104 protein-coding genes, 3 tRNA genes, 2 pseudogenes and 1 riboswitch (2 of these 110 cut by a window edge) are annotated in these 112,587 nt (G+C 71.8%); of the genes and pseudogenes, 73 read left to right on the plus strand and 36 right to left on the minus strand.

Going from position 1 to position 112,587, the window contains the following annotated elements; translation table 11 throughout:
* Both ACZ7EG_RS18635 and ACZ7EG_RS18640 read left to right on the plus strand, forming a co-directional pair.
* On the plus strand, positions 1–488 hold the 3' portion of the coding sequence (locus ACZ7EG_RS18635) for a GlxA family transcriptional regulator (protein WP_471079473.1). Its footprint begins 472 nt before the window's first position; only the last 488 of its 960 coding nucleotides appear in the window; its start codon lies beyond the left edge, outside the window; it ends in the stop codon at positions 486–488.
* A 33-nt stretch (positions 489–521) separates the two neighbouring features.
* Complete coding sequence (locus ACZ7EG_RS18640) at positions 522–1,157, plus strand: DJ-1/PfpI family protein (RefSeq protein ID WP_471079476.1); 636 nt, start codon at positions 522–524, stop codon at positions 1,155–1,157.
* On the opposite strand, the gene ACZ7EG_RS18645 is transcribed toward ACZ7EG_RS18640, so the two are convergent.
* A complete protein-coding gene (locus tag ACZ7EG_RS18645) occupies positions 1,144–1,899 on the minus strand; it encodes an enoyl-CoA hydratase/isomerase family protein (RefSeq protein WP_471079478.1) in 756 nt (251 codons plus the stop codon). The genes ACZ7EG_RS18640 and ACZ7EG_RS18645 overlap by 14 nt on opposite strands.
* A gap of 218 nt (positions 1,900–2,117) precedes the next feature.
* On the opposite strand from ACZ7EG_RS18645, the gene ACZ7EG_RS18650 reads away from it, so the two are divergent.
* A complete protein-coding gene (locus ACZ7EG_RS18650) occupies positions 2,118–2,624 on the plus strand; it encodes an ATP-binding protein (protein WP_399766430.1) in 507 nt (168 codons plus the stop codon).
* A 23-nt stretch (positions 2,625–2,647) separates the two neighbouring features.
* On the opposite strand, the gene idi is transcribed toward ACZ7EG_RS18650, so the two are convergent.
* The 3 genes from idi to galE all read right to left on the minus strand — a co-directional run bounded on the left by idi (position 2,648) and on the right by galE (position 5,624).
* Positions 2,648–3,241 (minus strand): isopentenyl-diphosphate Delta-isomerase, encoded by a 594-nt coding sequence (gene idi / locus ACZ7EG_RS18655; RefSeq protein WP_471079480.1) that lies wholly within the window; start codon positions 3,239–3,241, stop codon positions 2,648–2,650.
* 326 nt (positions 3,242–3,567) lie between these two features.
* Positions 3,568–4,506, minus strand: coding sequence for a cation diffusion facilitator family transporter (locus ACZ7EG_RS18660; protein WP_471079483.1), 939 nt, complete (start codon positions 4,504–4,506; stop codon positions 3,568–3,570).
* Positions 4,507–4,601: 95 nt separating this feature from the next.
* Positions 4,602–5,624: a UDP-glucose 4-epimerase GalE gene (galE, locus tag ACZ7EG_RS18665; RefSeq protein WP_471079486.1), complete on the minus strand. Its 1,023-nt coding sequence runs from the start codon at positions 5,622–5,624 to the stop codon at positions 4,602–4,604.
* A gap of 277 nt (positions 5,625–5,901) precedes the next feature.
* Between galE and ACZ7EG_RS18670 the strand changes: the two genes are divergently transcribed.
* The 20 genes from ACZ7EG_RS18670 to ACZ7EG_RS18765 all read left to right on the plus strand — a co-directional run bounded on the left by ACZ7EG_RS18670 (position 5,902) and on the right by ACZ7EG_RS18765 (position 27,031).
* Complete coding sequence (locus tag ACZ7EG_RS18670; RefSeq protein ID WP_471079489.1) at positions 5,902–7,719, plus strand: DUF5941 domain-containing protein; 1,818 nt, start codon at positions 5,902–5,904, stop codon at positions 7,717–7,719.
* The gene (locus ACZ7EG_RS18675) at positions 7,716–8,468 is read left to right on the plus strand and encodes a phosphocholine cytidylyltransferase family protein (RefSeq protein ID WP_471079492.1); all 753 of its coding nucleotides are present in this window, start codon (positions 7,716–7,718) and stop codon (positions 8,466–8,468) included. The genes ACZ7EG_RS18670 and ACZ7EG_RS18675 overlap by 4 nt, the downstream gene beginning before the upstream one ends.
* Positions 8,456–9,517, plus strand: a complete 1,062-nt coding sequence (locus ACZ7EG_RS18680; RefSeq protein WP_471079495.1) for an iron-containing alcohol dehydrogenase family protein — start codon at positions 8,456–8,458, stop codon at positions 9,515–9,517. Before ACZ7EG_RS18675 ends, ACZ7EG_RS18680 begins: the two co-directional genes overlap by 13 nt.
* On the plus strand, positions 9,495–10,274 hold the full coding sequence (locus tag ACZ7EG_RS18685) for a CDP-alcohol phosphatidyltransferase family protein (protein ID WP_471079498.1): 780 nt from the start codon (positions 9,495–9,497) through the stop codon (positions 10,272–10,274). Before ACZ7EG_RS18680 ends, ACZ7EG_RS18685 begins: the two co-directional genes overlap by 23 nt.
* Positions 10,275–10,279: 5 nt before the next feature.
* Positions 10,280–11,152 carry a glycosyltransferase family 2 protein gene (locus ACZ7EG_RS18690; RefSeq protein ID WP_471080391.1) on the plus strand — a complete coding sequence of 291 codons (873 nt, stop codon included), beginning with the start codon at positions 10,280–10,282 and terminating at the stop codon, positions 11,150–11,152.
* 106 nt (positions 11,153–11,258) lie between these two features.
* The gene (locus ACZ7EG_RS18695; RefSeq protein ID WP_471079501.1) at positions 11,259–12,188 is read left to right on the plus strand and encodes an ABC transporter permease; all 930 of its coding nucleotides are present in this window, start codon (positions 11,259–11,261) and stop codon (positions 12,186–12,188) included.
* Positions 12,181–12,969, plus strand: a complete 789-nt coding sequence (locus tag ACZ7EG_RS18700; protein ID WP_471079504.1) for an ABC transporter ATP-binding protein — start codon at positions 12,181–12,183, stop codon at positions 12,967–12,969. The genes ACZ7EG_RS18695 and ACZ7EG_RS18700 overlap by 8 nt, the downstream gene beginning before the upstream one ends.
* Positions 12,970–13,329: 360 nt before the next feature.
* Positions 13,330–14,232, plus strand: coding sequence for a squalene synthase HpnC (gene hpnC, locus ACZ7EG_RS18705; protein WP_471079506.1), 903 nt, complete (start codon positions 13,330–13,332; stop codon positions 14,230–14,232).
* Complete coding sequence (gene hpnD, locus ACZ7EG_RS18710; protein WP_471079510.1) at positions 14,229–15,179, plus strand: presqualene diphosphate synthase HpnD; 951 nt, start codon at positions 14,229–14,231, stop codon at positions 15,177–15,179. Before hpnC ends, hpnD begins: the two co-directional genes overlap by 4 nt.
* The gene (locus ACZ7EG_RS18715) at positions 15,176–15,310 is read left to right on the plus strand and encodes a DUF6380 family protein (protein WP_471079514.1); all 135 of its coding nucleotides are present in this window, start codon (positions 15,176–15,178) and stop codon (positions 15,308–15,310) included. The genes hpnD and ACZ7EG_RS18715 overlap by 4 nt, the downstream gene beginning before the upstream one ends.
* A complete protein-coding gene (hpnE, locus tag ACZ7EG_RS18720) occupies positions 15,307–16,719 on the plus strand; it encodes a hydroxysqualene dehydroxylase HpnE (protein WP_471079517.1) in 1,413 nt (470 codons plus the stop codon). The genes ACZ7EG_RS18715 and hpnE overlap by 4 nt, the downstream gene beginning before the upstream one ends.
* Positions 16,720–16,784: 65 nt before the next feature.
* Positions 16,785–17,852, plus strand: coding sequence for a polyprenyl synthetase family protein (locus ACZ7EG_RS18725; protein ID WP_471079520.1), 1,068 nt, complete (start codon positions 16,785–16,787; stop codon positions 17,850–17,852).
* A 123-nt stretch (positions 17,853–17,975) separates the two neighbouring features.
* Positions 17,976–20,033, plus strand: a complete 2,058-nt coding sequence (gene shc / locus ACZ7EG_RS18730) for a squalene--hopene cyclase (RefSeq protein WP_471079523.1) — start codon at positions 17,976–17,978, stop codon at positions 20,031–20,033.
* On the plus strand, positions 20,033–20,674 hold the full coding sequence (locus tag ACZ7EG_RS18735; protein WP_471079526.1) for a phosphorylase family protein: 642 nt from the start codon (positions 20,033–20,035) through the stop codon (positions 20,672–20,674). Before shc ends, ACZ7EG_RS18735 begins: the two co-directional genes overlap by 1 nt.
* Positions 20,675–20,679: 5 nt before the next feature.
* Positions 20,680–21,702 (plus strand): adenosyl-hopene transferase HpnH, encoded by a 1,023-nt coding sequence (gene hpnH, locus ACZ7EG_RS18740; protein WP_471079530.1) that lies wholly within the window; start codon positions 20,680–20,682, stop codon positions 21,700–21,702.
* Between the two features lie 4 nt (positions 21,703–21,706).
* Complete coding sequence (ispG, locus tag ACZ7EG_RS18745; protein ID WP_471079533.1) at positions 21,707–22,864, plus strand: flavodoxin-dependent (E)-4-hydroxy-3-methylbut-2-enyl-diphosphate synthase; 1,158 nt, start codon at positions 21,707–21,709, stop codon at positions 22,862–22,864.
* A 29-nt stretch (positions 22,865–22,893) separates the two neighbouring features.
* On the plus strand, positions 22,894–24,789 hold the full coding sequence (gene dxs / locus ACZ7EG_RS18750) for a 1-deoxy-D-xylulose-5-phosphate synthase (RefSeq protein ID WP_471079536.1): 1,896 nt from the start codon (positions 22,894–22,896) through the stop codon (positions 24,787–24,789).
* Positions 24,786–26,201 (plus strand): aspartate aminotransferase family protein, encoded by a 1,416-nt coding sequence (locus tag ACZ7EG_RS18755; protein WP_471079539.1) that lies wholly within the window; start codon positions 24,786–24,788, stop codon positions 26,199–26,201. Before dxs ends, ACZ7EG_RS18755 begins: the two co-directional genes overlap by 4 nt.
* Before the next feature lie 66 nt (positions 26,202–26,267).
* Entirely contained in the window at positions 26,268–26,915 is a 648-nt protein-coding gene (locus tag ACZ7EG_RS18760; RefSeq protein ID WP_471079542.1) for a helix-turn-helix domain-containing protein, read from the plus strand.
* A complete protein-coding gene (locus tag ACZ7EG_RS18765) occupies positions 26,912–27,031 on the plus strand; it encodes a DUF6126 family protein (protein ID WP_471079545.1) in 120 nt (39 codons plus the stop codon). Before ACZ7EG_RS18760 ends, ACZ7EG_RS18765 begins: the two co-directional genes overlap by 4 nt.
* A gap of 16 nt (positions 27,032–27,047) precedes the next feature.
* Here ACZ7EG_RS18765 and ACZ7EG_RS18770 read toward each other — a convergent pair whose 3' ends face one another.
* Positions 27,048–27,845 (minus strand): tyrosine-protein phosphatase, encoded by a 798-nt coding sequence (locus tag ACZ7EG_RS18770; protein ID WP_471079548.1) that lies wholly within the window; start codon positions 27,843–27,845, stop codon positions 27,048–27,050.
* 179 nt (positions 27,846–28,024) lie between these two features.
* Here ACZ7EG_RS18770 and ACZ7EG_RS18775 point away from each other — a divergent pair, with 179 nt between their 5' ends.
* The 4 genes from ACZ7EG_RS18775 to ACZ7EG_RS18790 all read left to right on the plus strand — a co-directional run bounded on the left by ACZ7EG_RS18775 (position 28,025) and on the right by ACZ7EG_RS18790 (position 33,322).
* A complete protein-coding gene (locus tag ACZ7EG_RS18775) occupies positions 28,025–30,100 on the plus strand; it encodes an alpha-galactosidase (RefSeq protein WP_471079551.1) in 2,076 nt (691 codons plus the stop codon).
* A 309-nt stretch (positions 30,101–30,409) separates the two neighbouring features.
* Positions 30,410–30,571, plus strand: a riboswitch (cyclic di-AMP (ydaO/yuaA leader).
* Positions 30,572–30,575: 4 nt separating this feature from the next.
* Entirely contained in the window at positions 30,576–31,478 is a 903-nt protein-coding gene (locus ACZ7EG_RS18780; RefSeq protein WP_471079554.1) for a M23 family metallopeptidase, read from the plus strand.
* A gap of 196 nt (positions 31,479–31,674) precedes the next feature.
* On the plus strand, positions 31,675–32,391 hold the full coding sequence (locus ACZ7EG_RS18785; RefSeq protein ID WP_471079557.1) for a DUF6250 domain-containing protein: 717 nt from the start codon (positions 31,675–31,677) through the stop codon (positions 32,389–32,391).
* Between the two features lie 145 nt (positions 32,392–32,536).
* The gene (locus ACZ7EG_RS18790; RefSeq protein WP_471080394.1) at positions 32,537–33,322 is read left to right on the plus strand and encodes an SGNH/GDSL hydrolase family protein; all 786 of its coding nucleotides are present in this window, start codon (positions 32,537–32,539) and stop codon (positions 33,320–33,322) included.
* A gap of 166 nt (positions 33,323–33,488) precedes the next feature.
* Here ACZ7EG_RS18790 and ACZ7EG_RS18795 read toward each other — a convergent pair whose 3' ends face one another.
* Together ACZ7EG_RS18795 and ACZ7EG_RS18800 are read right to left on the minus strand one after the other, a co-directional pair.
* On the minus strand, positions 33,489–34,100 hold the full coding sequence (locus ACZ7EG_RS18795; protein ID WP_471079560.1) for a TetR/AcrR family transcriptional regulator: 612 nt from the start codon (positions 34,098–34,100) through the stop codon (positions 33,489–33,491).
* 98 nt (positions 34,101–34,198) lie between these two features.
* On the minus strand, positions 34,199–35,377 hold the full coding sequence (locus ACZ7EG_RS18800) for a Glu/Leu/Phe/Val dehydrogenase dimerization domain-containing protein (protein ID WP_471079563.1): 1,179 nt from the start codon (positions 35,375–35,377) through the stop codon (positions 34,199–34,201).
* A 140-nt stretch (positions 35,378–35,517) separates the two neighbouring features.
* On the opposite strand from ACZ7EG_RS18800, the gene ACZ7EG_RS18805 reads away from it, so the two are divergent.
* From ACZ7EG_RS18805 to ACZ7EG_RS18860, 12 genes are all read left to right on the plus strand, one after another.
* On the plus strand, positions 35,518–36,783 hold the full coding sequence (locus tag ACZ7EG_RS18805; protein ID WP_471079566.1) for an MBL fold metallo-hydrolase: 1,266 nt from the start codon (positions 35,518–35,520) through the stop codon (positions 36,781–36,783).
* A 613-nt stretch (positions 36,784–37,396) separates the two neighbouring features.
* Positions 37,397–39,718 carry a sensor histidine kinase gene (locus tag ACZ7EG_RS18810; RefSeq protein WP_471079569.1) on the plus strand — a complete coding sequence of 774 codons (2,322 nt, stop codon included), beginning with the start codon at positions 37,397–37,399 and terminating at the stop codon, positions 39,716–39,718.
* Positions 39,719–39,798: 80 nt separating this feature from the next.
* Complete coding sequence (locus ACZ7EG_RS18815) at positions 39,799–40,230, plus strand: roadblock/LC7 domain-containing protein (RefSeq protein WP_053671618.1); 432 nt, start codon at positions 39,799–39,801, stop codon at positions 40,228–40,230.
* Positions 40,231–40,232: 2 nt separating this feature from the next.
* Complete coding sequence (locus ACZ7EG_RS18820; RefSeq protein WP_344465379.1) at positions 40,233–40,604, plus strand: DUF742 domain-containing protein; 372 nt, start codon at positions 40,233–40,235, stop codon at positions 40,602–40,604.
* Positions 40,582–41,211 carry a GTP-binding protein gene (locus tag ACZ7EG_RS18825; RefSeq protein WP_471079572.1) on the plus strand — a complete coding sequence of 210 codons (630 nt, stop codon included), beginning with the start codon at positions 40,582–40,584 and terminating at the stop codon, positions 41,209–41,211. The genes ACZ7EG_RS18820 and ACZ7EG_RS18825 overlap by 23 nt, the downstream gene beginning before the upstream one ends.
* Before the next feature lie 61 nt (positions 41,212–41,272).
* On the plus strand, positions 41,273–41,845 hold the full coding sequence (locus ACZ7EG_RS18830) for a GAF domain-containing protein (protein WP_471079575.1): 573 nt from the start codon (positions 41,273–41,275) through the stop codon (positions 41,843–41,845).
* A gap of 178 nt (positions 41,846–42,023) precedes the next feature.
* Complete coding sequence (gene tdh, locus ACZ7EG_RS18835; protein ID WP_471079578.1) at positions 42,024–43,052, plus strand: L-threonine 3-dehydrogenase; 1,029 nt, start codon at positions 42,024–42,026, stop codon at positions 43,050–43,052.
* 35 nt (positions 43,053–43,087) lie between these two features.
* Positions 43,088–44,281 carry a glycine C-acetyltransferase gene (locus ACZ7EG_RS18840; RefSeq protein ID WP_471079581.1) on the plus strand — a complete coding sequence of 398 codons (1,194 nt, stop codon included), beginning with the start codon at positions 43,088–43,090 and terminating at the stop codon, positions 44,279–44,281.
* A gap of 187 nt (positions 44,282–44,468) precedes the next feature.
* Entirely contained in the window at positions 44,469–45,371 is a 903-nt protein-coding gene (locus ACZ7EG_RS18845; protein WP_471079584.1) for a LysR family transcriptional regulator, read from the plus strand.
* A 46-nt stretch (positions 45,372–45,417) separates the two neighbouring features.
* Positions 45,418–45,990: a helix-turn-helix domain-containing protein gene (locus tag ACZ7EG_RS18850; RefSeq protein ID WP_471079587.1), complete on the plus strand. Its 573-nt coding sequence runs from the start codon at positions 45,418–45,420 to the stop codon at positions 45,988–45,990.
* A complete protein-coding gene (locus ACZ7EG_RS18855; protein ID WP_471079590.1) occupies positions 45,987–46,514 on the plus strand; it encodes a GNAT family N-acetyltransferase in 528 nt (175 codons plus the stop codon). Before ACZ7EG_RS18850 ends, ACZ7EG_RS18855 begins: the two co-directional genes overlap by 4 nt.
* Before the next feature lie 30 nt (positions 46,515–46,544).
* Entirely contained in the window at positions 46,545–46,901 is a 357-nt protein-coding gene (locus tag ACZ7EG_RS18860) for an MmcQ/YjbR family DNA-binding protein (protein WP_471079593.1), read from the plus strand.
* A gap of 13 nt (positions 46,902–46,914) precedes the next feature.
* Here ACZ7EG_RS18860 and ACZ7EG_RS18865 read toward each other — a convergent pair.
* Positions 46,915–47,328 (minus strand): annotated as a pseudogene (locus ACZ7EG_RS18865) (transketolase C-terminal domain-containing protein); the annotation flags it as partial.
* Between the two features lie 127 nt (positions 47,329–47,455).
* Between ACZ7EG_RS18865 and ACZ7EG_RS18870 the strand changes: the two are divergent.
* Positions 47,456–47,529 (plus strand) — tRNA-Pro (locus ACZ7EG_RS18870).
* On the opposite strand, the gene ACZ7EG_RS18875 is transcribed toward ACZ7EG_RS18870, so the two are convergent.
* The 7 genes from ACZ7EG_RS18875 to ACZ7EG_RS18905 all read right to left on the minus strand — a co-directional run bounded on the left by ACZ7EG_RS18875 (position 47,511) and on the right by ACZ7EG_RS18905 (position 55,020).
* Positions 47,511–48,560, minus strand: a complete 1,050-nt coding sequence (locus ACZ7EG_RS18875) for an MASE1 domain-containing protein (RefSeq protein ID WP_471079596.1) — start codon at positions 48,558–48,560, stop codon at positions 47,511–47,513. The two genes, ACZ7EG_RS18870 and ACZ7EG_RS18875, sit on opposite strands and share 19 nt — an antisense overlap.
* A 107-nt stretch (positions 48,561–48,667) precedes the next feature.
* Positions 48,668–49,999 carry a PP2C family protein-serine/threonine phosphatase gene (locus ACZ7EG_RS18880; RefSeq protein ID WP_471079599.1) on the minus strand — a complete coding sequence of 444 codons (1,332 nt, stop codon included), beginning with the start codon at positions 49,997–49,999 and terminating at the stop codon, positions 48,668–48,670.
* A gap of 48 nt (positions 50,000–50,047) precedes the next feature.
* Positions 50,048–50,584: an NUDIX hydrolase family protein gene (locus tag ACZ7EG_RS18885; RefSeq protein ID WP_471079602.1), complete on the minus strand. Its 537-nt coding sequence runs from the start codon at positions 50,582–50,584 to the stop codon at positions 50,048–50,050.
* A gap of 76 nt (positions 50,585–50,660) precedes the next feature.
* Entirely contained in the window at positions 50,661–51,800 is a 1,140-nt protein-coding gene (locus ACZ7EG_RS18890) for an amidohydrolase family protein (RefSeq protein ID WP_471079605.1), read from the minus strand.
* A 1-nt stretch (position 51,801) separates the two neighbouring features.
* Positions 51,802–53,205, minus strand: coding sequence for a type I glutamate--ammonia ligase (locus ACZ7EG_RS18895; RefSeq protein WP_471079608.1), 1,404 nt, complete (start codon positions 53,203–53,205; stop codon positions 51,802–51,804).
* Positions 53,206–53,251: 46 nt separating this feature from the next.
* Positions 53,252–54,064 carry an SAM-dependent methyltransferase gene (locus ACZ7EG_RS18900; RefSeq protein ID WP_471079611.1) on the minus strand — a complete coding sequence of 271 codons (813 nt, stop codon included), beginning with the start codon at positions 54,062–54,064 and terminating at the stop codon, positions 53,252–53,254.
* 140 nt (positions 54,065–54,204) lie between these two features.
* Entirely contained in the window at positions 54,205–55,020 is an 816-nt protein-coding gene (locus ACZ7EG_RS18905) for a hypothetical protein (RefSeq protein WP_471079614.1), read from the minus strand.
* Positions 55,021–55,219: 199 nt separating this feature from the next.
* Here ACZ7EG_RS18905 and ACZ7EG_RS18910 point away from each other — a divergent pair, with 199 nt between their 5' ends.
* The 7 genes and pseudogenes from ACZ7EG_RS18910 to ACZ7EG_RS18940 all read left to right on the plus strand — a co-directional run bounded on the left by ACZ7EG_RS18910 (position 55,220) and on the right by ACZ7EG_RS18940 (position 62,510).
* Entirely contained in the window at positions 55,220–55,957 is a 738-nt protein-coding gene (locus ACZ7EG_RS18910) for a helix-turn-helix domain-containing protein (protein WP_471079617.1), read from the plus strand.
* A gap of 52 nt (positions 55,958–56,009) precedes the next feature.
* Positions 56,010–57,326 (plus strand): annotated as a pseudogene (locus ACZ7EG_RS18915) (M24 family metallopeptidase); the annotation flags it as partial.
* Positions 57,327–57,598: 272 nt separating this feature from the next.
* Positions 57,599–58,576, plus strand: coding sequence for a thiamine pyrophosphate-dependent dehydrogenase E1 component subunit alpha (locus ACZ7EG_RS18920; protein ID WP_471079620.1), 978 nt, complete (start codon positions 57,599–57,601; stop codon positions 58,574–58,576).
* Positions 58,564–59,544 carry an alpha-ketoacid dehydrogenase subunit beta gene (locus ACZ7EG_RS18925; protein WP_471079623.1) on the plus strand — a complete coding sequence of 327 codons (981 nt, stop codon included), beginning with the start codon at positions 58,564–58,566 and terminating at the stop codon, positions 59,542–59,544. The genes ACZ7EG_RS18920 and ACZ7EG_RS18925 overlap by 13 nt, the downstream gene beginning before the upstream one ends.
* A gap of 40 nt (positions 59,545–59,584) precedes the next feature.
* A complete protein-coding gene (locus tag ACZ7EG_RS18930; protein ID WP_471079626.1) occupies positions 59,585–60,946 on the plus strand; it encodes an amidohydrolase family protein in 1,362 nt (453 codons plus the stop codon).
* The gene (locus tag ACZ7EG_RS18935; RefSeq protein ID WP_471079629.1) at positions 60,943–61,824 is read left to right on the plus strand and encodes a cupin domain-containing protein; all 882 of its coding nucleotides are present in this window, start codon (positions 60,943–60,945) and stop codon (positions 61,822–61,824) included. The genes ACZ7EG_RS18930 and ACZ7EG_RS18935 overlap by 4 nt, the downstream gene beginning before the upstream one ends.
* Positions 61,821–62,510, plus strand: coding sequence for an SDR family oxidoreductase (locus ACZ7EG_RS18940; protein WP_471079631.1), 690 nt, complete (start codon positions 61,821–61,823; stop codon positions 62,508–62,510). The genes ACZ7EG_RS18935 and ACZ7EG_RS18940 overlap by 4 nt, the downstream gene beginning before the upstream one ends.
* A 46-nt stretch (positions 62,511–62,556) precedes the next feature.
* Here the strand turns inward: ACZ7EG_RS18940 and ACZ7EG_RS18945 are convergent, their stop codons facing one another.
* Genes ACZ7EG_RS18945 through ACZ7EG_RS18960 form a run of 4 tightly spaced genes read right to left on the minus strand, consistent with a single transcriptional unit; the run spans position 62,557 to position 64,332 of the window.
* Complete coding sequence (locus ACZ7EG_RS18945; protein WP_471079634.1) at positions 62,557–63,204, minus strand: HhH-GDP family DNA glycosylase; 648 nt, start codon at positions 63,202–63,204, stop codon at positions 62,557–62,559.
* Between the two features lie 3 nt (positions 63,205–63,207).
* A complete protein-coding gene (locus ACZ7EG_RS18950) occupies positions 63,208–63,552 on the minus strand; it encodes a DUF3140 domain-containing protein (RefSeq protein ID WP_471079637.1) in 345 nt (114 codons plus the stop codon).
* A gap of 49 nt (positions 63,553–63,601) precedes the next feature.
* Complete coding sequence (locus tag ACZ7EG_RS18955; RefSeq protein ID WP_471079640.1) at positions 63,602–64,078, minus strand: Dps family protein; 477 nt, start codon at positions 64,076–64,078, stop codon at positions 63,602–63,604.
* Positions 64,075–64,332 (minus strand): WhiB family transcriptional regulator, encoded by a 258-nt coding sequence (locus ACZ7EG_RS18960; RefSeq protein WP_471079643.1) that lies wholly within the window; start codon positions 64,330–64,332, stop codon positions 64,075–64,077. Before ACZ7EG_RS18960 ends, ACZ7EG_RS18955 begins: the two co-directional genes overlap by 4 nt.
* Positions 64,333–64,513: 181 nt before the next feature.
* Between ACZ7EG_RS18960 and ACZ7EG_RS18965 the strand changes: the two genes are divergently transcribed.
* Together ACZ7EG_RS18965 and ACZ7EG_RS18970 are read left to right on the plus strand one after the other, a co-directional pair.
* Complete coding sequence (locus tag ACZ7EG_RS18965; protein WP_471079646.1) at positions 64,514–65,701, plus strand: thiolase family protein; 1,188 nt, start codon at positions 64,514–64,516, stop codon at positions 65,699–65,701.
* Positions 65,702–65,952: 251 nt separating this feature from the next.
* Positions 65,953–66,726 (plus strand): sulfite exporter TauE/SafE family protein, encoded by a 774-nt coding sequence (locus ACZ7EG_RS18970; RefSeq protein ID WP_471079649.1) that lies wholly within the window; start codon positions 65,953–65,955, stop codon positions 66,724–66,726.
* Here the strand turns inward: ACZ7EG_RS18970 and ACZ7EG_RS18975 are convergent.
* Positions 66,712–67,512 carry an HAD-IIA family hydrolase gene (locus tag ACZ7EG_RS18975; RefSeq protein WP_471079652.1) on the minus strand — a complete coding sequence of 267 codons (801 nt, stop codon included), beginning with the start codon at positions 67,510–67,512 and terminating at the stop codon, positions 66,712–66,714. The genes ACZ7EG_RS18970 and ACZ7EG_RS18975 overlap by 15 nt on opposite strands.
* Positions 67,513–67,598: 86 nt before the next feature.
* On the opposite strand from ACZ7EG_RS18975, the gene ACZ7EG_RS18980 reads away from it, so the two are divergent.
* Positions 67,599–68,339 carry a cobalt-precorrin-6A reductase gene (locus ACZ7EG_RS18980; RefSeq protein WP_471079655.1) on the plus strand — a complete coding sequence of 247 codons (741 nt, stop codon included), beginning with the start codon at positions 67,599–67,601 and terminating at the stop codon, positions 68,337–68,339.
* A 180-nt stretch (positions 68,340–68,519) separates the two neighbouring features.
* Here the strand turns inward: ACZ7EG_RS18980 and cobF are convergent, their stop codons facing one another.
* Together cobF and ACZ7EG_RS18990 are read right to left on the minus strand one after the other, a co-directional pair.
* Positions 68,520–69,290, minus strand: coding sequence for a precorrin-6A synthase (deacetylating) (gene cobF, locus ACZ7EG_RS18985; RefSeq protein WP_471079658.1), 771 nt, complete (start codon positions 69,288–69,290; stop codon positions 68,520–68,522).
* 85 nt (positions 69,291–69,375) lie between these two features.
* The gene (locus ACZ7EG_RS18990; protein ID WP_471079659.1) at positions 69,376–69,936 is read right to left on the minus strand and encodes a DUF309 domain-containing protein; all 561 of its coding nucleotides are present in this window, start codon (positions 69,934–69,936) and stop codon (positions 69,376–69,378) included.
* Between the two features lie 98 nt (positions 69,937–70,034).
* Here ACZ7EG_RS18990 and ACZ7EG_RS18995 point away from each other — a divergent pair.
* The 6 genes from ACZ7EG_RS18995 (at position 70,035) to ACZ7EG_RS19020 (ending at position 75,857) form a co-directional block, all read left to right on the plus strand.
* Positions 70,035–70,108 (plus strand) — tRNA-Pro (locus ACZ7EG_RS18995).
* 426 nt (positions 70,109–70,534) lie between these two features.
* Positions 70,535–71,779, plus strand: a complete 1,245-nt coding sequence (locus ACZ7EG_RS19000) for an ABC transporter substrate-binding protein (protein WP_471079661.1) — start codon at positions 70,535–70,537, stop codon at positions 71,777–71,779.
* 70 nt (positions 71,780–71,849) lie between these two features.
* Positions 71,850–72,809, plus strand: coding sequence for a carbohydrate ABC transporter permease (locus ACZ7EG_RS19005; RefSeq protein WP_471079663.1), 960 nt, complete (start codon positions 71,850–71,852; stop codon positions 72,807–72,809).
* Positions 72,809–73,642 carry a carbohydrate ABC transporter permease gene (locus tag ACZ7EG_RS19010; RefSeq protein ID WP_471079666.1) on the plus strand — a complete coding sequence of 278 codons (834 nt, stop codon included), beginning with the start codon at positions 72,809–72,811 and terminating at the stop codon, positions 73,640–73,642. The genes ACZ7EG_RS19005 and ACZ7EG_RS19010 overlap by 1 nt, the downstream gene beginning before the upstream one ends.
* A 26-nt stretch (positions 73,643–73,668) precedes the next feature.
* Entirely contained in the window at positions 73,669–74,856 is a 1,188-nt protein-coding gene (locus ACZ7EG_RS19015; RefSeq protein ID WP_471079669.1) for an ABC transporter ATP-binding protein, read from the plus strand.
* A 176-nt stretch (positions 74,857–75,032) separates the two neighbouring features.
* Positions 75,033–75,857 carry a DUF427 domain-containing protein gene (locus tag ACZ7EG_RS19020; protein WP_471079672.1) on the plus strand — a complete coding sequence of 275 codons (825 nt, stop codon included), beginning with the start codon at positions 75,033–75,035 and terminating at the stop codon, positions 75,855–75,857.
* Between the two features lie 26 nt (positions 75,858–75,883).
* On the opposite strand, the gene ACZ7EG_RS19025 is transcribed toward ACZ7EG_RS19020, so the two are convergent.
* From ACZ7EG_RS19025 to iolC, 6 genes are read right to left on the minus strand one after another with little or no spacing between them, the layout of a single operon-like run.
* Positions 75,884–76,669 (minus strand): GntR family transcriptional regulator, encoded by a 786-nt coding sequence (locus tag ACZ7EG_RS19025; RefSeq protein WP_471079675.1) that lies wholly within the window; start codon positions 76,667–76,669, stop codon positions 75,884–75,886.
* Positions 76,670–76,690: 21 nt separating this feature from the next.
* On the minus strand, positions 76,691–78,184 hold the full coding sequence (locus ACZ7EG_RS19030) for a CoA-acylating methylmalonate-semialdehyde dehydrogenase (RefSeq protein WP_471079678.1): 1,494 nt from the start codon (positions 78,182–78,184) through the stop codon (positions 76,691–76,693).
* A gap of 40 nt (positions 78,185–78,224) precedes the next feature.
* The gene (gene iolD / locus ACZ7EG_RS19035) at positions 78,225–80,099 is read right to left on the minus strand and encodes a 3D-(3,5/4)-trihydroxycyclohexane-1,2-dione acylhydrolase (decyclizing) (protein WP_471079681.1); all 1,875 of its coding nucleotides are present in this window, start codon (positions 80,097–80,099) and stop codon (positions 78,225–78,227) included.
* Entirely contained in the window at positions 80,096–80,989 is an 894-nt protein-coding gene (gene iolB / locus ACZ7EG_RS19040) for a 5-deoxy-glucuronate isomerase (protein ID WP_471079684.1), read from the minus strand. Before iolB ends, iolD begins: the two co-directional genes overlap by 4 nt.
* 42 nt (positions 80,990–81,031) lie before the next feature.
* Positions 81,032–81,910 (minus strand): Cgl0159 family (beta/alpha)8-fold protein, encoded by an 879-nt coding sequence (locus ACZ7EG_RS19045; protein WP_471079686.1) that lies wholly within the window; start codon positions 81,908–81,910, stop codon positions 81,032–81,034.
* A gap of 13 nt (positions 81,911–81,923) precedes the next feature.
* The gene (gene iolC, locus ACZ7EG_RS19050) at positions 81,924–82,901 is read right to left on the minus strand and encodes a 5-dehydro-2-deoxygluconokinase (RefSeq protein WP_471079689.1); all 978 of its coding nucleotides are present in this window, start codon (positions 82,899–82,901) and stop codon (positions 81,924–81,926) included.
* 320 nt (positions 82,902–83,221) lie between these two features.
* On the opposite strand from iolC, the gene ACZ7EG_RS19055 reads away from it, so the two are divergent.
* The 8 genes from ACZ7EG_RS19055 to ACZ7EG_RS19090 all read left to right on the plus strand — a co-directional run bounded on the left by ACZ7EG_RS19055 (position 83,222) and on the right by ACZ7EG_RS19090 (position 94,016).
* Positions 83,222–84,241 (plus strand): sugar ABC transporter substrate-binding protein, encoded by a 1,020-nt coding sequence (locus ACZ7EG_RS19055; RefSeq protein ID WP_471079692.1) that lies wholly within the window; start codon positions 83,222–83,224, stop codon positions 84,239–84,241.
* The gene (locus ACZ7EG_RS19060) at positions 84,241–85,317 is read left to right on the plus strand and encodes an ABC transporter permease (RefSeq protein ID WP_471079695.1); all 1,077 of its coding nucleotides are present in this window, start codon (positions 84,241–84,243) and stop codon (positions 85,315–85,317) included. Before ACZ7EG_RS19055 ends, ACZ7EG_RS19060 begins: the two co-directional genes overlap by 1 nt.
* Positions 85,318–85,322: 5 nt before the next feature.
* Entirely contained in the window at positions 85,323–86,234 is a 912-nt protein-coding gene (locus ACZ7EG_RS19065; RefSeq protein WP_471079698.1) for an ATP-binding cassette domain-containing protein, read from the plus strand.
* Position 86,235: 1 nt separating this feature from the next.
* Positions 86,236–87,138, plus strand: coding sequence for a sugar phosphate isomerase/epimerase family protein (locus ACZ7EG_RS19070; protein WP_471079701.1), 903 nt, complete (start codon positions 86,236–86,238; stop codon positions 87,136–87,138).
* 18 nt (positions 87,139–87,156) lie between these two features.
* Positions 87,157–88,176 (plus strand): Gfo/Idh/MocA family protein, encoded by a 1,020-nt coding sequence (locus ACZ7EG_RS19075; RefSeq protein ID WP_471079704.1) that lies wholly within the window; start codon positions 87,157–87,159, stop codon positions 88,174–88,176.
* Between the two features lie 71 nt (positions 88,177–88,247).
* Positions 88,248–88,853 (plus strand): GOLPH3/VPS74 family protein, encoded by a 606-nt coding sequence (locus tag ACZ7EG_RS19080; protein WP_471079707.1) that lies wholly within the window; start codon positions 88,248–88,250, stop codon positions 88,851–88,853.
* 17 nt (positions 88,854–88,870) lie between these two features.
* Positions 88,871–89,254 (plus strand): CU044_2847 family protein, encoded by a 384-nt coding sequence (locus ACZ7EG_RS19085; RefSeq protein ID WP_471079710.1) that lies wholly within the window; start codon positions 88,871–88,873, stop codon positions 89,252–89,254.
* Positions 89,255–89,294: 40 nt separating this feature from the next.
* Entirely contained in the window at positions 89,295–94,016 is a 4,722-nt protein-coding gene (locus ACZ7EG_RS19090; RefSeq protein WP_471080397.1) for a trypsin-like peptidase domain-containing protein, read from the plus strand.
* Between the two features lie 48 nt (positions 94,017–94,064).
* Here the strand turns inward: ACZ7EG_RS19090 and ACZ7EG_RS19095 are convergent, their stop codons facing one another.
* The 3 genes from ACZ7EG_RS19095 to ACZ7EG_RS19105 all read right to left on the minus strand — a co-directional run bounded on the left by ACZ7EG_RS19095 (position 94,065) and on the right by ACZ7EG_RS19105 (position 97,155).
* Complete coding sequence (locus ACZ7EG_RS19095) at positions 94,065–95,069, minus strand: Gfo/Idh/MocA family protein (protein ID WP_471079713.1); 1,005 nt, start codon at positions 95,067–95,069, stop codon at positions 94,065–94,067.
* 146 nt (positions 95,070–95,215) lie between these two features.
* Entirely contained in the window at positions 95,216–95,992 is a 777-nt protein-coding gene (locus ACZ7EG_RS19100; protein ID WP_471079716.1) for an SDR family oxidoreductase, read from the minus strand.
* 8 nt (positions 95,993–96,000) lie between these two features.
* Positions 96,001–97,155 carry a phytanoyl-CoA dioxygenase family protein gene (locus tag ACZ7EG_RS19105; protein ID WP_471079719.1) on the minus strand — a complete coding sequence of 385 codons (1,155 nt, stop codon included), beginning with the start codon at positions 97,153–97,155 and terminating at the stop codon, positions 96,001–96,003.
* A gap of 108 nt (positions 97,156–97,263) precedes the next feature.
* Between ACZ7EG_RS19105 and ACZ7EG_RS19110 the strand changes: the two genes are divergently transcribed.
* Both ACZ7EG_RS19110 and ACZ7EG_RS19115 read left to right on the plus strand, forming a co-directional pair.
* Entirely contained in the window at positions 97,264–98,295 is a 1,032-nt protein-coding gene (locus ACZ7EG_RS19110; RefSeq protein ID WP_471079722.1) for a LacI family DNA-binding transcriptional regulator, read from the plus strand.
* Between the two features lie 75 nt (positions 98,296–98,370).
* Complete coding sequence (locus ACZ7EG_RS19115) at positions 98,371–98,982, plus strand: TMEM175 family protein (protein ID WP_471079726.1); 612 nt, start codon at positions 98,371–98,373, stop codon at positions 98,980–98,982.
* Between the two features lie 10 nt (positions 98,983–98,992).
* Here the strand turns inward: ACZ7EG_RS19115 and ACZ7EG_RS19120 are convergent, their stop codons facing one another.
* Positions 98,993–100,156, minus strand: a complete 1,164-nt coding sequence (locus tag ACZ7EG_RS19120; RefSeq protein ID WP_471079728.1) for a Gfo/Idh/MocA family protein — start codon at positions 100,154–100,156, stop codon at positions 98,993–98,995.
* A gap of 111 nt (positions 100,157–100,267) precedes the next feature.
* On the opposite strand from ACZ7EG_RS19120, the gene ACZ7EG_RS19125 reads away from it, so the two are divergent.
* On the plus strand, positions 100,268–101,266 hold the full coding sequence (locus ACZ7EG_RS19125) for a LacI family DNA-binding transcriptional regulator (protein WP_471079731.1): 999 nt from the start codon (positions 100,268–100,270) through the stop codon (positions 101,264–101,266).
* A 13-nt stretch (positions 101,267–101,279) separates the two neighbouring features.
* Here ACZ7EG_RS19125 and ACZ7EG_RS19130 read toward each other — a convergent pair whose 3' ends face one another.
* Entirely contained in the window at positions 101,280–101,624 is a 345-nt protein-coding gene (locus ACZ7EG_RS19130; protein WP_471079734.1) for a cupin domain-containing protein, read from the minus strand.
* 268 nt (positions 101,625–101,892) lie between these two features.
* On the opposite strand from ACZ7EG_RS19130, the gene ACZ7EG_RS19135 reads away from it, so the two are divergent.
* From ACZ7EG_RS19135 to ACZ7EG_RS19145, 3 genes are all read left to right on the plus strand, one after another.
* Positions 101,893–102,174, plus strand: a complete 282-nt coding sequence (locus ACZ7EG_RS19135) for a hypothetical protein (RefSeq protein ID WP_471079738.1) — start codon at positions 101,893–101,895, stop codon at positions 102,172–102,174.
* Positions 102,175–102,218: 44 nt separating this feature from the next.
* Positions 102,219–102,292, plus strand: a tRNA-Pro gene (locus ACZ7EG_RS19140).
* 309 nt (positions 102,293–102,601) lie between these two features.
* Positions 102,602–102,679: a 50S ribosomal protein bL37 gene (locus tag ACZ7EG_RS19145; protein ID WP_370443954.1), complete on the plus strand. Its 78-nt coding sequence runs from the start codon at positions 102,602–102,604 to the stop codon at positions 102,677–102,679.
* Between the two features lie 173 nt (positions 102,680–102,852).
* On the opposite strand, the gene ACZ7EG_RS19150 is transcribed toward ACZ7EG_RS19145, so the two are convergent.
* Both ACZ7EG_RS19150 and ACZ7EG_RS19155 read right to left on the minus strand, forming a co-directional pair.
* On the minus strand, positions 102,853–104,244 hold the full coding sequence (locus ACZ7EG_RS19150; protein ID WP_471079741.1) for an HEXXH motif domain-containing protein: 1,392 nt from the start codon (positions 104,242–104,244) through the stop codon (positions 102,853–102,855).
* A gap of 8 nt (positions 104,245–104,252) precedes the next feature.
* Positions 104,253–105,476, minus strand: coding sequence for an FxsB family cyclophane-forming radical SAM/SPASM peptide maturase (locus ACZ7EG_RS19155; RefSeq protein WP_471079744.1), 1,224 nt, complete (start codon positions 105,474–105,476; stop codon positions 104,253–104,255).
* A gap of 258 nt (positions 105,477–105,734) precedes the next feature.
* Between ACZ7EG_RS19155 and fxsA the strand changes: the two genes are divergently transcribed.
* The 3 genes from fxsA to ACZ7EG_RS19170 all read left to right on the plus strand — a co-directional run bounded on the left by fxsA (position 105,735) and on the right by ACZ7EG_RS19170 (position 110,723).
* Positions 105,735–105,929: an FxSxx-COOH cyclophane-containing RiPP peptide gene (fxsA, locus tag ACZ7EG_RS19160; RefSeq protein WP_471079747.1), complete on the plus strand. Its 195-nt coding sequence runs from the start codon at positions 105,735–105,737 to the stop codon at positions 105,927–105,929.
* Between the two features lie 124 nt (positions 105,930–106,053).
* Positions 106,054–109,680 carry an FxSxx-COOH system tetratricopeptide repeat protein gene (gene fxsT, locus ACZ7EG_RS19165; protein WP_471079750.1) on the plus strand — a complete coding sequence of 1,209 codons (3,627 nt, stop codon included), beginning with the start codon at positions 106,054–106,056 and terminating at the stop codon, positions 109,678–109,680.
* A 47-nt stretch (positions 109,681–109,727) separates the two neighbouring features.
* Positions 109,728–110,723, plus strand: a complete 996-nt coding sequence (locus ACZ7EG_RS19170) for a hypothetical protein (RefSeq protein ID WP_471079753.1) — start codon at positions 109,728–109,730, stop codon at positions 110,721–110,723.
* Here ACZ7EG_RS19170 and ACZ7EG_RS19175 read toward each other — a convergent pair.
* Positions 110,701–112,587, minus strand: partial view of a hypothetical protein gene (locus ACZ7EG_RS19175; RefSeq protein ID WP_471079756.1) — the 3' portion only. The gene runs 390 nt beyond the window's last position; only the last 1,887 of its 2,277 coding nucleotides appear in the window; the start codon falls outside the window, past its right edge — the gene reads right to left on this strand; the stop codon is at positions 110,701–110,703. The genes ACZ7EG_RS19170 and ACZ7EG_RS19175 overlap by 23 nt on opposite strands.

Genomic DNA, 112,587 nt, shown 5'->3' on the forward strand with positions numbered 1-112,587 from the left:
GTGTCACCGCCGGCATCGATCTCGCCCTCGCCCTGGTCGAGGAGGACCTGGGCAGGGACGCCGCCCTCACCATCGCCCGCCACCTGGTGGTGTTCCTGCGCCGCCCCGGCAACCAGGCCCAGTTCAGCGCCCAGCTCGCGGCCCAGACCGCACAGCGCGAGCCCCTGCGGGACGTCCAGCGCTGGATCACCGACCACCCGGACGCGGACCTCTGCGTCGACACCCTCGCCGCCCGCGCCCGCCTCTCACCCCGCCACTTCGCCCGCGCCTTCCGCGCGGAGACCGGCATGACACCGGGCCGCTACGTGGACCGCGTCCGCCTCGAACACGCCCGGCGCCTGCTGGAGGACACCGCCGGCGGTGTCGAGGAGATCGCCCGCACCAGCGGCTACGGCACGCCCGAGGCCATGCGCCGAGCCTTCGTCAGGACGCTGGGAACGCCCCCGGCCGAATACCGCCGCCGCTTCCGCCCCGCGACCACGCCCTGAACACCCACGACATCCGCCGACGGAAGGAACTCCATGCAGATCGCCATCGTCCTCTACGACCGCTTCACCGCCCTCGACGCCGTCGGCCCCTACGAGACCCTCGGCCGGCTCCCGGACGCGGAGACCGTCTTCGTCGCCGAGGAGTCCGGCCCCGTGCGGAACGACTCGGGGAACCTCGCGATCACCGCCGACCGCACCCTGGCCGACGTACCCCGCCCCGACATCATCGTGGTCCCCGGCGGCCCGGGCCCGCTCCCCCTCGCGGCGGACGGCCCCCTGCTCACCTGGCTGCGCACCGCCGACGCCACCAGCACCTGGACGACGTCCGTGTGCACCGGCTCCCTGCTGCTCGCCGCCGCCGGACTCCTGCGGGGCCGGCGCGCCACGTCCCACTGGCTGGCCCTGGAGGAACTGAAGCGCCACGGCGCCGAACCCACGGGGGAGCGGGTCGTCACCGACGGCAAGTACGTCACCGCGGCCGGCGTCTCCTCCGGCATCGACATGGGACTCACCCTGCTCGGCCGGATCGCGGGCGACGACCACGCGCAGCTCGTCCAGCTCGCCGCCGAGTACGACCCGCAGCCGCCCTACGACGCCGGTTCACCCGAGAAGGCCCCCGCGCACCTCGTCGAGCTGCTCCGGTCGCACCTCGACCTCACCCTGACGTAGGCACACCCCAGCCGAACCGCGGCTGCCTGCGCTCCAGGAACGCGGCGACACCCTCCGCGGTGTCGCCGCTCGCGCGCGCCTGCCCGGCCCAGTACTCGTCGCGGCCCGTACGCCCGTCCGCGAACTCCTTGGCCGCCGCCTGTGTCAGCTGTGAACGGGACGCCAGGATCCGGGTGAACTCGGCGACCCGCTTGCCGAGTTCGCCCTCCGGCAGCACCTCGTCCACCAGCCCGGTGCGCAGCGCCCGCTGCGCGTCGATCAACTCACCGGAGAACAGAAGGTACTTGGCGGTGGCCGGACCCACCAGGGACACCAGCCGCCGGGTCGAGGACGCCGGATACACGATGCCGAGCTTCGCGGGCGTCACACCGAACAGCGCCCCCTCCTCGGCGAACCGCAGATCACAGGCCGCCGCCAGCTGTGACCCGCCGCCCACGCAGTGGCCCCGGATCGCGGCCAGCGTCGGCTTCGGGAACGCGGCCAGTGCCTCCTCGGCCCGCACGGCCAGCCCCTGGGCGTCCTCGGGCGAGCCCCGCAGCGTCGAGATGTCGGCCCCGGCGCAGAAGGTGCCGCCCTCACCGGTCAGCACCAGCGCCCGTACGGCGGGGTCCTCCGCCAGCTCCTCCAGCAGGGTGGGAAGGGAGCGCCACATCGCGGCCGTCATGGCGTTGCGCTTCTCGGGATGACGTATGACGACCGTCGCGACCGAGTCGGTCACGCGGTGCTGCAGCTGCGGCTCCATGCGCCGGATGCTATCCGGATGCCAAACCCGTACAACCCGAATAGTTCGCCGAGACGGCACAACAGGGACAGGACCAGTCCCACAACTGACCGTGTCATACGCCAACGGTCAGAAGCGCTCGATACCTGCTGACTTCTGTTCAGTCCCGGGGTGCGAGGCGCATCGTTACCAACACTCGGGGTGTGGCGACAATCGAGCGCGAGGGTGGCGACCGGACTATGGACGACGACGGGCGCGGGTTCGGCCCACGCCCAGAGGGCGGCGCGGCGCCCCTCGGCCCGGGGCCCGCGGATCCGCTGCCGTACGAAGGGGTCTGGAGGTTCACCGCACCGGCGGTCGACGCCTCGGTCCCCCAGGCACGGCACGCCGTGCGGGACCTGCTGCTGCGTCAGGGGGTGCCGGTCTCGGACGACCTGGCCCAGGGGCTGCTGCTGATCGTCTCGGAGCTGGTGACGAACGCGGTGAAGCACGCGGCCGTGCTGTCACCGACGATCGCCGTCGAGCTGGCCGTCGGCGCCGAGTGGCTCCGGGTGTCCGTGGAGGACAACCACCCGTACCGGCCCACCGCCCTGGAGACCGACCACGGCCGGACCGGGGGGCGCGGACTGCTCCTGGTGCGCGAGATCACCCGGGAGGCGGGCGGCGTGTGCGAGGTCGAGTACACCGCGAGCGGCGGCAAGGTGATCTGGGCCGCCCTGCCGCTCAAACCCGCACGCTTCGCCTGAGCCCCGTCCCACCGGGGCCCGTGTCACCAGCCGGCCGACGGCCCCGTCAGCTCCCTGATCGCCGGCCGGGCCGCGTCCAGGACGGTCATGAACCAGGACGAGAAGGCGCCCTTGGCGTGCCGCTCGGCCAGCTCCGGCGGGGTCACGAACACCGTCGACGCCACCTCCTCCGGGTCCGGCCGCACCACGGCCTGCACCATGCCGACGAAGAGGTGGTTGTACTCCTGCTCCACCAGGCCGGACTCCGGGTCCGGGTGGTTGTAGCGGACCGTGCCCGCCTCGGCCAGCAGGGACGGGGACGCGCCGAGCTCCTCGAACGTGCGCCGCGCCGCCGCCGCGAAGGGCGCCTCGCCGGGGTAGGGGTGGCCGCAGCAGGTGTTGGACCAGACCCCGGGGGAGTGGTACTTGCCCAGCGCGCGCTGCTGGAGGAGCAACCGGCCGTACTCGTCGAACAGGAACACCGAGAACGCCCGGTGCAGCTGTCCGGGCGGCTGGTGGGCGGCGAGCTTCTCCGCGGTGCCGATCGTCACGCCGTCCTCGTCGACCAGTTCCAGCAAAATCGCGTCTGCGGTGCCGTTCGACGGGTTGTGCGTCGCGGTGGCAGGTGTGATCGGCATACCCATCCTTCACATCGGTCTTCGCGCCCCAAGTCTGCCGTACGAATCCGGCACTCCCGGCACTTCGCGGCACGCCCGCATGTCCCGCGCGGCGGCGCGGACCACGGCCGGCACCGGTCGGACGCCGGGAAAGCCGGGAAGCCGGGAAAGGGGACCCGGTGATGATCGTGCCCGGCCGGGCGGGCGGAAATTCGTCCCGGCCGGGGGAGTGGGGCTCAGGGCGCGGACGCGGGGCGGAGGGGTGCGTTCTCCGGCGCACACGCAGCGAAGTGCGCCCCATCTGCTTCCACCTGCCCCGCCTGACTCACGCCTCCGGAACCATCGCGTCAGTGGCAGAGCCGTGCCTCGTGTTCCGCGTGCCCGCTCGGTTCCAGCTGGAAGGTGCAGTGCTCCACGTCGAAGTGGTCGCCGAGGCAGCCCTGGAGCTCGTGGAGCATCTTCTCGTGCCCTATCGCGTTCAGGGCCTCCGAGCTGACGACGACGTGCGCCGACAGCACCGGCATACCGGAGGTGATCGTCCAGGCGTGCAGGTCGTGGACGTCCTCCACACCGTCCGTGGCGAGGATGTGCGACCGCACCTCCGCCATGTCGACGCCCTTGGGGGCGGCCTCCAGCAGCACGGACAGCGTCTCGCTCAGCAGCTTCCACGTCCGGGGCGCGATCATCAGCGCGATGACGAGCGAGGCGATCGGGTCGGCGGCCTGCCAGCCCGTGAGCATGATCACCACGGACGAGACGATCACCGTGACCGAGCCCAGGGCGTCGGCCGCCACCTCCAGGAACGCGCCGCGCACGTTCAGGCTCTCCTTCTGCCCGCGCATGAGCAGCGACAGCGACACGAGGTTCGCCACCAGGCCGATCGCACCGAACAGCAGCGCCAGCCGGCCCTCGGTCTCCGCCGGCGTGATGAAACGCTGGACCGACTCGTACACGACGTACCCGCCGGCCCCGAGCAGCAGCAGACAGTTGGCCAGGGCGGCGAGGATCTCGGCCCGGGCGTAGCCGAAGGTGGCCCGCTCGCTCGGCGGCCGGTTCGCGAAGTGGATCGCGAGCAGCGCCATGCCGAGGCCCAGGGCGTCCGTCGCCATGTGCGCGGAGTCCGCGACGAGCGCCAGGGAGTCGGCCAGGGCACCGCCGACGATCTGCACGACCACGATGCCGAGCGTGATCGCCAGCGCGACGCGCAGTCTGCCGCGGTACGCCGAGGTCGCCGTACCGCCGGCCCTCGCGCCGTGCGCGTGCCCGTGATCGTGCCCAGCCCCCATGAGAAGTCAGCCTCCCGGTATCCGCCTGATCGTGCTCGGGGACCCCAGTGAACTACGGGGAGGGGGTATGTGCAAAGCGGCATTGAACACCGTTGTCATGTGCCCTGACCTGCGGAAACGATGCGCAGGTCAGGGCGCCGCGGGGGTCGGGAGCCGTGGTGCAGCTGCCAGCCCCGCCAGGCCGACTCGGTCATCTCGCGCACCCCTCGCCGGGCGGTCCAGCCGAGCTCGGCGGCCGCCCGGGCGGCCGAGGCCACCGCGCGGGGGGCGTCTCCGGGGCGGCGCTCCTCGACGACCGGAGGCCGGCGGTCGCCGGTGACCTCGCCGATGACCGTGACGAGTTCGCGGACCGAGACCCCCTCGCCGCGGCCGATGTTGACCGTCAGATCACCCTTGCCGCCGCCACCGGCCAGTCGCCGGGCCGCCGCCAGATGGGCCTCGGCGAGGTCGGCGACGTGAATGTAGTCACGGATGCAGGTGCCGTCCGGGGTCGCGTAGTCGTCGCCGAAGATCCGGGGCGCCTCGTCGCGCGTCAGCCGGTCGAAGACCATCGGGACGATGTTGAAGACGCCCGTGTCCGCCAGCTCCGGCGCGGCGGCGCCCGCCACGTTGAAATAGCGCAGACATACGGTGGAGATCCCGTGCGCCCTTCCCGCCGCCCGCACCAGCCACTCCCCGGCCAGCTTGGTCTCGCCGTACGGGTTCACCGGCGCGCAGGGGGTGTCCTCCGTGATGAGGTCCACACCCGGGTCGCCGTACACGGCGGCCGACGAGGAGAACACGAAGCGCTCGATCCCGGCCTCGGCGACCGCGTCCAGCAGGGTCACCAGACCGCCGACGTTCTCCCGGTAGTAGCGCGTCGGCTGCGCGACGGACTCGGCGACCTGCTTGCGCGCCGCGAGATGCACCACACCCGTCACGCCGTGCTCGGCCAGGATCCGCTTCAGCAGTTCCCCGTCCAGCGAGGAGCCCCGCACGAGGGGGACCTCGGCGGGGAGCCGCGCGGGCACCCCGGCCGACAGATCGTCCAGGGCGAGAACGCGTTCCCCGGCCTCGGTCATGGCCCTGGCCACATGTGCTCCGATATAGCCGGCACCGCCGGTGATCAGCCACGTCATGGTCGCCCACCCTATGCGGCCACGGCGGCCGCTCCCGCAATGTCCTCGATGTCCGCATAGGGGGCGCGGTTTGTGGGCCGGGCCCCGGATCCACGATGATGATCGCGGCAAAGGCTCGTGCGAACCGCGTCGATCCATCCGTCGAACAGGCGGTGAACGTGGCCCTCCCGGCATCCGATAGCCTCTGCCGACACGCCGCCCGGGAGCCACCGGAGAAGGCGCCCCCATCATGTACGTCACCGGCGCGGACGCGTCGGCACCCAGGGAGTGAATTCGGTTGTCGACCGCCATCCTCACCGGCCAGCCGGTCCCCGGATCGTCGATCGAGGCCGACCTGCGGTCCCTCGGGTTCGACCTCCGGACCGCGGCCGACGCCGCCGAGGCCGAGACCCTCCTCGCCGAGGTGCCCGGCGACGAACGGGTCGCCCTGGTCGACGCCCGCTTCGTGGGCCACGTGCACGCGCTGCGCCTCGGCCTCACCGACCCCCGCTTCCCGCTCGCCGCGATCCCCGGCGCCGTCACCGCACAGCCCGCCGGCCGCCAGGCGCTGACCCGGGCGATGGCCCGCGAGAACTCCGCCGGCGGCGGCACCACGCTGGTCGGCAGCAGCCTCGCCGACCGCATCCTCGACGCACTCGACGCCGACGGCACCGCCGTGCACCGCCCCGAGCTGGGCAGCCTCGTCGCCGCCGTCCCCGCCGACCCGCAGGCCCGCAACGAGGCCCGGCAGGCGGTGACGGACGTCGACGACGAGGCCGTACGCCTGAAGTCGGCCGTGAAGTCCCGCGACGGCTTCTTCACCACCTACTGCATCAGCCCGTACTCCCGGTACATCGCCCGCTGGTGCGCCCGCCGCGGCCTGACCCCGAACCAGGTCACCACCGCCTCGCTGATCACCGCCCTCATAGCGGCGGCCTGCGCGGCCACCGGCACCCGCGGCGGCTTCGTCGCGGCCGGCGTCCTGCTGATCGCGTCCTTCGTGCTGGACTGCACCGACGGACAGCTCGCCCGCTACTCCCTGCAGTACTCCACGCTCGGGGCCTGGCTGGACGCCACCTTCGACCGGGCCAAGGAGTACGCCTACTACGCGGGCCTCGCGCTCGGAGCCGCCCGCGGCGGCGACGACGTCTGGGCGCTGGCCCTCGGCGCCATGGTCCTGCAGACCTGCCGGCACGTCGTGGACTTCTCCTTCAACGAGGCCAACCACGACGCCACCGCCAACACCAGCCCCACCGCCGCCCTCTCCGACAAGCTCGACAGCGTCGGCTGGACGGTCTGGGTCCGCCGCATGATCGTCCTGCCCATCGGCGAGCGCTGGGCGATGATCGCGGTGCTGACGGCGCTCACCACGCCCCGCATCACCTTCTACGCGCTGCTCATCGGCTGCGCCTTCGCCGCGACGTACACCACCGCCGGGCGGGTGCTGCGCTCCCTGACCCGCAAGGCCAGGCGGACCGACCGGGCGGCCGCCGCCCTGGCCGACCTCGCCGACAGCGGCCCCCTCGCACAGGGCTTCGCCGAGGCGCTCAAGAAGCCCGCCCGCAAGCTGCCGGGCATCACCGTCCCGGCCGTCGCCCTGCTCGGCGCTCTCGCCGTCGTCCTCACCGCGGCGCTGACGGACTTCGGCGGCCCCTGGCCGGTCGTCGCGGCCCTCGGCTACGCCCTGACCTCGGGCCTCGCCGTCGCCCGCCCCCTCAAGGGCGCCCTCGACTGGCTGGTCCCCCCGATCTTCCGCGCCGCCGAGTACGGCACCGTCCTGGTCCTGGCGGCCAAGGCGGACGTGAACGGGGCCCTCCCCGCGGCCTTCGGGCTGGTGGCCGCGGTCGCCTACCATCACTACGACACCGTCTACCGCATCCGCGGCGACGCCGGAGCGCCTCCCGCCTGGCTGGTGCGCTCCATCGGGGGGCACGAAGGACGGACGCTGCTCGTCACCGTCCTCGCCGCGCTGCTCACCGCCTCGCAGTTCACGGTCGCGCTCACGGCACTGGCCGTGGCCGTGGCCCTGGTGGTGCTCGTCGAGAGCATCCGCTTCTGGGTCGGCGCCCACCAGGGCGGCGCACCCGCCGTACACGATGAAGGAGAAACCGCATGATCGGCCTCGTGCTCGCGGCCGGCGCCGGCCGGCGTCTGCGCCCCTACACCGACAGCCTCCCCAAGGCGCTGGTGCCGGTGGGCCCCGAGGGCATAGAAGGCGAACCCACGGTCCTCGACCTGACCCTCGGCAACTTCGCCGAGATCGGTCTCACCGAGGTCGCGATCATCGTCGGCTACCGCAAGGAGGCCGTGTACGCGCGCAAGGAAGCCCTGGAGCAGAAGTACGGCCTCAAGCTCACCCTCATCGACAACGACAAGGCCGAGGAGTGGAACAACGCCTACTCCCTGTGGTGCGGGCGTGACGCCCTCAAGGACGGGGTGATCCTCGCCAACGGCGACACCGTCCACCCGGTCTCCGTCGAGAAGACGCTGCTCGCCGCCCGCGGCGACGGCAAGAAGATCATCCTCGCCCTCGACACGGTCAAGCAGCTCGCGGACGAGGAGATGAAGGTCGTCGTCGACCCCGCCAAGGGCATGACGAAGATCACCAAGCTGATGGACCCCGCCGAGGCCACCGGCGAGTACATCGGCGTCACCCTCATCGAGGGCGACGCCGCCCCCGAGCTGGCCGACGCGCTCAAGGCCGTGTGGGAGACCGACCCGCAGCAGTTCTACGAGCACGGCTACCAGGAGCTGGTCAACCGCGGCTTCCGTATCGACGTGGCGCCGATCGGCGACGTCAGATGGGTGGAGATCGACAACCACGACGATCTCGCCCGGGGACGGGAGATCGCGTGCCAGTACTGACCCGGCTCATCCCCTCCCCGCTCGTCGTCGACATCCGCCCGGGTGCCCTCGACGACCTGGCGTGCGTCCTCGCCGACGAGCGCATCTCGCACTCCGGCCGCCTGGCCGTCGCCGTCAGCGGCGGCTCCGGCGCCAAGCTGCGTGAGCGCATCTCGCCGAGCATGCCGGGCGCCACCTGGTACGAGGTCGGCGGCGGCACCCTCGACGACGCGGTCCGGCTGGCCGGTGACATAAAGGCCGGCCACTTCGACGCGGTCGTCGGCCTCGGCGGCGGCAAGATCATCGACTGCGCCAAGTTCGCCGCGGCACGCGTCGGCCTGCCTCTGGTCGCCGTGCCGACGAACCTCGCGCACGACGGCCTGTGCTCGCCGGTCGCCACCCTCGACAACGACGCGGGCCGCGGCTCCTACGGTGTGCCGAACCCGATCGCGGTCGTCATCGACCTGGACGTCATCCGCGAGGCCCCGGTGCGATTCGTGCGCGCCGGCATCGGTGACGCGATCTCCAACATCAACGCGATCGCCGACTGGGAACTGGCGGGCCGCGTCAAGGGCGAGAAGATCGACGGACTCGCCGCCGCCATGGCCCGCCAGGCAGGCGAGGCGGTGCTCCGGCACCCGGCCGGGATCGGCGACAACGGCTTCCTCCAGGTACTCGCCGAGGCGCTCGTCCTCACCGGCGTCGCGATGTCGATCTCGGGCGACTCGCGGCCGGCCTCAGGGTCGTGCCACGAGATCAACCACGCCTTCGACCTGCTGTTCCCCAAACGCGCCGCTTCCCACGGCGAGCAGTGCGGGCTCGGCGCGGCCTTCGCCATGTGGCTGCGCGGGGCGCACGAGGAATCGGCGTACATGGCCGAGGTCCTGCGCCGCCACGGCCTGCCCGTACTGCCGGACGAGATCGGCTTCTCGACGGACGAGTTCGTCAAGGCCGTCGAGTTCGCCCCGGAGACCCGGCCCGGCCGCTACACCATCCTCGAACACCTCGACCTGAACACCGAACAGATCAAGGACATCTACGCCGACTATGTCAAGGCCATCGGTAGCTGAACTACGCCCCGTCGTTCACCCCGCAGGGGTGAAGGACCGGCGCAGCGGTGAGCACTGGATGGGACGCCTCTACATGCGTGAGGTGTCCCTGCGGGTCGACCGCTACCTGGTGAACACCAGGGTCACACCCAACCAGCTCACGTACCTGATGACCGTCTTCGGAGTGCTCGCGGCCCCGGCACTGCTCGTGCCGGGGATCGCGGGCGCCGTGCTCGGTGTGGTGTGCGTCCAGATGTATCTGCTGCTGGACTGCGTCGACGGCGAGATCGCGCGCTGGAAGAAGCAGTACTCGCTCAACGGGGTCTACCTGGACCGCGTCGGCGCCTATCTGACCGACGCCGCCGTGCTCGTCGGCTTCGGCCTGCGCGCCGCCGACCTGTGGGGCAGTGGCCGCATCGACTGGCTGTGGGCCTTCCTCGGCACCCTGGCCGCCCTCGGCGCCATCCTGATCAAGGCCGAGACCGACCTCGTCGGCGTCGCCCGGCACCAGGCCGGCAAGCCCCCGGTGAAGGAGGCCGCCGCCGAGATGCGCTCCTCCGGCATGGCGCTGGCCCGCAAGGCCGCCGCCGCCCTGAACTTCCACCGGCTGATCCTCGGCATCGAGGCGTCCCTGCTGATCCTCGTGCTGGCGATCGTCGACCAGGTCCGCGGCGACCTGTTCTTCTCCCGGCTCGGCGTCGCGGTGCTGGCCGGCATCGCGCTGCTGCAGACCCTGCTGCACCTCGTGTCCATCCTCGCCTCGAGCAGGCTGAAGTGAGCGGCATGAAGGTCGGCGCCGTCATCATCACCATGGGCAACCGGCCCGAGGAGCTGCGCGCCCTGCTCGACTCCGTCGCCAAGCAGGACGGCGACCCGGTCGAGGTGGTCGTCGTCGGCAACGGCTCGCCCGTCCCCGACGTCCCCGAAGGCGTCCGCACCATCGAGCTGCCCGAGAACCTCGGCATCCCCGGTGGCCGCAACGTCGGCATCGAGGCCTTCGGCCCCTCCGGCCGGGACGTCGACGTCCTGCTGTTCCTCGACGACGACGGACTGCTCGCGAGCCACGACACCGCCGAACTGTGCCGCAAGGCGTTCGAGGCCGACCCGAAGCTCGGCATCGTGAGTTTTCGCATAGCCGACCCCGAGACCGGCGCCACCCAGCGCCGCCACGTCCCCCGGCTGCGCGCCGCCGACCCGATGCGCTCCTCGCGCGTGACCACCTTCCTCGGCGGCGCCAATGCCGTGCGCACCCGCGTCTTCGCCGACGTCGGCGGACTCCCGGACGAGTTCTTCTACGCCCACGAGGAAACCGACCTGGCATGGCGGGCCCTCGACGCGGGCTGGATGATCGACTACCGGTCCGACATGGTGCTGTACCACCCGACGACCGCACCCTCGCGGCACGCGGTCTACCACCGCATGGTCGCCCGCAACCGCGTCTGGCTGGCCCGCCGCAACCTCCCCGCGCCGCTCGTCCCGGTCTACCTCGGCGTGTGGCTGCTGCTCACTCTCCTGCGCCGTCCCTCCCGCAGTGCGCTGCGGGCCTGGTTCGGCGGATTCCGCGAGGGCTGGACCAGCTCGTGCGGGCCCCGCCGGCCCATGAAGTGGCGTACGGTGTGGCGGCTGACCCGGCTGGGCCGGCCTCCCGTCATCTGACAAGCTCGTATCCGGGTACGGCCCGGGAGCCCCCGGGCCGTACCCTGGCCCCGGTTCATGCCAGGCCGGCACAGGCCGAGCATCTCGAAGACGAAAGTTTCCACTAGTGAGTGAGACAACGCACGACGCCACGGTCGCGGTGAGCGCGCCCGCGGCGCCCGACGAGGGCCTCACGGCGGGGGAACTCGCCGCCAAGCACGGGCTGACCGTGAGCGGCGCCCGTCCGTCCCTCATCGAGTACGTCCGTCAGCTCTGGGACCGGCGGCACTTCATCCTCGCCTTCTCCCGGGCGAAGCTGACCGCCCAGTACAGCCAGGCCAAGCTCGGCCAGCTGTGGCAGGTGGCCACGCCGCTGCTGAACGCGGCCGTGTACTTCTTCATCTTCGGCCTGCTGCTGGAGGCCGACCGGGGCATGTCCCGCGAGGTGTACATCCCGTTCCTCGTCACGGGCGTGTTCGTGTTCACCTTCACGCAGAGCTCGGTGATGGCGGGCGTGCGCGCGATCTCCGGCAACCTCGGCCTGGTGCGCGCCCTGCACTTCCCGCGGGCCTCGCTGCCGATCTCCTTCGCGCTGCAGCAGCTCCAGCAGCTGCTGTTCTCGATGATCGTGCTGTTCGCCATCGCGGTCGGCTTCGGTCACTACCCGGATCTGTCCTGGCTGCTGATCGTGCCGGTGCTGGTCCTTCAGTTCTGCTTCAACACCGGTCTCGCGCTGATCATGGCCCGGGCCGGGGCCAAGACCCCCGACCTCGCGCAGCTGATGCCGTTCGTGATGCGGACGTGGATGTACGCGTCCGGGGTGATGTTCTCCATCCCGATCTTCCTCGCCGACAAGCCGGCGTGGATCGCGAACGTCCTGCAGTGGAACCCCGCCGCGATCTACATGGACCTGATGCGCTTCGCGCTGATCGACGACTACGGCTCCCAGTACCTGCCCGACCACGTGTGGGCGGCCGCGGGCGGCTGGGCCGTGCTGTTCGCCCTCGGTGGTTTCGTGTACTTCTGGAAGGCGGAGGAGAGGTACGGCCGTGGCTGAGCAGAACCAGGACGCGCGGATCCCCACCGTCATCGCGGACGATCTGCACATCGTCTACCGCGTCAACGGTGCCAAGTCCGGCAAGGGCAGCGCCACCGCCGCCCTCAGCCGCATACTCAAGAGGGGCTCCGACGACGCGGAGCGCGGTGTGCGCAAGGTGCACGCCGTGCGCGGCGTCTCCTTCGTCGCCTACCGCGGCGAGGCCGTCGGCCTGATCGGCTCCAACGGTTCCGGCAAGTCGACCCTGCTGCGGGCTATCGCCGGACTGCTCCCCGCCGAGCAGGGCAAGGTCTACACCGACGGCCAGCCCTCGCTGCTGGGCGTCAACGCGGCCCTGATGAACGACCTCACCGGCGAACGCAACGTCATATTGGGCGGTCTCGCCATGGGCATGTCCCGTGAGCAGATCAAGGAGCGCTACCAGGACATCGTCGACTTCTCCGGCATCAACGAGAAGGGCGACTTCATCACCCTGCCCATGCGCACCTACTCCTCCGGCATGGCGGCCCGGCTCCGCTTCTCCATCGCGGCGGCCAAGGACCACGACGTCCTCATGATCGACGAGGCCCTGGCGACCGGCGACCGCAAGTTCCAGAAGCGCTCCGAGGACCGCATCCGGGAGCTGCGCAAGGAAGCCGGCACGGTGTTTCTGGTCAGCCACAACAACAAGTCCATCCGCGACACCTGCAACCGCGTCCTGTGGCTGGAACGCGGCGAGCTGCGCATGGACGGCCCCACCGACGAGGTGCTCAAGGAGTACGAGAAGTTCACGGGCAAGTAGCCCGCTTTCGGACAGGGCCCCGACGGAACTGTTCCGGCGGGGCCCCGCGTCTGCAAAGGAAACGTCAACTCCGGCCCATCTCAGGAACCTTGGGGCCAATCGGTGTGTTCTCGTGATGTGCCAGACACCCTGACGAACCGTGTCACGTTGTACAACGTAAGCTGTACCGGTCCCGAAACGCGGCAATCAGGGTGATAATGCGCGACACCGCCCGTCGGGCCGCCGTGCGGACGGCGGGGCGGCGTGTCCGAAATAGTGTGTATTGGGTCGGCAGTGTAGAACGGGAGATGTGACGGCGATGGCTACGGAAACTCCCCAGCTCCACGCAGCACGTGCCGTCCCCGCGCCGGGCAGCCGGCGGTGACGGGAACCGGCACGGCGCGCTCCCTCGATCCGGAGCGCGGCACGCTCGACAAGGCCGCCGGCGAGAACTTCCCGGTGGCCCCCTTCTTCCTGCCCCGGGCCTGGCGCACCGACCTCATGGCCGTCTACGGCTTCGCCCGTCTGGTCGACGACATCGGCGACGGCGACCTCGCCCCCGGCGGCGCCGACGCCCGGCTGCTCGGCGTCTCCCCCCAGGAAGCCGAGGACCGGCTGGTGCTGCTCGATGCCTTCGAGGCCGACCTGCGCAGGGTCTTCGACTCGACGCCGCGTCACCCCCTGCTGCGCCGCCTCCAGCCGACCGTGCGCCGCTGCTCCCTCACCCTGGGGCCGTTCCTCGGCCTGATCGCCGCCAACCGCCAGGACCAGCTGGTCGGCCGCTACGAGACCTACGACGACCTGCTCGCCTACTGCGAGCTGTCCGCCAACCCCGTCGGCCGTCTCGTCCTCTCCGTCACCGGCACCTCGACTCCCGAGCGGATCCGCCGCTCCGATATGATCTGCACGGCCCTCCAGATCGTCGAGCACCTCCAGGACGTCGCCGAGGACCTCGCCCGCGACCGGGTCTACCTGCCTGCGGCCGACATGAAACGCTTCCACGTCCAGCAAGCGGATCTCTCCACCGAATCCGCCGGTGCGTCGGTCCGTGCGTTGATTGCGTACGAAGCGCAAAGGGCCCGGGAACTGTTGAATGAAGGCGCCCCCCTGGTGGGTAGCGTCCACGGCAGGCTGAAGCTGCTGCTCGCAGGGTTCGTGGCGGGGGGAAGGGCGGCGCTCCACGCGATCGCCGCCGCCGAATACGACGTACTTCCCGGCCCGCCCAAGCCCGGCAAGGTCCGGTTGCTGCGTGAGGTGGGCGTGACTCTGCGAGGAGAGGGGTGATCCGGACCGTGGAGTCGGAACCACACACGTCCCCGCCGGTACTCGCCGCCTACAGCTACTGCGAGGCCGTCACCGGGCGGCAGGCCCGTAACTTCGCCTACGGCATCCGGCTGCTGCCGACGCCTCAGCGCCGGGCGATGTCGGCGCTCTACGCGTTCTCGCGGCGGGTCGACGACATCGGCGACGGCGCGCTCGCCGACGACGTCAAGGTGGCCAGGCTGGAGGAGACCCGGACGCTGCTGACCCGGATCCGCGAGGACGGGGTCGACGAGGACGACACCGACCCGGTCGCGGTCGCCCTCTCGCACGCCGCCGGGGCCTTCCCGATCCCGCTCGGCGGCCTGGACGAGCTCATCGACGGCGTCCTGATGGACGTCCGCGGCGAGACGTACGAGACCTGGGACGACCTGAAGGTCTACTGCCGCTGCGTCGCGGGCGCGATCGGGCGTCTCTCGCTCGGCGTGTTCGGCACGGAACCGGGGGCGCGCGGAGTGGACCGCGCGCCGGAGTATGCCGACACACTCGGCCTCGCGCTCCAGCTCACCAACATCCTCAGAGACGTCCGCGAGGACGCCGTGGGCGGGCGGACGTACCTGCCCGCCGACGATCTCGCCAAGTTCGGCTGTTCGGCCGGCTTCAGCGGGCCGCGGCCACCGGAGGGCTCCGACTTCGCGGGCCTCGTGCACTTCGAAGTGCGACGGGCCCGCGCTCTGTTCGCCGAGGGCTACCGTCTGCTCCCCATGCTCGACCGGCGCAGCGGCGCCTGCGTCGCCGCCATGGCCGGCATCTACCGCCGCCTCCTCGACCGCATCGAGCGCGACCCGCAGGCCGTGCTGCGCGGCCGGGTCTCCCTGCCCGGCCGGGAGAAGGCGTACGTCGCCGTGCGCGGCCTGTCCGGTCTCGACGCCCGGCACGTGACCCGGCGGACCGTCAGGAGGCGTGCGTGAGCGACACCGACGCCGCCGTCGGCGGAAAGCGGCGGGCAACCCTCCGGCCCGGGACCGCGTCCCTGACGGAGACGGCCGGTCGTGAACCGTTCGAGCAGCACGCCCCGGCCGCGGGGGAGGGTGCGCAATGACCCATGACACACGGTCCGGGGGCCCGGTCGCACAGGGGCGGCACGCCGTCGTGGTGGGCGGCGGGCTCGCCGGTGTCACCACGGCGCTCGCGCTCGCCGACGCCGGGGTGCGCGTCACGCTGCTGGAGGGCAGGCCGCGGCTCGGCGGGCTCGCCTTCTCCTTCCGGCGCGGCGATCTCATCGTCGACAACGGCCAGCACGTCTACCTGCGTTGCTGCACCGCCTACCGCTGGTTCCTCGACCGCATCGAGGGCGCGCCGCTGGCCCCGCTGCAGGACCGGCTCGACGTTCCCGTCCTGGACCTCGCCCGGCCCGAGGGGCGGCGGCTCGGCCGGCTGCGGCGGGACGCCCTGCCCGTGCCGCTGCACCTGGGGCGCAGCCTCGCCGCCTATCCGCACCTGTCGCTCGCCGACCGCGCCAAGGTGGGCCGGGCCGCGCTCGCGCTCAAGGGACTCGACCTCACCGACCCGGCGCTGGACACCCAGGACTTCGGCAGCTGGCTGGCCGCGCACGGCCAGTCGGCGCGTGCTGTGGAGGCCCTGTGGGACCTGGTCGGGGTCGCCACCCTCAACGCGGTCGCTTCCGACGCCTCGCTGGCGCTGGCCGCGATGGTGTTCAAGACCGGTCTGCTGTCCGACCCGGGCGCGGCCGACATCGGCTGGGCGCGGGTGCCGCTGGGCGACCTGCACGACCGGCTCGCCCGCAAGGCGCTCGACTCCGCGGGCGTGCGCACCGAGGTCCGTACCCGCGTCACCTCCGTCTCCGCCTACGGGAACGGGCAGTGGAGCGTCGAGGTCCCCGGCGAGACGCTGGAGGCCGACGCCGTCGTCCTCGCCGTACCGCAGCGTGAGGCGCACGACCTGCTGCCCGCGGGCGCCCTGGACGCGCCCGGACGGCTCCTGGAGATCGGCACCGCGCCCATTCTCAACGTCCACGTGGTCTACGACCGCAAGGTCCTCGGCCGGGCCTTCTTCACCGCCCTCGGCAGCCCCGTGCAGTGGGTCTTCGACCGGACCGAGGCGTCCGGGCTGCGCCAGGGCCAGTACCTCGCCGTGTCCCAGTCGGCAGCCCAGGACGAGATCGACGAACCCGTGGCCGTGCTGCGCGAGCGGTACCTGCCCGAGCTGGAGCGGCTGCTGCCGCTGACCCGCGGCGCCCACGTGAAGGACTTCTTCGTCACCCGGGAGCGCACCGCGACGTTCGCTCCCACCCCCGGCGTCGGGCGCCTCAGGCCCGGCGCCCGCACCAAGGCATCCGGCCTCTACCTGGCCGGAGCGTGGACCGCCACAGGGTGGCCCGCGACCATGGAGAGTGCGGTCCGCAGTGGTGTGAGCGCGGCGGACGCCGTGCTGGTCGCCCTGGGCCGGCCCCGCCCTCGCCACCTCTTCGACTTCGAGGAGGCGGCGTGATGCCGGCCCAGGCCGGCCCGGCGGGAGGCCCCCGCACCCCCGGTACCGCAACAAGAGGAGAGACTGTGCCCACTGTGCCCCCGGCCTCGAAGACTGCCGAGGCGGTGGACGTGACCGCGCTGCTGGAGCGCGGCCGGACCCTGGCCACACCGGTACTGCGGGCGGCCGTCGACCGCCTGGCACCTCCCATGGACACTGTTGCCGCCTACCACTTCGGCTGGATCGACGCCCAGGGCAGGCCCGCGGAGGGGGACGGCGGCAAGGCCGTGCGCCCCGCCCTCGCGGTGCTGTCCGCCGAGGTCATGTCGGCCGCCCCCGAGACCGGTGTCCCCGGCGCCGTCGCCGTGGAACTCGTCCACAACTTCTCCCTCCTCCACGACGACCTCATGGACGGCGACGAGCAGCGCCGTCACCGCGACACGGTGTGGAAGGTGCACGGCCCCGCCCAGGCCATCCTGGTCGGCGACGCCCTGTTCGCCCTGGCCAACGAGGTGCTCCTCGAACTCGGCACCGTCGAGGCCGGCCGCGCCACCCGCCGCCTGACCACCGCCACCCGCGCGTTGATCGACGGTCAGGCCCAGGACATCTCCTACGAGCACCGCGACCGCGTCAGCGTCGAGGAATGCCTGGAGATGGAGGGCAACAAGACCGGTGCCCTGCTCGCCTGCGCCAGCTCCATCGGCGCGGTCCTCGGCGGTGCCGACGACCGGACCGCCGACACCCTCGAGAAGTACGGCTACCACCTGGGCCTCGCCTTCCAGGCCGTGGACGACCTGCTCGGCATCTGGGGCGACCCGGTCTCCACCGGCAAGCAGACCTGGAGCGACCTGCGTCAGCGCAAGAAGTCCCTTCCGGTCGTGGCCGCGCTCGCGGCGGGCGGCTCCGCCTCGGAGCGGCTCGGTGAGATCCTCGCCGCCGACGCCAAGGCCAGCGATTTCGAGAACTTCTCCGAGGAGGAGTTCGCGGCCCGCGCCGCCCTCATCGAGGAGGCCGGCGGTCGCGAGTGGACCGCCGACGAGGCACGCCGTCAGCACACCATCGCCATCGAAGCCCTCGACGCCGTCGACATGCCCGACCGGGTGCGGGCACAGTTCACGGCCCTCGCGGACTTCGTCGTCGTACGAAAGAGATGATCACTATCGGCCGAATAGCCCTCGCGTAGTCGCCGGCCGGTGCCCGTGAGTGATCACGGAGCACCGGCCGACGGCGGACCCACAGCAGCTGCACACCTTGCACCACTGCACGAAGGGGAAGCCATGACAGCGACGACCGACGGAAGCACCGGGGCCCTGCCACCCCGCGCCGCCGCGGCCAGCGACACCGACACGCACACCCCCGGGGCGGCCGGGGTACCGGAAGCCGCCGCACGCGCCGCCCGGCGTGCCACCGGCTTCCTGCTCTCCCTGCAGGACGCCGAGGGCTGGTGGAAGGGCGACCTCGAGACCAACGTCACGATGGACGCCGAGGACCTGCTGCTCCGTCAGTTCCTGGGCATCCGCGACGAGAAGACCACGCAGGCCGCCGCCCTCTTCATCCGCGGCGAGCAGGGCGAGGACGGCACCTGGGCCACCTTCTACGGCGGACCGGGCGAACTGTCCGCCACCATCGAGGCGTACGTCGCCCTCCGCCTGGCCGGTGACGCGCCCGACGCCCCGCACATGGCGAAGGCCTCCGCCTGGATCCGCGCGCAGGGCGGCATCGCCGCCGCCCGGGTCTTCACCAGGATCTGGCTGGCCCTGTTCGGCTGGTGGAAGTGGGAGGACCTGCCCGAACTCCCGCCGGAGCTCGTCTTCTTCCCGAAGTGGGTGCCGCTCAACATCTACGACTTCGGCTGCTGGGCGCGACAGACCATCGTCCCGCTGACGATCGTCTCGGCGAAGCGGCCGGTACGCCCCGCACCCTTCCCGCTCGACGAGCTCCACACCGACCCGGACCGGCCGAACCCGCCCAAGCCCCTCGCTCCGGCGTTCAGTTGGGACGGCTTCTTCCAGCGGGCCGACAAGGGCCTGCACGCCCTGCGGAAGGTCGCCCCGCGCAGACTGCGCAGAGCCGCCATGAACAGCGCCGCCCGCTGGATCATCGAGCGGCAGGAGAACGACGGCTGCTGGGGCGGCATCCAGCCCCCGGCCGTGTACTCGATCATCGCCCTGCACCTGCTCGGCTACGACCTCGAACACCCCGTGATGCGTGAGGGGCTGGCGTCCCTGGACCGGTTCGCCGTGTGGCGCGAGGACGGGGCCAGGATGATCGAGGCCTGTCAGTCACCCGTGTGGGACACCTGCCTGGCCGCCATCGCCCTCGTCGACGCCGGACTTCCCTCCGACCACCCGCAGTTGGTGAAGGCGGCCGACTGGATGCTGGGCGAGGAGATCGTCCGGCCCGGTGACTGGTCCGTGAAGCGGCCCCGACTGCGGCCCGGCGGCTGGGCGTTCGAGTTCCACAACGACAACTACCCCGACATCGACGACACCGCCGAGGTGATCCTCGCACTGCGCCGGATCACCCACCACGACCCGGAGCGGCTGGACCGGGCCGTCGTGCGCGGCATGCGCTGGACGCTCGGCATGCAGTCGAAGAACGGGGCCTGGGCCGCGTTCGACGTCGACAACACCAGCCCCTTCCCGAACCGGCTGCCGTTCTGCGACTTCGGCGAGGTCATCGACCCGCCCTCCGCCGACGTCACCGCGCACGTCGTGGAGATGCTCGCGGTGGAGGGCCTCGCCCACGACCCGCGCACCCGGCGCGGCATCGAATGGCTGCTCGCCGAGCAGGAACCGGACGGCTCGTGGTTCGGGCGCTGGGGCGTCAACTACGTCTACGGCACCGGGTCCGTCGTGCCCGCACTGACCGCCGCCGGTATCCCCGCCGCGCACCCGGCGATCCGACGGGCCGTGGCCTGGCTGGAGTCCGTCCAGAACGACGACGGCGGCTGGGGCGAGGACCTGCGCTCCTACAAATACGTCAGGGAGTGGAGCGGCAAGGGCGCCTCGACCGCCTCGCAGACGGCATGGGCGCTGATGGCCCTGCTCGCGGCGGGGGAGCGCGACTCCAAGGCCGTCGAACGGGGCGTCGAGTGGCTCGCCGCCACGCAGCGGGAGGACGGCTCCTGGGACGAGCCGTACTTCACGGGGACGGGCTTCCCGTGGGACTTCTCGATCAACTACCACCTCTACCGGCAGGTCTTCCCGCTCACCGCGCTCGGTCGCTATCTGCACGGAGAGCCCTTCGCCGACGGACTCCCGGGGAGCGGTCAGGCCGAGGAACACCGAAGCAGCGGGGCCGGCACGCCGCTCGCCGAGGCCAAGGGGAGCTGATGAGCGCACAGCCCGCCCCGGTCCCGCTGCTGATCGCCTGCGCGCTCGGCATCGAGCAGTTCGCCCTGCGCGCGGGCGGCCGGGGCGGGGCCGGCGGCCCGGTCACGGTGCTGCGGACGGGTATGGGGCCGGCGGCCGCCGAGCGGGCCGTCACCCGCATGCTGGCCGACCCGGCGCTGCGCGACGCCGCCGTACTCGCCACCGGGTTCTGTGCGGGCCTCGCCCCCGGTATGCACCCCGGCGATCTGGTCGTCGCCGAGGAGACCCGCGACCCGCGCGGCACGACCGCCTGTGTCGGGACCGAGCTGCTGGTCGAAGAGCTGACGCGGACGCTGCCCGGGCGGACCGTGCACACCGGGCCGCTGACCGGCTCCGACCACGTCGTGCGTGGCCCCGAACGGTCCGCTCTGCGCGCGACGGGCGCGATCGCGGTCGACATGGAGTCCGCCGTCACGCTCCTGAGCGCCGTGCGCGCGGGGGAGCGCCCGGTTGCGGCCGTCCGGGTGGTCGTGGACGCTCCTGAACATGAACTCGTCCGGATCGGCACGGTGCGCGGTGGAATATCAGCTTTCCGTGTCCTTCGCTCCGTGCTTCCCGCTTTCTTCGAATGGCACCGTTCCTTGCTGCTCCCCAGGAGGTGAGCCAGATGGCCATGCCGCTCCGACAGTCCATCAAGGTCGCTACGTACTTGGCTGAACAGAAGATCCGCCGACGGGACAAGTTTCCGTTGATCGTCGAGCTCGAACCACTGTTCGCCTGCAATCTCAAATGCGAGGGATGCGGCAAGATCCAGCATCCGGCGGGGGTGCTCAAGCAGCGGATGCCGGTCGCCCAGGCCGTGGGGGCGGTCATGGAGTCCGGTGCCCCGATGGTGTCCATCGCCGGCGGCGAGCCGCTGATGCACCCGCAGATCGACGAGATCGTGCGTCAGCTGGTGGCCAAGCGGAAGTACGTCTTCCTCTGCACCAACGCCATGCTGCTGCGCAAGAAGATGGACCAGTTCACACCGTCGCCCTACTTCGCCTTCGCGGTGCACATCGACGGACTGCGCGAGCGACACGACGAGTCGGTGGCCAAGGAGGGCGTGTTCGACGAGGCCGTGGAGGCGATCAAGGAGGCCAAACGGCGCGGCTTCCGGGTCACCACCAACTCGACCTTCTTCAACACCGACACCCCGCAGACCATCATCGAGGTACTGAACTTCCTCAACGACGACCTCCAGGTCGACGAGATGATGATCTCGCCCGCCTACGCCTACGAGAAGGCCCCCGACCAGGAGCACTTCCTCGGCGTGGAGCAGACCCGGGAGCTGTTCAAGAAGGCCTTCGCGGGCGGCAACCGACGGCGCTGGCGGCTCAACCACTCGCCGCTCTTCCTGGACTTCCTGGAGGGCAAGGTCGACTTCCCCTGCACCGCGTGGGCCATCCCGAACTACTCGCTCTTCGGCTGGCAGCGCCCCTGCTACCTGATGAGCGACGGGTACGTGCCGACGTACCGGGAGCTGGTCGAGGACACCGACTGGGACAAGTACGGTCGCGGCAAGGACCCGCGCTGCGCCAACTGCATGGCGCACTGCGGCTACGAGCCCACCGCCGTCCTCGCCACCATGGGATCGCTGAAGGAGTCCCTGCGCGCCATGCGCGAGACGGTCTCCGGGAACCGGGAGTGATGTCATGACCGCTGTCCCGCTGGGTGTCCCCGAGGTGCCGGTCCGGCCGGTCGCGCAGCGGCGCGTCTCGCGCCGGATCCAGGTCGGTCCGGTGGCGGTCGGGGGCGGGGCCCCGGTGTCGGTGCAGTCGATGACGACGACCCGTACAGCGGACGTCGGTGCCACCTTGCAGCAGATCGCGGAACTCACGGCGTCCGGCTGCCAGATCGTCCGGGTCGCCTGCCCGACCCAGGACGACGCGGACGCCCTGGCGACCATCGCCCGCAAGTCGCAGATCCCGGTGATCGCGGACATCCACTTCCAGCCGAAGTACGTGTTCGCGGCCATCGAGGCCGGCTGTGCGGCGGTCCGCGTCAACCCGGGCAACATCAAGCAGTTCGACGACCGGATCAAGGAGATCGCCCAGGCGGCGAAGGACCACGGCACACCGGTCCGCATCGGCGTCAACGCCGGGTCGCTGGACCGGCGGCTGCTGCAGAAGTACGGCAGGGCGACCCCGGAGGCGCTCGTGGAGAGCGCACTGTGGGAGGCGTCCCTGTTCGAGGAGCACGGCTTCCGCGACATCAAGATCTCCGTCAAGCACAACGACCCGGTCGTCATGATCGAGGCTTACAAGCAGCTCGCCGCCCAGTGCGACTACCCGCTGCACCTGGGCGTCACGGAGGCCGGCCCGGCCTTCCAGGGCACGATCAAGTCGGCGGTGGCGTTCGGCGCGCTCCTCTCCCGGGGCATCGGCGACACGATCCGGGTGTCGCTGTCCGCGCCGCCGGCCGAGGAGGTCAAGGTCGGCATCCAGATCCTGCAGTCCCTCGGGCTCAAGGAGCGCCGGCTGGAGATCGTGTCGTGCCCGTCCTGCGGTCGCGCCCAGGTCGACGTCTACAAGCTCGCCGAGGAGGTCACGGCCGGGCTCGACGGCATGGAGGTGCCGCTGCGCGTCGCCGTCATGGGGTGTGTGGTCAACGGCCCCGGCGAGGCGCGGGAGGCCGATCTCGGCGTCGCCTCCGGCAACGGCAAGGGCCAGATCTTCGTCAAGGGCGAGGTCATCAAGACCGTGCCCGAGTCGAAGATCGTCGAGACGCTGATCGAAGAGGCGATGAAGATCGCCGAGCAGATGGAGCAGGACGGCGTCGGGTCGGGGGAGCCGGCCGTCACCGTGAGCTGAGCAGCACGGAATCCGAAGGGGGCCCGAGCGTGACGATTCTGGAGAACATCCGGGGACCACACGACCTGAAGGCGCTGTCCGAGGCGGAGCTGGGGGAACTGTCCAAAGAGATCCGGGAGTTCCTGGTGCACGCGGTCGCCAGGACCGGTGGCCATCTGGGACCCAACCTGGGCGTGGTGGAGCTGACCATCGCCCTGCACCGGGTCTTCGACTCACCGGCCGACCGCATCCTGTGGGACACCGGACATCAGAGCTACGTCCACAAGCTGCTGACCGGACGCCAGGACTTCTCCAAACTGCGCGGCAAGGGCGGCCTGTCCGGCTACCCCTCCCGCGAGGAGTCCGAGCACGACGTCATCGAGAACAGCCACGCCTCCACGGCGCTCGGCTGGGCCGACGGGCTCGCCAAGGCACGCCAGGTGCGGGGCGAGAAGGGCCATGTCGTCGCGGTCATCGGCGACGGGGCCCTCACCGGCGGCATGGCCTGGGAGGCGCTGAACAACATCGCGGCCGCCAAGGACCGCCCTCTGATCATCGTCGTCAACGACAACGAACGCTCCTACGCCCCCACCATCGGCGGCCTCGCCAACCACCTCGCCACACTGCGCACGACCGACGGTTACGAGCGGGTCCTGGCCTGGGGCAAGGACGTGCTCCAGGGCACGCCCCTGGTCGGCAACACCCTCTACGAGGCCCTGCACGGCGCGAAGAAGGGCTTCAAGGACGCGTTCGCCCCACAGGGCCTGTTCGAGGACCTGGGCCTGAAGTACCTGGGGCCGATCGACGGGCACGACACCGGGGCCGTGGAGTCCGCGCTGCGGCGCGCGAAGCGCTTCCACGGCCCGGTGCTGGTCCACTGCCTGACGGAGAAGGGCCGCGGCTACGAACCCGCCCTCGCCCACGAGGAGGACCACTTCCACACCGTCGGCGTGATGGACCCGCTGACCTGCGCACCGGTCTCCCCGGCGGGCGGCCCCTCCTGGACCTCCGTGTTCGGCGAGGAGATCGTCCGGATCGGCGAGGAGCGCGAGGACGTGGTGGCGATCACCGCCGCCATGCTGCACCCGGTCGGTCTCGGTGCCTTCGCCGAGCGGTTCCCGGACCGGGTGTGGGACGTCGGCATCGCCGAGCAGCACGCGGCCGTGTCCGCGGCGGGCCTGGCGACGGGCGGTCTGCACCCGGTCGTCGCCGTCTACGCCACCTTCCTCAACCGCGCCTTCGACCAGCTCCTGATGGACGTGGCCCTGCACCGCTGCGGGGTGACCTTCGTACTCGACCGGGCCGGGGTCACCGGCGTCGACGGCGCCTCCCACAACGGCATGTGGGACATGTCCGTCCTCCAGGTCGTGCCCGGGCTCAGGATCGCCGCGCCGCGCGACGCCGACCAGCTGCGCGCCCAGCTGCGCGAGGCCGTCGCCGTCGACGACGCGCCGACCCTCGTGCGCTTCCCGAAGGAGTCCGTCGGCCCGTCGATCCCGGCGGTCGACCGGGTGGGCGGACTGGACGTGCTGCACCGTTCCGCCGAGCCGCAGGCTCTCCTGGTGGCTGTCGGCGTGATGGCACCGGTCTGCCTCCAGGCCGCGGAGCTGCTCGAAGCGCGCGGCGTCGGCTGCACCGTCGTCGACCCCCGGTGGGTCAAGCCCGTGGACCCGGCGCTTGCGGGCCTCGCCGCCGACCACCGCCTGGTCGCCGTCGTCGAGGACAACAGCCGCGCGGCCGGCGTCGGTTCGGCCGTGGCGCTGGCCCTGGGCGACGCCGACGTCGACGTACCGGTACGGCGGTTCGGCATCCCCGAGCAGTTCCTCGCGCACGCCAAGCGCGGTGAGGTGCTCGCCGACATCGGTCTGACACCCGTCGAGATCGCCGGACGGATCGGCGCGAGCCTGGCCGTCAAGGAAGAGCTGTCCAAGGAGCCACAGGAATGACCACCGCCGAATCCGCGTCGGAGTCGTCGCAGGCCGGGGAGTTCGACCTCGGCAAGCTGCTGGCCGAGCGCGGAGCCGAGCGCTACGAGCTGCACACCCGGTACCTCAACCACCAGCTCCCGCGCATGCTGCACACCATCGGCTTCGACAAGGTCTACGAGCGCGCCGAGGGCGCCTACTTCTACGACGCGGACGGCAACGACCACCTGGACATGCTCGCCGGGTTCGGGGTGATGGGCCTCGGCCGCCACCACCCTGTGATCCGCAAGGCGCTGCACGACGTCCTGGACGCCTCTCTCGCCGATCTCACCCGGTTCGACTGCCAGCCACTGCCGGGCCTGCTGGCCGAGAAGCTGCTCGCGCACAGCCCGCACCTGGACCGGGTGTTCTTCGGCAACAGCGGTACCGAGGCCGTTGAAGGGGCCCTGAAGTTCGCCCGGTTCGTCACCGGCAGACCGCGGGTCCTGTACTGTGCGCACGCCTTCCACGGCCTGACCACCGGCTCCCTCTCCGTCAACGGCGAATCCGGCTTCCGCGACGGCTTCGCCCCGCTGCTGCCCGACACGGCCGTCCCGCTCGGCGACCTCGACGCGCTGGAGAAGGAGCTGAGGAAGGGCGACGTCGCCGCGCTGATCGTCGAGCCGATCCAGGGCAAGGGCGTGCTCACGGGCCCGCCCGGCTGGCTGCGGGCCGCCCAGGAGCTGCTGCACCGGCACAAGGCGCTGCTCATCGCCGACGAGGTGCAGACGGGCCTCGGCCGCACCGGTGACTTCTACGCCTACCAGCACGAGGACGGTGTGGAGCCCGACCTGGTCTGCGTGGCCAAGGCACTCTCCGGTGGCTATGTGCCCGTCGGCGCCACGATCGGCAAGGACTGGATCTTCAAGAAGGTCTACTCGTCTATGGACCGGGTGCTGGTCCACTCGGCGAGCTTCGGGTCCAACGCGCAGGCCATGGCGGCGGGCCTCGCGGTGCTGTCGGTGATGGAGAACGAGCAGATCGTCGCGAACGTCCGGGCCACCGGTGAGCAGCTCAGGTCCCGGCTCGCGGCGCTGACGGACCGGTACGAGATGCTCGCCGAGGTGCGCGGCCGGGGACTGATGATCGGCATCGAGTTCGGCCGGCCGCAGTCGCTGAAGCTGCGCAGCCGCTGGACCATGCTCCAGGCGGCGCGCAAGGGACTGTTCGCGCAGATGGTCGTCGTGCCGCTGCTGCAGAAGCACCGGATCCTCACCCAGGTCTCCGGCGACCACATGGAGGTGATCAAGCTGATCCCGCCGCTGATCATCGGCGAGCGCGAGGTGGACCGGTTCGTCGACGCCTTCACGGCCGTGATGGACGACGCGCACAACGGCGGGCTGGTGTGGGACTTCGGCAAGACGCTCGTGAAGCAGGCGGTGGCCAACCGCTGAACCGGGAGCTTTTGCCTGTGAGGCAATAAATTTGCCGCTGAGGCAAAGCTCCGGCTGAATGGAGGCATGAGCTCCTCCGAGACCGAGCGGCCCCCCGGGGCCGGCTCGCCGGCCGGCCAGGCGGCCGGTGCGCTGCCCGCCGTGGTGGCGCCCCAGCTGCGGGCACTGCGACGCCAGGCCTCCCTGACGCTGGAGGCCGCGGCCCGCGCCGCCGGGCTGTCGCCCGCCCACCTCTCCCGTCTGGAGACCGGGCAGCGCCAGCCTTCGCTGCCGATGCTGCTCGCCCTGGCCCGTATCTACGGTACGACCGTCTCCGAGCTGCTCGGCGAGACGGTCGCCGACCGGGACGCCGTCATCCGCGCGGCCGACATGGAACCCACCGCCGCGGGCGGCTGGACCTACTGGCAGGCCGGCGCCCCCGGCCGCGGGATGCAGGCCCTTCGCGTCCACGTCCCCCACGGCTCCCAGGGCGACATCGTGCGCGTCCACCCCGGCGAGGAGTGGCTCCACGTGCTGCGTGGCCGGCTGCGGCTGAACCTCGGGGACACCACGCACCGGCTGGCGGCCGGTGACAGCGCCCACTTCGACTCGCTCACCCCGCACCGGATCGCCGCCGAGGACCACGACGGCGTCGATCTGCTCTTCGTCCACACCCTGCTGCAGAGCCCCACGGCCGCCCTGTGCCTGGGCCCCACCCCCGGAGACGTGTCATGAGCAACATGGAGGAGAAGTTCCCCCGTGCCCTGTGGGTGAGGTTGTTCATCTACCTCATCGCCGGCCACATCTTCGCCGCCTTCGTGTACCTGCTGTTCGAGGTCGGGGCGAAGTAGTCTCCGCCCGCGCACCTCAGTCGAGGAGCCGCTCGCGCAGCCGTTCCCGGGTCTGCGCGGAGAGCTCCAGCCCCTTCTCCAGGTAGGTGTCGACGCCGCCCCACGTCTCCTCGATGGTGTCGAAGGCCGCCGACAGGTACTCGGCGCGCGCGTCGAAGAGGGGGCTGAGCAGCTCCATGACCTCGGGGGAGTAGGCCGAGGCGGCGGAGCTGGAGCGGTGGACCTTGTAACGGCGGTGCTTGGCGTTCGACTTCAGGTAGTCCTCGACGATCGCCTCGCGCTCGACGCCCACGGCGAGCAGCGTCACGGCGACGGACAGCCCCGCGCGGTCCTTGCCCGCCGCGCAGTGCATCAGCGCCGGGACACTGTCCTCGGCGAGCGCGTGCAGCACCCGGGAGTGCTCGTCGGTGCGGTGCTTGATGATCGTGCGGTACGAGGCGATCATGCGGCCCGCGCCCTTGCCGTCCGAGAGGATCTCGCGCAGCTGGTCCAGCTCGCCGTCGCGGACCATCTTCCAGAACTCGGCGCCGTCGGCGGGGTCGCTCAGCGGCAGGTTCACATTGCGCACGCCGGGCAGTTCGACGTCCGGCCCCTCGAGCTTCTGGTCCGCCGCGTTGCGGAAGTCGAAGATGGTGTGCAGGCCCAGACCGGTCAGAAACGCGGCGTCCTCCCCGGTCGCGTGGGCGAGGTGGCCACTGCGGAACAGCACGCCCTGGCGCACCCGCCGCCCGTCCACGGTCGGAAGTCCGCCCACATCACGGAAGTTGCGCACTCCGGCCAGCTCGGGCTCGGTCGACGGGACCTGCTGTGTCACGAGGGCTCCTCCCCTTCGGCGCCGCCGGCGCGGCTCGTCGACGGGCGTCTCTCGACGATACGACATGCCTGCCTGGGGCAATGAGTTGTCCACAGGCGTTGCCCGCAAGCCCCACGGCCACCGATGATGTTGCCGCCTGGTCGGACCTGGTCGGGCTTGTTCGAATATGTGAGGGCGCGATGCTGGACATCTCCGAAGACGGTCGTACATGGGTGCTCTCCGGGCCGGCCAGCAGCTACGCCGCCCACGTCACCGACCGGGACGAGCTGCTGCACCTGCACTGGGGTCCCCGTATCGGCCTGGCCGACGCCGAGGCCCTCGCCGTCCGGCCGCTGCCGGACTTCTGGCCCTTCGAGTCCCCGCTCGACGGACGCGAGGAGTATCCGGTCGAAGGCGGCCCCCGCTTCGTCCGCCCCGCCCTGTCCGTACGCACGGCCGAGCGGCGCGGCACCGAGTGGGCCTACGAGGGGCACGACGCCGAGGACGGCGAGCTGCGGCTCCGGTTCCGCGACGGCGACCTGAACGTCACCCTGCATTACCGGATGCGCCCCTCCGCGGATGTCGTCGAGCGCTGGGTGACCCTGGACAACCAGGGGCCGGCCGTCGAGCTGCTGCGCGCCGACTCCGCCACCTGGACCCTGCCCGACCGCGACACCTGGCGGCTGTCCCAGCTGCACGGCCGCTGGGGCGCCGAATCCCGGCTGACCCGCTCCGGGCTCACCCATGGCGAGAAGGTCATCGGCAGCCGTCGCGGCCACACCTCCCACCAGCACCTGCCGTGGGTCGCCCTCGACACCGACGCCACCGAGGAGAGCGGCGAGGTCTACAGCTGCGCCCTTGGCTGGTCCGGCTCCTGGCGCATCGCCGTGGCCCAGCTCCCGGACGCGCGCGTGCAGATCACCGGCGGCGCCGGCTACGACGACTCCGGCCTGCTGACGCTCGGCACCGGGGAGTCGTACACGACCCCCGTCTTCGCCGGGCTCTTCAGCGACGGCGGGTTCGGCGGGGCGAGCCGCGCCTGGCACGCCTACCAGCGGGCGTTCGTGATCCCGGACGCCGACACGGACCGGCCGGTGCTGTTCAACTCCTGGGAGGCCACCGAGTTCGACATCTCCGAGGAGCAGCAGCGGGAGCTCGCCGGGCGGGCCGCCGCCATGGGTGTCGAGCTGTTCGTGGTCGACGACGGCTGGTTCGGGGCGCGCACCAGCGACCGGGCCGGCCTCGGCGACTGGACCCCGAACCTCGACCGCTTCCCGGGCGGGCTGAAGCCGCTCGCCGACCATGTGCACGGCCTCGGTATGCAGTTCGGGATCTGGGTCGAGCCCGAGATGGTCAACCCGGACAGTGACCTGTACCGCGCGCACCCCGACTGGGTGCAGTACCAACCGGGACGAAAGCGGACGGAGTTCCGCAATCAGCTGGTACTCAACCTCGCCCGCGACGACGTCCGTGAGTACCTGTGGGAGCAGCTCGACGGGCTCCTCTCCAGTGCGCCGATCGACTACGTGAAGTGGGACTTCAATCGTTGCTTCACCGACGCCGGCTGGCCGGACGACGCCTACCCGCAGCGGCTGTGGGTCGACCACGTGCACGGCCTGTACGCCCTGCTGGACCGGCTGCGGGCCGCCCACCCGGGGGTGGCCTTCGAGTCCTGCTCGGGCGGCGGCGGGCGGATCGACCTCGGTGTGCTGAGCCGGACGGACCAGGTGTGGACCTCCGACAACACCGACCCCCTCGACCGGCTCGCCATCCAGCACGGCTTCAGTCAGATCCATCCGGCCCGGGTCATGGCCGCCTGGGTCACCGACAGCCCGAACGCGATGCTCAACCACCGGGCCAGCTCGCTGCGGTTCCGGTTCGTCAGCGCCATGGCCGGGGTGCTCGGGGTCGGCGGCGACCTCACGAAGTGGACGCCGGAGGAGCTGGCCGAGGCGGCGCGGTGGGTGGGGCTCTACAAGGAGATCCGGACCGTGGTGCAGCGCGGCGACCAGTACCGGCTGCGGCCGCCGGAGGGCGGACTGAGCGCCGTGCAGTACGTCCTCGGCGAGGAGACCGTCGTCTTCGCCTGGCTCCAGGCGCAGCGTTACGGCGAGCCCGTTCCGACGCTGCGGCTACGCGGCCTCGACCCGACGAAGTCGTATGAATGCCTCGAAACGGGCGAAGTTCACCGAGGGGCCGTACTGCTTCATCACGGACTGCGGGTCGGTTTGCGCGGAGATCTGGATGCCGCCATCGTCCGTCTTAAGCGGAAGTAGCCATTCTGTCCGAATGGGGAATTTTAGCCGCTTAGGGATAACGTGCCCCGATCGCAAAGGAGATGAGGTCGGGGTGCGTGACCATCGTCATATTCGTGACGATGCGCTGTCGCCATGTTCACGTAATCCCCGCAATTCTCACGGCCATTGAGCAGAGCGGGAGATCGGTAATCCACGCTCGGTGACGGCACATGTGGCGACGCATCAAGAAAAACACCGTCACGGGCAACCGCAAGCTTGTCCTATTGCGTCGTGGTCGCTTACGTTCCACACCAATCCGGACGGACGCCTAATCCTGCCGCCGCCCGGAGTCCGCACACACTGACCCGACGTACGGCAGGAGCGGGGGACCCACAGGTAAGACGCCTGTTCCGGTTCCCGGAACGGCTTGGGGTTCAGCCGCGCCCCGGCGCGGCCGGGCATCTCCAGCCCGCACCCGACAGCTCACCTCGCAGGCGACGGAGAGGAATTCGCCATGCCCGCGAAGGGTAAGCACCGCCGCCCCAAGACTCAGCGTTTCACCCGCTCCATCGCCGTCGCCGGAACCGGTGGGGCCGCCCTCGCCCTGCCGCTCATGGGGGCCGCCGGCGCTCACGCCGCCACCCCGCAGTCGGCTCCGGAAAAGGCCGTCCAGTCCGCTCCGGCCGCCGGGAAGAAGGCCGCCGAAAAGGCCAGCGGCGTCCGCACGTACACCGTGCAGGCCGGCGACTACCTAGCGAAGATCGCCGACGAGCAGGACGTCAGCGGCGGCTGGAAGAAGCTCTACGCGGACAACCGTGACGCCGTCGGCTCCGACCCGTCGCTGATCCATCCGGGCCTGAAGCTGTCGATCGGCAAGAAGGCGGCGAGCGCCCCGAAGGCCTCGGCCCCGTCCACGCCGAAGACCTCGGCCCCGAAGCCGTCCGCCGCCGATTCGGCCCCGAAGGCGGAGGCCGCCGCGAAGCCGGCCGCCGCCGAGAGCAACGCCGGCGGCTTCACCCTCCCGGTGGCCGGTGCCACCGTCGGCACCCCGTACCACATGTCCGGCAGCATGTGGTCCAGCGGCTACCACACCGGTGTCGACTTCGTCGTCCCGACCGGCACCTCCCTCAAGGCCGTCGGCGCGGGCACGGTCGTCTCCGCCGGCTGGGGTGGCGCGTACGGCAACCAGGTCGTCATCAAGCTCGACGACGGCTACTACGCCCAGTACGCCCACCTGTCCCAGCTCTCCGTCTCGGCCGGCCAGACCGTGACCGCGGGGCAGCAGGTCGGCCTGTCGGGCGCGACCGGCAACGTGACCGGGCCGCACCTGCACTTCGAGATCCGCACCACGCCGGACTACGGCTCGGACGTGGACCCGGTCGCCTTCCTGCGCTCGCACGGCGTCTCCGTCGGCTGACCCACCGCACGACCACCTGCCTGACACGCGACCGAAGGCCGGACCCCCGATCCCCGGGTCCGGCCTTCGGTGTGTGCGCGTGCCGTCGCTCCCCCCAAGGGATCGACATGCGGCGGCAGTTGGGACAGAGTGATCACGACCGGAGTGCAAGCGCTTTCCGGAGCCTTCCCGGCGGATCCCGAGGAGTGGTGTCACCATGCCGACCACCCGCAGAGCGTTCGGAGCCCTGGCCGCCGGAGCCGCCCTGGCGGCTCTCGCCCCCACGGCCACCGCGCACGCCGCGTCCCCTCACCGCCGTCTCATCGCGCGGGACGACTTCTGCCACGGCCTCGGGCAGTGGGCGACCGAACTCCAGGACGGCGGCACCGTCACCGCCTCACGCGGCACGCTGGAGATCGACGTACCGAGCGGCGCGACCGTGTGGTTCAGGCGGCGGCTGGACGGGCCGTACATGCTCGAATACACCGCGACCCCCGTCTCCGAGGGCGGCGTCAACGACCGGGTCTCGGACCTCAACAACTTCTGGAACGCGACCGACGTCCGCTCCCCGGACGACCTCTTCGCGACACCGCGCGGCGGAGCCCTCGACGAGTACGACCACCTCACGACGTACTACGCGGGCTACGGCGCCAACTACAACACCACGACCCGGCTGCGCCGCTACGTCGGCGAACCCGGCGTCCGCCCCCTGGTCTTCGACTACACCGAGCCGCTGCTGGTGCCGGGCGAGCCCCACCGGGTGCGGATCGTGTCCGACGGCTCCACGGTCCGATGGTGGAACAACGGGCGGCTCGTCTTCGACTACACCGACCCGCAGCCCTACACCGGCGGTCATTTCGCCTTCCGGACCGTCTGGAGCCATTTCCGGATCAACGGATTCCGGGTCTGGCGACTCCCCCCGAAACATCCCTGACAAGCGGGGTATTCCGGATTTGGCGAACACTTTAGGAGTGGCTTATCTCACCGACCGTCAACCCTTTCCTACGGTCGCGTAGGTCACATTCGAAGGTGAATCATGAGCTGCTGTGGCAGACGATTCGAAGAGTGACAGCAAAGCAGTGATCGGGTCGTACGTGGCGGTGGGGGACAGCTTCACCGAGGGCGTCGGCGACCCCGGCCCCGACGGGGCGTTCGTCGGCTGGGCCGACCGGTTCGCCGTCCTGCTCGCCGACCGCAGGCCCGAGGGCGACTTCCAGTACACCAATCTCGCCGTACGCGGAAAGCTCCTCGACCAGATCGTGGCGGACCAGGTTCCGCGGGCCGTCGGCATGGCCCCGGACCTCGTCTCGTTCTGCGCCGGGGGCAACGACATCATCCGGCCCGGCACCGATCCGGACGAGGTGGCCGAGCGCTTCGAGCGGGCTCTGGTGCAACTCACCGCCGTGTCCGGCACGGTGATGGTGACGACCGGGTTCGACACCCGTGGTGTGCCCGTGCTCAGGCATCTGCGCGGCAAGATCGCCACGTACAACGGACACGTCCGGGCCATCGCCGACCGGTACGGCTGCCCGGTCCTGGACCTGTGGTCCCTGCGCAGCGTGCAGGACCGCCGGGCCTGGGACGCCGACCGGTTGCACCTGTCGCCCGAGGGGCACACACGCGTGGCGCTCCGTGCGGGCCAGGTGCTCGGCCTCGATGTGCCGGCCGACCCCGAGCAGGCGTGGCCTCCGCCGCCGCCGCGCGGCGCTCTCGACATGCGCCGTGACAACGTCGCCTGGGCACGCGAGTTCCTCGTGCCGTGGATCGGGCGCCGGCTGCGCGGGGAGTCCTCGGGCGACCATGTGACGGCCAAGGGGGCGCTGTCGCCGGACGACATCAGGACGCGGATCGCCGCGGTGGCGTGAACGCGGCTCCTGCACGTGCGGGCCGCGCCGGGTGGGACACCGACGCGGCCCGCACGCACAGGAGTCGTGGCCTGTGGGCCGGGTCCTTCGCCTCAGCCCGACTCGGAGTGACGGTGCTGGACCCGTGCCGGTGAGCCCGTGGCCCCGGCATGATCCGAAAGACCGTCTAAGGCGTCATCCGCTTTGCCGTCAGGCCCAGCTCGCGGGTCAGGGCCTCCTCCACCCACTCCTGGGCCCGCGCGCGCGGCACCGCGCCGGCGTAGGACGTGAGCTGGACGGCGAGACCGTCGAGGAGGGCGGTCAGACGCAGGGCCGTGCCGGCCGGGTCGGGGCAGCGGAACTCACCGGCGGCCACGCCCTCCGCGATGACCTCGGCGAGGGCCGCCTTCCACTGCCGGTCGAGATCCTGGGCGACCTCCCGCAGCACCGGGTCGCGCAGCGCCGCCGCCCAGCCCTCGATCCACAGCCGCCAGCCCTTCGCCTGCCCGGTCGGGGCGTACCACCGCACGGCCGACCGCAGTCGGCGCAGCGCCGGCGAACGGCGGCCGAGCAGCTTGCGCAGATGCGCCAGGTCGCCCTCCGCCGCGTGCCGGAACGCGGCGGCGACCAGCTGCTCCTTCGAAGAGAAGTGGTAGAGGACCAACGCGTTGCTCACGCCGAGCGCCGAGGCCACGTCGGCGATCCTGACCGCCGCCACACCCCTCGCCTCGATCTGCTCGATGGCGGCCCGCAACAGATCTCCGCGCCGCTGAGCCACACCCAACCGGACTCTCGTCACGCCGTCACCCTACCCACGGCCGTGCGGCCCCTCGACGGGACGTTTCGGCCTGCCCGGCAGGGCCCGCGGCGACAGCCGTCGAGGAGGCGGCGGGCGCCTCACCGGAACCAGCCGAACCGCTCCGCGATCAGCGGAAGCCGGTCCGCCGCGATCGCGTGGGCGGCGGCCCGCGGCGTCGTCCCGTCGGCCTGCGCGCGGGCCAGCATCCGTTCCACCAGGACCCGCATCGAGCGGCGGGTGTACGCGAACGCCTCCTCGGCGTCGGCGCCGATGTCCCCGAACAGCGTCCACCACCACCAGGCGTTCGTGCCCGAGTTGACCACGACGTCCGGCAGCACGGTCACCCCGCGCGCGGCCAGCATCAGCTCCGCCTCCGGACGCACGGGCATGTTGGCCGCCTCCACGACCCAGCGGGCGGTGATCCGCTGCTGGTTCCCGGCGTCGACCGCGTACGACACGGCGGCCGGAACCAGCACGTCCGCGTCGGCCGCCAGCCAGGCGTCGCCCGGCAGTTCGCGGTCGCCGGGGCGCAGTGCGCAACGGTCCACCGTGCCGTGGGCGTCCCGAGCCGCGAGCAGCGCCTCGACGTCCAGGCCCGCCCGGTTGGCGATCGTGCCCTTGAGGTCGGCGACGGCCACGACCGTGAGCCCCGCGCGCGTGAGGAAGCGCGCGGTGGCCCCGCCCATGGTGCCGATCCCCTGGAGGGCGACCCGTGTCCCGGTGTACGGCACACCGGCACGGTCCAGGGCGGCCAGGGTCGCCTCGGCCACACCGCAGCCACCGACCAGCTCGTCCAGACCGATGCCGTCGACCTCGACCGCGAACGCGTCCCGGAGCCGCCGCCGGGCCTCGGCCTCGTCGTCGAGCAGGGGATACACCGCCTGGATCGACGACACCAGCCCCGCCTCGGCCGCCGCCCGGTCGACCAGGTCCTGGGTGAGCCCCAGGTCCTCGCCCGTGGTCCAGCAGCTTTCTATGTACGGCCGCATGGCGCGCAGGTACCGCACCAGCAGCGGGTACGCGCCGGGATCCCGAGGGTCGCAGTCGATGCCGCCCTTGGCGCCGCCGAGCGGGACGTAGCGGCTCGCCGGGTCGTAGTGCAGGGCCTCCTTGACGGTCATGCCGCGGGCGAGGCCGGCGACCTCGTCCAGCGTGCAGCCCGCGCGCATCCGCAGACCGCCGCTGGCGACCCCGCGGACCAGCCGGTCGACGACCAGGAAGCCCTGCCGTCCCGTGAGGTGATCGGTCCAGGTCAGAGTCAACAGGGGGGCGGTCATCCGGGCTCCTTCGCGACGCGGCTTACTGAATCATCGGTCAGTATCGCCCCGGGTTCGCTTCCGGTGGGGCCCCTGTGATCCGGTGTTGTCGGAGGGGCCGACCATAATGGAAAGCCTGACCGACTCCCCCTGGAGGTACCGTGGCCGGTTTCCGTACCCTGAGCTCCGGGCTCCGCGCGCTGCGGCCCGGGGCGTTCGGCGCCGACCCCAGCGGTGAGCGCATGGCGCGTATCCGCAGATCGCCCCACTTCAAGGACGGGGTCTTCCAGAACCCCGGCGGACCCGCGCGGACCCGGCCCTCGGGCTCGACCCTGGACTTCGCGAAGGTCTTCTTCGACAAGGACACCCGGCCCCGCCGCGCCCCGAAGGGCACCGTCCCGGTGCACTCCACCACCCTCGCCGACCTCGCCCGGCCCCCGGCCACCGGACTCCGGCTGACCTGGATGGGACACTCCAGCGTGCTCGCGGAGGTGGACGGCCGACGCGTCCTGTTCGACCCGGTGTGGGGCGAGCGCTGCTCCCCCTTCCCCTTCGCGGGCCCCAAGCGGCTGCACCCCGTGCCCCTGCCGCTCGCCGCCCTCGGCCCGGTCGACGTCGTGGTCATCTCGCACGATCACTACGACCACCTGGACATGCCCACCATCAAGGCACTCGCGGGCACGGACACGCTGTTCGCCGTGCCCCTCGGCGTCGGCGCGCACCTGGAGCACTGGGGCGTGTCCGCCGGCCGGCTGCGCGAGCTGGACTGGCACGAGTCCACCGAGATCGGCGGCCTCACCCTGACCGCCACCCCGGCCCGGCACTTCTGCGGCCGGGGGCTGCGCAACACCCAGCACACCCTGTGGGCCTCCTGGGTCGTCACCGGCGAGGAGCACCGGATCTACCACAGCGGCGACACCGGCTACTTCGACGGCTTCAAGGACATCGGCGCCGAGCACGGGCCGTTCGACGCCACGATGATCCAGATCGGCGCGTACTCGGACTTCTGGCCCGACATCCACATGACTCCCGAGGAGGGCATGCGCGCCCACCTCGACCTCCAGGGCGGCCCGGAGCACGGCCCGATGCTGCCGATCCACTGGGCCACCTTCAACCTGGCGACGCACCCGTGGGCGGATCCCGGCGAGGGGACGCTCGCGGCCGCCCGCGCGGTGGGCGCCGGGGTCGCCCTGCCCCGCCCCGGCGAGCCCTTCGAGCCCGCCGCCGAGAACGTCCCGTCCGAGCCGTGGTGGCGTGGGGTGGCGCTCGCCCCGGCGGGTGGCTTCCCGGTCGGGGAAGCCCTCGCCGACGCCACGATCAAGACCGCGTCGGACACGGCAGCCATGGCCCAGGCCGACACGGTGAGTGACGACGGTCGGGGGGCGGGCAGGGGTACCGAGGACCCCGAGACGCTCCCGGCGGGCTGACCCGGGACGTACGGCAGGCCGGCGGCGAGGGCCGGGGAGCGAGAGGCTCCCCGGCCCTCGCCGTTTCTGCGTGACCGCTTCTGACCAGGTCGGATCGATCTCTTCCCGTTTCATGCTCGCGTGTGGACGGGAGTTATCGGTCTGTCGTACGAGACCTCATACCAGAGCGGGACGCTCACCGTATGAGTTTGTCAACTGCCCACCGCACATGATGCGCTGGCGACTACTGTCAGTGGCCGTCGGGAAACAGGGCGGATCAGGAAGCGGGGGCCGGCACGTGCAGGCGCAGGGCGGACGAGGGAGTCGACGCGACGGGGATCCCCGCTGCCCGCGTGCCACCGGCGCATCCCCGGGCGCGGCCGGTCACACGGGTGCCCGGCCCGATGACGCACCTGCCGCCGCCGGTGGCGCGGGCGTTGCCGGGGCCGGCGCTCGTGGTGCCGGGGCCCATGGCCGGGGCCGGCACGCGGGCCCGGGTGGCGCCGAGGCCGGGCCGAAGCGCGGGGCGCCGGGGCGCGCGGCCCGCGGCGTGCGCAAGCGGCCGCGCGAACCCGGTCGCAACCCCGCGAGCTCCCCTGGCACCCAGGCCCGACGTACCAGTACGAGGACACCGATGTCTCACCTCCGCGCACCGGCCGCGCGCGCAGAACGCCGTGAGGGCGGGCGGCACGGGCGGCCCGCCGTCCGCACCGCACCCGCGCTGCCCGAGACCCACATACGGCCCCAGCTGCTGCGGCTCGCGGTCCTGCCCCCCGTCGCCGTCGCACTCAGCGGCTGCGCCGCCGTTCTCTTCACCGTCCGGTCCACCGGAACGCGGCCGGGCCCCACCCTGTGGGCGGTGCTCGGCGGCGCGGTCTTCGTGGCCCTCGTCGGCATCGTCGTCGCCGCCGTCGCCGCCGACCGGGCCGCCCGCTCCGTGCACGACCGCATCGGCGTGCTGCGCCGCGGCACCGCTCGGCGCGAGGCCGATCTGCGCACCCTGGTCGAGACGTTGCGCCGCGGCGACGGCCCGCCGCAGCTCGCACAACAGAGCCGGACCGGCGCTCCCCCGGAGGACGCCGACGACTTCGACCTCCTCGCCGCCGACCTGTCCCGCGCACACGACGGCGCCGTCACCGCCGTCGTACAGGCCTCCCAGCTCTCCAGCCAGACCGGAAGCGAACAGAAGCTCGAAGTGTTCGTCAATCTCGCCCGGCGCCTGCAGTCCCTGGTGCACCGCGAGATCTCCATCCTCGACGAGCTGGAGAACGAGATGGAGGACCCCGACCTGCTCAAGGGGCTCTTCCACGTCGACCACCTGGCCACCCGCATCCGCCGCCACGCCGAGAACCTCGCCGTGCTCGGCGGGGCCGTCTCGCGCCGCCAGTGGAGCAACCCGGTCTCCATGACCGAGGTACTGCGCTCGGCCATCGCCGAGGTCGAGCAGTACTCGCGGGTCAAGCTCGTGCCGCCGATCGACGGACAGCTGCGCGGTCACGCCGTCGCCGACGTCATCCACCTCCTGGCCGAACTCGTCGAGAACGCCACGGTGTTCTCCGCCCCGCACACCCACGTCCTGCTGCGCGCCAACCTGGTCACCTCCGGGCTCGCCGTCGAGGTCGAGGACCGCGGGCTCGGCATGCCCCTGGAGGAGCAGACGCGGATGAACGCGCTGCTCGCCGACCCCGACCAGGTGAACGTCGCCCGGCTCCTGGCGGACGGCCGCATCGGCCTGTTCGTCGTCTCCCAGCTCGCCCGGCGACACGGCATCACGGTCCGGCTCCAGACCAACATCTACGGCGGTGTGCAGGCGGTGCTCGTCGTACCGCAGGCGCTGCTGGGAGCGGAGGCGGGGACGGAGGCCGGGGTGGCGGGGCAGCCGGAGGGCGGAACGGCTGGTGCGGAGCGTCCGGCCTTGACGGGGCCACCGGCCGGGCGAGCCGGGCAGGGAGCCCAGGCCGGGCAGCGTGGGCAGGCCGTGCGGCAGGGGCAGACCGGGCAGACCGGGCAGGCCGGTGCCGGTGCCGGTGCCGGTGCCGGTGCCGGTGCCGGTGCCGATGCCGGTGCCGGAACCGGGCCGAGTGCCGTGGCCGGCGCCACGTCCACGGGGCGGCCCGCGGTCGAGGGGGCCGGATCCGGGGCCTCCTCCCTCCAGCCCGCGGCCGGATCCGGGGCGTCGATGCCGCTCGCGGCACCCGGGGCTTCGCGCGGGCACGAGCGGGAGGCCGAACCGGCCCCGGGCGGGAGCGCGCCGGCCGGCCGGCCCGCGCCCCTGCCCATGCGCGGTGCCCGTCGGGAGCGTCCGACCCCGGCCGAGGCACGGCCCGGCATCAGTCCCGACGACCGGCGCGTGCTTGCCGAGAACGTCACCGAGCTGCCCACCCCCCGCAACGGCGCCGTGCGCGGCACCATGGGCAAACCCCACCTGCCCCGTCGGCGGGCCCAGGAGCACATCGCGCCCCAGCTGCGCGACGGCCCGACGCCACGCCAGGACCCCGACCACCTCGTGGGCCACGACCCCGGTCTGATGGCGGCCTTCCAGCGCGGCATCAGCCTCGCGGAAGCCCAGCAGAACATGGAGGCCGGGTACACGGACGGGGACGACATGGAGTCCTCCCACACGGATTCCGCCCACATCGGTCCCTCCCACGGGGGTTCGGCCCACACGAACCCCTCGCACGTGGGTTCGGCCCACACGGACCCGTCCCACACGGACCCGTCCCACACGGACCCGTCCCACACGGACCCGTCCCACATGGACTCCCCCAACACAGGCCAGGCCCCCACGGACCCCGCACCCGGCGGGTCCGCCCACAGGGAGCCGATGCCCGTCCGGCCGGTTCACCTCGAGGCGCTCCCCTCGGAGCTGTCCCCCTCGAGCAGGCCCACGCCCGGATCCCGTTCCGACCACCGCGCGACCACCACCCGGCAGGACGGGAGCGCACCCGCCGGATGACCACCCCCCTTCCCACCCCCCTTCCCACCCCCACTCCCAGCGCTCCCCCAGACCTTCGTACCCCAAGGAGTCGATCCACCATGGCGAGCGATGCGCCGACCGCCCATGTTTCCGACCTCGACTGGCTGATGAGCGGCCTCGTGCAGCGCGTACCGCACACGACCGCAGCGGTGCTCCTGTCCTGCGACGGGCTCGTGAAGTCCGTGCACGGCCTCGACCCGGACAGCGCCGACCACATGGCAGCGCTGGCCTCCGGCCTGTACTCCCTCGGCCGTAGCGCCGGTGTCCGCTTCGGCGACGGCGGCGACGTGCGGCAGGTCGTCGTCGAACTCGCCTCGACCCTGCTGTTCGTCACCACCGCAGGCTCCGGCACCTGCCTGGCCGTGCTCGCCGGCCGCGAGGCCGACGCGGCCGTGCTGGGGTACGAGATGGCGATGCTGGTCAAGAGCGTCCGCCCCTACCTGGTGACCGCTCCCCGGCAGTCCGTCGATTCCCCGGCGATGAGGCCTTGAGCGTGACGGCGGCCGGTGACGGGCCCTGGCTCGACGACGCGGCCGGGCGGCTGGTGCGGCCGTTCACGGTCAGCAACGGCCGCACCCGTCCGACCGTCGCGCTCGACCTCGTGTCGCAGGTGATGGCCACCGGGGCGACCCCCCTCGGCTATCTCGGCCCGGAGCACGCGCAGGCGATCGAGCGGTGCCGGGTGCCCGTCGCCGTCGCCGAGGTCGCCGCCCATCTCAAACTGCCGGTGGCCGTCACCAAGGTGCTGCTGGCGGACCTCGTCGACTGCGGGGCGCTGACGACCAAGCCCCCCGCGTTCCACCACAATCCGACGGACCGGGCCCTTCTGGAGGCAGTGCTCGATGGACTACGACGACAGCTCTGACTACACCGACGGACCGGGCCACGGCGCCGACCCGTTCCCCACCGCGCTGAAGATCCTGGTGGCGGGCGGGTTCGGCGTGGGCAAGACGACCTTCGTCGGCGCGGTCAGCGAGATCGCGCCGCTCAGCACGGAGGAGCTGCTCACCACCGTCAGCGCCGCGACCGACAACCTCGACGGCATCGAGAACAAGCTCGAGACGACCGTGGCCATGGACTTCGGCCGCATCACCCTCGACCCGCAGCACGTGCTGTACCTGTTCGGCACGCCCGGGCAGGAGCGGTTCTGGTTCATGTGGGACGAGTTGTGCGAGGGCGCGCTCGGCGCCGTCATCCTCGCCGACACCCGCCGGCTCCAGGAGTGCTTCGCAGCCGTCGACTTCTTCGAGCAGCGCGGCCTCGGCTTCATCGTCGCCGTCAACGAGTTCGACGGCGCCTACCGCTACGACCCCGAGGAGGTGCGCGGTGCCCTGGACCTGTCCGCGGACGTTCCCGTCGTGTGCTGCGACGCGCGGATCTCCAGCTCCGGCGTCCAGACCCTGCTGACCCTGGTGCGCCATCTCCTCGCCCACACGCCGGCCCCCACCACGGGGTACAGCGCCCACATGTGACACCCCAACACCCGTCACGGAGCCCGTATATGAAGCAAGCCCACAGCCCAGGAGCATGCCCATGACCTACGACCCGCCGCGTCCGGCCGGTCGTCTGCTGCTCACACCCGAGGACAAGGAGGCCCCCGCCCGCACCGGCCGACTGCGCCGACTGGGCCTGGGGCAGCACCCCGAACCCGCACTCGACGCCTTCGCGCACCGCCTCGCCGAGCTCACCGGGGCGCCGTACGCCATGGTCAACCTCCCCGGCGAACAGGGGCAGTTCTACGCGGGCCTGTATGTGCCGGCTGTCGCTCCGGTCGTGCGCAGTGACGGCACCAGCCCGCGCCTCGGCCGTGCCCTGCCCCGCGACCACGGCTTCTGCCCTCATGTGGTGGCGCGCCGCAAGGCCCTCGCGCTGGAGGACGTCAGTGACTATCCGCGGTTCGCGGGCAACCCGGTGGTCGACGAGTTCGGCATCCGCTCCTATCTGGGGGCACCGCTCATCGACGGCACGGGCCTGGTGCTGGGCACGGTCAGCGTGGCGGACATCGCGCCGCGGCCGTGGGGGAGGCCCGGCCTGACGGCGATCAAGGAACACGCCGCACACCTGGTCGTGGAGCTGGAGAGCCGCGACGGCCTGCCGCCCTACTGAAGCCGGGGTTCCCACGGGACCCTGTGGGCGTGAAGGAAAGCTGTGACGGCGCTTAAGAAATCCTCGATGGACCGGCAGGCCGCCGTACGGCAGATTGCAGTGCGATCCCACTCCTCTCCCGGTCCAGGGGTTCCTTCGGCATACCCGGAGCCGGGACGTACCCCCAGGAGCCGTAGCGGTGAAGGCGCTGGTCAAGCAGAAGGCGGAACCCGGGCTGTGGCTCGCGGACGTCCCCGAGCCCACCGTCGGGCCCAAAGACGTGCTCATCAAGGTGCTGCGCACCGGCATCTGCGGCACCGACCTGCACATCAGGGCCTGGGACGGCTGGGCCCAGCAGGCGATCAGCACCCCGCTCGTGGTCGGGCACGAGTTCGTCGGCGAGGTCGTCGAGACCGGGCGGGACGTCACCGACATCGCGATCGGCGACCGCGTCAGCGGCGAGGGCCACCTGGTGTGCGGCAAGTGCCGCAACTGCCAGGCCGGCCGCCGGCACCTGTGCCGGGCCACCGTGGGGCTGGGCGTGGGCCGGGACGGGGCGTTCGCCGAGTACGTCGCCCTGCCCGCCGCCAACGTCTGGGTGCACCGGGTGCCCGTCGACCTCGACGTGGCCGCGATCTTCGACCCGTTCGGCAACGCCGTGCACACCGCCCTGTCGTTCCCGCTCGTCGGCGAGGACGTCCTGATCACCGGCGCCGGACCCATCGGCCTGATGGCGGCCGCCGTGGCCCGGCACGCCGGCGCCCGCAACGTCGTGATCACCGACGTCAGCGCGGAGCGGCTGGAGTTGGCCCGCAAGATCGGAGTCAGCCTCGCGCTCGACGTCTCCGGCTCCACCATCGCCGACGGGCAGCGCACGCTCGGACTGCGTGAGGGCTTCGACATCGGCCTGGAGATGTCCGGCCGCCCCGAGGCCCTGCGCGACATGATCGCCAACATGACGCACGGCGGCCGCATCGCCATGCTCGGCCTGCCCGCGCAGGAGTTCCCCGTCGACTGGGCCCGCATCGTGACCTCGATGATCACCATCAAGGGCATCTACGGCCGCGAGATGTTCGAGACCTGGTACGCCATGTCGGTCCTGCTCGAAGCCGGCCTCGACCTCGCGCCCGTGATCACCGGCCGCTACGGCCACCGCGACTTCGAGGCGGCGTTCGAGGACGCGGCGAGCGGCCGCGGCGGCAAGGTCATCCTCGACTGGACCGCGTAACTCCCCTTCACCGCAAGCACCTCAGGAGCTTCCCCATGTTCGACTCCGTGCGCGACGACCTGCGCGCCACCCTCGACGAGATCCGCGCCGCCGGCCTGCACAAGCCCGAGCGCGTGATCGGCACCCCGCAGTCCGCCACCGTGAACGTCACCGCGGGCGGCCGCCCCGGCGAGGTCCTCAACTTCTGTGCCAACAACTACCTCGGCCTCGCCGACCACCCCGAGGTCGTCGCCGCCGCCCACGAGGCCCTGGACCGCTGGGGCTACGGCATGGCCTCCGTCCGCTTCATCTGCGGCACCCAGGAGGTGCACAAGGAACTCGAGGCCAGGCTCTCGGCGTTCCTCGGCCAGGAGGACACGATCCTGTACTCCTCCTGCTTCGACGCCAACGGCGGCGTCTTCGAGACGCTCCTCGGCCCGCAGGACGCGGTCATCTCCGACGCGCTGAACCACGCCTCCATCATCGACGGCATCCGCCTGTCCAAGGCCCGCCGCCTCAGGTACGCCAACCGTGACATGGCCGAACTGGAGGCCCGTCTGAAGGAGGCCTCCGACGCACGCCGCCGCCTGATCGTCACCGACGGCGTCTTCTCCATGGACGGCTACGTGGCCCCGCTGCGCGAGATCTGCGACCTCGCCGACCGCTACGACGCGATGGTCATGGTCGACGACTCCCACGCCGTCGGTTTCGTCGGCCCCGGCGGCCGGGGCACGCCCGAGCTGCACGGTGTCATGGACCGCGTCGACATCATCACCGGCACCCTCGGCAAGGCCCTCGGCGGCGCCTCCGGCGGCTACGTCGCGGCCCGAGCCGAGATCGTCGCCCTGCTGCGCCAGCGCTCCCGGCCGTACCTGTTCTCCAACACGCTCGCCCCGGTGATCGCGGCGGCCTCCCTCAAGGTCCTCGACCTGCTGGAGTCGGCGGACGACCTGCGCGTCCGGCTGGCCGAGAACACGGCCCTGTTCCGCGGCCGCATGACCGAGGAGGGCTTCGACGTGCTCCCCGGCGACCACGCCATCGCCCCGGTGATGATCGGGGACGCGGCGGTCGCCGGACGCATGGCGGAGCTGCTGCTGGAGCGCGGCGTCTACGTCATCGGCTTCTCGTACCCGGTGGTGCCGCAGGGGCAGGCCAGGATCCGCGTCCAGCTGTCGGCCGCGCACTCCACGAAGGACGTCAACCGCGCGGTCGACGCCTTCGTGGCGGCCCGGGCCGAGCTGGAGGGCTGACCGGCAGTACAGGGCGCATTCGGCCACCCGCTGCACCTGGTCGACGAGTCGACCCGGCTGGATGCCGCCGCGCTGGTCGAGTACGTCGTCGAGCACCGCATCGACTTCCTCGACCTCACCCCCACCTACCCGCGCCGGCTGTTGCCCGCCGGACTGCTCGACGACCCGTTTTGAGACAATCGATCGCATGATCGAAGCGCGGCGGCTCCACATCCTCCGGGCGGTGGCCGACCACCGTACGGTGACGGCGGCTGCCGCCGCGCTGTATCTCACCCCGTCGGCCGTCTCCCAGCAGCTCGCCGCCCTGGAGCAGGAGACCGGTCACCGGCTCGTCGAGCGCGGGGCCAAGGGCGTACGGCTCACCCCCGCCGGGGAGATCCTGCTCAACCACACCAACGCGGTCCTCGCCCAGCTGGAGCGGGCCGAGGCCGAGCTCGCCGCGTACAGCTCGGGCGCGGCCGGCACCGTCACGGTCGCCTCCTTCGCCACCGGCATCGCCCTGGTCGTCGCACCCGCCGTGGCCGCTCTCGCCCGGTCGGCGCCGGGGATCCGCATCCGCGTCCAGGACGCCGAGGGCGACGCCAGTCTGCCGATGGTGCTGGACCGGCAGGTCGATGTCGCGGTCGCCGTCGAGTACCGAGGGGCCCCGCCCGCCGACGATCCGCGACTGGCCCACGTACCGCTGTACGCCGAACCCTTCGACGCGGTCGTCCCGGTCACCCACCGCCTGGCCGGCGCGGCCGAGGTGCCGCTCGCCGAACTGGCCAAGGACCCCTGGATCGGCCCGTACCCAGGCAACCCCTGCCACGACGTGGTGGTCCTGGCCTGCGAGAACGCCGGGTTCCAGCCGCGTATGGAGCACTCCTCGGACGACTTCCGCGCGGTCGTCGCCATTGCCTCGGCCGACGCGGGCGTCGCCCTGGTACCGCGCTCGGCGCTGCGCGGCATGGACCTCACCGGGGTGGTCGTCCGTCCCGTCGACGGGACGCCTCCCACCCGCCGGGTCTTCGCCGCCGTACGCAGGGGAGCCGAGGAGCACCCCCTCATCCGCCCCGTGCTGGACGCGCTCGGCGCCGCGGCCCAGGTGTGAGCGCCACGTAACGCGACTGTCTCATATCCGGGATAGCGTCCCGGATATGAGACATGACGAAGCGGACCCCGTCGACGCCCGGCTGGGCGCACGCCTGGCCGAACTGAGGGCCGAACACGGCTGGTCCCTGGGTGAGCTGGCGGACCGCAGCGGGGTGAGCCGGTCCACCCTGTCCCGGGCCGAGCGGGCGGAGACCAGCCCGACGGCCGCACTCCTGAACCGCCTCTGCGCCGTCTACGGACGCACCATGTCCCAGCTGCTCAGCGAGATCGAGGCGGAACCGGAGACCGTGGTCCGCTCCGCCGGGCAGCCCGTGTGGCAGGACCGGGCCTCCGGCTTCGTACGGCGGTCCGTGTCGCCCCCGCACACCGCCCTGCGCGGCGAGCTGATCGAAGCCCGCCTCTCGCCCGGCGCCGACATCGCCTACGACCGGCCGCCCCTGGCCGGGTTGGAGCAGCACATCTGGATCCTGGAGGGGGCCCTGGACGTGACAGCGCAGGACACCGAGCACCGCCTCGCCACCGGCGACTGTCTGAGGATGCGCGTGTGGGGCCCGACCCGGTTCCGCTGCGCCGCTGCCGAGGGCGTGCGGTATCTGCTGGCGGTGGTGCGGCCGTGATCCGGCTGGACGAGGCCCGGCTCCTGGAACACGCGGGGACGTTGGCGGATCTCCTGGCCCACACCGTGAACGGTGGTGCGTCGGTCGGATTCCTTGCTCCGCTCACCCGGGCGGAGGCCCTGGCCTGGTGGGAGGAGCGGGCCGCGGACGTCGCCGCGGGCCGGCACGCCGTCTGGGCCGCGTGTGAGGGGGAGCGGGTGCTCGGCACCGTGAGCCTGGCCTTCCCCGGCAAGACCAACAGCCGGCACCGCGCCGAGCTGGTGAAGCTGATGGTGCACCCGGAGGCCCGTGGCCGCGGTCTCGGCCGCGGGCTCCTGGCCACGGCGGAGGCCGCGGCAGCGGCGGCCGGTGTCAGCCTCCTGCACCTGGACACCGAGACCGGCAGCCCCGCCGAGCGCCTGTACCGGTCAGCCGGGTGGACCCCGATCGGCGCGATCCCCGACTACGCGGCCGATCCCGGCGGGGTGCTGCGGCCGACGACGATCTACTACAAGCGCCTCCCGGCAACCACTCTCACCAGGTGATTGTCAGTGGGAGCCGCTACGGTGCCTGCCATGCCGGATGCCGAAGACGTACGACGGATCGCCCTGTCCCTGCCGGACACGACGGAGAAGATCGCCTGGAGCATGCCCACGTTCCGGGTCGCGGGGAAGATGTTCGCGACGCTGCCGGAGGACGAGACCTCCATCGCCGTGCGCTGCCCCAAGGAGGAGCGGAACGAGCTGGTGCTCGCCGAGCCGGGGAAGTTCTGGATCGCCGACCACGAGTCCCAGTTCGCCTGGGTGCGGGCCCGGCTCGACGCCCTCGAGGACGAGGCCGAACTGCGCGACATCCTCGCCGACTCCTGGCGCCAGGCGGCCCCGCCCCGGCTCCTTGAGGCCCACCCCGGCCTCGGTCTGCCGGTGGAGTGACGTCCGCCCGGTCTCAGACCCGGACAGCCGCCCCGGCGAAGCCCCCGATGCGCTCCCGCAGCGACCGGGCGTCGAGACCGTGGGCGGCGACATGCTCTTCCACCTGCCCGTACCGCCGCAGCTCGCGGCGGCCCACGCCCAGCCCGAGGACCGGGTGCGGCACATCCGACAGCGCGTCGTTCGCGGCGGCCGTCGAGGTACCCGCCAGGTAGGGCTCGACGAGCACCACGTCCGTCCCGGCCGCCTCGATGGCCCGGCGCAGGGCGGCCCCGTCGAAGGGGCGGACCGTGGTCGCGTACAGGACGGTCACGTCCAGCCCCTCGGTGGCGGCGAGTACGGCGTCGAGCATCGGCCCGACGGCGACCACGACACCGGAGCGCCCCTCGCGGACCGTGAGGAAGCGCTCACCGTCGACCGGCAGGGCGCGTCCGTTGACCTCAATCAAACGTGAGGTCAAGTGGCGTCATCCGGAAACGGATGCGCGATCAGCGCTGCGAGTGCGGTATTGTTTCCCTGCGCGTTCGGCCGGGGGAACCCCCAGGTCAGACGGGCAACGGGACGTGGCGCAGCTTGGTAGCGCACTTGACTGGGGGTCAAGGGGTCGCAGGTTCAAATCCTGTCGTCCCGACTGTGAGGCAGTGAGTCAGAGGCCGTATCCGATTCCACGGATACGGCCTTTTGATCATTTCTCCGGGCGGGGAGCGCCGGCCGGTTGTCGATGGTGGCGATCCTGGTCGCCATTCCGGCGAGCTGCCTGCACGCCTGCGCGATCTCCCGCTCGGTCTGGGCGCGCTCGCCGACGGCCACTCCGAGCAGAAGCGCGGTCAGCGAAGCGGAACCGTTGAACGCCTGCAGGGTGAGCATGCTGGTGAACAGATCCTGGCCGTCGAACGGGCCGGATCCCTGCCCCGCCGCGACGATCGCGAAGATCGACACGGCGAGGGCGCAGGGCGCGGCCCCGGCGAGCCCGAAGCGGAAGCCGGCCCAGATCAGCAGCGGGAAGCCGAGGAACAACAGCGGTGTGTCGCCGGTCTCGACGAAACCGACACAGGCCGTGGCCGCCACCAGCAAGATCACCTCTGCCCACCGGGACAGCGACACGCCCCGGGGCCATCGGGCCGAGCGGAGCAGGAGCAGCAAGGGTGTGACCGCCAGGACGCCCATGGCGTCGCCGGTCCACCAGACCGACCAGGCCGAAGCGAAGTCGTCGGCATCCAGCACTCCGGTGAGGGCCAGCGTTCCGCTGCCGATCGTGGCGCTGACCAGCATCCCGGTGAAGGCGCCGAAGAAGATCAGGGCCAGCGCGTCCCGCATCCGGTTCAGTTCGTTGCGGAACCCGGCACGGCGGAGCAGGGCGTACGAACAGACCGGCGCGAGTGTGTTGCCCGCCGCGATCGCGAGGACGGCCGGCAGCGACGGTCCCAGCGTGATGTTGACCAGAAACGCGCCGAGAGCGATCCCGGGCCAGACCCGCGGCCCCAGCAGGAGCAGGCTCGCCAGTGCGATACCGCTCGGCGGCCACAGGGGGGTGACCTGGCCGCGCACCAGTTGCTGGAGCAGCCCCAGCTCGGCCGAGCCGTAGTACAGCGCGGCGACGACACAGATCTCCAGGGCGGCCCAGCCGCCGCGCCGGGGCCGTGCCTGCCGCGCGACAGCCATCGGGAACCCTTCGCGTCGACGTCCTCCCGACCATCATCCGCCGGATCTCCCGCATCCTCCACAACACCGCTGAACTGGATGTCCGGCCCTCGCAGGACCCCTGGGCGTCAGGCGGGCGGGGTGCGCAGGGCGAGGACGGCCATGTCGTCGTGGCCGTCGCTGGGATGGTGATCGGCCAGGGCGCGCACGAAGTCCCGCAGGGGCAGGGCGGCGTGGACCGCGGCGAGATCGGCCAGCTCGCCGAGGCTCTCGTCGATGGGGCGGGCGGGATGCTCCAGCAGGCCGTCGGTGAAGAAGAGCAGGGTGGTGCCGGGGGGAAGGAAGCGGGAGTGGTCGGGGCGCGGTTCCTCGGGGTCGACCCCGAGCGGCAGCCCGGGCTCGGCGGTCAGGATCTCGACCCGGCGCTCCGGGGTGATCAGCACGGGCGGGACATGTCCCGCGGTGCTCCAACGGAGTCGCCAGCCGGGGCTCTCCGGCTCGATCCGGGCCAGAGCGGTGGTCGTGACGGGGTTGGGAGTGATCGCCTGGAGCGTGCGGTCGAGCCGGGCCAGGACCGCGCCCGGTGAACTGCCCCCGTCGAAGAGCAGGGCGCGCAGCATGTTGCGGGTGGAGGCCATGGCGGCCGCGGCGTGCAGATCGTGACCGACCACGTCGCCGATGACGACCGCCACGACGTCGCCGGGCAGCGGGATCGCGTCGTACCAGTCCCCGCCGAGCTTGCCGGGCTCCGCGGCCGGCCGGTAGACGGCCGCGGCGGTGAACGGTCGCAGGTCGGGCAGCGCGGGCAGCAGGAGCCGCTGGAACTGCTCGGCTCCGAGCCGTACCTGCTCGAAGAGGCGGACGTTCTCGATCGCGATGCCGGCGGCGCTGGCCAGGGCCGTCACGACGTTCTCGTCATGGACGTCGAAGGGCTGCCCGTCGCGCCGCTCGGAGAGGTACAGGTCGCCGTAGATCTCGCCGCGGACGCTGATGGCGACACCGAGCAGGGTTCTCATGTGCGGATGGCCGGGCGGGAAGCCGATGGAGGAGGGATGGGCCGGGATGTCGCCGAGCCGCAGGAGCTCGGGGTGGCTGATCAGATGGCCGAGAACGCCCCGGCCGGTCGGCAGGCCGGTCTCGGCCAGGTCGGCGCGCTCCCGCTCGGAGAGGCCGGCGGTGATGAACTGCTCCAGATGCTCACCGGTCTCGTTGAGCACGCCGAGGGCCCCGTAGTGGGCGCCCACCAGGTCCATGGCGGTGGTCACGATGCGGTGCAGCACCGCGGGCAGCTCCACCTCACGGCTGATGGCCACCACGGCGTCCAGCAGACCCTGCATCCGGTCCATCGCGTCCAGCAGGGCGCGCAGCTGCTCGTCGATCCGGCCCAGCTCGCTGCGCAGGCGCACGTGCAGCTCGGGCAGGTGTGCCTGCCCCGGAAAGGGGTCCTGCTCCGCCGCCATCGCGTACGCCTCCCGGCCGGAGGTCGGTCACGTGATAGAGCTTAGGCCTCAGATCGCGCAGCCCGCATGCGCCAGCGCCTGCTTCAGCAGCACCCCGTGCCCGCCCGGCATCTCGCTCTGCACCGCCTCCGAGACGGCCTCCTGCGGGCTGAACCACACCAGGTCGAGGGCGTCCTGCCGGGGCCGGCAGTCACCCGTGACCGGCACGATGTAGGCGAGGGACACCGCGTGCTGGCGCGGGTCGTGATACGGCGTGATGCCCTGCGTCGGGAAGTACTCCGCGACCGTGAACGGCTGGAGCGACGCCGGGACCCGGGGCAGCGCCACCGGGCCGAGGTCCTTCTCCAGGTGGCGCAGCAGGGCGTCGCGGACGCGCTCGTGGTGCAGCACGCGGCCGGAGACCAGCGTCCGGCTGACCGTACCGTCGGGCCCGATGCGCAGCAGCAGACCGACACTGGTCACTTCGCCGCTGTCGTCGACGCGGACCGGGACGGCCTCGACGTACAGGATCGGCATGCGGGCACGTGTCATCTCCAGTTCGTCGGAGGACAGCCAGCCGGGCGTGGTTTCGGTCATGTCAGACATTGCTTGATCATACTTTCAGCCGTTCGGACTTCCTGGGTAGCCGCTTCAGGGGAACTGTGACCGGCCCCACGCCTGTTCAATCGTCCTGAGGTCGCTCGTTCTGCAGCCGGTAGACCCGAAGGGCATTGTCCCGCCCGGCCCACCGCGCGATCCGCAGTGCGTCCGGCAGGGCCAGTTCGTCGGAGTCCACCCGCTCCTGGAGCAGCTCCGCCAGTCCCTGCCGGAAGGCGAGCGCCCCGAGGTGGTGGAACTCGGGCACACCGTAGGCGTCGGAGCTGTACAGCAGTTTGCGGAACGGTGTGATCTCCAGGGCCTCCGCGAGGACCGCACCGGCCCGCGCGGGGCCGACGTAGTGCAGGGTGAGGCCGACGTCGAGGTACACCTGCTCGAAGACCGCCGCCAGATAGGCGGCCTGCCGCTGGTAGGGCCAGCAGTGCAGGAGCAGGACGGGGATCGTCCCGGCGGTGAGGTGCAGCCAGTCAGTGAGGTGCGTGGGGTCGACGCGGTGCAGCCGGATGTCGTTGTCACCGAAGCCGGTGTGCAGCTGGAGCGGCAGACCGAGGTCGACGGCGGTCCACAGCAGATGCCGTACGAGGACCGGGTGGTCGAGACGTCCGCCTCTGCCGAGCCAGGACCGGGCCGCCTTGGTGACCTCCGCGTCCGACGGGCGGGCCGGGTCCAGGTCGAAGCCGGTGCGGTAGGCCGCCACCGACTTCACGGCCACCACGCCGGGCCGCCGCACGGCGTCCAGTGCGGCTGCGCGGAAGGCGTCCGCGTACCCCTCGGGTTCGACCCCCGCGGCCCCCACCGACTCCGCGACGCCCTCAAGCCGTACGACCTCGTACGACGTCCCGCCCGCGGCCTCGGCGATGTCCCGGGGCGTGGTGATGCGATCGGGGGCGTAGCCGGTGTCGACGCAGAAGACGTCCGTGCCCGTCGCGCGCAGGAAGCGGCGCTGCACCTCGCGCCAGCCGAGTTCCGACCGGCGGGCGAGGTACTCCCCGGGGGGAGCGTGCCGGGGCAGGTCGAGCAGGGGAGCGCAGTGCCGGCGCACGGCGACGCCCACGGGGCTGTCGAAGGGCGAGACACCGGGCCACGCCTCGCCCTCCGTGAGGAGGGACTCGAAGGCGTCCCGGCCGAGGTCGGCCGGGACGGTGCCGTGGCAGTGGTGGTCGACCAGCCGTACGGAGTCGAGCGCCTCGCGGACCGCGGTCATGTCAGTACTTCCAGCGGTACGCCGCCGCCACCTGGTCGTCGTCCAGCCCGGCCACGGACGCCAGCTCTCCCCGCCGTACGGCGATCACCGCGTCGGCCAGGACCGGGCCGAGGGCCGTCCGCAGGACGTCGTCCGCGCGGAACTCCTCGACGGCTCGCTCCAGCGACACGGGCAGCCGCCGCACACTGCGGGCGGCCGCCTCCGCCTCGCCCAGGTGGGCAGGGTCGCCGGTGGTCTCGTCGGGGAGGACGGCGGACGAGGTCAGGCCGTCCAGCCCGGCGACGACCAGGGAGCCGATCGCGAGGTAGGGGTTGGCAGCCAGGTCGACGGGCTTGATCTCCAGGTTGGCGGCCCGGTCGCGCAGGCCCGCGGTGCCCGTGACGACGCGGAGCGCGGCCTCCCGGGTCTCGCGGCCCCAGGCGGTGAACACCCCCGCCCACTGGGAGGGCCTGAGCCGCAGGTAGCTGGCGGGGCTCGGGGCGGTGACGGCCATGAGGGCGGGCAGGTGGGCGAGGATGCCGGCCGTGAACGACTCCGCCTGGGCCGTCATGCCGTACCGGCCCGCGCCGCCGGAGTGCAGGTTGACCCCGTCACGCCAGGCGGACAGGTGCACGTGCCCGCCGTTCCCGACGCCCTGGCCCACGACCGCCGGGGCGAAGGAGACCCTCAGCCCGTGCCGCCCGGCCACCGCCCGGACGGTCTGCCGGACGAGCACGCTGCGGTCGGCCGCCGCCACCGGATCGAGGGCACCCACCGAGATCTCGAACTGCCCGGCCGCGTACTCGGGATGGACCTGTTCGACCTCGATGCCCTGGGCCGCGCACGCCGCCAGCACGTCGGCGGTGTAGTCGCCGAGCTCGACCTGACGGGTGGCCCCGTACGCCGGTCCGGTCGTCGCGGGCACGAACGCGTCGCCGGGGGCGTCGCCGCGGGCCACCGTCCACTCGACCTCGATGGCCGCCTTGAAGGTGAGGCCGTGCCGCTCGGCCGCCGCCGTCACGATCCGGCGCAGGAGCGTGCGGGTGCAGCCGGGATGCCGATCGCCGTCCTGGGTGATCCGGTCCACCGGCGCCCACGCCCAGCCGGGCTGCCCGGCCAGGACGACGAGCCGGTCCAGGTCCGGGTACAGGCGCAGATCGCCGTCGGGGGAGCCCAGGACGTCGGTGGTGACGACGGAGTCGTTCGCCAGGAACGTGTCGAACACGGGCGACATGCCGACGCCCCAGGCCGCGGCGGAGGAGAGCCGGGCCGTCGGGACGGTCTTCACCCGGCCGACGCCCGCGGTGTCGACGTAGGCCAGCACCACACCGTGCACACCCCGGCCGGCGAGCTCGCCGCTCAGCGCGGTGGCCCGCTCGACGTCGCCGGGACGGCCACCGGGCACGGGGTCGGCCAGGGTGGTCATGCGTCCTCCCGCGGTTCTGCGGACTTCTGCGACGAGGGTGGCGCCGTCAGGGCTTGACGGCCACCGCACCGTACTGCGGCACCAGCACGGCCGATCCGGGCTCGGCGCGCCACTGCCCGCACGACACCATGCCGGGTTCGAGCAGCTCCAGGCCCTCGAAGAACGCGGCGATGTCCGCGCCGCTGCGGGCCGTGATCGGGGGAGTGGCGTTCTCGTTCCAGAACTTCATGGCCGGGATCTGGCCCGCGCCGCCCAGCTCGTCGTCGAAGGTCGGATGGGTGAGCACCAGGAAGCTGCCCGAGGGCACCGCGGCCATCACCCGGCGCACGATGTCCCGGGCCTTGTCGACGTCCAGGACGAAGTTGAGGATGCCCAGCATCATCACGGCGACGGGTTCGGTGAAGTCGAGGGTGTGCCCGGCCCGTTCGACGATGGCGTCCGGGTCGTGCACATCGGCGTCGATGTAGGCGGTGACGCCGTCGTGGGTGCCGGTGAGCAGGGTGCGGGCGTGCACCAGCACGATCGGGTCGTTGTCGACGTAGACGATGCGCGCGTCGGGCGCGAGCCGCTGGGCGATCTCGTGGGTGTTGTCCGCCGTCGGAAGTCCCGTGCCGATGTCGAGGAACTGCCGCACGCCGCACTCACCGGCGAGGAACGACACGGCCCGGCCGAGGAAGTCCCGGTCCGCCCGGGCGATGTCCCGGATGATCGGGAACATGCCGGCGACGTGCTCGCCGACCCGCTGGTCGACCTCGTAGTTGTCCTTGCCGCCGATCCAGTAGTTCCACACGCGCGCGTTGTGCGCCACACCGGTGTTCAGTCTCGTCGACCCTCCCGAAGGGGTGTGGCCATCACTCACGACTCGTCCTCTCCTCGCCCGCACGACCCAAGCCGGTCATCGCCGTCATTGTGCCGCTCCGATGATCAGCTGTCCTCGGAATCGGCGGAGCGGGAACGGCGGTTGGCGCCGGCAAGGAGCTTCTCGGCGTGTCGAACGGCCTAGGTGGGGCTCGCGGCGGGCGACTTCCCGGCCAGGACGTCCTCCAGCCGCTGGGTGCCCTGCTGCACCGCCTGCTTGGTGGAGTCGTTCTCGTCCCCGTCGAGTCCGCCCGCCGTGACGGTGATCGCGTCGTCGCCGACCCGTACGGCGGCGACGTCCAGGGTGAGCGTGGCGTCGTTGCCGTCGACCGAGCCCTGCACCGTCACGCGCAGGCCCTGCCGGGCGTCGCCCACCTTGGGCAGCGAGATCTCGATGACCTGGACGGTGCGCTTCTCCTTGCCGTCGGTCACGGTGAACTGGTCGCACTTCTCGGGCAGCGTCGCCAGCCAGTTCAGGGAGTCCTGCGGATCGGTCCGGTCGTAGGAGGCGACCTGGTACAGCAGGCGGGAGTCGCCCTGCTCGAAGCCGCGCAGCGCGGACGCGCCCGACGGCCGGCCCAGCAGGTCGTCGTCGAACAGGGAGTCGAGGAGCCGCTGGCAGTCGGAGGCCTGGGCCTTGGCGGTGAGGAAGTCGGAGACGTCGACGGTGCCGATGAGGAGGCTGTCGTGCCAGTTCTCCGCCTCCGTGTCCTTGACCTGCGTCCAGTCGTCCTCGATGTCCGCCTCGGTGATCAGCGCGGTGCGTGCGCCGTCCGTGGAGAGGGTGGCGGTGGGGGAGGGAGCCTGCCGCATCTCGGCGACCTGGGAGGCGGTGACGCCGGAGACGCGCGAGCCGTCCGTGCCGCCGTCGTCCGAGCAGGCGGCGGTGGAGAGCAGCGTGCCTGCCGCCAGGGAAGAGGAGAGAACACGGACGAGCCTGGACGGACGACGGGTCATCGGGAGGGCCTCCTGAGAACGTGACGCGTGCGCTCAGCGCACCACCGCCACCGGCGGCCCACCACCGGCGTCGGACCGTTCGGGTGAGCGCCGCCGGGGGCGCTCGGGGCTCACCTGCCGGGCCCTGGCGTCAGAGCCCGTGCGCGCTGTTCAATGAAACTGCACAGTGTGCACCGCCTCCCGAGCAGAGGAGCCGCCCGTGTCCCCCGCCGTCGTGCCGCCCGTCGGCGCGCGCATCCGGCAGGCGCGCCTGGAGCGCGGGACTAGCCTGCGCGCGCTGGCCCGTCAGGTCGGTGTGTCGGCGAGTCTCGTGTCGCAGATCGAGACCGGCAAGAGCCAGCCTTCCGTCAGCACGCTGTACGCGATCACCACGGCGCTGGGGATCTCCGTGGAGTCGCTCTTCGACGCCCGGGAGAGTGCACAGAGGATGGTCCCCCAGAGCGTCCGGGAGGGTGCGGCGGCGATCCCGCCCGCTGCGTCCCCCGCCGCGTCCGCCGCTGCGTCCCCCGCCGCGTCCGCCGCTGCGTCCCCAGCCGCGTCCACCGCCACCGTGCCGCTCGCCCTCACCGCCTTCGCCGCCGAGCCGGGGCGGCGGATCGGGCCGCTGGTCCCCGCGGGCGGGCGCGAGAGGCTGGAGCTGGACTCGGGGGTGGTGTGGGAGCGGCTCGGGCGGGTCCCGGGCGCGGAGACAGACTTCCTGCTGGTGACGTACCGGCCCGGCGGCTCGTCCTCCGGCTCGGGAGCGCTGATGCGGCACCCCGGTACCGAGTACGGCCATCTGACCTCCGGCGAGCTGGTCCTCACCCTCGCCTTCGAGGAGTACACGCTGCGCCCGGGCGATTCCGTCTGCTTCGAGTCGACGACCCCCCACCGTTACCGCAACGATGGAGAGGTACCGGCGGTGGGCGTCTGGTTCGTGTCCGGCGATGTTCAGTGACGCTTGACACCCATCGCGCACGGGCGTTCACTCCGAAGTGGGGGTGGTCGCCATGGCGATCCGCACATACGGCCCCAACGCCGTCGACTGGGAAGAGCGCATCGACCTGGACCGGCTGCGCGGACAGCGGCTGGCCCGGCTGCACTCATCACTGAACCGCTCCGCGCTCGGCGCGGTGCTCACCTTCGACTTCGCCAACATCCGCTACATGACGGCCACCCACATCGGCACCTGGGCGATGGACAAACTCATCCGCTTCGCCCTGCTGGTGCGCGACGGCGAACCGGTCGTCTGGGACTTCGGCTCCGCGGCCCGCCACCACCAGCTGTACAACCCCTGGCTCGACCACGACGACGGCGAGGGCGGCCCGCCCACCGGCGCCCGGGCCGGCATCTCCACCCTGCGCGGCGCCTTCCATCCGGACGCCGGGATCGCCGAGGACGTGGCGGCCAAGATCGCCGCCGAGCTGCGCGGCCACGGGCTCGCGGGCGAACCCCTCGGCGTCGACGTCGCCGAGATCCCGGTCCTCGCCGCGCTGCGCGCCGAGGGCATCGACGTCGTCGACGGACAGCAGGTGTTCCTGGAGGCCCGCCGCATCAAGACCGGTGACGAGATCGCCCTGCTCACCCAGGCCTGCGCCATGGTCGACGCGGCCTACGAGGAGCTCTACGGGTACCTGCGCCCGGGGGTGCGCGAGAACGAGTGTGTCGGCGTGGTCAGCAAGGTGCTGTACGACCTCGGCAGCGAGTACGTCGAAGGGGTCAACGCCATCTCGGGCGAACGCTGTTCGCCGCATCCGCACGTCTACAGCGACCGCCTGGTCCGCCCCGGCGACCCGGCCTTCTTCGACATCCTGCACAGCCACCTCGGCTACCGCACCTGCTACTACCGCACGTTCGCCGTGGGCAGCGCGTCGCGGGCGCAGCAGGACGCGTACGTGCGCTGCCGGGCGTACATGGACGAGGCGATCTCCCTGGTCCGGCCGGGCGCCACCACCGCCGACATCGTGCGGGTCTGGCCGCGCGCCGAGGAGTTCGGCTTCGCCGACGAGACCGCCGCCTTCGCCCTCCAGTACGGCCACGGCGTCGGGCTGTCGATCTGGGAGAAGCCGATCTTCAGCCGTTTGGTCTCCCTCGACCACCCCGAAATCCTCCAAGAGGGCATGGTGTTCGCCCTGGAGACGTACTGGCCGGCCGCCGACGGCTGGTCCGCCGCCCGGATCGAGGAGGAACTGGTCGTCACCGCCGAGGGCTGCGAGGTCATCACCAAGTTCCCCGCCGAGGAACTGCTGGTGGCCGGACGCAAGTACTGGACGGTGGGCGGCGAACTGAACACCCGCCGCGAGGCGCAGTCCCACCTCAACACCGGGGACCGCGTGCGGGCGGGCACCGGGGACCGCTCATACGCGGAGACCGGGGACCGTTCGCACGCCGAGGCCGGGGATCTTTCGCACGCGGAGGCCGGGGACCGCTCATACGCGGAGGCCGGGGACGGTTCGCACGCCGAGGCCGGGGACCGTTCGCACGCGGAGGCCGGGGACCGTTCGCACGCCGAGGCCGGGGACCGTTCGCACGCGGAGGCCGGGGATCCCTCACACGCGTACACCGCGGACCGGCGGCGGACGAGCCACGGGGACCGCTGATGGAGGCCACCGCACTCCTCGACCGGTACGAGCGGATGAACGTCATCCGCCGGACGGAGAAGGCCGCCCACGACCTGTTCCTGCAGGGGCTGGTGAAGGGCACCACCCACCTCGCCGCCGGGCAGGAGGCGATCGCAGTGGGCGCGAGCGCCGCCCTGCGCCCGGACGACTATGTGTTCGCCACCTACCGAGGCCACCACCACGCCCTCGCCCGGGGCGCCACCCCCGAGGAATGCCTCGCCGAGCTCATGAGCCGGGCGACCGGGCTGTGCCGGGCCAAGGGCGGCTCCATGCACCTGACCAAGGCGGCCACCGGCATGCTCGGCTCGTACGCCATCGTCGGCGCCCATCTCCCGATGGCGGTGGGCGCTGCCTGGTCGGCCCGGCTGCGCGGCACCGAGCAGCTCGCGGTCGCCTTCTTCGGCGACGGTGCGACCAACATCGGCGCCTTCCACGAGTCGCTCAACCTGGCCGCCGTGTGGAAGCTGCCGGTGCTGTTCGTGTGCGAGAACAACCTCTATATGGAGTACACGCCGATCGCCGACGTCACAGCCGTGCCCCGCCCCGCCGCCGACCGCGCCCCCGCCCACGGCATCCCGGGCGAGGTCGTCGACGGCAACGACGTCGTGGCGGTCGAGGAGGCCGTGGGGCGGCTCGCACGGCGGGCCCGGGCCGGAGAGGGGCCCGCCGTGCTGGAGGCCGAGACCTACCGCCACTTCGGGCACAGTCGCGCCGACCCGGCGGCCTACCGCCCCGCCGAGGAGGTCGAACGCTGGCTGAAGCACGACCCGTTGGACATCGCGCGGGGGCGCCTGGCCGAGCTCGGGGTGGCCGAGGAGACGGTCGCCGCGGCCGACGGGCGGGCCCGGGCCGTGGTGGAGCGGGCCGTGGAGGCGGCGAAGGCCGCGCCGCCGCCCGATCCGCAGGAGGCACTCACCGACGTGTGGGCGGACGGAGGTGCCGCATGGCGGACGTGATCACCTACCGGGACGCGGTCGCCGAGGGCATCGCCCGCGAGATGCGGCGGGATGCGTCGGTGGTGTGCCTCGGGGAGGACATCGGCGCGGCCGGAGGCGTGTTCAAGACGACCACGGGGCTGCTGGAGGAGTTCGGAAGCGAGCGCGTGTGGGACACGCCCATCTCCGAACAGGCCATCGTGGGTGCGGCGATGGGCGCCGCCATGACCGGGATGCGGCCCGTCGCGGAGATCATGTTCTCCGACTTCCTGGCCTGCTGCTGGGACTACCTCGCCAACGAGATCCCCAAGGTCCGCTACATGACCGGCGGCCAGGTGACCGTGCCCCTCGTCGTGCGCACCGCCAACGGCGGCGGACTCGGCTTCGGCGCGCAGCACTCCCAGGCCACCGAGAACTGGGCCCTGACCGTCCCCGGGCTCAAGGTCGCGGCGCCGGCGACACCCGCCGACGTCATCGGCATGCTGGCGGCCGCGATCCGCAGCGACGACCCGGTGGTCTTCTTCGAGCACAAGGGACTGCTCGCGGCCAAGGGCCCGCCGCCCCCGCCCGAGCACGTCGTCGAGCTGGGCCGGGCCGCGGTCGTCCGCGAGGGCGCCGACATCACGCTCGTCGCGCTCGCCTCCATGGTCCCCCTGGCCCTCGGGGCCGCCGACATCCTGGCAGGGGAGGGCATCGAGGCCGAAGTGGTCGACCTGCGCTGCCTCGTCCCGCTCGACGCCGCGACCGTCCTCGCCTCGCTGCGCAGGACCTCCCGGCTCGTCACCGTCGAGGAGAACCCGTACCAGGGCGGCTGGGGCGCCACCGTCGTCTCGGTCGTCGCCGACGAGGGATTCGGCCTGCTGGACGCGCCCGTGCGGCGAGTGGCGGGGGAGTGCGTCCCGCTGCCGTTCGCGGACGCACTGGAGGAGCAGGTCATCCCCACCGTCGACAAGATCGTCACGGAGGTGCGCCGGCTCGCCGCGTACTGAGCCGCACACCCGCACCGAACACCCCATGGGAGGAAGCGCGATGACCACCAGGACACTGCTGCGCTCCGGTCACGTGATCTCGATGGACCCGGGCATCGGGGACCTGCCCCAGGGGGACGTCCTCATCGAGGACGGCCGGATCGCGGCCGTCGAGCCCGAGATCAGCGCCGACGCCGAGGTCCTCGACATGAGCGGCCACATCGTGATCCCCGGCTTCGTCGACACCCACCGCCACACCTGGGAGGCTCCCATCCGGGGCGCCGCCCCCGACGCCACCCTCGACGACTACTTCGTCGACATCCTCGACACCTTCGCCCCCCTGTACACCCCGGAGGACGTGTACGCCGGCAATCTCGCGGGCGCGCTGGAGTGCCTCAACGCCGGCATCACCACCCTCGTCGACTGGTCGCACATCAACAACACCCCCGAGCACCCGGACGCGGCGATCCAGGGCCTGGCGGAGACCGGCATCCGGGCGCAGTACGCGTACGGCAGTGCCAACACCTCCCTCGCCGAGTACTGGTTCGAGAGCAGGATCGCGATCCCCGCGGACGACGTACGGCGGATCCGGTCGACGCACTTCGCGTCCGACGACGGCCTGCTGACCATGGGCCTCGCCACCCGCGGTCCCGGGTTCTGCCTCGACGAGGTCGTCACCGCCGAGTGGGCCTTGGCGCGCGAGCTGGGCCTGCCGATCACCGTGCACGTGGCCATGGGGCGGCTGGCCGGCCGCTTCGGCATGGTGAAGCAGCTCCACGGCCTGGGGCTGCTCGGCCCCGACACCACCTACGTCCACAGCTGCCACCTCAGCGGGGAGGAGTGGCGGATGGTCGCCGACAGCGGCGGCACGGTGTCGGTCGCGCCGCAGGTGGAGCTCCAGATGGGGCACGGCTGGCCGCCCGTGATGCAGGCCATCGAGTACGGCCTGCGGCCCGCGCTCAGCATCGACGTCGTCACCACCGTGCCGGGCGACATGTTCACCCAGATCCGCGCGGCCTTCGCGGCCGAGCGCGCCCGCGTCAACGCCGACTGCTGGCAGGCCAACATGCCCGTGCCCAGCACCATGCTGACAGCACGTCGGATGCTGGAGATCGCCACCGTGAACGGCGCCCACGTCGCCGGTCTCGAGGACCGTACCGGCTCTCTGACGCCCGGCAAGCGCGCCGACGTCGTCGCGATCGACGCCACCGCTCCCAACGTCGCGCCGGTGCACGACGCGGTGGCAGCGGTGACGCTGTGCGCCGACGTCTCCAACGTGGACACCGTCCTCGTCGACGGCGTGATCCACAAGCGCGACGGCCGACTCCTCGGTGACACCGCCCGCGCCCTGCGGCTCGTCGGCGACTCCCGCGACCGGCTCCTCGCGGCGAAGGAGGCCAAGGGGACGAAGGCTCCGGCATGACGAATCACCTGGTGCGCCACGCCGCCGACCTACCCGAACCGCCCTTCGACGGCCACGGGCACCGGCGCCGGGCACTGGTCGGCGAGGACGAGGGCAGCGTCCACACAGGTTTCGGGCTCTGCCAACTGCTCCCGGACGGCCGGGTGCCCGCTCATGTGCACTCGTACGAGGAGAGCTTCCACCTCCTCGACGGGGCCGTGATCCTCGACCTGCCCGAGGGGTCGTACCTGCTGGAGAAGGGCGACTACGGCCTGTTGCCGACCGGTGTCCCGCACGCCTGGCGCGGGGCCGGGGGCACCGGCGGCCGCTGGGCGGACATGCTGGCCCCCGTGCCGCGCGCCCGCTACGGGCACGACACCCTGGCCGTGCCGGACCTGCCCGCGCGCGAGCCGGTCCGGGTGGACGTGCGCGACCCGCGCACCCGCGGCTTCGGCCGGTTCGAGCCCGGCCAGATGGATCCCGGCAGTCAGTCCCAGGAGCTGCTGGCCGTCACGGCGAGCATGCGGACCGCGCTGCTGGTCTACAGCGGGATCACGGTGAAGATGATGATCGACGGCGATCTGGGCGCGGTCGCCTCGACCATGTTCATGGTGCAGTACGCGTCCGACGGGGTCATCGGCACCCACGACCACCCCTTCGAGGAGACGTATCTGATCCTGGAGGGCGTCGCGGAGGCCACCCTCGACGGCGAGCGGCACCGGCTGGAGCCCGGCGACGTGGCCTGGGCGGGCGCCGGGTGCGTGCACGGGTTCGTCAACGCGGGGCACGGCCCGCTGCGCTGGCTGGAGACCCAGGCGCCGCAACCGCCGTCACGGCACTCGTACCGGTTCACGCGGGACTGGGACTACCTGCGCGCGGCACTGGAGGAGAAGTCATGAGCAGTGTGCTCGTCGTCGGCGGCACGTCCGGGATCGGGCTGGAGTTCGCCCGGTCGCGCGCCGGAAACGGAGACGACGTGGTTCTCACCGGCCGCGACACCCAGCGGGCCGAAGCGGTCGCCAAGGAGGTCGGCGCCCGCGGACTCGCCCTCGACCTGGCACGGCCGTTGGAGATCGCGGCGGCCCTGGCCGGTATGGGGCGCGTCGACCATCTGGTGATCGCGGGCGTCTCCCGGGACGACAACAAGGTGACCGACTACGACATCGACGCCGCCCTGCGCCTGGTCACCCTCAAACTCGTCGGGTACACGGAGGTCGTGCACACGCTGCGCGGCCGCCTGCACGACGACAGCGCCATCGTGCTGTTCGGCGGCCAGGCCAAGGAACGCCCCTACCCGGGCGCGACGACGGTGGCGACGGTCAACGCTGGGGTGCGGGGCCTGATGAACTCCCTCGCCGTCGAGCTGGCTCCCGTCCGGGTCAACGCCGTGCATCCCGGTGTCGTGGGCGACAGCCCGTACTGGCAGGCCAAACCGGAGAAGGTGCTGGCCACACTGCGCACGGAGACACCCACGGGGCGGCTCGCCGCGATGGCGGACGTGGTGGACGCGGTGGACTTCCTGCTGCGCAACCGGTCCGTCAACGCCGTCGAACTGACCGTGGACGGGGGTTGGCTGCTGGGGTGAGCCGGTGGCCGGTCGGAAGGGAGGGCGGCTGCTCGGAGGCGGTCGGTCAGTCGGCGCGGCGCAGTGCGTCCTGCGCCACCTCCTTGTCCACCGCCGCCCGCACCAGCGCGGCGGCGAGGACGGCCGGGTCGGTGTCCCCCGCCAGTTCGGTGAGGCGCTCCGGATCCCGGGGCAGGTTCAGCCGCTCGGCGCCCTGGAGGGCCTTGGCGTCCAGGTAGGGGGCCGCCTCCGGCCAGACGCCCTGCGCCTCGCGCAGAAAGATGTCGGCGCCGGCAGGCCCGATTCCGGGGAACTCCTGCAGGAGCCGGCGCAGTTCGGAGACCTTGCCGTCCGCCTCCCGGCGCAGCCGCCGCAGATCGCCGCCCCACCGCTCGGTCAACAGCTCGGCGGCGTCACCGAGCTGGGTGGCCGTACGTTCGTCGTAGCGCCGGTATCCGCCCCGGCCCAGCGCGTCGACCCGTTCCTGCCAGGCGGCCTGCGCCATACGCCGCGGATCGCGCAGCCCCGCCTCGTGCAGCGCACGGGCGGTGGCCAGCGCGATCGAGCCGCGGATGCGGGCACTGAGCAGATGGGACAGCACCAGCAGCCGGTACAGCGGCTGGGGCGTGTCCTTCAGCCCGATGCCCGCCTCCTCGGCGTACGTCCGGCCGTGCGCGCCGAGAAGTTCCCGTACGACGCGCTCCGGGCGGTCCACGGTCTACCCCTTCAGCGGATCGTGCCCGATGGTCATCAGCCGGTGCCTGCGGCGGGTGTCCTCGGCCGTCACCTCGGGCTCGGGCTCGTTCTCGAGGTCCACCTCCTCGGTGACCTTGTCCACGACCTTCCGCATCACGCGCAGGTCGTCCTCGGTCAGGTCGGTGCGCCGCTTCTGGAGGATGGCCAGGACGTGTTGTCCGGTGGCCGGGCCCGCCTGGTCCGGCAGCGGCTCGGTGGCCTCGTCGGCGTCGCGGACCCGCAGCCATGCCGCGAGTTCCTGCGAGGTCATGTTCACCACGCGGTGGAAGTCCTCCCACAGCGCGTCGAGTTCGAGGGCGTCGGTCATCGTCTGCCCCTTTCCGTACGTGGGTGTCGCGCGCCGGTCCGCCCGCGCGTCAGCGGTGGAAGTTCTCGGCGTCGAACATCCACCGCTGCTTCTCCAGCTCCGCGGTGATGCTGATCAGAAGGTCCTGGGTGACCGGGTCCGCCTTCTCGGTCGCGTCGATGCGTTCACGCAGCCGGGCGACCGCGTCCTGCAGCGCCTCCACCATCACCTGCACGGCGTCCGAGTCGCGCACCCAGCCCTCCTGCGGGGCGGGCAGCGTGAAGGCCTTGGCGACGGTCTCCGGCCGGCCGTCCGGCGGGACGCCCAGCGCCGCGGACCGCTCCGCGACCGTGTCGGCGAAGTCCCGGGCCGCGGTGACCAGCTCGTCGAGCTGGAGGTGGATGGACCGGAACCGCGGTCCGACGATGTTCCAGTGCGCCTGCTTCCCGACCAGCGAGAGCCCGAGCAGATCCACCAAGGTGTCCTGGAGTGCCTCGCAGGCGACCTTTCGGGCGTCGTCGGGCAGGGTGCTCCGCACAGTCGTCATAGGGCGCTTCTCCCTCTCGCGTCGTTCCTGGTCGTCCGGAGCAGTGCGTCGCGCTCCTCCTCGCCGGTGCCGCCCCACACGCCGGCGGCCTGGCCGCTGCTCAGCGCGAAGTGCAGGCACGGGTCGGTCACCGGGCAGCGCGCGCAGACCCGCTTCGCGGCGCTCACGTCGCGCAGGGCGGGGCCGGCGGTGCCGACGGGAAAGAACAGCTCGGGGTCCTCGTCCACGCAGGCGGCGCTCCGCAACCACTCCATGAACGCGCGGGTGCCCCGGACGCTTCGGTGCAAACGCGACGCATGGGCATCGCTGACCTGCGATACCACTGCGGGGAACGCGGGGAGGCGCGGAATCTTCACAGCCGGCGGGCCAGGGCTTATAGTTCGAAACTAGCAGTGCTAATTAATGCGCGTTGATGCGCGATGTGAGGAGCCCTCCGTGCGTCCCGTCCACTTCGCGGCCGCCCGCCGCACCCCCATCGGCAAGCTGCGGGGAGCCCTCTCATCGGTCCGCCCCGACGACCTCGCCGCCACGGTGGTCCGCGCCCTGGTCACCGGCGTGCCCGTGCTGGACCCGGCGCGGATCGACGACGTCTACTGGGGCGCCGCCAACCAGGCAGGCGAGGACAACCGCAACGTCGCCCGCATGGCCGCGCTGCTCGCGGGCCTCCCCGATTCCGTGCCCGGAGCCACGGTCAACCGCCTCTGCGCGTCGGGTCTGGAAGCCGTGACCACGGCCGCCCGCACCATCGCCGCCGGCGAGGCCGACATCGTGATCGCGGGCGGCTCCGAGTCCATGAGCCGCGCCCCCTTCGTCCTGCCCCGCCCCGACGAGGCCCTGCCGCACCGCATGGAGACCGCCGACACCCGCCTCGGCTGGCGCCTGGTCAACCCGGCGATGCGCGAACTGCACGGCCTGCTGGCCATGGGCGAGACGGCCGAGGAGGTCGCCGCGCGGTACGGCATCCCGCGCGAACGCCAGGACGACTTCGCCCTGCGCAGCCACCAGCGCGCCGCCCTGGCCCGCAAGAACGGCCACTTCGACGACGAACTCCTCCCCGTGGAGCGCCCCGACGGCGTGGTCGTCGACACCGACGAATGCGTCCGCGAGGACACCTCGTACGAGAAGCTGTCCCGGCTCAAGCCGGTCTTCCGCGACGGCGGCACGGTCACCGCGGGCAACGCCTCGCCGATGAACGACGGCGCCGCCGGCCTCCTCCTCGTCAGCGAGGACGCCCTGAACGACCTGGGCCTCGAGTCCCTCGGCCGCTACGTCGCCGGCGCCTCCGCGGGTGTCCACCCCGACGTCATGGGCATCGGACCCGTCCCCGCCACCCGCAAGGTGCTGGCCCGCTCCGGCTGGAGCGTGGGCGACCTGGAGGAGGCCGAGTTCAACGAGGCCTTCGCCGCTCAGGCCCTGGCCTGCGTCGATCAACTCGGCATCGACCCGGAACTGGTCAACCCCAGCGGCGGCGCCATCGCGCTGGGCCACCCCCTGGGCTGCTCCGGAGCCCGCATCCTGACGACGCTGCTGCACCGCATGCGGCGCACGGGAGCGGGGCGGGGACTGGCCACGATGTGCGTCGGGGTGGGGCAGGGGAGCGCCGTCCTCGTCGAGCGGCCCTAGGTCGTGTCCGCAAAGTCCCGTCGTCCGCCCGGAGGGCGGGCCCCGCGGTGTCTGGTGCGTGCTCTCGGCGTGCCGGGCGGAGCCCCTCGTACTGGACGTACTTGGGTCTTCGTCCGGTGCGGCGAGAGTGCGTGCCAGGCGTCGTGGGGCAGGCGGGACTTTGCGGACACGACCTAGCACTGCCGGCGGCGCCCACCAGGCGAGACAGCGCTTACGAGCGCCGGTTCGTTGCACATAGCATCAGTGTTCGCATGAACACCATGACGCTCTGGCACATCACCGGCTGGGAGTTCGCCGCCCTCGCCTTCGCGGCCCTGCTCGTCGGCTTCTCGAAGACCGCCGTGAGCGGGGCCAACACGGTCAGTCTGGCCATCTTCGCGGCGGTGCTGCCCGCCCGCGCCTCCACCGGCGTGCTGCTGCCCGTGCTGATCGCCGGCGACCTCCTGGCCGTCGCCACCTACCGGCGGCACGCGCACTGGCCCACGCTGTGGCGGCTGTTCCCCGCGGTGGCCGCGGGCGTGGTCGTCGGCACGGTGTTCCTCCTGTGGGCCGACGACGCGGTCGTACGGACCTCGATCGGCGCGATCCTGCTGCTGATGGCGGCGGTGACGGTCTGGCGCCGGCGCACGGCCGACAGGGAGGAGGAACCGGAGTCGGTCACCACCCGGTCGGGCCGGCTCAAGGCCCGTTCCTACGGTGTCCTGGGCGGCTTCACCACCATGGTGGCCAACGCGGGCGGGCCCGTGATGTCGATGTACCTGCTCTCCGCGGGCTTCCGCAAGCTCGGCTTCCTCGGCACCTCGGCCTTCTTCTTCCTGATCGTCAACGTCTCCAAGCTGCCCTTCAGCGCGGGCCTCGGCCTGATCGACGGCCGCTCCCTGCTCCTCGACCTCGCGCTCGTGGCGTTCGTCGTGCCCGGCGCACTGTTCGGCAAGTGGGCCGTGCACCGGATCGACCAGCGGCTGTTCGAGCAGCTCGTCATCGCGGCGACGATCGTGGGCGGTCTGCAGCTATTGCTGCGCTGACTCCCGCAGCAGCGCCGGAAGGTCCGCGAAGGAGTCGATCACGTGGTCGGGCGTGCCGTCGGCGGCCCGCAGCGTCTCCTCCTGAAACTTCCCGGTCCGCACGAGCACCCCGGTGACCCCGGCCCGCTGAGCCGCCAGCACGTCGGACTCGACGTCGTCGCCGACCATCACCGCCTCGTCCGCGCCGACGCCCAGCCGTGCGAGCGCCGACGCGAAGAACGCCCGCGCCGGCTTGCCGGTGATCTCGGCCTCCACCCGCGCGGCCCGCTCCAGCCCGGCCAGGAACGCCCCGGTGTCCAGCCGCAGCCCCTCGGCCGTACGCCAGTACAGGTTGCGGTGCATCGCCACCAGCCGGGCCCCGCGCTGCAGATGCCCGAAGGCCCGGTCGAGCTCCGCATAGCCGAACTCGGGACCGGCACCGCCGACCAGCACGACATCCGGCACGCTGCCGGTGTCGCCCGCCTCGACGACGGTGACACCGTCCAGGTCCTCCGCGATGTCACCGCTGTTCAGCAGCGCGCACCGGGCACCGGGACAGTGCTCGGCCAGGTATGCGGCGGTGGCGGCGGGCGCCGTCAGGATGTCCTCGGCGGACACCGGGAACCCCGCCTCCGCCAGCGTCCCGGCGATCGACGCCCGGGTACGTGAGGTGGTGTTGGTGACCAGCAGGACGCCGAGCCCGGCCTCCCGGATCTCCCGCAACGCCTCGACGGCCCCGGGCAACGGCCGCCACGAGACGGTGAGCACCCCGTCGATGTCCACGAGCACGGCACGCACGGACTCCATGCCAGGACGATAACGACCGGGGGCCGTGCTCGCCGGTCGGCACCCGGCCGGCCCCAGGCAGAACGGGACCTCGTACGCTCGACGCCGTGTCCCCTCACGTCCTGATCCTCGGCGGCACGACCGAGGCCCGTGCCCTGGCCGCGGTGCTGTCCACGCGCCCCGGCGTCCGCGTCACGACGTCCCTCGCGGGGCGCGTCGCCGAGCCCGGGGCGCTCGACGGGGAAGTGCGCGTCGGGGGCTTCGGCGGGGCCCGGGGGCTGGCCGGTTGGCTGCGGGAGGAGGGCGTGGACGCGCTCGTCGACGCCACACACCCCTTCGCCGAGTCGATCACGGCCAACGCCGCCCGCGCCGCTACCGAGACCGGTGTCCCCGCCGTGGTGCTCCGCCGGCCCGGATGGCGGCCCGGCCCCGGGGACCACTGGCACCCGGTCCCTTCACTGGACGCCGCCGCGGACCTGCTCCCACACCTCGGCCGCCGGGTGTTCCTCACCACCGGGCGCCTCGGCCTGGCCTCCTTCGCCCACCTGACGCGCCTCCACTTCGTCGTGCGGTCGGTGGATCCCCCCGAGCCGCCGCTGCCCCCCGGCGCCCACGTGCTGCTCGCCCGCGGCCCGTTCACCGTTCCGGGGGAGACGGCCCTGCTGCGCGAGCACCACATCGACGTCCTGGTGACCAAGGACAGTGGGGGAGCGGCCACAGCGGCCAAACTGACGGCGGCCCGGGACCTCGGGCTGCCGGTCGTGGTCGTGGAGCGGCCGCCGCTGCCGGACGGCGTGACGGCCGTAGCCGATGTGGAGGGCGTGCTGGAACGGCTGGGGCTGGGGTAGGGCCCTCACACCGAGCCGGCCTTGAGGGACTTCTCCGCACGGCGATCCTCAGCATCTCTCCGTACAGGCCGATGCCCTTGCCCAGCACGAACAGGTGCTGGGGTTCCAGCCACGAGCCTGGGCTTCGTGCGCAGGCCGCAATGTCCGCCCGGGTGCCTGGTGACGGGCCCGCCGGTCCCGTCAGTCGCGGGGGTGCCGGCGCAGCAGATAGGTGTCCATGATCCAGCCCTTGCGTTCACGGGCCTCGGCCCGCAGCCGCTCGATGCGTGGTGCCGCCTCGGCGATCGGGCCGGAGACGAGGATCTCGTCCGGGGTGCCGATGTAGGCGCCCCAGTAGATGTCGACGTCCTCCCGCGCGTACTGCCGGAAGGTCTGGTGGGCGTCGAGCATCACCACCACGTCGTCCACGCCCTCCGGGAAGCCCTCGGCCAGCCGTCGGCCGGTGGTGATCTGCACCGGCCGGGCGACGCGGTTGAGGCCCGTGCGGTGCCGGGCGACGAGCGCCGAGACGCTGCTGATGCCGGGCACGACGTCGTACTCGAACGCCACGGCGCCCCGCTCCAGCACCTCCTCCAGGATCCCCAGCGTGCTGTCGTACAGCGACGGATCGCCCCACACCAGGAAGGCGCCGGTCTGCTCCTCGCCGAGCTCCTCGGCGATCAGCCGCTCGTAGATGTCGGCACGGGCGCTGCGCCAGTCCCCGACGGCGGGGGAGTAGGCCGAGCCGCCGGCGCTCCGGTCCCGCTCGGGGTCACGCGCCTCGACGACGCGGTACGTCCCCTCGGGCACGTGTGCCTCGAGCATGTCCCGGCGGAGCCCGGTGAGGTCCGCCTTCACCTCGCCCTTCTCCAGGATGAAGAACACGTCCGTGCTCCGCAGCGCCCTGACCGCCTGGAGGGTGAGCTGGTCGGGGTCGCCCGCGCCGATACCGATGACATGAATCTTTCGCACGCCCCGAGTCTGCCGCACGGCGTGGACGGCCCTTTCACCGCGGTCGCCCTGCCGGCGGCCGCCCGCCCGCCGCCGCGGTCCGGGTTCAGCCCTCTCGGCGTGCCGGTCGGCTCCCGGGCGTCCCGCTCCGCAGCCGAGGCGCCCGCGCCCCCGCGTCCACCGCCCGGCCGTCCCGCTCCACCTGCCCGGCCAGCTCCCGCGCCCACTCAGCCACGCTCGCGACGTCGATCCCGTGCGGCAGGGCCTGCCCGGCCTCGGACACCCAGGCCTCGGCCGCTCCCGCCCCGCGGCGCAAGAGCCGGGCGCCGCCGGTCAGGTTCCCCCGGGCGGCGTGCGTGAGCCCCACGGCGAGCTGGGCGAGCCCGCGCCACAGCTCGCGCTCCTGGTCGGGCCCCGACTTCCACGCGTCCTCGAAGACCTCGTGCGCGTGGAACGGCTTGCCCTCGTCCAGCAGCCGCTGCGCCTCGGCGACGGTCTCCTCGGGGGTGCGGACGACGCCCTCGGGCTGCCGGGGCACACCGTCCGTGCCGTACGGCAGGGGCCGTCCGAGGCCGTCCCGGGGCCGGGCGTTGCGCGCCCGCCCCTCACCGTCGCGGTCCCGTGTGTCGCCCGGCCGGCCCGAGCCGGTCTCTCCTGTGCTGCCCATAGACCGATTGTCCCGCCCGGCCCGTTTTCGGCGCGGCCAGGGGTGTGGGGTAAGGTGCTGTTCGCGCGATCACGCGGCTCACCGCGGGTGGCGCGCACCGGGACGTGGCGCAGCTTGGTAGCGCACTTGACTGGGGGTCAAGGGGTCGCAGGTTCAAATCCTGTCGTCCCGACAGTTCGATGGGCTGTCATCGTAGGTCAGGGCCTTGGATCACTTCGGTGAGACAAGGCCCTTGATCGTTTCTCGGGGTCGCGTCTCACGGTTCCTCACAAACGTGGATGACCTTCGCCGGCTGCGCCCTTCCGCGCCGTCTTCATCTCGCCGTCGCGTGCCTTGTACTCGCGCTCGCCGCATGGCGGCCCCCCCTTCCGTGATCGCGGCTTCGCCCGGGCGGTGCGGTTCCCTGGCAGATCGATGAGCGATTCGATGCGTTATGTCCTTGATGTTGCTTTAAGTGGTCTTTAGTGTTCGCCGCAGGAAACGCTGCGAGGTCCGAGTCTCGTGCCATCGTCCGGAAGCGAGGTGTGGAGCGGTGCACGTGAGGTGCGGCTGCCGGCCCGTTTCGGGTCGGAAGGGACGCCCCAAAGGGGCGCGATGGTTGCGGGCGTTCGCCGTACTGCCGTTGCTGGCGTCGGTGCTCGCGGCTTGTGGCAGCGACGAAGGCTCCGGTACGCCCACCCTCAACTGGTACAACTTTCCCGACGACTCCGGTGCGCTCCAGAAGGCGGCCGACCGGTGCGGTCAGGCGTCGGGCGGTCGCTACCGGATCAGCTACAACAAGCTCCCGCGTGCCGCGGACGGCCAGCGCCAGCAGCTCGTCCGCAGACTCGCCGCCGAGGACGACTCGCTCGACATCCTGGGCCTGGACGTCACCTGGGCGGCGGAGTTCGCCGAGGCGCGCTGGATCCGGGAATGGACGGGGGCGGCGAAGCGCCAGGCCGTGAAGGGCACCCTGCGCGTACCGCTGCAGACCTCGACCTGGAAGGACAGGCTGTACGCGGTCCCGTACAACACCAACACCCAGCTCCTGTGGTACCGCAAGGACCTGGTGCCCACTCCGCCCAGGACCTGGGCCGAGATGCTGGACATGGCCGGCGCCCTCGCCCGGCAGGGCAAACCGCACTTCGTCGAGATCCAGGGCGCCCAGTACGAGGGCCTGACCGCCTGGTTCAACACGCTGATCAACAGTGCGGGCGGCTCCATCCTCAACGCGAGCGCGACCGCGCCCTCCCTCGGCCCTCCCGCTGTGCGGGCCGCGGGCATCATGCGTGATCTGGCGAAGTCCCCGGCCGCGGACCCCTCCCTGCCCAACCAGATGGAGGACCAGAACCGTCTCGCCATGGAGTCGGGGGTGGCGGCGTTCGAGCTCAACTACCCGTTCGTCTATCCGTCGATGAAGGCGAACAACCCCGCGCTGTTCAAGAACTTCGGCTGGGCGCCGTACCCTCGGGTCGACGCGAACCGCCCGGCGCGGCCCACCATCGGCGGCATCGACCTGGCGGTGAGCGCCTACTCGCGCCACCCCGACCTGGCCTTCGAGGCGGCGCTGTGCCTGCGCAACCGGGAGAACCAGCTCACCGCCGCGCTCGAGGGCGGTCTGCCGCCCACCCTGCGCGCCCTGTACGACGAGCCCGCGTTCATGAAGGAGTACCCCTTCTCCGCGGAGGTGCTGGCCGCACTGGAGTCGGCGAGCGTGCGCCCGATCACTCCGGTCTACCAGAACGTGTCGATCGCGGTCTCCCACACGCTGTCTCCGCCGTCCGGGATCACACCGGAGAGCTCGGTCGACACCATCGGGGACCAGATCGACGAGGCCCTGCGATCCGAGGGTGTGATCCCGTGAACCACCACCTCCCGCACCACTTCGCCGCCCCGCGCCGCCGCGCGCGGGCCGCGTACCCGGGCGGCCCGAGATGAGCACGCGGGCGCAACCCGCCGGGCCACCACCGCCCCCCGAGGCGGAGACGGAGCCGGCGGGACCGGACCGGGCGGCGCTCTCGGCGGGGGCCAGGCAGGAGCGGCGGCTCGGCTGGCTGCTCTGTGCGCCGGCCGTCGTCGTCATGGTCGCCGTGACCGCCTACCCCATCGGATACGCCGTCTATCTGTCCCTGCAGCGGTACGACCTGCGCTTTCCCGGACGGGCGGAGTTCGTGGGCCTGAGCAACTACGGGGCGGTGCTGTCCTCCCCGTTCTGGTGGGACGCCTTCTGGGTCACGCTGTTCATCAGCGCGGTGTCCGTGGCGATCGAACTTGTCCTCGGAATGGGGCTCGCCCTGGTCATGCACCGCACGATCTTCTGGCGCGGCGCCGTCCGCACGTCCGTTCTCATCCCGTACGGGATCGTCACCGTGGTCGCCGCCTTCTCCTGGCAGTACGCCTGGACCCCGGATCTCGGATACCTCGCCGAGTTGCTGCCCAGTGGGGAGGCTCCACTGACCGAGCAGTGGCCCGCCCTCTGGCTGATCATCCTCGCCGAGGTGTGGAAGACGACGCCGTTCATGGCCCTGCTGCTGCTCGCGGGCCTCGCGCTGGTCCCCGAGGAGACCTTGAAGGCGGCCATGGTGGACGGTGCGACCGCCTGGCAGCGCTTCACCAAGGTCATGCTGCCGCTGATGAAGCCGGCCATCCTCGTGGCACTGCTCTTCCGCACACTGGACGCGTTCCGGATCTTCGACAACATCTACATCCTGACCGCGGGCGCCCAGGGGACCGGCTCGCTGTCGATCCTCGGGTACGACAACCTGTTCACCGCGCTGAACCTGGGCATCGGGTCGGCGATCTCGGTCCTGATCTTCATCTGCGTCGGGATCATCGCCTTCGCCTTCGTCAAGCTGTTCGGCGCCGCCGCACCCGGCGCGGAGGTGAAGCGCTGATGGCCGCCGTGGGTAAGACGCATGCCCTCCGATGGGGCGTCGTGAACGTGGTGGTGATGCTGTACGCCTTGTTCCCGGTGTGGTGGATCGCCGCGCTGTCGTTCAAGGATCCCAGCACCCTCACGGACGGCGACTACATCCCCCGGGACTGGACCCTGGAGAACTACCGGGGCATCTTCGACACCTCGGAGTTCACCCGCGCACTGATCAACTCGATCGGTATCGCCCTGATCGCCACGGTGATCGCGGTGGCGCTGGGCACCATGGCCGCGTACGCGGTGGCCAGGCTGCGCTTCCCCGGCAAGCAACTGCTCATCGGCATGTCCCTGCTGATCGCCATGTTCCCGCCGATCTCCCTGGTCTCACCGCTGTTCAACATCGAACGGATCATCGGGATCTTCGACACCTGGGTCGGGCTGATCATCCCGTACATGACCTTCTCGCTGCCGCTCGCGATCTACACCCTGTCGGCGTTCTTCCGGGAGATCCCATGGGATCTGGAGAAGGCCGCCAAGGTCGACGGGGCGACGCCCGCACAGGCCTTTCGGCTGGTCATCGCGCCGCTGGCCGCGCCGGGCGTGTTCACCACGGCCATTCTCGTGTTCATCTTCTGCTGGAACGACTTCCTGTTCGCGATCTCGCTGACGTCCACCCAGTCAGCGCGCACCGTGCCGGCCGCGATCGCGTTCTTCACCGGGAGCTCCCAGTTCCAGCAGCCCACGGGGTCGATCGCCGCCGCCGCGGTGGTCATCACCATCCCGATCATCGTTTTCGTCCTGTTCTTCCAACGGCGGATCGTCGCCGGACTGACCTCCGGGGCAGTCAAGGGCTGACCGGGGAAGGCAAGGAGGCACCAGCCATGGCCGAGATCATCCTCGAGGGAGTCACCAAGCGCTTTCCGGACGGGTCCCTCGCCGTGAAGGACGTGGACCTCGAGATCGCCGACGGCGAGTTCGTGATCCTGGTCGGTCCGTCGGGATGCGGAAAGTCCACCACCCTGAACATGATCGCCGGACTCGAGGACATCACGGAGGGCACCCTGCGCATCGGGGACCGAGTCGTCAACGACCTGGCCCCCAAGGAACGTGACGTCGCCATGGTGTTCCAGAGCTACGCCCTGTATCCGCACATGAACGTCCGGGAGAACATGGGCTTCCCGCTGCGTCTGGCCAAGGTGGACAAGGACACCATCGACGCCAAGGTGACGCACGCCGCCCGGATCCTCGACCTCACCGAGCATCTGGACCGCAAGCCCGCCAACCTCTCGGGCGGTCAGCGCCAGCGGGTGGCCATGGGGCGGGCGATCGTCCGTGATCCCGAGGCGTTCCTGATGGACGAGCCGCTGTCCAACCTGGACGCCAAACTCCGGGTACAGATGCGCACCCAGATCTCGCGGCTGCAGCGGAACCTCGGTACGACCACCGTGTACGTCACCCACGACCAGACCGAGGCGATGACGCTGGGCGACCGCGTCGTGGTCATGAGACAGGGCCTTGTCCAGCAGATCGGCACCCCCGCCGAGCTGTACGACCTGCCGCGCAACATCTTCGTCGCGGGCTTCATCGGCTCCCCGGCGATGAACTTCCTGAACGCCACCCTCGAGGGTGGCGCCCTGCGCTCGTCCCTGGGCGACCTCACCCTCGACGACCGAACGAGGCAGGCGCTGGAACGCCAGAACGCGCCCCGTGAGGTCATCGTCGGGCTGCGACCGGAGGCATTCGAGGACGTGGCCCTGTCACACGACCGGGGCCGGACGGGCCCGGCCGTCACCGCCACCGTGGACGTGCTGGAGTCCCTGGGCTCCGACGCGTACGTCTACTTCACCGCGGAGGGCGGACCCGCCACGACCACCGAACTGGAGGAGCTCGCCAAGGACTCGGGCCTGCGCGACACCGGCGCGGACACCCAGCAGATCGTGGCCCGCCTGGACGCCGCCACGCGTGCCCGCGAGGGAGAACCGGTAGAGCTGCAGGTCGACATGGCCAAGGCGCACGTGTTCGACCCGGCGACCGGAGCGAACCTCACGCATCCACTGAGGGCGAACTGACGACGCACCACACAGGGCACGATCCCCCCGGGTCTCCTCGGCCGCCCGGCCCGAGGAGAACCTGGCCGCGGTGGATCTGGATCCGACCCCGGAGCAGCGCCCGGCTGGACGCGGTGCACTGACACCGTGGACCGTGGAGGAAGACGGCATCCGGACCTCCGGAAGGAGCACCGGCCATGACCACCCGCCCGGCCCACCCCGCCGCCCGCTCGATCAGGACCACCCCGGAAGGCCTCATGTGGGAGCCCAGCGAGCGCTGGGTGCGCGGCCGCAAAGGCGACGTCACCGTCGTCGACAGCCGCCACCCGGTGCTCGTCTGGGAGCCTCACCTGCCCGTGCCGCAGTACGCCTTCCCCGAGGAGGACGTCCGCACCGACCTGCTCCGCCCGGCCGGGAGCCCGCCCACGGGCACCCACACCGGCTCCCGGGTCTTCTACGACCTCGACGCCGACGGAGAGCTGCGTGAGAACGCGGCCTGGACGTTCCCCGCCGACGACCTGGCCGGCCACATCGCCTTCGAATGGTTCCTGCGCACCGACACGGGCCTCGACCACTGGTACGAGGAGGACGAGGAGATCTTCATCCACCCCCGTGACCCGCACAAACGCGTCGACGCGCTGCCGAGCAGCCGGCACGTGCAGGTCGAGATCGACGGGCGGGCCGTCGCCGACAGCCACGCTCCCGTCCTGCTCTTCGAGACGTCCCTGCCCACCCGGTACTACCTCCCCCGCGAGGACGTCCGCCTCGACCTGTTCGACGCCACCGACCACCACACCGGATGCCCCTACAAGGGCACCGCCTCCTACTGGTCCTGGCGCGGCGGGGCCGACGTGCCGCCCAACCTCGCGTGGACCTATCCCGAGCCGTTGCCCGCCGTGGCGGCGATCCAGGGGCGCGTCGCCTTCTTCAACGAGGTCGTCGACATCACGCTGGACGGCGAGCGCCTGGAGCGGCCGGACACGCCGTTCAGCCGGATGCTGCGGGGGCGGAGCCGCTCCTGAAGCCGTCGAGCGGGGCGGGCCACCGCTTACGGCCGCACCAGCAACTGGAAGTCGAACGAATAGTGCGAGGCCCGGTAGAGGTGCGTTCCGAACTCGACCGGGCGTCCGGTGTCGTCGTACGCCGTGCGCTGCATCGTGAGCAGCGCCGCCCCCTCCTCCTCGTCCAGGCGGGACGCCTCGTCCGCCGTGGCCGCGCGGGCGCCGACGGTCTGGCGGGCGCTGTGCAGGGTGATGCCCGCCGAGCGCATCACGCGGTACAGGCCGGTCGACTCCAGGCGGGCGCTGTCCAGGTCGAGCAGGGACGCCGGAAGGTAGTTGCGCAGCAGCGCCACCGGCCGGCCGTGGGTGCGGCGCAGCCGGTCCAGGACGGTCACCTCACCGCCCTCCGGCACACCGAGGGCGGCGGCCACGTCGCAGGCGGCCGGGACGGTCTCGTTGCGCACGACCTCGGTGGTCGGTCCCTGCCCGGCCGCCTCCAGGTCGTCGTAGAGGCTGCTCAGTTCCAGCGGGCGTCTGACCTGGCTGTGCACCACCTGAGTGCCCACGCCGCGCCGCCGGACCAGCAGCCCCTTGTCGACGAGGGACTGGATGGCCTGGCGGACGGTGGGGCGGGACAGGCCGAGGCGGACCGACAGGTCCACCTCGTTGCCCAGGAGGTTCCCCGGGGCGAGGACCCCGCGCTCGATCGCCGCCTCCAGCTGTTGCGCGAGCTGGTGGTAGAGCGGCACGGGGCTGCTCCGGTCCAGGGCGAAGTCCAGCGCGCCGAGCGCCGGAGCGGCCGTGGCGCGGGCCCGGTCACCGGACTTCGCCATGGATGAACCCCCTTACGGGTGTCAGGAGTTGCTCGGGAAGCCGAGGTTGATGCCGCCGTCGGACGGGTCGGGCCAGCGGGTGGTGATGACCTTGCCCTGGGTGTAGAAGGCGATGCCGTCGTTGCCGTAGACGTGCAGGTCGCCGAAGAGGGAGTCCTTCCAGCCGCCGAAGGAGTGGTAGCCGACGGGGACCGGGATCGGGACGTTGACGCCGACCATGCCCGCCTTGACCTCCAGCTGGAAGCGGCGGGCCGCGCCACCGTCCCGGGTGAAGATCGCGGTGCCGTTGCCCCAGCGCGAGGAGTTGATCAGCTGGATCGCCTCCTCGTACGTCTCCGCACGCACGACCGCCAGCACCGGGCCGAAGATCTCGTCCCGGTAGGCGTCCGCCGTCAGCGGCACCCGGTCCAGCAGGGAGACGCCGAGGAAGAAGCCGTTCTCGTGGCCGTCCACCGAGAAGCCCGTGCCGTCCACGACGACCTCGGCACCCTGCTCCGCGGCCGACGCCACGTAGGACGCCACCTTGTCGCGGTGCTCACGGGTGATCAGCGGACCCATCTCGGACGCCGGGTCGTCGCCGGGGCCGATCCGCAGGTTCTTCGCACGCTCGGCGATCTTGCCGACCAGCTCGTCGCCGATGTCGCCCACGGCCACGACCACCGACACGGCCATGCAGCGCTCGCCCGCCGAGCCGTACGCGGCGTTGATCGCCTGGTCCGCGGCGAGTTCCAGGTCGGCGTCGGGCAGCACCAGCATGTGGTTCTTGGCACCGCCCAGGGCCTGCACCCGCTTGCCGTGCTCGACGGCCGCTCGCTGGATGTACTTGGCGATCGGCGTCGAGCCGACGAAGGACACCGCCTCGATGTCCGGGTGCTCCAGGATGCGGTCCACGGCCGTCTTGTCACCCTGCACGATGTTGAGGACGCCCTCCGGCAGACCCGCCTCGGTGGCCAGCTCGGCCAGCCGCAGGGAGGCCGACGGGTCCTTCTCCGACGGCTTCAGCACGAACGTGTTCCCGCAGGCGATCGCCAGCGGGAACATCCACATCGGTACCATCGCCGGGAAGTTGAACGGCGTGATGCCCGCGACCACGCCCAGCGGCTGGCGGATCGAGGCCACGTCCACCCGGGTGGAGACCTGGGTGGACAGCTCGCCCTTGAGCTGGACGGAGATCCCGCACGCCAGCTCCACGATCTCCATGCCGCGCGCGACCTCGCCGAGCGCGTCCGAGTGCACCTTGCCGTGCTCGGCGGTGATGAGCTCCGCGATCTCGTCGCGGTGGGCGTCGAGCAGCTCGCGGTACTTGAACAGGATCGCCGTGCGCTTGGCCAGGGAGGACTGCCCCCAGCTCTCGAAGGCGGCCTTGGCGGAGGCGACCGCGGCATCGACCTCGTCGACGGACGCGAAGGCGACCTGCTTCTCCTGGGCGCCGGTCGCCGGGTTGTAGACGGGGCCGAACCGGCCGGAGGTGCCCTCGACGGGCTTGCCGTCGATCCAGTGGGTGATGGTCTTCATGGTGCGGGGGGCCTTTCGTGGAGCCTGGGTTCAGGGGAGTTCAGAGGTGGTGCCGACGGTCCACCACGTGGCGGTCGTAGCGCTCGCGGGCCTCGACGGCGGCCTCCCGGGTGGCGGTCTCGGCCACCGGCACGTCCCACCAGGCCTCGGCCGGGGGAGCGGTGGCCGCCGGGTCGGTCTCGACGTAGACGCACGTCGGCCGGTCGGAGACACGGGCCGCCGCGAGCGCCTCGCGCAGCTCGCGCACGGTCTTGGCGCGCAGCACGTCCATGCCGAGGCTGGCCGCGTTGGCGGCGAGGTCGACGGGCAGCGGGGCGCCGGTGAAGGTGCCGTCGGCGGCCCGGAAGCGGTAGGCGGTGCCGAAGCGCTCGCCGCCCGTCTCCTGCGACAGCCCGCCGATGGAGGCGTAGCCGTGGTTCTGGATCAGGACGATGTTGACCGGCAGGCCCTCCTGGACGGCGGTGACGATCTCCGTCGGCATCATCAGGTAGGTGCCGTCGCCGACCAGTGCCCAGACCGGGGTGCCCGGGGCGGCCTGCTGGACGCCGATGCCGGCCGGGATCTCGTAGCCCATGCAGGAGTAGCCGTACTCCAGGTGGTACTGGCGCGGGCTGCGGGAGCGCCACAGCTTGTGCAGGTCGCCGGGGAGCGAACCGGCCGCGTTGATCACCACGTCGTCGTCGCCCACGGTCGCGTCCAGCGCGCCGAGCACCTGCGTCTGGGTGGGGACCGCGTTCTCGTCGGCGGCGCGGTAGGCGGCTTCGACCACCTCGTCCCAGCGCTCCTTGCCGGCGCGGTACTCGGCCTCGTAGGCCTCGGACACATGGTGCCCGGCCAGCCCCTCGGCCAGCCTCTCCAGGCCGGACCGCGCGTCGCACACCAGCGTCCGCGCGGCCAGCTTGTGGGCGTCGAAGGCGGTGATGTTGAGGTTGAGGAACCGCACGTCCGGGTTCTGGAAGAGGGTGCCGGAGGCGGTGGTGAAGTCGGTGTAGCGGGTGCCGACACCGATCACCAGGTCGGCGGTGCGGGCGAGTTCGTCGCTGACCGCGGTGCCGGTGTGGCCGATTCCGCCGAGGTCGGCGGGGTGGTCGTGGCGCAGCGAGCCCTTGCCGGCCTGGGTGGAGGCGACCGGGATGCCGGTGGCCTCCACGAACGCCTTCAGGGCCTGCTCGGCCTCGCTGTGGTGGACGCCGCCGCCCGCCACGATCAGCGGCCGCTCGGCCGACCTGATCGCCTCGACGGCAGCCGCCAGTTCCACCGGGTCCGGCGCGGGACGCCGTACGTACCAGACGCGCTCGGCGAAGAACTCCTCCGGCCAGTCGTACGCCTCGGCCTGCACGTCCTGGGGCAGAGCGAGGGTGACGGCACCGGTCTCGGCCGGGTCGGCCAGCACCCGCATCGCCTGCAGCGCGGAGGGGATCAGCGCCTCGGGGCGGGTGATCCGGTCGAAGTACCTCGACACCGGGCGCAGAGTGTCGTTGACCGACACGTCGGCCTCGGCGGGGTGCTCCAGCTGCTGGAGCAGCGGGTCGGGGGCGTGCGAGGCGAAGTAGTCGCCGGGCAGGAGCAGCACCGGCAGCCGGTTGATGGTCGCCAGGGCGGCGCCGGTGACCAGGTTGGTGGCGCCCGGGCCGATGGAGGTCGTCACCGCCTGCGCGGACAGGCGGTTCAGCTGCCGGGCGTAGCCGACGGCCGCGTGCACCATGGACTGCTCGTTGCGGCCCTGGTGGAACGGCATGACGTGCTCGCCCGCCTCCAGGAGCGCCTGGCCGACTCCGGCAACGTTGCCATGGCCGAAGATGCCCCAGGTCCCGGCGATCAGCCGGCGGCGCACGCCGTCCCGCTCGGTGTACTGGGCGGACAGGAACCGCACCAGCGCCTGGGCGGTCGTCAGTCGGCGGGTGGGGGCGCTCATACGGAGGTCTCCGGGGCGGTGTAGAGGGGGAGGCGGGGGTCGACCGGCTGGTCCGGCCAGGTGTCGCGGACCCAGGCGTGGTCGGGGTGGTCGCAGATCAGCCAGGCGCGCTCGGCCTCCGGGCCCGCCATGACGTTGAGGTAGTACATGTGGTGGCCGGGGGTGGCCATCGACGGACCGTGCCAGCCGTCCGGGATGAGGACGACGTCGCCGTCGCGCACCTCCGCCAGCACGTCGGTGTCCCGGCCGGGGCCGGACGGGGAGACGCGCTGGTAGCCGAGGCCGGGGACGCCGTCGTGACCGGCGAACTCGAAGTAGTAGATCTCCTCCAGCACGGACTCCTCGCCGGGCCGGTGCTCGTCGTGCTTGTGCGGCGGGAACGACGACCAGTTGCCGCCCGGGGTGATCACCTCGACCGCGATGAGCTTGTCGCACTCGAAGACCCCGGCCGCGCCGAAGTTGTTCACCTGCCGGGAGCAGTTCCCGGTGCCCCGCAGCTCCACCGGCACCTCGGAGGCCGGGCCGTAGCGGGCGGGCAGTCGGCGGGTGCAGCGCGCGCCGGTCAGCGCGAACCGGCCGCCCGCGGCGGACGTCACGGTCGCGCGGGCGTCGCGCGGCACGTACGCGAAGTCGCTGACGCCGCTGAACACGTCGGCGCGGCCCGTCAGTTCGAAGGTCTCCTGGCCGAAGTCGTCCGCGGCGGCGACCGTGCAGCCGCCGCTCAGCGGGACGACGATCCACTCGCTGTCACCGGTGTCGAAGGAGTGCGCGCCGCCCGGCGGCAGCTCCAGGATCCGCAGGCTGGAGTGGCCCCAGCCGGCCTTCTCGGGAGTGATGTCGACGGTGTAGGGGCCGCCGAGGGCCTTACCCGCGGGGAGGTGATACGTCATCGTGTGCCTTTCGGATCACAGCGGAGCGAGTCACGGACCGGTTCACAACAGGCCGACGGCGGTGTCCACCGCTTCTTCCACGCTGCCCCCGGCCGGGTAGAGCAGCGACCGTCCGACCACCATGCCCTGGACGGTGGGCAGCCGCAGGGCCTTGCGCCAGCGTTCGTAGGCGCCCTCCTGGTCCTCGCCGACCTCGCCGCCGAGCAGCACGACGGGCAGCGTCGAGGTCTCCAGAACCTCGGCCATGTCGTCAGGGTCGTCGGTGACGGGCAGCTTCAGCCAGGTGTAGGCGGAGGTGCCGCCCAGGCCCGAGGCGATCGCGACGGACCGGGTGACCGCTTCGGCGGACAGGTCGTTGCGGACCCTGCCGTCGACCCGCCGGGAGATGAAAGGCTCGACGAAAAGGGGGAGCTTGCGGGCCGCCATGGCGTCGATCGCCCGTGCGGTGGACTCCAGCGTGGTCAGTGACCCCGGGTCGTCGTAGTCGATGCGGACCAGGAGCTTGCCCGCGTCGAAGCGGAGCCGGTCGATGTCCTCGGCGCGGTGGCCGGTGAAGCGGTCGTCCATCTCGAAGGAGGCCCCGGCGAGTCCGCCGCGGTTCATCGAGCCCATGACGACCTTGTTCTCCAGCACCCCGAGCAGGAGCAGGTCCTCCAGGATGTCGGCGGTGGCGAGCACCCCGTCGACGCCGGGCCGCGACAGCGCCGTGCACAGCCGCTGCAGCAGGTCCGCGCGGTTGGCCATGGCCAGGCGCCGGTCTCCGACCCCGAGGGCGCCGCGGGCCGGATGGTCGGCGGCCACGATCATCAGGCGGCCGCTGTCGCCGACCAGCGGGCGGCGCACCCGGCGGGCCGCCGCCTCGGCGACGGCCTCGGGATTGCGGGCTCTGACCGTGGTGAGGTCGGGGATGCCGATGTTCAAGGAAGGCTCCGTTTCAGTGGCTCGTGCTCGGCGACGGCACCCCGGCGAGGAGGTCCGCGACCTCGGACTCGGTGGGCATCGCGGAGGAGCAGGCGAGGCGGGAGGCGACGAGGGCGCCGGCGGCGTTGGCGTGGCGCATGGTCCGCTCCAGGTCCCAGCCGGCGAGCAGACCGTGGCAGAGCGAGCCGCCGAAGGCGTCGCCCGCCCCCAGGCCGTTGACCACCTCGACCGGCACCGGCGGCACCTCGGCCCGGGTGCCGTCGCGGTGCACGGCCAGGACGCCCTTGGGGCCCTGCTTGACGACGGCCAGCTGCACGCCCGCCTCCAGCAGCGCGTCCGCGCAGGCCTGCGGCTCGCGCACGCCGGTGGCGATCTCGCACTCGTCCAGGTTGCCGACCGCGACCGTGGCGTGCCGCAGGGCCTCGCGGTAGTACGGGCGGGCCTCCTCGGGGTCGCGCCAGAACATCGGGCGCCAGTCGAGGTCGAAGACGGTGATGCCGGCCCTGTCGCGGGCCTTGAGGGCGGCGAGCGTCGCGGAGCGGCTCGGCTCCTCGCTCAGGCCGGTGCCGGTGATCCAGAAGATCCGGGCGTCACGGACGGCGAAGAAGTCCAGCTCGTCGGTGTGGATCTCCAGGTCCGGCGCCTTGGGGCGGCGGTAGAAGTACAGCGGGAAGTCGTCCGGCGGGAAGATCTCGCAGAACGTGACCGGCGTCGGGTACGCCCCGACCGGGGTGACCCAGCGGTCGTCGACGCCGAAGCCCTTCAGCGCTTCGTGCAGGTAGGTGCCGAACGGGTCGTCGCCGGTGCGCGTGATCACCGCCGTGCGGCGTCCGAGGCGGGCGGCGGCGACCGCCACATTGGCCGCGGAACCTCCCAGGAATTTCCCGAACGTCTCCACTTTCTCCAGGGGGACGCCGGTCTGCAGGGGGTAGAGGTCGACCCCGATGCGGCCCATCGTGATCACATCGAAATGCTGGGCTGGCTCGGCCATGCGCGACCTCCTCGGGAAGCTGGGGATGCGGGCCCTGGGGCGCCCTGACACCGTGGGGCGTGGATCCACGGGACCTGCCGCCCCCAGGTGTAGGTCCCGGAGGGCGGCGCTGTCAATAGTTTGTACTTACATTCGGACCTGCTCGTGAAATGATGTCTTAACAAAGTATTGACAGCGGGCGCGGCAGGGACTTGTATCCCGTGGCATCACGACAGTCCGCTTGCGGCATCATGATCCGGACTCCGTAAGGCTCCGGGACCACGGATCCCTTCGTGATCCCTTCCTTTCCCCCGCAGTAGCACAGTGAGGTGCCAGGAAAGATGGACCGCTCTTCTCACCCCCGCTCTCGCAGGTTCGCGCCCGTCGTCGCCGTGGCCGCGGCAGCGGCCCTGACCCTCGCCGGCTGCTCCAGCAGTTCCGGGGGCAAGAAGTCCGAGGAAGGCGCCGCGAACGCCTCCGCCGGCAAGGCGACCACGCCGCGCATGACCGTCGCCCTCGTCACCCACCAGGCTCCCGGCGACACCTTCTGGGACACCGTCCGCAAGGGCGCCGAGGCCGCGGCCGCCAAGGACAACATCAAGCTCGTCTACTCCGCCGACCCGAACGCCGGCAACCAGGCCAACCTGGTCCAGAACGCGATCGACCAGAAGGTCGACGGCATCGCCGTCACCCTCGCCAAGCCGGACGCCCTCAAGGGCGTCATAGGCAAGGCCGAGAAGTCCGGCATACCCGTGGTCGGACTCAACTCCGGCCTGAGCGACTGGAAGAACCTCAACCTGCTGGAGTTCTTCGGCCAGGACGAGTCCGTGGCGGGCGAGGCCTTCGGCAAGAAGCTCAACGAGGTCGGCGCCAAGAAGGTCCTCTGCGTCATGCAGGAGCAGGGCAACGTCGGCCTCACCCAGCGCTGCGACGGCGTCGCGAAGACCTTCGAGGGCAAGGTCGACCCGCAGAACGTCAACGGCACCGACATGCCGTCCGTGAAGTCGACGATCACGGCCAAGCTGAAGCAGGACCCGTCCATCGACTACGTCGTCACGCTCGGCGCCCCCTTCGCGCTGACCGCGGTGCAGTCGGTCTCGGACGCCGGCAGCAAGGCGAAGGTCGCCACCTTCGACCTCAACAAGGACCTGATCAAGTCCATCAAGGCCGGCGACATCCAGTTCGCCGTCGACCAGCAGCCCTACCTGCAGGGCTACCTGGCCGTCGACGGCCTGTGGCTCTACAAGAACAACGGCAACTACAGCGGCGGCGGCGAGCAGCCCGTGCTGACCGGCCCGGCCTTCGTCGACAAGTCCAACGTCGACAAGATCGGGGAGTTCGCCGCGAAGGGCACCCGGTGATGAGCATGACCCAGCAGGCTGAGCCGGCGGTGGACACACCGCCGGCCCCCGGCCCCAAGCAGTCCGACGGCCGGACGCGGCAGCGCCCCCTGGCGCTGCGGCTGCTCGCCCGGCCCGAGGTCGGTGTCTTCCTCGGCGCCGTCGCCGTCCTCGTGTTCTTCCTGTTCGCCGCGCCGCCGGTGCGCGACGGCAGCTCGATGGCCAACATCCTGTACCAGTCGTCGACCATCGGGATCATGGCGCTGCCCGTGGCCCTGCTGATGATCGGCGGCGAGTTCGACCTGTCCGCCGGTGTCGCCGTGGTCACCTCGGCACTGACCGCGTCGATGCTCAGCTACCAGCTGACCCTGAACGTCTGGGTCGGCGTGATCGTCGCCCTGCTCGTGTCGCTCGCGATCGGCGCCTTCAACGGCTGGCTGCTGGTCAAGACCGGCCTGCCGAGCTTTCTGGTCACCCTGGGGACGTTCCTGATCCTCCAGGGCGTGAACCTTGCGATCACCAAGCTGGTCACGGGCAACGTCGCCACCGACGACATCAGCGACATGGACGGGTTCACCCAGGCGCAGAAGCTCTTCGCCTCGACCTTCGAGGTCGGCGGGGTCAACGTCAAGATCACCGTGGTCTGGTGGCTGGTGTTCGCCGCCCTCGCGACCTGGGTGCTGCTGCGGACCAAGTACGGCAACTGGATCTTCGCCGTGGGCGGCAACAAGTACTCCGCGCGGGCCGTGGGTGTGCCCGTGACCTTCACCAAGATCTCACTGTTCATGCTGGTCGGCTTCGGCGCCTGGTTCGTCGGAATGCACCAGCTGTTCTCCTTCAACACCGTCCAGTCCGGCGAGGGCGTGGGCCAGGAGCTCATCTACATCGCCGCGGCCGTCATCGGCGGCTGCCTGCTGACCGGTGGCTACGGCTCCGCGATCGGCACGGTCTTCGGCGCCTTCATGTTCGGCATGGTGCAGCAGGGCATCGTCTACGCCGGCTGGAACCCCGACTGGTTCAAGGCCTTCCTCGGCGTGATGCTCCTCGGCGCCGTTCTCATCAATCTGTGGGTCCAGCGCACGGCGACCCGGAGGTGACCGCGATGACCAGCGAAGAAACGGGCACCCACGGTGCCGTCCTGAAGGACACCCCGCCCGCCGACGAGCGTCCCCTCATCGAACTGCGTGGCGCCGGCAAGTCCTACGGCAACATCCGCGCCCTGCACGGCGTCGACCTCACCGTCCACCCCGGCAAGGTGACCTGCGTCCTCGGCGACAACGGCGCCGGCAAGTCCACCCTCATCAAGATCATCTCGGGGCTGCACCAGCACACCGAGGGCGAGTTCCTCGTCGACGGCGAACCGGTGCGCTTCTCCACCCCGCGCGAAGCTCTCGACAAGGGCATCGCCACGGTCTACCAGGACCTCGCGGTCGTCCCGCTGATGCCGGTGTGGCGCAACTTCTTCCTCGGCTCCGAGATGACCAAGGGCCCCTGGCCCGTACGCCGTCTCGACATCGAACGGATGAAGAAGACCGCGGACGAAGAGCTGCGCAACATGGGCATCGTCCTGGACGATCTGGAGCAGCCCATCGGCACGCTCTCCGGCGGCCAGCGCCAGTGCGTCGCCATCGCCCGCGCCGTCTACTTCGGCGCCCGCGTCCTCATCCTGGACGAGCCGACCGCCGCCCTCGGCGTCAAGCAGTCCGGTGTGGTGCTGAAGTACATCGCCGCCGCCCGTGAGAAGGGCCTGGGCGTCATCTTCATCACCCACAACCCGCACCATGCCTACATGGTCGGCGACCACTTCAGCGTGCTGCGCCTCGGCACCATGGAGCTGTCCTCCTCCCGCAGCGACGTCAGCCTCGAAGAGCTGACCAACCACATGGCCGGCGGCGCCGAACTGGCCTCTCTCAAACATGAGTTGTCGCAGGTCCGTGGTGTCGACGTCGAAGAGCTCCCCGAAGAGGGAGACCTCACCGCACCCGTAGCCACCTCTTCGGAAGGAAAGTCCTGACATGGCCCTCGCGCTCGACCGCATCCGGGTAGGCTCCGCCCCCGACTCCTGGGGGGTCTGGTTTCCCGACGACCCCCAGCAGGTGCCCTGGGAACGCTTCCTCGACGAGGTCGCCGAGGCCGGCTACTCCTGGATAGAACTCGGCCCCTACGGCTACCTGCCCACCGACCCGGCCCGGCTCACCGACGAGGTGACCAAGCGGAACCTCAAGGTGTCCGCCGGAACCATCTTCTGCGGCCTGCACCGCGGCCCCTCCGAGTGGGACTCCACCTGGGAGCAGGTCAGCCGGGTCGCCGCCCTCACCCAGGCCATGGACGCGGGGCACCTGGTCGTCATCCCGTCCTTCTGGCGTGACGACAAGACCGCCGAGATCCTGGAAGCGCCGGAGCTCACCGTCGAGCAGTGGCGCAACCTCACCACGGGCATGGAGCGCCTCGGCCGCGAGGTCAAGGACACCTACGGCCTGGACATCGTCGTCCACCCGCACGCCGACACCCACATCGACACCGAGGAGCACGTCGAGCGGTTCCTCGACTCGACCGACTCCGACGCGGTCAACCTCTGCCTGGACACCGGGCACTACGCCTACTGCGGCGGTGACAGCGTCAAGCTGATCGAGACGTACGGCGAGCGCATCGGCTACCTGCACCTCAAGCAGGTCGACCCGGAGATCCTGGCCGACGTGGTGAAGAACGAGGTGCCCTTCGGCCCCGCGGTGGCGCGCGGTGTGATGTGCGAACCGCCGGCAGGCGTGCCCGAGTTGGGCCCGGTCCTCACGGCCGCCCAGAAGCTGGGCGTGGACCTGTTCGCCATCGTCGAGCAGGACATGTACCCCTGCGAGCCGGACAAGCCGCTGCCGATCGCGGTGCGCACCCGCAAGTTCCTGAGGTCCTGCGGAGCCTGACGACCCGAAAGGACGGCCATGACGGAGCGTGCCCCGCTGGGAATCGCGGTCATCGGTACCGGACGGATGGGCGCCGACCATGTGCGCCGCATCCACGACGTCACCAGCGGAGCACGGGTGGCCGCCGTCGTGGACGTCGACGCGGAGCGCGCGAAGGCCGTCGCCGCCCGTGTCGACGGCTGCACCGCCCACACCGACCCGGCCGCCGCGATGGCCGCGTCCGACGTCGACGCCGTCCTGATCGCCTCCCCGGGCCCGGCCCACGAGGCCACCCTCCTCGCCGCCCTCGAGCACGATCTGCCCGTCCTGTGCGAGAAGCCGCTCACCCCCGACGCGGCCTCCGCCCTGCGCGTCCTCGACGCCGAACTGCGCCTCGGCCACCGCCGGATCCAGGTCGGCTTCATGCGCCGCTACGACCCCGAGTACGCGAAGCTGAAGGCCCTGCTGGCGACGGGCCAGCTGGGCCGTCCGCTCATGCTGCACAACCGGCACCGCAACGCGGCCAGCCCGCCCTTCTTCACCAGCTCCATGCTCATCAGCGACTCCGTCGCCCACGAGGCCGACGCGACCCGCTGGCTGCTGGGCCACGAGATCACCGCCGTCACGGTGCTGCGCCCCACCCCTTCGGCCAACGCCCCGGACGCCCTGCAGGACCCCCAGTTCGTCGTCTTCGAGACCGACGGCGGCGCCCTCAGCGACGTCGAGATCTTCGTGAACTGCGGCTTCGGCTACCAGGTCCAGGCGGAGGTGGTCTGCGAACGCGGCACGGCCCGCATCGGCGACGGCCACGCCCTGGTCACCAACATGGCCGGCCGCTGGGGCGGCACCATCACCCAGGACTTCACCGAACGCTTCGAGACGGCCTACGACCAGGAGATCCAGACCTGGGTCGACGCCACCCGCCGCGGTGAGGTCACCGGCCCGAGCACCTGGGACGGCTACGCCGCGGCGGCGGTGTGCGAGGCGGGGGTCAGGGCGCTGGCGGACGGCGGCCGGGTGGAGATCGAGCTGGTGGAGAAGCCGGCGCTGTACGCGTGACAAGGGGCTCGGGTCGCAGTCCCGGCCCCTTGCCCCATGTAGCGTGAACAGTGTCGTAGAGGGGAGCGGTGATGGGCACGGCACGCGACCTGATGATCGTGGCGATGGACGGGGCGACGAGCCGACCGGTGACGCAGGGTGACCTGTCGCTCGGACTGGCCGGGGCGGAGGTGTTCGACCTCCTCGGCGTCGAAGCGTTGACTCTGGACGACGACCGCATCGTGCCCCGCCCCACGCCGCCCCTCGACGACCCTCTGCTCGCACAGGCCGCGGCCGGGCTCGTGCGTGGCAAGCCGTACGAGCCGGTCGAGGACTGGCTGTGGCGCAGGGGCCGCGGACTGGCCGAGCGGTACATGACCGTCCTGACCGAGGAGGGACTGGTCGCGCGGCCCCGCGCCTCCTGGATTCCCTTCCGCGGCGCCGCCGGGCCGACGCCGGTCGACTCTCCTGCCCGGCAGCGCGCCAGGGACCGCCGGGCGGCCGACGAACCCGTGCTCACCACACTCGCGGCCGCCGTCGGAGCGCGCGACGACGTGCCCGAGGACCTCGCCGTGCCCCATGGCGTCGCCCAGACCGTGTTCGCCGCGGTGGTCGGCGCCGTGACGGAGCTGGACGCCGTGCGCCGGCGACGGGCCGTCGAGGACGCGGCGTTCGCCAACGTCTGGCGCGGGGCGTGAACTGTCTTGTGGCTACCATGGACCGTCTGTCTCAAGCGGGGGAACAGGAGCAGGAGTTGAGCGAGGACGCGGATGTGACGATTCCGGTCGAGGTGGACGGCCAAACGGTGTTGGTGTCGGTCGGCTCTGTCGGACAGCAGACGGGACCCGGCCTCGCCGAGGAGCAGGAGATCGGCTGGCGCGCCGTACGCATGGACTCCGCGCTGGACAGCCTGACGGCCGTGGCACGGTCCCTGGGAACGCGACTGCAACAGACGGGTGCGTCGAAGGCGACGGTCGAGTTCGGATGCGATTTCTCCTTCGACAGCGGACAGTTGCTGACCGTGGTGGGCAAGGCGTCAGCGAAGTCTGCATGGAAGGTGACACTGGAGTGGTCGGCCCCGGAGGCCCCGGAGGCCTGAGGAAGTGGACCGCTGGAGAGGCCTGCTCGAGGCCGCGACGGTGTCACTTGACCTTCCGGGACACACCGGCGGTGGCACCGGCTTCGTCATCGCTCCGGGCACCGTGGTCACCTGTGCACACGTCGTCGCAGGTGCGGACGCGGTTCGCGGACGAATCGTCGCGACCGGTGGCGACCTGATCCTTTCGGTGTCTGCCGAGGAATTCCACCGGGCCGGGAACGGACTGGACGTGGCGTTCCTGCGCTTCGCCACCGACGAGGCCGCACCGGCCCCGCCGCCCGTCCTGACGTCGCCGCACACCTCGCTGGGCGATCGCATGTGGGCCTACGGCCACCCGCGCGGGGACTACCGCGCCGGTCAGTGGGCGGCCCTCGAGTATCAGGGCGACTCCCGGCTGAGCTTCGATGACCCCATGCCCATGCCCCGTGGATACGGCACGCCGGTGGGGGAGGGGTTCAGCGGCAGCCCTGTGGTCAATCACCGTACGGGCGCGGTGTGCGGGATGCTCGCGCGGTCCAACAAGGCCGGGAGCGCCCATATGGTGCCGCTGGCCGAGATTCTGGACCGCTGCCCCGTCGCAGAGGCACCCGCTGCGTGGCTGGCGGCGCTCACCGACGAGCAGGTGCGGGCCGGGGGCTTCCGCTATCCGGGCTCCCTGCTCCGGGACTATTTGGTGGCGGCGCGCGATGGTGCCGACGAGCATCCCTACGCCATGCTGCTCACCGATGCCGGGGAGGTTCCGCTGTCCACGGTGTATGTCCGGCAGGAGGCGTCCCGGTTCCGCGATCTGGCCGACGCAGGCCGCTCCCGGCAGTCGGCCGCCGAGGACAGACCGGCTGCCGAGAGCGTCCTGTCCTCGAACCGGCACGTGCTGTTCACGGGGGGCGCGGGGTCGGGAAAATCGAGCCTGCTGCGCCGTCTGACGTTCACCGCGGCCGGGGCCTGGCTGGAGGAGCCGTCGCGGGCTCCGTCGTACCTGCCGGTCCGGGTCGCCGCGGACGATCTCGGCGACCGCCCCCTTCCCGAAGCGCTGGCGAGCGCGGTCGGCCGGGACCTGCTCGGTCTGCGGCGCTCATTGCCGCCGGAACTGTTCGAGAGCGGTCCCATGCCGTCGGTGGACTGGCTGGTGTGTGTCGACGGCCTCGACGAGGTGCTCGACCCTGAGCAGCGCGGCAAAGTCATCCGGTTGATCCAGCGCTGGGCGCGCGAGCCCCACATGCGGTTCGTGGTGGCCAGCCGGTCACTGGTGACCGCGGAGATGTACAGGCTGGACGCGTTGCGCCGGTACACATTGCTGGAGTTCGGCGACCAGGAGATCGGGAAGGTCGCCCGAGCGTGGTTCGAGGCGATGGGGGTGTCCGATCCCGGGCAGCGGGCCGCGACACTCACAGCGGCGCTGAGGCACGGGCGGCTCAGTGAAGTCGCGCGCAATCCGCTGTACCTCACCATGATCTGCGTGGTAGCGGCGGTGCGAGACCTGCCCCGCGATCCTGCCCAATTGTACGCGCGGTTCATCGACATCCTGCGAGAGAAGGGATCCCAGCGGCTCCTCCGCGGCGATCAGGCCGCCGTGGGCATCACGCCGCAACTGTTGGACCGGGTGCACGAAGTCCTCGCCCCGGTGGCCGAGAAACGGCAGGGCGGAGACGCGCGGCCACTGCTGGAGCAGGTGATCGAAGTTCTCCCTGCGTCCGTTGCGGACAGGCCTCCCTCGGAGGACATGGTGTTCCGCGCTCTCACCTTCACGGGCCTGGTCCGGCAACGCGGCGGAGACCTCCACTTCCTGCACCACACGATCCAGGAGTACCTCGCCGGTTGCGCCATCGCCGGCCGCCTTACCCCAAGGGACCCGGAAGCACTCGCCATCCTGCGCGACGCGATCGCGGCGGAGCGGCCCAACGTCATCCTGTTCCTGGCCGCGAGCTGGCGGGAACAGGGCATGCAGCTGCGGGAGTTCCTGCAGACGGCCGTGACGGTGGGCGGCTGGCGCGACCTGCTGCTGTGCGCCACGATCCTGAGCGACGAACTGGTGACGGACGAGGAACTGACGGCGCGCTTCACCTGGGCTGTGATCAAACTGTACGGCCGGAACGTCTCCGTCGGCGACCTCAGGGTGGAGACCGTGCTCGACCGTCTCTACGCGGTACTCCGTCCGCAGGATCTGGCAGCCGTCGTCCGCAACCCGACCGTGCCCCACCGGCCGCGTGTTGACGCGCTGACGCACTACGTACGACGCGAAGGCGAGCAGGCGGCGGTTCTCGCCACCCGGCTGGCCGACGAAGGGGACCTCCCGGCTCCCTTGAAAGTCGTCGCGGCGAGATTGCTCGCCCACACGGGCGAGCGCCGGATGTCATGCCGGCGCCTCGCGGACATCGCCCGGGACACCGGCAATCTGCCCGCGACCAGGTTCGAGGCCGCGATCGCGCTGATGAACGTGGAGCCGAGCGCCGGAACGCCGTTGCTCAGCGACCTGTTGAGCAGCACCGACTTCCCTGAGAACCACGTGGAGTCCGTGCTGCGAAGCCTGCCCGACACGGTCGACATGGCCACGCGGGGCATCTTGACCGACGCCCTGGCCCGGAATCCGGCGTTGGCAGGGGCCGACGCCCACACGCTCGAGTACCTCGTCTGCGGCCTGCTGGCCCCCGGTCGTCCGGAGGCCGTGGAAGAACTGTGCGGGAACGCCGCCATGCCACTGCACCTGCGGCACAAGGCCACGAGGTGGCTCCCCGCCGACGGCGAGAGCGCGAGCGCGGACGCCGTCAAACAGGCCCTTTTCTGCCAGATGCTGGACGGTCCCGCGCTCGCCCGGACTTCGGACCTGGCCCTCAACCACTGTCGCGACGCGAGCCTGATCGAACGCGTCGCACGCAATGAGCGTCTGCCTCGCCACTCGCGCCTCGTAGCGCTCACCCGGCTCATCGCGCTCGGTCGGCACACCGTCGCCCAGGACTGCGCCGATGATCTGCTGGCCAGCTCTGAACCTCGGCAGATCATCGCCGCGGCCGAGGCCTTCAACGTGCTCGGACAGCCGTCCAGGAGCAGGCAGATCCTCGGAGAGCTTCTGGACGACGGCGAGCTGTCGGGTGACGACCGTCTCGGCTGCATCAGAGCCCTCGTCGAAGTGGGTGCTTCGGACAGAACGGAGGCGGTACGTGTCTGGCTGTCGCGCATGGCCGAAGACGCCGATGCCGCGGCAGCCGAGCGGCTGGAGGCCGTCGAGTGCCTCTTCGACCTGAATCCGACGGCCGCGGCTGATCTGCTGGCCCGCTTGGCGGCAGACGACGCGCTCCCCGGAGACGTGCGCCATGACGCCGCGACGCAGCTCCTCAAAAACGGTCGGCGGGACCCGGCTTCGCGGCTGCTGCGCCGCATCGCCGAAGACCCCCTCTCGGGACTGAGCCGCCGCATCGACGCTCTCACCGACCTCGCCGAGGTCGACGTGCGAGCCGCGTCGGAGACACTGCACCGCATCCTCGACGATCCGGGGCTGCTCGACAAGCACCTGTGGGTGCTGCTCGAACTCGCCGATGCGCTTGTCCCGGATGCTTCGCTGCGCGGACGCCTGGACATACTGCTCGAGGAGGAAGGTCTCGCGCCGGCCGCTGTGCTCGGCGCGGCGGCTACCCAGCCGCATCGCACGTCAGCCGCCGCTCCGCTCCGCAGGGCTCTGAGCCGGATGACGGAGGACCCCGCACTCGAGCCGGGCACTCGAGCCACAGCCGTCGCCCGCTCTGTCGGGTTGATCCCTTACCCGCGCTGGAAGGCGCTCATGGCCGGGCTCGACCCGGACGCCTTGCGCTGTTTGGCCCTACACGTGCAGACGGCCCGTATGTCGTCGATCGTCACGTACCCCGACGTCTGGAAGGACCTCACCTTCTCCCACCGTGACGAGGGCATCGAGACACCGACCGGCGCCCTCGCGGGCCTTGATCCGCGAGCGGCCGTCGCGAAGTGGGGAGAGCTCGTGGCGGGGCGGGAGGTGGTAGCGGTCACCACACTGCGGCCGCTGATCCAGCTGATGAAGGACGGCCCTGGCCGTGACCAGGTGGCGCAGCTGCTGCGGGAATGGGTCGAAGACCCGGAGGCGCCGCTCGCGGAGAGGACCGCGGCGGCCGCGACCGCTGGGATGGCGTTCCCGGAATCCTGGTACAGCCTCGCCGCGGACGACGGCACTCCGCCCGAACTCCGGTTGGTGCTCTGCGACCTCCTCCCCTCCGATGGCGCCAGCAGCCGCGTCCTTCTCGTCCGGGCTCTCGCCGCGGACCTCGCGTGCCCCGTCCAGGTCCGGGCCCGAGCCGCTGTGTTCGTCACCGAGGACCTGGGCGAAGAGGGCCATCTCGTGCTGCGGGAGCTCTCCGGCCCGGACACCACCGACTCCGGGGCGCACCTCGCCGCCGCCGCGGCCTGGGAAGAGCTGGACGTCGGCGGCGAAGCTGTGGCTGCATACCGCCGGGTGCTGGACGATGAGGGCTCAGCCGCGGGGCACCGTATAGCCGCTGCGAAGGCGCTCGTCAAGTGGCGGGCGGTACGCAAGGTGGCGGTACGGGCCCTGAAAGGGCTCCTGGGAGAAGGCGGGGCGCCGCTCCCGGTACGTTTCGACGCGGCCGAGGTCCTGATCAGCTCCAGGGAAACCGCCGAAGCCCACCTGGGTCTGCTGCGGCTTGCCCGGGACGCTCGGCTCGGAACCGCAGAACGCGGGCGTCTGCTGGACCTGCTGCCTGCCGACTTCCACGCCTGTGTCAGGGCCACGTCGGAGTGATGACGGGGGCGGGGATTCGCGGCCCGCCCCACCGCGCCACGCGGTACGTCAGACCGCCCGTACCTCCTCGATCGTCACCGGACGGTGCTCGTGCAGCGACAGCGTGCACGCGTCCGCGATCCAGCCCGCCTCCAGCGCGTCCTCGATCGTGCAGGGGGAGGGGCGCGTGCCGGCCACGACCTCGGTGAACGCGGTCAGTTCGGCGCGGTAGGCCTCGGTGAAGCGGTCCATGAAGAAGTCGTGCGGGGTGCCCGCCGGGAAGGTCACCCCGGGCTCGACGGAGCGCAGCGGCAGCTTGTCCTCCAGGCCCACGGCGATGGAGTCCCGGAAACCGTGGATCTCCATGCGGACGTCGTAACCGCGGGCGTTGTGACGGGAGTTGGAGACCACCGCGATCGTGCCGTCGTCGAGCGTGAGGATCGCGCCGGTGGTGTCGGCGTCGTCGGCCGCCTTGATGAAGTCCGCGCCGCGGTTGCCGCCGACGGCGTAGACCTCGGTCACCTCGCGGCCGGTCACCCAGCGGATGATGTCGAAGTCGTGCACCGAGCAGTCGCGGAAGATGCCGCCGGAGGCGGCGATGTACGCGGCCGGCGGGGGTGCCGGGTCGAGCGTGGTCGAGCGGACCGTGTGCAGCGTGCCGAGCTCACCGCTCTGCACGGCGGCCCGGGCGTTGACGAACCCGGCGTCGAAACGGCGGTTGTAGCCGATCTGGATCGGCACGTCCCGGCCGGCTACGGCCTTGAGCACCTCGACCCCCTCGGCCATGGTCCTGGCGACGGGCTTCTCGCAGAAGACGGGGACCCCCGCCTCGACACCGGCCAGGATCAGCGCCGGGTGGGCGTCCGTCGCGGCCGCGACGACGATGCCGTCCACACCGGCGGCCAGCAGCGCCTCCGGCGAATCCACGACCTCGGCCCCGAACCGCTCGGCGGCGGCCTTGGCGGCGTCCGCGAACGGGTCGGTCAGGACGAGGGAGTCGACGGCGTCGAGTCCGGAGAGGGTCTCGGCGTGGAAGGCGCCGATGCGGCCGAGGCCGAGGATTCCGATACGCATGGGTGTTGCTCCTAGAGGTGAACGGGGGGTGATGCTGCGCCCCTGCTTCTGGGGGCGCGGGGCTGAGTCGATATGCGGCTCCGCCGCGTGGGCGCGATCTGCCACGACGGCGCCGCACACGGCCGATGACCGGGCGCGGCTCGTCCTCAGTCGAGTCCGCCGAGCACGTTCTGGTCCCAGTCGATGACCGACCCGGTGACCACCCCGGACCGGTCCGACAGCAGGAAGACGACGAAGTCGGCGATCTCGTCCGGCTGGCCGAGCTTGCCCATGGGCAGCTTCGCGGCGGCTTCGTCACGCCAGTCGTCCCCGGCCCCGTGGAAGGCCTTCTGCGTGGCGTCCTCGCCCTCCGTCGCCGTCCAGCCGATGTTCAGGCCGTTGATCCGGACCCGGTCCCAGCGGTGGGCGTGCGCGGCGTTGCGGGTCAGCCCGATCAGCCCGGCCTTGGCGGCGACGTACGGTGCGAGGAACGGCTGCCCGCCGTGCGCCGACGACGTGATGATGTTGACGATCGTGCCGGGTGCCTCACGCCCCACCATGTCCGCCACCGCCGCCTGCATCGCGAAGAACGGGCCCTTGAGGTTGATCCCGATGTGCTGGTCGAACAGCTCGGGCGTGGTGTCCAGCAACGTCCCCCGGGACGTCAGACCGGCGGAGTTGACGAGGCAGTCGACACGGCCGTACGTCTGAACGACCCGGTTCACGGAGGTTTTCGCCTGCTCGGCGTCCGACAGATCGGCCCGGACGTACAGGGCCTTGCCGCCCGCGGCGGTCAGCTCCGCCACCAGGGCCTCGCCCGGCTCGGGGCGCCGGCCGGTGACGGCCACGACCGCCCCCTCGCGGACCGCGGCCCGCGCGATGGCCGCACCGACCCCCTGGCTGCCGCCGTTGACCAGGACGATCTTGTCGTCGAGAAGTCCCATCGAGTTCCTCAGCTCTCTCGCCGTTCGGCACCGGCCCGCAGCTCCGCCCGGAGCGCTTGTGGAGTCCACGCCTCGCGCAACGCCCGCCGCACCAGGTCCGCCTGCGAGGGCGGGGCCAGGCCGTCGACCGGCGGGTCGCCGTCGAGGTTGGTGGGGAAGGGGTAGCCTTCGGCGCTCGCCGCGATCACCTGGTCCAGCCACGCCTGGTCGGCGCCTTCGGCCTTGCGCGCGAGGAGCACCGGGTACACCGCGTTGACCACCGCCTCCCGGTCCACCGTCTCCATCGCACGGCCGAACGCGGACGACACCTGCAGCAGGTTGGCCATCCGCCGGGTGGCCGAGCGGTTGGTGCCGGCCGCGTGGAAGAGGGCCGGGTTGAAGAACACGGCATCGCCCTTGGCGAGCGGCAGCTGCACCTGGTGCGCGTCGAAGTACGCCCGGAACTCGGGCAGCCGCCAGGCGAGATATCCCGGCTCGTACTTCTGCGAATGCGGCAAATACATCGTCGGCCCCGACTCCACCGGCATGTCGCAGTGCGCGACCGCGCCCTGCAGCGTCAGCACGGGGGAGAGGCGGTGCACGTGCGCCGGATAGGCGGCGGCGACCTCGTTCGGCAGGAAGCCCAGGTGGTAGTCGCGGTGCACGGTCTGCGCGGCACCGCCGGGGTTGACCACGTTGAGCTGGGAGGTGACCTGGTAGCCGGGGCCCAGCCAGGCGCCGGCCACCAGGGCCAGGGTGTCGTTCGCGTAGTAGTCGGCGAACGCCTCCGGGTCGTGCAGGGCCGCCTTCTCCAGCGCGTTCCACACCCGGTCGTTGGCCCCCGGCGCGGCGAAGTGGTCACCGGCCGCCGCGCCCGAGGCGCGCTGCTCGGCGATCAGCGCCTCGAAGACGTCGGTGGCCCGGTCCACGATCCGAGGGTCGGGAAAGGCGCCGCGGAAGACCACGATGCCGGGCCCGTCGGCGAGCGCCCGCACCAGCTCGGCCTGGACCACCCGGTCGCCTTCCAGCAGCCCGCAGTCGTAGACGGGCACGTTGCGCTCGACCGCGGAGGCGTGCGGATAGTCGGCGGGGTCGGTGGTCTGTGCGACCAGCGCGCGGAACGCGTCGAGGTCGCAGTCCTGTTCGGACAGCCAGGCGCGGCGGTGTACGGAAGTGAAGGACATCGTCGTCCCTTCGGGGTCACGGAGCGACGCAGCCCTGTCATTCTTGTCAGTACAAACCCCTCGAACAACCAGCAGTGAGCCATCAAAAACCCCTCAAGGAGCCGGCGCATGGGACATCCGTTCCCGATCCGGGAGATCGCACGTCAGGCGGGCCTGAGCGAGGCGACCGTGGACCGGGTGCTGAACGGCAGGGGCGGGGTGCGCGAGAGCACCGCACGGGAGGTCCGCCAGGCCATCGCCGATCTCGACCGGCAGCGCACCCAGGTGCGGCTCGTCGGCCGGACGTTCATGGTCGACATCGTGATGCAGGCGCCCGAGCGGTTCACCACGGCGATCCGCGCCGCCCTGGAGGCGGAGCTGCCGTCGCTGCATCCGGCCGTGCTCCGCTCCCGCTTCCACTTCCGCGAGACCGGCCCCGTCGGGGAGCTGGTGCGGACCCTGGACCGGATCGCCCGGCGGGGCTCGCAAGGGGTGATCCTCAAGGCCCCGGACGTCCCCGAGGTCACCACCGCGGTGGGCCGGCTGACGGCGGCCGGCATACCCGTCGTGACGCTGGTGACCGACCTGCCGTCCAGTGCCCGCCTGGCCTGCGTCGGCATCGACGACCGGGCGGCGGGCGCGACGGCCGCGTATCTGGTGGGGCAGTGGCTGGGGGAGCGGCCGGGCAACATCCTCACCAGCCTCAGCAGTGGCTTCTTCCGTAACGAGGAAGAGCGCGAAATGGGCTTCCGCAGCGCCATGCGCGCCCGGCACCCGCAGCGCACGCTGGTCGAGATCGCCGAGGGGCAGGGCCTGGACGCCACCCAGTACGACCTCGTCCGTGCCGCGCTGGAACGCGACCCGGACATCCGAGCCGTCTACTCGATCGGCGGCGGCAACATCGCCACGCTGCAGGCCTTCGACGACCTCGGCCGCGAGTGCGCCGTGTTCGTCGCGCACGATCTCGACCACGACAACACCCGCCTGCTGCACGAGCACCGCCTGTCCGCCGTGCTCCATCACGACCTGCGCCAGGACGTGCGCGAGGCCTGCCACCTCGTCATGCGGGCGCACGGCTCCCTGCCGCCGGCCGGGCCGACCCTGCCGTCGGCGATACAGGTGGTCACGCCGTACAACATGCCGCCGCAGGCGGCCGTGTGATCCGGGTGTGATCCGGGGGACGTGACCGGGCGTGGGTCCGGGAGGAGGCCCGCCCCGGCCCCTACGGTCGGGGCCATGTGGACCTCACACCCGGACGGCGGCCCCGAGCGGCTGGTGACCTTGGTCGACGGCGTGTTCGCCATCGCCATCACCCTGCTCGTCCTGGACATCTCCGTGCCCCGGGGCCTGGATCCCGCCGCATACCGGGAGGCCCTTCGGGAACTGCTCCCGGACCTCCTCGCCTACGCGCTGAGCGTCGCGGTGCTGGGGAGCTTCTGGCGTGGTCATCGCGGGATCTTCAAGGACGTCCGGGAGATCGACGGGCAGGTGATCGGCATCTCCGTGGTCGGCCTCGGCGTCGCCGCCCTCGTCCCCTTCCCGACCCGCCTCCTTGCCGAGTACGGGGACCAGTCCGTGTCGGTCGCCGTCTACGCGGGGGCGGTCGCCGCGCTCGGCGCCTGCCATCTCGCGGTGGCCGCCGTCCTGGCCAAACGCCCCTGGCTGCGCCACGACAGGCCCTCCGAGGCGGCGACCACCCTCTACCTCCTCGACAGCGCCGTGATCGTGGTGGTCTTCCTCGTCACCGTCCCGCTGGTCTTCGCGACCGGCCCCGTCATCATGTGGCTGTGGCTCGTCCTCGTCCCGGCGAAGGCCTACCTGGGCAGGCGGCTGCGGAACACCGGCTGAGGGATCGGCGTCACGCCTGCCCGGCCACCTCCACCCATGTTCCGCCGCGCGCCGAGCGCGCCATGGCGTCCAGCGCGGCCGCACTGCGCACGGCATCCGTCAGGGTCGCCCCGTACGGGGTGCCTTCGGCGACCGACCGCAGGAAGCGGTACGCCTCGACGACCTTCAGGTCGTCGTACCCCATGGCGTTCGCCGCGCCCGGCTGGAACGCGGCGAACTCCCCGTCGCCCGGGCCGGCGTACACCGTGGTGACGGACTGGTCCTGGTACGTCGTACCGCGGCTGACCCCCAGCTCGTTCATGCGGCGGAAATCCCAGAACACCGCGCCCTTCGTGCCGTGCACCTCGAAGCCGTAGTTGTTCTGCTCGCCGACCGAGACCCGGCAGGCCTCCAGGACACCGCGCGCCCCGGAGGCGAAGCGCAGCAGACAGCCGACGTAGTCCTCGTTCTCGACCGGGCCGACTTCACCGCCGAAGGCGCGGCTGTGGCCGGCCGTGGCGCCGGACGGGCGGGCCCGCTCCGGGAGGAAGATCGCCGTGTCGGCCGTCAGGGACGTGATGTCGCCGAGCAGATGCCGGGCCAGGTCCACCCCGTGCGAGGCCAGGTCGCCCAGCACCCCGCTGCCGCCCCGCTCCCGCTCGTAGCGCCACGTCAGCGCGCCTTCGGGGTGCGCCGCGTAGTCACTGAACAGCCGGATGCGCACATGCGTGATCGTGCCGATCTCCCCGGCGGCGATCAGCTCGCGGGCCGTTTCCACGGCCGGCGCATTGCGGTAATTGAAGCCCACCGTGCCCTGCACACCGGCCTCGGCGACCGCGTCCGCCACCGCGCTCGCGTCCTCGGCGGTCAGACCCACCGGCTTCTCGATCCAGATGTGCTTGCCCGCCTCCGCCATGGCGACGCCGATCTCGCGGTGCAGGAAGTTCGGCGCGGTGATGCTGACCGCCCGCACCCGGGGGTCGGCGGCCACCTCGCGCCAGTCCCGGGTCGTCGAGGCGAACCCGAATTGCGCGGCGGCCTCTTCCGCCCGGCCCGGTACCTCCTCCGCGACCGTGACCAGCTCCGGGACGAGGGGCAGCTGCGGATAGTGGTGCCGCACGCGCGCGTACGCCTGGGTGTGAACCCGCCCCATCCAGCCGAATCCGATGACGGCGACGCCGAGCGTGTCCACCATGAGAGCCCCTTTTTGGACCGTTCCAGAATCTGTCCAGGCCACCCTGAGCGGGGTTCGCCGACGCTGTCAACCCTTTGACAAGCCGCGCCGCCTCATGGAACGGTCCATCCCATGAGACCGCCGACGATCCGGGACGTGGCCGAGCGGGCCGGTGTCTCGAAGTCGCTGGTCTCCCTCGCGCTGCGCGGCTCGGACCAGGTCCGCCCCGAGAAGCGGGACGCCGTGCTCCGGGCCGCCCAGGAGCTCGGCTACCGGCCCAACGCCGCCGCCCGAAGCCTCAGCGAGCAGCGCACCCGCACCGTCGGTGTCCTCCTCAACGACCTGCGCAACCCCTGGTTCGTGGACCTCCTCGACGGCCTCAACTCCCTGCTGCACGCCAACGGCCTGCGCATGCTGCTGGCCGACGCCCGTCTCAACCGCCGTACCGGCCAGGACCCGGCCGAGCCGCTGCTGGACCTGCGCGTCGACGGCCTGGTCGTGGTGGGCACGCTGCCCGACCCGGCGGCCCTCGGTGAGGTGGCCGGCCGTATCCCGGTCGTCATGGCCGGCTCCCGCGAACCGGCGCCGCCGGGCGTCGACGTCGTGGCGGGCGACGACGAACGGGGCGCCGGGCTGGTCGCCGAGCACCTGATCGGCCTCGGGCACCGCCGCATCGCGCACATCGCGGGATACGGCGCGGTCGGGGAGCTGCGGCGCCGGAGTTTCGAGGCGACGATGCGCCGGCACGGCCTTGCGGACCGGGTGGTGGTCGAGCCGAGCGACATGACCGAGGAGGGCGGCTACCGCACGACCGTCCGGCTGCTCAGCCGCCCCGACCGGCCCACGGCCGTCTTCGCCGTCAACGACATCGCCGCCATCGGCGCGCTCTCGGCGGCCGAGGAGCTCGGCCTGCGCGTCCCGCACGACCTGTCCGTCGTCGGCTACGACAACACGAGCATCGCCCGCCTGCGGCACGTGTGGCTCACGACGGTCGACAACACGAGCCATGACATCGGCCGCCGCGCGGCCCGCTGCCTCCTGGAGCGCTTCGAGGGCGTGGGCGGCGCGGGCCGGGTCCAACTCGCCACTCCCGCCCTGGAGATCCGGGGAACGACGGCGCCGGCGCCCTGATCGCGCACCTGGCTCAGAGGTTGATCGCGTACGCCTTGCGCAGGGTCTCGTGCACTGTCCACGTCGTACGGTCGCCCTCGCGCAATACGGCCATGTCGCCCGGCCCGACCGTGAGCGTCGGCCCGCCCTCGACCTCGATCGTCGCCGATCCGCTGATCACGACGAACAGTTCGTCGGCCTCGGTGTCGGTGACCACGCCGGGCGTGATCTGCCAGACACCCCGCACCTGACGGCCGTCCTGCGACTCCCAGACCACCTTCCCGGTCACCTCGGGCGTCCCGGAGACGATCTGCTCGGGCGCGAGGGGCTCGGGTTCGAGCTCGACGTCGGGGATGCGGAGTACGAAGCTGTGCGTCATGCGGCGACCCTAGCCCTGGTCGGCGGGGGAGCGGCCTCGACAGAGTGTGGGGTGCCGACCGGGCCGGGCGGACACTTCGTCGCTGCGGTTCGCGCCCTTCGGGGGCTCACCACCGGACGCCGGGCCGTACCGCACCGGCCCGGTCCCCGCTGTCCGTCTCAACCCCTATGCCCTGGTCGGGAGTTCCCGTCGATTCGCGTATTGTTTGCGGCATATGCCCCGCCGTTGTGATGGCAGGGCGAGCGTGCGGGCGAAGGGGGAGCAGGACGTGGACGAGGCGCGGCGACGATCCGCCCGGCGAGCCGAACTGACCGGAGGTGTGGTCACGGCCCTCCTGGCCGTCGCGGCCTTCGCGGGCCTTGCCACCACGGCGGGACTCCCCTGGTGGGCCGTCCTCGCCGTCGCCGTCTCGACGGTGGGTCTCGCGGGGTGGACCCGGCGCCCGGACCGGCCGGCGGCGCGGGCCGGGGGGCGAATCGGTGAGCGAGACGGCGAGCGAGGCGGGGAACGGGTCGGGGAGTGGGCCGGAGAGCGGGTCCCCATGCGGTAGGGTTGACCTGCGTGATCACGCGGTTCCACCCGCGCGGGACGCATCGGGACGTGGCGCAGCTTGGTAGCGCACTTGACTGGGGGTCAAGGGGTCGCAGGTTCAAATCCTGTCGTCCCGACTCGTATGAGTCGACGGTCGGAGCAGTTCTCGGAGACATCCGGAACTGCCTCTCCGTAGAGCAACCGCACGCGTCGTCGGTCCACGGGCGGCGACCACCGTGAGGTTCCGGCGCCGTCGGCGCTGTCCCGTCGCCCGGCGGTCGGCCGGGAGGACCGCCGAACCCGAGTCGGCCACCACCATGACATAAGCCACCCGTGTGCATCCGTATCGCGCGTGTTTGCGTTCGCGTCGGCTGGAAAGTGGTTCTGTAGTCACCGGACCCGGCGATCCGGTGGATCGTGACCGAAAGCCGGAAAGAGGAGGTTCGATGTCCTCGAAGCGACGTCGCAAGAAGAAGGCCCGCCGCAAGAACGGCGCGAACCACGGCAGCCGTCCGCAGTCCTGAGCGGTCTGAGGGTGCGCCGATGCAAACGGGTGGGTGGCAGATGCCACCCACCCGTTTGCATCGGCGCAGGTGCGTCACGCCGCCCCTCCCGCCGACAGCCCCTCCGCTCTGCCTCCACGTCCACCGCCCCGAACAGTCGGCGACTTCGCCGACGGGCGGCGGGCCCGGGGCGTTCAGATCAGCTGCGCCTCCGGCACCCCGTTCCTGCGGACCCACTGCGCGCGGTGCTCGGCGGCCAGGGCCATGCCCCGGCGGCGGGCCTCGGCCGGGACCGGGAGCCGGCACAGGGCGTCGAGCGTGCTCAGCATCGTCTGCGCGAAGTGCTGCCCGAGTGCGGTGAGGCGGCCGGAGGCCAGCAGGACCTCCGTGGCCTCCCGGGCGCCCGTCCGCCAGCGGGCGAACTGGGCCTCGGCCAGGGCGAGTTCTTCCGGGTCCTGCTCCACGTCCCGGCGCCGGTTCCAGAAGTCCGCCACGCCCAGGTGTGCGTACGCCCCGTGGAAGAGGCCGAGCAGGGGGCGCGGATCGGGGCGCCAGGGCGCGTAGTAGAGCTCATCGCCGTCCGGCTCGAAGAGGTCGAACAGATGCAGCACGGCGGCGAACTTGGCGTGCTGCATCTCGTGCGCCATGGACAGCGCCAGGCCCCGGGCGGAGCGCGGCCGGGACAGTGCCATGGCACCGAACGCCTCCGCGCTGCTGCCGCTGAAGCTGCCCGGGCGGTCGACCGGGACCAACGTGCGCGGACCGGCGACGAGTTCGGCGTACGTCCCCGGGTGATGGTCCCGCAGCAGACGGCAGGCCTCCCGCGCCGTGGCCTCCCACCAGTGCAGGTCGCCCGGGGTCAGCCCCAGCGGACGTTCCGGGACGCCGGGGAAGCGCAGCGGGTCGGCGTCGTCCAGGAGCAGCGGCGCGCCGGTCTCCGGCACCAGGAGCCGGTGCGCCGCCCGCCACCGGCCGGACGGCCCGGACGGGGCCTGAGGAACCTCGACGGGACCGGGCGGGGAACCGGTCCCCGCCACCCCCATCCAGGCTGTGCCCCCGGCGTCGACCACCACCCCCATCCAGGCCGTGCCCCCGGCGTCGACCACCACCTCGGCCAGGTCACCGGGCCGGGCCCCCGGGAAGCGGGCCCCGCCGAGCGAGGGCAGGAACACCTGATCCGTCGTCATCGGCCATCGCACCCGTCCCGGCACGCCCGCACGGACCGCGGCGGCCGCGGCCAGGGCACTGAACCAGTGGACCGGTGGCGCGCACGCCACGCCGGTCCCGCCCTGGACGACCCGGTCCAGCCGGGCCAGCAGGCCCGTCAGGGCGGTGCCCGCCGAGGGATGGGACAGGACAGCGGCCACGGCCTCGGGATCGGCCCGATGGGCGGCCGCGAGCAGTTCCCATGCCCGCGCTGCCGCCTCGGCCACGTCCCCGCCGGCCTCACCGGCCGCCCTCGTCACCGCCAGTGCACAGGCCAGCCGGCGGCTGTGCTCGGCGCGGGCCAGCAGACGCAGGGCGTCGGCCCCGCCGCCGCCCGTCGCGAGCGCGGTGAAGAGCCTGCCGGGCACACGAAGCGGCACGGGCCCCCTCATGCCGCTTCCGCCGCCGCGCTGCGCAGCCGGTCCAGGTCCGCGGCCAGCCGCCCCCTGACCCGCGTGATCAGAGCGGCCAGGTCCGCGCAGTAGACACTGGGGTTCGCGAACCCGGTGGCGGCCCGGTAGCGGTGGGCGTAGTGACCGCCCCCGCACACCTGCCGCAGCCGGCAGCCACGGCACTGCGCGGACAGGCCGTCGACTCCCCACTGCCGGGCCGCGACGCCCGGATGGCGCAGCAGCGCGTCGAAGGAGTCGCGCCGTACGTGCAGGCCCGTCCGGGCGGCGCCGTGGTACGCGGTGCGCAGCGTGTCGTCCTGGGCGAGCGAACCGTCCGTCTCCACCACCGCGTACCGCACCGGAGCCAGGCCCAGCGCCTCCGTCTCCGGGGCCCCGCCGAGCAGCAGCGCCATCATGTCCTCGAGCAGCCGCACCCGGGTCTCCCGCCGCCCGGCCTCGTACCACCGCTCGAACACCCGCCACAGCCAGTCCGCGTACGGCGTGCCCGGGCGCAGCCCGGGCGGGGGAGTGTGCCAATTGCCCTGCGGCAACAGGAAGTCCACGGCGGGCGGGCGGTACGTCAGCAGATGCTCGTAACAGCGCACCGGGTCGTTGCGCAGATCGATCGTGCACAACAGGCCGGCGAACACCTCGCGATGGGGCCCGTCGGCCAGCCGGCGCACCGCGTCGGCGACCCGGGCGTGGCTGCCGCGCCCGTCCGCGCCACGGCGGTGCCGGTCGTGCGCCGCGCGGTCCCCGTCCAGGCTGACCGACACGCGGATGCCGTGCTCGGCGCACAGGTCGAGCCAGCGCTCGGTCAGCCGTACACCGTTGGTCTGCAGCGTGAGGTGCAGCCGTACACCGGGACCGGCTGCGGCGCGCAGGACCGCGGCGGCGCGCCCCAGAGCGGCCTCACCCGCCAGCAGCGGCTCACCCCCGTGCAGCACCACACCGGCCTCGCGCACCCCGTGCGCCCCGAGGTGCTCGGCGATGCGCTCGGCCGTGCGATCCACCGTGTCCGGCGCCATGGTGCGTGGCTGCTCACGCCAACTCAGGTCCTGCGCACGGTACATGTAGCAGTACTGACAGGCCAGGTCGCAGCGGCTGTGCACCTTCAGGACGAAGGAGTGGAACGGCGCGGGCACCCATCCGGCCGCCTCCCTGGCCACGACGTCGGCCGCGACCGGCCACGGCGGCTCCGCATGGCGCAGCCGATTCATACGCACCCCCCGGTTCGCATGCCGACCGGCCCGTGCCCGCCCGGCCGGTCCACGCCATTGGGCCCAGTATTCGGGGCCGGTGACAGACCGTCAACATCGAGAATCCGTCGTCCGGGGCCGCCACCGCCCGAAAGTCGCCGTTTTCCCACGGCAGCCCGTGGGGACGTCAACACTGGACACCGAGTCCCGGGACACGCAGGCGCCGGGCGTGGAGAGCCGCCACGACGGCGGTCCGTCGGGCACCGCGGAGGATGGGCCATGGCAGAGCTCGAGGAAGCGGGTGCCGAGCGGGACGAGGGCGCACTGGAGTCCGTCGTGCTGGACCTCACCGGTGTGCCGCTCGACGACCTCGCCACGCTGCCGCCCTCCGCGCTGGGCGAGACCCTGCGCCGGCTGCGTACCGGCGGCGACCCGGACGAACCCTTCGTCACCGGCCACAACGAGAGCCAATGACCGGCCCTCGCGCCGACGCGGCCCTCGCGCGAAACCGTCTGATCAGGGGCAACCCGTCCTATACTGACCGTCCCTGACTGTCGTGCCCCACCGTCCAGCACCTGCCGTCCGAAGCGGAGTGGCCATGCCCGACATCCACGCAGCCGACCGCTCGGGACGGTTCGCCCTCTTCTGCTCCACCGCGGAGAACCTCGGCGTCAGCACGACGGTGCGCAACGTCGCCGACCTGCTGGCCGCCGGCAACCGCAGCGTCCTGATCGTGGACGGCCGGGCGACCGGCACGCCGGGCGGTGCCCCCCTGCCCGAGCCCGAACCCGGGCGCATCCACGTCGCCGCCCGCCCGGACGCCCCGTCCCTCCTCGCCCTCACCTCGGAGCCCCGGGCCCTCGCCTACGACCACGTCCTCGTCGAAGCCCCGCTGCCCGACGCGATCGGCGCACCGGCCGAGGGCAGACTCGGCGCCCTGGCCGACTCCCTCGTGCTCTGTTTCGCCATGACCGCCTGGTCCATCGACGGCGCCGCCGCCCTGGCCGAGCAGATGAGCGGCGGCCGGTCGGACCGGCCCGTGCGGCTGCTGGCCCTGGGCCTGAAGAGCAACGTCGAGTCGCACGACCGGCTGCGCGGCGCGCGCGAACGGGTCCGCCGCAAGTTCGGCCCCCTCTCGCGGGCCTCCCGCACCTCCGAGGTCGCCTTCCTGGAGATCCCGTACCACCCGCTCTACCTCGACACCCGGCAACTCGCCGTCGAGAGCGAGCCGGAGGGGTCCGTGACCGGGCTGCGGCCCTATTACGAGCGGCTCGCCGACTGGCTCCGCAACAGGCGTCCGCTGCCGCTGAGCCGGGTCACCCTCGTCCACTCCCAGCGCCACGCGCCCTGGGCGGCCTGGCTGGAGGACCAGTTCCGGCGCGGCGGCATCCGCACCGACCTGCGGGCCCTGGACGCCTACTCCGGTGACCGGCCGGCCCCCGGCACCGCGCTGCTCTTCCTCTCCCCGGCGGACATGGATCACGCCGCCCTCGCCCAGCTCGCCGCCCTGTCCCACCCCGACGTCCGGATCGTCCTGGCCGACGAGCCCTTCCCCGACCCGGGCGCCGCCCACCACGAGCGCATCGACCTGCGCGGCACCGACGAGGACGAAGCGGTGCGGCGGCTGTACGCCGGGCTCGGCCTCGGTGCGCCGCCCCCGACGGACGGCACGCCCGGCGCCCGCTTCCCCCGGCTGCCCGCCGTCACCAACGTGGCCCCCCGTTACAGCGGCTTCGTCGGCCGCGACGACGTCCTCGGCGGTCTCCTGGAGGAACTGCACGCGGCGGGCCGGGACCACACCCCGCTGGTCGTGCACGCCGCGAGCGGCTGGGGCAAGAGCGAGATCGTCCGGGAACTGTGTCACCGCTTCGGCTCCGCCTACGACGTCGTGTGGTGGGTGCGTTCCTGGGAGATCCCACGCGCCCGCCGGGGTCTGACCCGGCTCGCCGGCCGGCTCGACCTGGTCACGACCGGCGACGGCGCCTCCCCGGCCCTGTTCGAGCACCTCTCCCGCACCGACACACAGAGCTGGCTGCTCGTCTACGACGGGGCCGAGTCACCCGACGGACTGCAGGAGTTGCTTCCCACCCCGCACTCCCGCGGGCACGTCCTGATCACCAGTCGCAGCGCCCCGGCCACGCCCGGCATGGCGGCCTTCTCCCTGCCGCCCATGTCACCGGCCGAATGCCGGGCCGTCCTCGGCGAACGGCTCGCCGAGATCGACGAGGAGCAGGCCCAGCGGGTCGGCCAGGTGCTGGGCTTCGTCCCGCTCGCCCTGCGCATCGCCGCCCTCTGCCTCGCCGAACGCGCCGCGGCCCACCGGCGCGACGACAGCATGGGCGACCAGGCCGCGGCCAGGGCCGCCGTCGCCTACCTCCTCGCCGAGTACCGCACCGCCCAGCAGGCCCTGCTCGAACAGGAAGGCAGCGCTCCGCCGGTGTCGGTCATGGTGCGGGTCGCGCGGCAGACCGTGCTGCACACCCCGGGCGCCGCCGCCTGGCGCGCCGAGAGCCGTACGAGCGACGCCCTGGGCTGGCTGCTGAACGCCGCCTCCCTGCTCACCGGTCGCGGCATGGGCCTGGAACTGCTGCGCTCGCGGCGCATCCTCTCCGAACTCGCCCGTGACGACACCGCGGACGCCGCACCGGTGCGCAGGGTCCCCGTCGACGCGCGGATGCCCGACGAGCACATGGTGAGCGTCGCCCTGTGGGCCCTGTCCCGGGTCGGGCTCCTGGAGGTCGACTTCGACCGGCCCGACCAGCCGCTCGGCCAGCACCACGCCGTACGGGACGCCGTCCGCACCGCGATGGACCCGGCCGAGCGCGCCCACATCGAGCAGGTGCTGCGCGGCACTCTCGCCGAGTACACCCCGGACGAGAACCGCGGTCTGAGCGCCGACTGGGCCCGCGAGGTGTACTCCCTGCGCCTGTGGGAGGACCACCGCCCCCGTGTCCGGCGCTCCCTGCTGCGCCACCTCAACGCCCTCAGCCAGCGCGGCGAGACCGCCGACCTCGCCCGCCTGCTCGACATCTCCGAGCGCGCGCAGGCCTCCTGGGCCCCGGTGGACGGCGACGACCCGTCACCGGAGTACCTGCGCCTGCTCAACTTCACCGCCCGCGCCCACCGCCTCACCGGCGCCTACGAACCGGCCCGCCGGTTCTCCGAGCGAGCCCTGCGCGGTCACCGCCGGCTGCTCGGCCCCCTGCACCCGAGAACCCTGCTGTCCGCCGACTCCTACGGCGCCAACCTGCGCTCCCTCGGCAATTTCTCCGACGCGCTGTTCCAGGCCCGGCCGGTCCTGGAGGGCCTGACGCTGCTGCTCGGGCCGCAGCACGCCGCGACCGTGCAGGCCGAGCACAACCTGGCCTTCACGGAGGCCCTGAGCGGACGGGCCCCCGACGCCCTGGCCCGGCTCCTCGCCCGGTTCCGCTACCTCCAGTCCGTCGGCGGCGAGGACGACCCGGCCGTCTGGCGGTCAGCCGACCTGCTCGCCTGGGTATACCGGACCCTGGGCCGCGACGCGGAGTCCCAGGACCTGCTGCGGCAGTGGCTGCACCGGCACGGCGACATCGCCACCGGAACCCGGCTGAACATCGAACTCGGCCTGGCCGTCAGCGAACGGCGTATCACCTACAACTCCGCCCGCTCCCACGAGCGGGTCTACGGCTACGAGAAGGCCCTCGAACGGGACCGGCGGGTGCTCGCCGAGTCCACCGGCCGGTTCGGCGCAGGCCATCTGGACACCCTGCGCTGCCGCTTCAGCCTCGCCGCCGACCTGCACGCACTCGGCAAGCACGACGAGGCGGAACACGAGGCCCGCCTGTGCGGCCGGGCCCTGGAGAGCACCCTCGGCGCCTGGCACCCCTACGCCGCACTGGCCGGGGTCCGGCACGCGGTGTACCTGCGGGCCACCGGTGCCGTCGAGGACGCGGAGGCCATCGGCCGGGCCGCGCTGAACCTCCTGACCGACCGGCTCGGCGACAGCCACGCCTGGGTGTCCGCCGCGGAGAACTCCCTCGCGGCCACCCTCGCGGCGGCCGGGCGGCCCGGGGAGGCGACCCGGCTCGTCGAGAGCGCCCTGCGCCGTTTGCGGGACCTGGACATGGGGCATCGCCCCGACGGGCGGCGCGTGGGGGCGCACCACGCCTGGCTCACCTCCCGGGCCACCGGTTCCACCGCACCGGCCAGGGACTTCGACATCGATCTGGAACTGCCCGGCATCTAGACCCGGCGCCCTCGCCCGGGCGGTTCCCCGACGGAAGGTGAGCGCAGGTGGCAACAGCTCCGCAGCCGGAGACCGAGCTCTTCACGGAGTCCCACTGGTCCCCGGAGGGCCACGGCCGAATAACAGCGCTGTGCCAAGAGGCCTTCGCAGGGGTCCCCGCCCTCAGGTCGGTGTCCCACTACAGCAACGGCATCATCGACTTCGTGATCCGCCGGGGCGACTGCCCGCCGCTGAGCAGTCTGGTCACGGTGGGCGGCGAGGACATCGCCAACGAGGCGCTGCCCGGCAGCCGGCTGCTGCTGTGCACCCAGGACCTGGGCGCGCTGATGCGGCCGCTGGGCACGGGCGAGCTGATGCGCGTCGTGGTGGCCAACCCGCACGGCGGGCTGTGGGGCGGCCGCGTCAAGTCGGGGGAGTACCTGTCCGCGCACACCGACACCCCCGGCGGGATGCCCGCCGTCGACGAGGCCATGAACTCGCTCGTCTCGGCCATCCGCACTCAGGTGCACCACCTGCCCGACGAGCTGCCCGGCGGCCTCACGGACACCGTGGAACCCCTGCCCGAGGACAAGGGGCGGCTGCGGATCGACTTCGGGACGGCGGCGGCCGAGCACGACGGCCCCTCCGAAATGCGGCTGCGGGCCCTGTGGGGTGCTCACGTCAACATCCTGGACCTGCAGTACGCCGCCTACTACCGGGACTGGAAGCTCGTCTGTGCGGGCGACGTCTTCGAGAGTCCGGAGCTCGGCCCGCGCTTCCTGGAAACCAGCGTGCGCTCCCGCCGCACCTCCTACCGCGACCTCGCCCGGAGCCTGCGCGGCCATCTCGCCCGGCTGACCGACGCGCTGCGGCTGGTGGTGCCGCCGCCCGCCGACCACCTCGTCCTGGACGTCCAGGAGGGCGCCGTGTACGTGATCTGGCTGTCGCCGCGGGACTACGTCCTCGGCGTGACGCTGGACCAGCGGCAGGTCGCCCACGCCGAGAGCCGGCTGCACCGACTCGCGGACGCCGTGGGCGGTGTCATGCGGACCGCACGGCACTGACCAGGGCGCCCCACACCTCGTCGGCGAGGGCCTCCACCGCCCGCGCGACAGTCGGCCGGTGCACCGGGCCCGCTCCACCGAGGGCCTGCACGGGCAGCACCTCCACCGCCCTCTCGTACTCCCGGCAGACCCCGCGCAGCCGCGCCCACTGCTCCTCGGTCGGCACGCCGGCGGAGACGGCACGGAACCAGGTGTCGGCCGCTGTACGGAGCGTCTCCGTCAACTGCCGCACCAACGTGGCGCAGCCCAGCGCCGCCAGATCGGACGGTCCCGCCCGCAGGGCCGGACCACCGGCCGCGGAACCGCCGGACGGGCGCCCGGCCAGCCGCTCCACGGACGCGTCCAGCAGCGCGAACACCTCCTCGAACCGCCCCTCGACGGGCTCCGGCAACGCCGAACGCGCCGGAGCGGGAGCCGCCGCGACCAGATCACGCCGGGCCAGATCGCTCACCGTCCGCCGCAGCTGCCCCAGTTGTGAACCGTGCTCACCGAGGGCACTGCGCAACTCGGTGGTCAGCTCGGCGAGGTCGGCCTCCTGGCGCAGCTGGGTGAGACGGGCGCGCAGCCGGTCCAGGGCCTGGTTCACGGCCTGCGTGAAGTCGCCCGGACGGTACACCAGGGGCTGTGAGCCCAGCGAGCGCGCCAGCCGGTCCCGCATGGTCCGCGACACATGGCCGTTGACCACGAGCAGCACCTCGGCCTGCGCCGGGTGCAGGGCGCCGCGCAGTGCCCGGACCCGCGCGGTGATGCGTTCCTCGTCGTCGGCGACGAGCACCGACGGGGTGACCACGATCGCGATGTAGGCGTTGGGAACCGGCTCCAGCCAGTACGCCACCGCCACCGGCCCGTCGGCGTCGGAGCCCCGCGCCGGGACCGGGTCGTGCGACGCGATGCGCCATTGGCCCTGTGCCAGCGCGTCGTGGATCGTGGACACCACCTGATCATCGGAGACGTTGTCGTGCAGCTCACGCACCGCCCGCAGCACGGTCGCGGCACTCACCTCCCGGACCGCGCCGCCGCCGTCCTCGCTCAACTGCCAGGCGTGGTGGCAGGTCTTGAGGATCTCCCGGGGCACCCCGCCGGTGAGTTCCTGGAGGATCCCGACCGACTCGGAGCCGAACGGCGCAGGCCACCGCTCGATCGCGTCCGCCCCCTCGGACGCGTCCGGCCGGGCACCCGAACCGACGTACTCGGCGACCAGCCGCCCGGTGAGCTCCGCGCCGAACCGTGTCGGCCACAGCTGCACCACCCGCTCGTGCAGACTCGGCCGGAAGGCGTTGAGCCCGCGCGGCGAGGTGCAGAACACCAGCAGACCACCCCGGCTCACATACACGTTGACCAGCCGCTCGAAGGCGTCCACGAACGTACGCCGGGAATCCTCCGGCCAGTCCAGGACCTTCTCCAGCGAGTCGATCAGCAGGACGTACGGTTTGCCCACCCGGCCGTGCAGGAAGCCCTGGACGGCCAGTGCGTCGAAGACCGGGTCGATGCCCGAGACCGCGTCCTTGATGCCGCGTTCCCGCAACTGCTGCGCGGGCTCGTCGCCGCTCAGCCACGCCCACACCATCGACGTGAACCGGGGGTCCTGGAGCAGGGCGAGCGCGGTGGCGAACCGCCGGTGCTCCGTCACCTCGCCGAGGGTGACGCGCAGATCGGCGTGCATCACCTCGGGGTCGTAGCGCAGGGCGGAGACCACCTTGTCCGGGTCGAGGACCCGGTCGCGCAGCCCGGTGGCGATGTCGTCGAGGGCGATGTCGCCCAGCGGGATGTCGTCCGGCCGGCCCGGACGCGGATCGGAGCTCTGCTCGCCGACCCGCACCGCCGTCACATAGGCGTAGTAGTCCCGGACGAGTTCCTCGAACGC

Source organism: Streptomyces sp. NPDC037100 (assembly GCF_055606225.1).

Coding starts and splice junctions, on each gene's coding strand:
- ACZ7EG_RS18955 (WP_471079640.1), bottom strand. CDS start 64,078: ATGACGACTGTGCGGAGCACCCTGCCCGACGACGCCCGAAAGGTCGCC.
- ACZ7EG_RS18950 (WP_471079637.1), bottom strand. CDS start 63,552: ATGACCGACGCCCTCGAACTCGACGCGCTGTGGGAGGACTTCCACCGC.
- ACZ7EG_RS18860 (WP_471079593.1), top strand. CDS start 46,545: ATGCCGGATGCCGAAGACGTACGACGGATCGCCCTGTCCCTGCCGGAC.
- ACZ7EG_RS18990 (WP_471079659.1), bottom strand. CDS start 69,936: ATGGGCAGCACAGGAGAGACCGGCTCGGGCCGGCCGGGCGACACACGG.
- ACZ7EG_RS19005 (WP_471079663.1), top strand. CDS start 71,850: ATGAGCACGCGGGCGCAACCCGCCGGGCCACCACCGCCCCCCGAGGCG.
- ACZ7EG_RS19100 (WP_471079716.1), bottom strand. CDS start 95,992: ATGGGACTTCTCGACGACAAGATCGTCCTGGTCAACGGCGGCAGCCAG.
- ACZ7EG_RS18775 (WP_471079551.1), top strand. CDS start 28,025: ATGCTGGACATCTCCGAAGACGGTCGTACATGGGTGCTCTCCGGGCCG.
- ACZ7EG_RS18645 (WP_471079478.1), bottom strand. CDS start 1,899: ATGGAGCCGCAGCTGCAGCACCGCGTGACCGACTCGGTCGCGACGGTC.
- ACZ7EG_RS19030 (WP_471079678.1), bottom strand. CDS start 78,184: ATGAAGACCATCACCCACTGGATCGACGGCAAGCCCGTCGAGGGCACC.
- ACZ7EG_RS18755 (WP_471079539.1), top strand. CDS start 24,786: ATGACCACCGCCGAATCCGCGTCGGAGTCGTCGCAGGCCGGGGAGTTC.
- ACZ7EG_RS19095 (WP_471079713.1), bottom strand. CDS start 95,069: ATGCGTATCGGAATCCTCGGCCTCGGCCGCATCGGCGCCTTCCACGCC.
- ACZ7EG_RS18845 (WP_471079584.1), top strand. CDS start 44,469: ATGATCGAAGCGCGGCGGCTCCACATCCTCCGGGCGGTGGCCGACCAC.
- ACZ7EG_RS19130 (WP_471079734.1), bottom strand. CDS start 101,624: ATGACGCACAGCTTCGTACTCCGCATCCCCGACGTCGAGCTCGAACCC.
- fxsT (WP_471079750.1), top strand. CDS start 106,054: ATGCCCGACATCCACGCAGCCGACCGCTCGGGACGGTTCGCCCTCTTC.
- ACZ7EG_RS19145 (WP_370443954.1), top strand. CDS start 102,602: ATGTCCTCGAAGCGACGTCGCAAGAAGAAGGCCCGCCGCAAGAACGGC.
- ACZ7EG_RS18810 (WP_471079569.1), top strand. CDS start 37,397: ATGTCTCACCTCCGCGCACCGGCCGCGCGCGCAGAACGCCGTGAGGGC.
- ACZ7EG_RS18895 (WP_471079608.1), bottom strand. CDS start 53,205: ATGACCACCCTGGCCGACCCCGTGCCCGGTGGCCGTCCCGGCGACGTC.
- iolC (WP_471079689.1), bottom strand. CDS start 82,901: ATGGCCGAGCCAGCCCAGCATTTCGATGTGATCACGATGGGCCGCATC.
- ACZ7EG_RS18640 (WP_471079476.1), top strand. CDS start 522: ATGCAGATCGCCATCGTCCTCTACGACCGCTTCACCGCCCTCGACGCC.
- ACZ7EG_RS18930 (WP_471079626.1), top strand. CDS start 59,585: ATGACCACCAGGACACTGCTGCGCTCCGGTCACGTGATCTCGATGGAC.
- ACZ7EG_RS18825 (WP_471079572.1), top strand. CDS start 40,582: ATGGACTACGACGACAGCTCTGACTACACCGACGGACCGGGCCACGGC.
- ACZ7EG_RS18875 (WP_471079596.1), bottom strand. CDS start 48,560: ATGGCTGTCGCGCGGCAGGCACGGCCCCGGCGCGGCGGCTGGGCCGCC.
- ACZ7EG_RS18780 (WP_471079554.1), top strand. CDS start 30,576: ATGCCCGCGAAGGGTAAGCACCGCCGCCCCAAGACTCAGCGTTTCACC.
- ACZ7EG_RS19120 (WP_471079728.1), bottom strand. CDS start 100,156: ATGGTGGACACGCTCGGCGTCGCCGTCATCGGATTCGGCTGGATGGGG.
- ACZ7EG_RS18940 (WP_471079631.1), top strand. CDS start 61,821: ATGAGCAGTGTGCTCGTCGTCGGCGGCACGTCCGGGATCGGGCTGGAG.
- ACZ7EG_RS19105 (WP_471079719.1), bottom strand. CDS start 97,155: ATGTCCTTCACTTCCGTACACCGCCGCGCCTGGCTGTCCGAACAGGAC.
- ACZ7EG_RS19055 (WP_471079692.1), top strand. CDS start 83,222: ATGGACCGCTCTTCTCACCCCCGCTCTCGCAGGTTCGCGCCCGTCGTC.
- ACZ7EG_RS18840 (WP_471079581.1), top strand. CDS start 43,088: ATGTTCGACTCCGTGCGCGACGACCTGCGCGCCACCCTCGACGAGATC.
- ACZ7EG_RS18830 (WP_471079575.1), top strand. CDS start 41,273: ATGACCTACGACCCGCCGCGTCCGGCCGGTCGTCTGCTGCTCACACCC.
- shc (WP_471079523.1), top strand. CDS start 17,976: ATGACAGCGACGACCGACGGAAGCACCGGGGCCCTGCCACCCCGCGCC.
- idi (WP_471079480.1), bottom strand. CDS start 3,241: ATGCCGATCACACCTGCCACCGCGACGCACAACCCGTCGAACGGCACC.
- ACZ7EG_RS18800 (WP_471079563.1), bottom strand. CDS start 35,377: ATGACCGCCCCCCTGTTGACTCTGACCTGGACCGATCACCTCACGGGA.
- ACZ7EG_RS19085 (WP_471079710.1), top strand. CDS start 88,871: ATGGACCGTCTGTCTCAAGCGGGGGAACAGGAGCAGGAGTTGAGCGAG.
- ACZ7EG_RS18690 (WP_471080391.1), top strand. CDS start 10,280: ATGAAGGTCGGCGCCGTCATCATCACCATGGGCAACCGGCCCGAGGAG.
- ACZ7EG_RS18905 (WP_471079614.1), bottom strand. CDS start 55,020: ATGACCCGTCGTCCGTCCAGGCTCGTCCGTGTTCTCTCCTCTTCCCTG.
- ACZ7EG_RS18935 (WP_471079629.1), top strand. CDS start 60,943: ATGACGAATCACCTGGTGCGCCACGCCGCCGACCTACCCGAACCGCCC.
- ACZ7EG_RS19115 (WP_471079726.1), top strand. CDS start 98,371: ATGTGGACCTCACACCCGGACGGCGGCCCCGAGCGGCTGGTGACCTTG.
- ACZ7EG_RS18880 (WP_471079599.1), bottom strand. CDS start 49,999: ATGGCGGCGGAGCAGGACCCCTTTCCGGGGCAGGCACACCTGCCCGAG.
- ACZ7EG_RS18890 (WP_471079605.1), bottom strand. CDS start 51,800: ATGACCGCGGTCCGCGAGGCGCTCGACTCCGTACGGCTGGTCGACCAC.
- ispG (WP_471079533.1), top strand. CDS start 21,707: ATGACCGCTGTCCCGCTGGGTGTCCCCGAGGTGCCGGTCCGGCCGGTC.
- ACZ7EG_RS19015 (WP_471079669.1), top strand. CDS start 73,669: ATGGCCGAGATCATCCTCGAGGGAGTCACCAAGCGCTTTCCGGACGGG.
- ACZ7EG_RS19080 (WP_471079707.1), top strand. CDS start 88,248: ATGGGCACGGCACGCGACCTGATGATCGTGGCGATGGACGGGGCGACG.
- ACZ7EG_RS18675 (WP_471079492.1), top strand. CDS start 7,716: ATGATCGGCCTCGTGCTCGCGGCCGGCGCCGGCCGGCGTCTGCGCCCC.
- hpnE (WP_471079517.1), top strand. CDS start 15,307: ATGACCCATGACACACGGTCCGGGGGCCCGGTCGCACAGGGGCGGCAC.
- ACZ7EG_RS19110 (WP_471079722.1), top strand. CDS start 97,264: ATGGGACATCCGTTCCCGATCCGGGAGATCGCACGTCAGGCGGGCCTG.
- iolB (WP_471079684.1), bottom strand. CDS start 80,989: ATGACGTATCACCTCCCCGCGGGTAAGGCCCTCGGCGGCCCCTACACC.
- ACZ7EG_RS18975 (WP_471079652.1), bottom strand. CDS start 67,512: ATGGAGTCCGTGCGTGCCGTGCTCGTGGACATCGACGGGGTGCTCACC.
- ACZ7EG_RS18760 (WP_471079542.1), top strand. CDS start 26,268: ATGAGCTCCTCCGAGACCGAGCGGCCCCCCGGGGCCGGCTCGCCGGCC.
- ACZ7EG_RS18960 (WP_471079643.1), bottom strand. CDS start 64,332: ATGGAGTGGTTGCGGAGCGCCGCCTGCGTGGACGAGGACCCCGAGCTG.
- ACZ7EG_RS18765 (WP_471079545.1), top strand. CDS start 26,912: ATGAGCAACATGGAGGAGAAGTTCCCCCGTGCCCTGTGGGTGAGGTTG.
- galE (WP_471079486.1), bottom strand. CDS start 5,624: ATGACGTGGCTGATCACCGGCGGTGCCGGCTATATCGGAGCACATGTG.
- ACZ7EG_RS19060 (WP_471079695.1), top strand. CDS start 84,241: ATGAGCATGACCCAGCAGGCTGAGCCGGCGGTGGACACACCGCCGGCC.
- fxsA (WP_471079747.1), top strand. CDS start 105,735: ATGGCAGAGCTCGAGGAAGCGGGTGCCGAGCGGGACGAGGGCGCACTG.
- ACZ7EG_RS19020 (WP_471079672.1), top strand. CDS start 75,033: ATGACCACCCGCCCGGCCCACCCCGCCGCCCGCTCGATCAGGACCACC.
- iolD (WP_471079681.1), bottom strand. CDS start 80,099: ATGAGCGCCCCCACCCGCCGACTGACGACCGCCCAGGCGCTGGTGCGG.
- ACZ7EG_RS18660 (WP_471079483.1), bottom strand. CDS start 4,506: ATGGGGGCTGGGCACGATCACGGGCACGCGCACGGCGCGAGGGCCGGC.
- ACZ7EG_RS19070 (WP_471079701.1), top strand. CDS start 86,236: ATGGCCCTCGCGCTCGACCGCATCCGGGTAGGCTCCGCCCCCGACTCC.
- ACZ7EG_RS18785 (WP_471079557.1), top strand. CDS start 31,675: ATGCCGACCACCCGCAGAGCGTTCGGAGCCCTGGCCGCCGGAGCCGCC.
- ACZ7EG_RS18735 (WP_471079526.1), top strand. CDS start 20,033: ATGAGCGCACAGCCCGCCCCGGTCCCGCTGCTGATCGCCTGCGCGCTC.
- ACZ7EG_RS18970 (WP_471079649.1), top strand. CDS start 65,953: ATGAACACCATGACGCTCTGGCACATCACCGGCTGGGAGTTCGCCGCC.
- ACZ7EG_RS18920 (WP_471079620.1), top strand. CDS start 57,599: ATGGAGGCCACCGCACTCCTCGACCGGTACGAGCGGATGAACGTCATC.
- ACZ7EG_RS18850 (WP_471079587.1), top strand. CDS start 45,418: ATGAGACATGACGAAGCGGACCCCGTCGACGCCCGGCTGGGCGCACGC.
- ACZ7EG_RS19025 (WP_471079675.1), bottom strand. CDS start 76,669: ATGGCGAAGTCCGGTGACCGGGCCCGCGCCACGGCCGCTCCGGCGCTC.
- ACZ7EG_RS19125 (WP_471079731.1), top strand. CDS start 100,268: ATGAGACCGCCGACGATCCGGGACGTGGCCGAGCGGGCCGGTGTCTCG.
- ACZ7EG_RS18925 (WP_471079623.1), top strand. CDS start 58,564: ATGGCGGACGTGATCACCTACCGGGACGCGGTCGCCGAGGGCATCGCC.
- ACZ7EG_RS18685 (WP_471079498.1), top strand. CDS start 9,495: ATGTCAAGGCCATCGGTAGCTGAACTACGCCCCGTCGTTCACCCCGCA.
- ACZ7EG_RS18650 (WP_399766430.1), top strand. CDS start 2,118: ATGGACGACGACGGGCGCGGGTTCGGCCCACGCCCAGAGGGCGGCGCG.
- ACZ7EG_RS18885 (WP_471079602.1), bottom strand. CDS start 50,584: ATGTCTGACATGACCGAAACCACGCCCGGCTGGCTGTCCTCCGACGAA.
- hpnH (WP_471079530.1), top strand. CDS start 20,680: ATGGCCATGCCGCTCCGACAGTCCATCAAGGTCGCTACGTACTTGGCT.
- ACZ7EG_RS19075 (WP_471079704.1), top strand. CDS start 87,157: ATGACGGAGCGTGCCCCGCTGGGAATCGCGGTCATCGGTACCGGACGG.
- ACZ7EG_RS18815 (WP_053671618.1), top strand. CDS start 39,799: ATGGCGAGCGATGCGCCGACCGCCCATGTTTCCGACCTCGACTGGCTG.
- ACZ7EG_RS19155 (WP_471079744.1), bottom strand. CDS start 105,476: ATGAATCGGCTGCGCCATGCGGAGCCGCCGTGGCCGGTCGCGGCCGAC.
- ACZ7EG_RS19010 (WP_471079666.1), top strand. CDS start 72,809: ATGGCCGCCGTGGGTAAGACGCATGCCCTCCGATGGGGCGTCGTGAAC.
- ACZ7EG_RS19065 (WP_471079698.1), top strand. CDS start 85,323: ATGACCAGCGAAGAAACGGGCACCCACGGTGCCGTCCTGAAGGACACC.